The sequence below is a fragment of the Actinomadura sp. 9N407 genome (genome assembly GCF_044326315.1).
Taxonomy (GTDB): domain Bacteria; phylum Actinomycetota; class Actinomycetes; order Streptosporangiales; family Streptosporangiaceae; genus Spirillospora.
The window spans coordinates 1-110,766 of sequence record NZ_JBIRAW010000011.1; the positions used below are offsets into that span (position 1 = coordinate 1).

Annotated in this window: 101 protein-coding genes, 3 tRNA genes and 5 pseudogenes (1 of these 109 only partly in view); 51 read left to right on the forward strand and 58 right to left on the reverse strand. The window is 71.3% G+C overall.

The window, feature by feature from the left end; all coding sequences use genetic code 11:
- Positions 1-360, reverse strand: a pseudogene (locus tag ACH34Q_RS18935) (RNA-guided endonuclease TnpB family protein); the annotation flags it as partial.
- Between the two features lie 334 nt (positions 361-694).
- Here ACH34Q_RS18935 and ACH34Q_RS18940 point away from each other — a divergent pair.
- Both ACH34Q_RS18940 and ACH34Q_RS18945 read left to right on the forward strand, forming a co-directional pair.
- A complete protein-coding gene (locus ACH34Q_RS18940) occupies positions 695-1,450 on the forward strand; it encodes a maleylpyruvate isomerase family mycothiol-dependent enzyme (RefSeq protein ID WP_395984288.1) in 756 nt (251 codons plus the stop codon).
- Positions 1,451-1,495: 45 nt separating this feature from the next.
- Complete coding sequence (locus tag ACH34Q_RS18945; RefSeq protein ID WP_395984289.1) at positions 1,496-2,035, forward strand: DinB family protein; 540 nt, start codon at positions 1,496-1,498, stop codon at positions 2,033-2,035.
- Here ACH34Q_RS18945 and ACH34Q_RS18950 read toward each other — a convergent pair.
- A complete protein-coding gene (locus ACH34Q_RS18950; protein ID WP_395984290.1) occupies positions 1,987-3,075 on the reverse strand; it encodes a TDT family transporter in 1,089 nt (362 codons plus the stop codon). The genes ACH34Q_RS18945 and ACH34Q_RS18950 overlap by 49 nt on opposite strands.
- 93 nt (positions 3,076-3,168) lie before the next feature.
- On the opposite strand from ACH34Q_RS18950, the gene ACH34Q_RS18955 reads away from it, so the two are divergent.
- The gene (locus ACH34Q_RS18955) at positions 3,169-4,077 is read left to right on the forward strand and encodes a LysR family transcriptional regulator (protein WP_395984291.1); all 909 of its coding nucleotides are present in this window, start codon (positions 3,169-3,171) and stop codon (positions 4,075-4,077) included.
- Between the two features lie 101 nt (positions 4,078-4,178).
- Here the strand turns inward: ACH34Q_RS18955 and ACH34Q_RS18960 are convergent, their stop codons facing one another.
- Positions 4,179-4,760, reverse strand: coding sequence for a YceI family protein (locus ACH34Q_RS18960; RefSeq protein WP_395984292.1), 582 nt, complete (start codon positions 4,758-4,760; stop codon positions 4,179-4,181).
- A gap of 110 nt (positions 4,761-4,870) precedes the next feature.
- On the opposite strand from ACH34Q_RS18960, the gene ACH34Q_RS18965 reads away from it, so the two are divergent.
- The 5 genes from ACH34Q_RS18965 (at position 4,871) to ACH34Q_RS18985 (ending at position 6,995) form a co-directional block, all read left to right on the forward strand.
- A complete protein-coding gene (locus ACH34Q_RS18965) occupies positions 4,871-5,635 on the forward strand; it encodes a universal stress protein (RefSeq protein ID WP_395984293.1) in 765 nt (254 codons plus the stop codon).
- Positions 5,636-5,735: 100 nt separating this feature from the next.
- Entirely contained in the window at positions 5,736-6,686 is a 951-nt protein-coding gene (locus tag ACH34Q_RS18970) for a CHAP domain-containing protein (protein ID WP_395984294.1), read from the forward strand.
- Between the two features lie 38 nt (positions 6,687-6,724).
- A tRNA-Gly gene (locus tag ACH34Q_RS18975) sits at positions 6,725-6,796 on the forward strand.
- 42 nt (positions 6,797-6,838) lie between these two features.
- Positions 6,839-6,909, forward strand: a tRNA-Cys gene (locus ACH34Q_RS18980).
- Between the two features lie 11 nt (positions 6,910-6,920).
- Positions 6,921-6,995: transfer RNA gene (locus tag ACH34Q_RS18985), tRNA-Val, on the forward strand.
- A gap of 100 nt (positions 6,996-7,095) precedes the next feature.
- On the opposite strand, the gene ACH34Q_RS18990 is transcribed toward ACH34Q_RS18985, so the two are convergent.
- From ACH34Q_RS18990 to ACH34Q_RS19000, 3 genes are all read right to left on the reverse strand, one after another.
- A complete protein-coding gene (locus ACH34Q_RS18990; RefSeq protein WP_395984295.1) occupies positions 7,096-7,392 on the reverse strand; it encodes a hypothetical protein in 297 nt (98 codons plus the stop codon).
- A 459-nt stretch (positions 7,393-7,851) separates the two neighbouring features.
- Positions 7,852-9,003 carry a serine hydrolase domain-containing protein gene (locus ACH34Q_RS18995; protein WP_395984296.1) on the reverse strand — a complete coding sequence of 384 codons (1,152 nt, stop codon included), beginning with the start codon at positions 9,001-9,003 and terminating at the stop codon, positions 7,852-7,854.
- Positions 9,004-9,324: 321 nt separating this feature from the next.
- Positions 9,325-9,561, reverse strand: coding sequence for a hypothetical protein (locus tag ACH34Q_RS19000; protein WP_395984297.1), 237 nt, complete (start codon positions 9,559-9,561; stop codon positions 9,325-9,327).
- A 591-nt stretch (positions 9,562-10,152) separates the two neighbouring features.
- Here ACH34Q_RS19000 and ACH34Q_RS19005 point away from each other — a divergent pair.
- From ACH34Q_RS19005 to ACH34Q_RS19035, 7 genes and pseudogenes are all read left to right on the forward strand, one after another.
- Positions 10,153-10,557, forward strand: a complete 405-nt coding sequence (locus ACH34Q_RS19005) for a hypothetical protein (RefSeq protein WP_395984298.1) — start codon at positions 10,153-10,155, stop codon at positions 10,555-10,557.
- A gap of 491 nt (positions 10,558-11,048) precedes the next feature.
- Positions 11,049-11,483: a hypothetical protein gene (locus ACH34Q_RS19010; RefSeq protein ID WP_395984299.1), complete on the forward strand. Its 435-nt coding sequence runs from the start codon at positions 11,049-11,051 to the stop codon at positions 11,481-11,483.
- 100 nt (positions 11,484-11,583) lie between these two features.
- A pseudogene (locus ACH34Q_RS19015) lies at positions 11,584-11,682 on the forward strand (transposase); the annotation flags it as partial.
- A 984-nt stretch (positions 11,683-12,666) separates the two neighbouring features.
- The gene (locus ACH34Q_RS19020; RefSeq protein WP_395984300.1) at positions 12,667-15,333 is read left to right on the forward strand and encodes an AAA family ATPase; all 2,667 of its coding nucleotides are present in this window, start codon (positions 12,667-12,669) and stop codon (positions 15,331-15,333) included.
- 68 nt (positions 15,334-15,401) lie between these two features.
- Positions 15,402-18,221 (forward strand): AAA family ATPase, encoded by a 2,820-nt coding sequence (locus ACH34Q_RS19025; RefSeq protein WP_395984301.1) that lies wholly within the window; start codon positions 15,402-15,404, stop codon positions 18,219-18,221.
- Positions 18,218-19,186, forward strand: coding sequence for an alpha/beta hydrolase fold domain-containing protein (locus ACH34Q_RS19030; protein WP_395984302.1), 969 nt, complete (start codon positions 18,218-18,220; stop codon positions 19,184-19,186). Before ACH34Q_RS19025 ends, ACH34Q_RS19030 begins: the two co-directional genes overlap by 4 nt.
- 348 nt (positions 19,187-19,534) lie before the next feature.
- Positions 19,535-19,639 (forward strand): hypothetical protein, encoded by a 105-nt coding sequence (locus tag ACH34Q_RS19035; protein ID WP_395984303.1) that lies wholly within the window; start codon positions 19,535-19,537, stop codon positions 19,637-19,639.
- A gap of 287 nt (positions 19,640-19,926) precedes the next feature.
- On the opposite strand, the gene ACH34Q_RS19040 is transcribed toward ACH34Q_RS19035, so the two are convergent.
- The 4 genes from ACH34Q_RS19040 to ACH34Q_RS19055 form a co-directional block, all read right to left on the reverse strand.
- On the reverse strand, positions 19,927-20,412 hold the full coding sequence (locus ACH34Q_RS19040) for a hypothetical protein (protein ID WP_395984304.1): 486 nt from the start codon (positions 20,410-20,412) through the stop codon (positions 19,927-19,929).
- Between the two features lie 94 nt (positions 20,413-20,506).
- A complete protein-coding gene (locus ACH34Q_RS19045; RefSeq protein ID WP_395984305.1) occupies positions 20,507-21,199 on the reverse strand; it encodes an SGNH/GDSL hydrolase family protein in 693 nt (230 codons plus the stop codon).
- The gene (locus ACH34Q_RS19050; protein WP_395984306.1) at positions 21,196-21,771 is read right to left on the reverse strand and encodes a TetR/AcrR family transcriptional regulator; all 576 of its coding nucleotides are present in this window, start codon (positions 21,769-21,771) and stop codon (positions 21,196-21,198) included. Before ACH34Q_RS19050 ends, ACH34Q_RS19045 begins: the two co-directional genes overlap by 4 nt.
- A gap of 383 nt (positions 21,772-22,154) precedes the next feature.
- The gene (locus ACH34Q_RS19055) at positions 22,155-22,460 is read right to left on the reverse strand and encodes a DUF1330 domain-containing protein (protein WP_395984307.1); all 306 of its coding nucleotides are present in this window, start codon (positions 22,458-22,460) and stop codon (positions 22,155-22,157) included.
- Between the two features lie 203 nt (positions 22,461-22,663).
- Between ACH34Q_RS19055 and ACH34Q_RS19060 the strand changes: the two genes are divergently transcribed.
- The 4 genes and pseudogenes from ACH34Q_RS19060 (at position 22,664) to ACH34Q_RS19075 (ending at position 25,464) form a co-directional block, all read left to right on the forward strand.
- A complete protein-coding gene (locus ACH34Q_RS19060; protein ID WP_395984527.1) occupies positions 22,664-23,551 on the forward strand; it encodes a LysR family transcriptional regulator in 888 nt (295 codons plus the stop codon).
- Between the two features lie 206 nt (positions 23,552-23,757).
- Positions 23,758-23,847: pseudogene (locus ACH34Q_RS19065) on the forward strand (IS5/IS1182 family transposase); the annotation flags it as partial.
- Positions 23,848-23,923: 76 nt separating this feature from the next.
- Complete coding sequence (locus ACH34Q_RS19070) at positions 23,924-25,045, forward strand: DUF6461 domain-containing protein (protein WP_395984308.1); 1,122 nt, start codon at positions 23,924-23,926, stop codon at positions 25,043-25,045.
- Positions 25,042-25,464, forward strand: coding sequence for a hypothetical protein (locus ACH34Q_RS19075; RefSeq protein WP_395984309.1), 423 nt, complete (start codon positions 25,042-25,044; stop codon positions 25,462-25,464). The genes ACH34Q_RS19070 and ACH34Q_RS19075 overlap by 4 nt, the downstream gene beginning before the upstream one ends.
- 127 nt (positions 25,465-25,591) lie before the next feature.
- Here the strand turns inward: ACH34Q_RS19075 and ACH34Q_RS19080 are convergent, their stop codons facing one another.
- From ACH34Q_RS19080 to ACH34Q_RS19095, 4 genes are all read right to left on the reverse strand, one after another.
- Positions 25,592-26,899: an MFS transporter gene (locus ACH34Q_RS19080; protein WP_395984310.1), complete on the reverse strand. Its 1,308-nt coding sequence runs from the start codon at positions 26,897-26,899 to the stop codon at positions 25,592-25,594.
- Positions 26,896-27,435: an ArsR/SmtB family transcription factor gene (locus tag ACH34Q_RS19085; RefSeq protein WP_395984311.1), complete on the reverse strand. Its 540-nt coding sequence runs from the start codon at positions 27,433-27,435 to the stop codon at positions 26,896-26,898. The genes ACH34Q_RS19080 and ACH34Q_RS19085 overlap by 4 nt, the downstream gene beginning before the upstream one ends.
- Before the next feature lie 529 nt (positions 27,436-27,964).
- Positions 27,965-28,213 carry a VOC family protein gene (locus ACH34Q_RS19090; RefSeq protein WP_395984312.1) on the reverse strand — a complete coding sequence of 83 codons (249 nt, stop codon included), beginning with the start codon at positions 28,211-28,213 and terminating at the stop codon, positions 27,965-27,967.
- Between the two features lie 244 nt (positions 28,214-28,457).
- Positions 28,458-30,548: a hypothetical protein gene (locus ACH34Q_RS19095; protein ID WP_395984313.1), complete on the reverse strand. Its 2,091-nt coding sequence runs from the start codon at positions 30,546-30,548 to the stop codon at positions 28,458-28,460.
- Between the two features lie 198 nt (positions 30,549-30,746).
- On the opposite strand from ACH34Q_RS19095, the gene ACH34Q_RS19100 reads away from it, so the two are divergent.
- Both ACH34Q_RS19100 and ACH34Q_RS19105 read left to right on the forward strand, forming a co-directional pair.
- Positions 30,747-31,187, forward strand: a complete 441-nt coding sequence (locus tag ACH34Q_RS19100; protein WP_395984314.1) for a MarR family winged helix-turn-helix transcriptional regulator — start codon at positions 30,747-30,749, stop codon at positions 31,185-31,187.
- Positions 31,188-31,864: 677 nt separating this feature from the next.
- Positions 31,865-32,301: pseudogene (locus ACH34Q_RS19105) on the forward strand (ISAzo13 family transposase); the annotation flags it as partial.
- A 17-nt stretch (positions 32,302-32,318) separates the two neighbouring features.
- Here the strand turns inward: ACH34Q_RS19105 and ACH34Q_RS19110 are convergent.
- Both ACH34Q_RS19110 and ACH34Q_RS19115 read right to left on the reverse strand, forming a co-directional pair.
- A complete protein-coding gene (locus ACH34Q_RS19110) occupies positions 32,319-32,756 on the reverse strand; it encodes a hypothetical protein (protein ID WP_395984533.1) in 438 nt (145 codons plus the stop codon).
- Between the two features lie 277 nt (positions 32,757-33,033).
- Positions 33,034-33,630: a hypothetical protein gene (locus tag ACH34Q_RS19115; RefSeq protein ID WP_395984315.1), complete on the reverse strand. Its 597-nt coding sequence runs from the start codon at positions 33,628-33,630 to the stop codon at positions 33,034-33,036.
- 349 nt (positions 33,631-33,979) lie between these two features.
- Here ACH34Q_RS19115 and ACH34Q_RS19120 point away from each other — a divergent pair, with 349 nt between their 5' ends.
- Positions 33,980-34,789 (forward strand): alpha/beta fold hydrolase, encoded by an 810-nt coding sequence (locus ACH34Q_RS19120; protein ID WP_395984316.1) that lies wholly within the window; start codon positions 33,980-33,982, stop codon positions 34,787-34,789.
- 38 nt (positions 34,790-34,827) lie between these two features.
- Positions 34,828-35,712, forward strand: a complete 885-nt coding sequence (locus ACH34Q_RS19125) for a helix-turn-helix domain-containing protein (protein WP_395984317.1) — start codon at positions 34,828-34,830, stop codon at positions 35,710-35,712.
- 165 nt (positions 35,713-35,877) lie between these two features.
- Here ACH34Q_RS19125 and ACH34Q_RS19130 read toward each other — a convergent pair whose 3' ends face one another.
- From ACH34Q_RS19130 to ACH34Q_RS19155, 6 genes are read right to left on the reverse strand one after another with little or no spacing between them, the layout of a single operon-like run.
- Positions 35,878-37,614 carry an ABC transporter ATP-binding protein gene (locus tag ACH34Q_RS19130; RefSeq protein WP_395984318.1) on the reverse strand — a complete coding sequence of 579 codons (1,737 nt, stop codon included), beginning with the start codon at positions 37,612-37,614 and terminating at the stop codon, positions 35,878-35,880.
- The gene (locus ACH34Q_RS19135; protein WP_395984319.1) at positions 37,614-39,323 is read right to left on the reverse strand and encodes an ABC transporter ATP-binding protein; all 1,710 of its coding nucleotides are present in this window, start codon (positions 39,321-39,323) and stop codon (positions 37,614-37,616) included. The genes ACH34Q_RS19130 and ACH34Q_RS19135 overlap by 1 nt, the downstream gene beginning before the upstream one ends.
- The gene (locus ACH34Q_RS19140; protein ID WP_395984320.1) at positions 39,320-40,729 is read right to left on the reverse strand and encodes an ABC transporter ATP-binding protein; all 1,410 of its coding nucleotides are present in this window, start codon (positions 40,727-40,729) and stop codon (positions 39,320-39,322) included. Before ACH34Q_RS19140 ends, ACH34Q_RS19135 begins: the two co-directional genes overlap by 4 nt.
- Positions 40,726-41,559, reverse strand: coding sequence for an ABC transporter permease subunit (locus tag ACH34Q_RS19145; protein ID WP_395984321.1), 834 nt, complete (start codon positions 41,557-41,559; stop codon positions 40,726-40,728). The genes ACH34Q_RS19140 and ACH34Q_RS19145 overlap by 4 nt, the downstream gene beginning before the upstream one ends.
- Positions 41,556-42,515 carry an ABC transporter permease gene (locus ACH34Q_RS19150; RefSeq protein WP_395984322.1) on the reverse strand — a complete coding sequence of 320 codons (960 nt, stop codon included), beginning with the start codon at positions 42,513-42,515 and terminating at the stop codon, positions 41,556-41,558. The genes ACH34Q_RS19145 and ACH34Q_RS19150 overlap by 4 nt, the downstream gene beginning before the upstream one ends.
- The gene (locus tag ACH34Q_RS19155) at positions 42,512-44,023 is read right to left on the reverse strand and encodes an ABC transporter substrate-binding protein (RefSeq protein WP_395984323.1); all 1,512 of its coding nucleotides are present in this window, start codon (positions 44,021-44,023) and stop codon (positions 42,512-42,514) included. The genes ACH34Q_RS19150 and ACH34Q_RS19155 overlap by 4 nt, the downstream gene beginning before the upstream one ends.
- A 112-nt stretch (positions 44,024-44,135) precedes the next feature.
- Between ACH34Q_RS19155 and ACH34Q_RS19160 the strand changes: the two genes are divergently transcribed.
- From ACH34Q_RS19160 to ACH34Q_RS19170, 3 genes are all read left to right on the forward strand, one after another.
- A complete protein-coding gene (locus tag ACH34Q_RS19160) occupies positions 44,136-44,777 on the forward strand; it encodes a TetR/AcrR family transcriptional regulator (protein WP_395984324.1) in 642 nt (213 codons plus the stop codon).
- 178 nt (positions 44,778-44,955) lie between these two features.
- Positions 44,956-45,333: an ArsR/SmtB family transcription factor gene (locus ACH34Q_RS19165; protein ID WP_395984325.1), complete on the forward strand. Its 378-nt coding sequence runs from the start codon at positions 44,956-44,958 to the stop codon at positions 45,331-45,333.
- Positions 45,330-46,100 carry a cation transporter gene (locus tag ACH34Q_RS19170; RefSeq protein WP_395984326.1) on the forward strand — a complete coding sequence of 257 codons (771 nt, stop codon included), beginning with the start codon at positions 45,330-45,332 and terminating at the stop codon, positions 46,098-46,100. The genes ACH34Q_RS19165 and ACH34Q_RS19170 overlap by 4 nt, the downstream gene beginning before the upstream one ends.
- Here the strand turns inward: ACH34Q_RS19170 and rpmF are convergent.
- The 12 genes from rpmF to ACH34Q_RS19230 form a co-directional block, all read right to left on the reverse strand.
- On the reverse strand, positions 46,087-46,251 hold the full coding sequence (gene rpmF, locus ACH34Q_RS19175) for a 50S ribosomal protein L32 (RefSeq protein ID WP_395984327.1): 165 nt from the start codon (positions 46,249-46,251) through the stop codon (positions 46,087-46,089). The two genes, ACH34Q_RS19170 and rpmF, sit on opposite strands and share 14 nt — an antisense overlap.
- A 15-nt stretch (positions 46,252-46,266) precedes the next feature.
- Positions 46,267-46,572, reverse strand: coding sequence for a 30S ribosomal protein S14 (gene rpsN, locus ACH34Q_RS19180; RefSeq protein WP_395984328.1), 306 nt, complete (start codon positions 46,570-46,572; stop codon positions 46,267-46,269).
- Complete coding sequence (gene rpmB, locus ACH34Q_RS19185; RefSeq protein ID WP_395984329.1) at positions 46,572-46,808, reverse strand: 50S ribosomal protein L28; 237 nt, start codon at positions 46,806-46,808, stop codon at positions 46,572-46,574. Before rpmB ends, rpsN begins: the two co-directional genes overlap by 1 nt.
- Positions 46,808-47,053 (reverse strand): type B 50S ribosomal protein L31, encoded by a 246-nt coding sequence (locus tag ACH34Q_RS19190; protein ID WP_395984330.1) that lies wholly within the window; start codon positions 47,051-47,053, stop codon positions 46,808-46,810. The genes rpmB and ACH34Q_RS19190 overlap by 1 nt, the downstream gene beginning before the upstream one ends.
- A 2-nt stretch (positions 47,054-47,055) precedes the next feature.
- Positions 47,056-47,220 (reverse strand): 50S ribosomal protein L33, encoded by a 165-nt coding sequence (gene rpmG, locus ACH34Q_RS19195; RefSeq protein WP_395984331.1) that lies wholly within the window; start codon positions 47,218-47,220, stop codon positions 47,056-47,058.
- 144 nt (positions 47,221-47,364) lie between these two features.
- A complete protein-coding gene (locus ACH34Q_RS19200; RefSeq protein ID WP_395984332.1) occupies positions 47,365-49,089 on the reverse strand; it encodes an ABC transporter ATP-binding protein in 1,725 nt (574 codons plus the stop codon).
- 17 nt (positions 49,090-49,106) lie between these two features.
- Positions 49,107-50,828 carry an ABC transporter ATP-binding protein/permease gene (locus tag ACH34Q_RS19205; protein WP_395984333.1) on the reverse strand — a complete coding sequence of 574 codons (1,722 nt, stop codon included), beginning with the start codon at positions 50,826-50,828 and terminating at the stop codon, positions 49,107-49,109.
- A 19-nt stretch (positions 50,829-50,847) separates the two neighbouring features.
- Positions 50,848-51,726: an ABC transporter ATP-binding protein gene (locus ACH34Q_RS19210; protein WP_395984334.1), complete on the reverse strand. Its 879-nt coding sequence runs from the start codon at positions 51,724-51,726 to the stop codon at positions 50,848-50,850.
- Between the two features lie 40 nt (positions 51,727-51,766).
- The gene (locus ACH34Q_RS19215; protein WP_395984335.1) at positions 51,767-52,846 is read right to left on the reverse strand and encodes a FecCD family ABC transporter permease; all 1,080 of its coding nucleotides are present in this window, start codon (positions 52,844-52,846) and stop codon (positions 51,767-51,769) included.
- Positions 52,843-53,901 (reverse strand): FecCD family ABC transporter permease, encoded by a 1,059-nt coding sequence (locus ACH34Q_RS19220; RefSeq protein WP_395984336.1) that lies wholly within the window; start codon positions 53,899-53,901, stop codon positions 52,843-52,845. Before ACH34Q_RS19220 ends, ACH34Q_RS19215 begins: the two co-directional genes overlap by 4 nt.
- A complete protein-coding gene (locus ACH34Q_RS19225; protein WP_395984337.1) occupies positions 53,898-54,869 on the reverse strand; it encodes an ABC transporter substrate-binding protein in 972 nt (323 codons plus the stop codon). The genes ACH34Q_RS19220 and ACH34Q_RS19225 overlap by 4 nt, the downstream gene beginning before the upstream one ends.
- A gap of 196 nt (positions 54,870-55,065) precedes the next feature.
- Positions 55,066-55,437 carry an ArsR/SmtB family transcription factor gene (locus ACH34Q_RS19230; RefSeq protein WP_395984338.1) on the reverse strand — a complete coding sequence of 124 codons (372 nt, stop codon included), beginning with the start codon at positions 55,435-55,437 and terminating at the stop codon, positions 55,066-55,068.
- A 66-nt stretch (positions 55,438-55,503) separates the two neighbouring features.
- Between ACH34Q_RS19230 and ACH34Q_RS19235 the strand changes: the two genes are divergently transcribed.
- Positions 55,504-57,507, forward strand: coding sequence for a heavy metal translocating P-type ATPase (locus tag ACH34Q_RS19235; RefSeq protein WP_395984339.1), 2,004 nt, complete (start codon positions 55,504-55,506; stop codon positions 57,505-57,507).
- A 94-nt stretch (positions 57,508-57,601) separates the two neighbouring features.
- Complete coding sequence (locus tag ACH34Q_RS19240; RefSeq protein ID WP_395984340.1) at positions 57,602-58,342, forward strand: class I SAM-dependent methyltransferase; 741 nt, start codon at positions 57,602-57,604, stop codon at positions 58,340-58,342.
- A gap of 21 nt (positions 58,343-58,363) precedes the next feature.
- Here the strand turns inward: ACH34Q_RS19240 and ACH34Q_RS19245 are convergent, their stop codons facing one another.
- The 4 genes from ACH34Q_RS19245 to ACH34Q_RS19260 all read right to left on the reverse strand — a co-directional run bounded on the left by ACH34Q_RS19245 (position 58,364) and on the right by ACH34Q_RS19260 (position 62,977).
- Positions 58,364-58,645, reverse strand: a complete 282-nt coding sequence (locus ACH34Q_RS19245) for a hypothetical protein (RefSeq protein WP_395984341.1) — start codon at positions 58,643-58,645, stop codon at positions 58,364-58,366.
- Positions 58,646-58,788: 143 nt separating this feature from the next.
- Positions 58,789-59,490, reverse strand: a complete 702-nt coding sequence (locus tag ACH34Q_RS19250; RefSeq protein ID WP_395984342.1) for a TetR/AcrR family transcriptional regulator — start codon at positions 59,488-59,490, stop codon at positions 58,789-58,791.
- Positions 59,487-61,223, reverse strand: a complete 1,737-nt coding sequence (locus ACH34Q_RS19255) for an ABC transporter ATP-binding protein (RefSeq protein ID WP_395984343.1) — start codon at positions 61,221-61,223, stop codon at positions 59,487-59,489. The genes ACH34Q_RS19250 and ACH34Q_RS19255 overlap by 4 nt, the downstream gene beginning before the upstream one ends.
- Complete coding sequence (locus ACH34Q_RS19260; RefSeq protein WP_395984344.1) at positions 61,220-62,977, reverse strand: ABC transporter ATP-binding protein; 1,758 nt, start codon at positions 62,975-62,977, stop codon at positions 61,220-61,222. The genes ACH34Q_RS19255 and ACH34Q_RS19260 overlap by 4 nt, the downstream gene beginning before the upstream one ends.
- Before the next feature lie 318 nt (positions 62,978-63,295).
- On the opposite strand from ACH34Q_RS19260, the gene ACH34Q_RS19265 reads away from it, so the two are divergent.
- Positions 63,296-63,748 carry a Fur family transcriptional regulator gene (locus tag ACH34Q_RS19265; protein ID WP_395984345.1) on the forward strand — a complete coding sequence of 151 codons (453 nt, stop codon included), beginning with the start codon at positions 63,296-63,298 and terminating at the stop codon, positions 63,746-63,748.
- 157 nt (positions 63,749-63,905) lie between these two features.
- On the opposite strand, the gene ACH34Q_RS19270 is transcribed toward ACH34Q_RS19265, so the two are convergent.
- The 6 genes from ACH34Q_RS19270 to ACH34Q_RS19295 all read right to left on the reverse strand — a co-directional run bounded on the left by ACH34Q_RS19270 (position 63,906) and on the right by ACH34Q_RS19295 (position 69,612).
- Positions 63,906-65,000, reverse strand: a complete 1,095-nt coding sequence (locus ACH34Q_RS19270) for a hypothetical protein (protein WP_395984346.1) — start codon at positions 64,998-65,000, stop codon at positions 63,906-63,908.
- A 193-nt stretch (positions 65,001-65,193) separates the two neighbouring features.
- Positions 65,194-66,669, reverse strand: a complete 1,476-nt coding sequence (locus tag ACH34Q_RS19275; protein ID WP_395984347.1) for a cytochrome P450 — start codon at positions 66,667-66,669, stop codon at positions 65,194-65,196.
- The gene (locus tag ACH34Q_RS19280; protein ID WP_395984348.1) at positions 66,666-67,298 is read right to left on the reverse strand and encodes a GTP-binding protein; all 633 of its coding nucleotides are present in this window, start codon (positions 67,296-67,298) and stop codon (positions 66,666-66,668) included. Before ACH34Q_RS19280 ends, ACH34Q_RS19275 begins: the two co-directional genes overlap by 4 nt.
- Positions 67,279-67,650, reverse strand: a complete 372-nt coding sequence (locus ACH34Q_RS19285; protein ID WP_395984349.1) for a DUF742 domain-containing protein — start codon at positions 67,648-67,650, stop codon at positions 67,279-67,281. Before ACH34Q_RS19285 ends, ACH34Q_RS19280 begins: the two co-directional genes overlap by 20 nt.
- Positions 67,647-68,072, reverse strand: a complete 426-nt coding sequence (locus ACH34Q_RS19290; protein WP_395984350.1) for a roadblock/LC7 domain-containing protein — start codon at positions 68,070-68,072, stop codon at positions 67,647-67,649. The genes ACH34Q_RS19285 and ACH34Q_RS19290 overlap by 4 nt, the downstream gene beginning before the upstream one ends.
- Before the next feature lie 4 nt (positions 68,073-68,076).
- Positions 68,077-69,612 carry an ATP-binding protein gene (locus tag ACH34Q_RS19295; protein WP_395984351.1) on the reverse strand — a complete coding sequence of 512 codons (1,536 nt, stop codon included), beginning with the start codon at positions 69,610-69,612 and terminating at the stop codon, positions 68,077-68,079.
- Positions 69,613-70,447: 835 nt separating this feature from the next.
- Here ACH34Q_RS19295 and ACH34Q_RS19300 point away from each other — a divergent pair.
- The 6 genes from ACH34Q_RS19300 to ACH34Q_RS19325 are packed head-to-tail and all read left to right on the forward strand — an operon-like array spanning position 70,448 to position 77,503.
- The gene (locus ACH34Q_RS19300; protein WP_395984352.1) at positions 70,448-71,821 is read left to right on the forward strand and encodes an NAD(P)/FAD-dependent oxidoreductase; all 1,374 of its coding nucleotides are present in this window, start codon (positions 70,448-70,450) and stop codon (positions 71,819-71,821) included.
- 20 nt (positions 71,822-71,841) lie between these two features.
- Positions 71,842-73,089, forward strand: coding sequence for a cation:proton antiporter (locus ACH34Q_RS19305; RefSeq protein WP_395984353.1), 1,248 nt, complete (start codon positions 71,842-71,844; stop codon positions 73,087-73,089).
- Between the two features lie 18 nt (positions 73,090-73,107).
- On the forward strand, positions 73,108-74,451 hold the full coding sequence (locus ACH34Q_RS19310; RefSeq protein ID WP_395984354.1) for an NAD(P)/FAD-dependent oxidoreductase: 1,344 nt from the start codon (positions 73,108-73,110) through the stop codon (positions 74,449-74,451).
- Between the two features lie 19 nt (positions 74,452-74,470).
- Positions 74,471-75,643, forward strand: a complete 1,173-nt coding sequence (locus ACH34Q_RS19315; protein ID WP_395984355.1) for an acyl-CoA dehydrogenase family protein — start codon at positions 74,471-74,473, stop codon at positions 75,641-75,643.
- A complete protein-coding gene (locus ACH34Q_RS19320) occupies positions 75,633-75,923 on the forward strand; it encodes an acyl carrier protein (protein ID WP_395984356.1) in 291 nt (96 codons plus the stop codon). The genes ACH34Q_RS19315 and ACH34Q_RS19320 overlap by 11 nt, the downstream gene beginning before the upstream one ends.
- A gap of 38 nt (positions 75,924-75,961) precedes the next feature.
- Positions 75,962-77,503, forward strand: coding sequence for an amino acid adenylation domain-containing protein (locus ACH34Q_RS19325; protein ID WP_395984357.1), 1,542 nt, complete (start codon positions 75,962-75,964; stop codon positions 77,501-77,503).
- A 55-nt stretch (positions 77,504-77,558) separates the two neighbouring features.
- On the opposite strand, the gene ligA is transcribed toward ACH34Q_RS19325, so the two are convergent.
- Positions 77,559-79,550, reverse strand: a complete 1,992-nt coding sequence (gene ligA / locus ACH34Q_RS19330; RefSeq protein WP_395984358.1) for an NAD-dependent DNA ligase LigA — start codon at positions 79,548-79,550, stop codon at positions 77,559-77,561.
- Positions 79,551-79,699: 149 nt separating this feature from the next.
- Here ligA and ACH34Q_RS19335 point away from each other — a divergent pair, with 149 nt between their 5' ends.
- On the forward strand, positions 79,700-81,091 hold the full coding sequence (locus ACH34Q_RS19335; RefSeq protein WP_395984359.1) for a GntP family permease: 1,392 nt from the start codon (positions 79,700-79,702) through the stop codon (positions 81,089-81,091).
- Between the two features lie 11 nt (positions 81,092-81,102).
- Here the strand turns inward: ACH34Q_RS19335 and ACH34Q_RS19340 are convergent, their stop codons facing one another.
- On the reverse strand, positions 81,103-81,810 hold the full coding sequence (locus ACH34Q_RS19340; protein ID WP_395984360.1) for a FadR/GntR family transcriptional regulator: 708 nt from the start codon (positions 81,808-81,810) through the stop codon (positions 81,103-81,105).
- A 59-nt stretch (positions 81,811-81,869) separates the two neighbouring features.
- Between ACH34Q_RS19340 and ACH34Q_RS19345 the strand changes: the two genes are divergently transcribed.
- From ACH34Q_RS19345 to ACH34Q_RS19355, 3 genes and pseudogenes are all read left to right on the forward strand, one after another.
- On the forward strand, positions 81,870-82,379 hold the full coding sequence (locus tag ACH34Q_RS19345; RefSeq protein ID WP_395984528.1) for a gluconokinase: 510 nt from the start codon (positions 81,870-81,872) through the stop codon (positions 82,377-82,379).
- Positions 82,380-82,530: 151 nt separating this feature from the next.
- Positions 82,531-82,776 (forward strand): annotated as a pseudogene (locus tag ACH34Q_RS19350) (ATP-binding cassette domain-containing protein); the annotation flags it as partial.
- The gene (locus ACH34Q_RS19355) at positions 82,727-84,034 is read left to right on the forward strand and encodes a hypothetical protein (RefSeq protein ID WP_395984361.1); all 1,308 of its coding nucleotides are present in this window, start codon (positions 82,727-82,729) and stop codon (positions 84,032-84,034) included. The pseudogene ACH34Q_RS19350 and the gene ACH34Q_RS19355, both read left to right, overlap by 50 nt.
- An 18-nt stretch (positions 84,035-84,052) precedes the next feature.
- Here ACH34Q_RS19355 and ACH34Q_RS19360 read toward each other — a convergent pair whose 3' ends face one another.
- Positions 84,053-87,145 (reverse strand): BTAD domain-containing putative transcriptional regulator, encoded by a 3,093-nt coding sequence (locus ACH34Q_RS19360; RefSeq protein ID WP_395984362.1) that lies wholly within the window; start codon positions 87,143-87,145, stop codon positions 84,053-84,055.
- A gap of 176 nt (positions 87,146-87,321) precedes the next feature.
- Here ACH34Q_RS19360 and ACH34Q_RS19365 point away from each other — a divergent pair, with 176 nt between their 5' ends.
- Together ACH34Q_RS19365 and ACH34Q_RS19370 are read left to right on the forward strand one after the other, a co-directional pair.
- Entirely contained in the window at positions 87,322-88,314 is a 993-nt protein-coding gene (locus tag ACH34Q_RS19365; RefSeq protein WP_395984363.1) for a GlxA family transcriptional regulator, read from the forward strand.
- Between the two features lie 29 nt (positions 88,315-88,343).
- Positions 88,344-88,967: an isochorismatase family protein gene (locus ACH34Q_RS19370; RefSeq protein WP_395984364.1), complete on the forward strand. Its 624-nt coding sequence runs from the start codon at positions 88,344-88,346 to the stop codon at positions 88,965-88,967.
- A 109-nt stretch (positions 88,968-89,076) separates the two neighbouring features.
- Here the strand turns inward: ACH34Q_RS19370 and ACH34Q_RS19375 are convergent, their stop codons facing one another.
- Positions 89,077-89,703 (reverse strand): TetR/AcrR family transcriptional regulator, encoded by a 627-nt coding sequence (locus ACH34Q_RS19375; RefSeq protein ID WP_395984365.1) that lies wholly within the window; start codon positions 89,701-89,703, stop codon positions 89,077-89,079.
- A gap of 302 nt (positions 89,704-90,005) precedes the next feature.
- Here ACH34Q_RS19375 and ACH34Q_RS19380 point away from each other — a divergent pair, with 302 nt between their 5' ends.
- Genes ACH34Q_RS19380 through ACH34Q_RS19400 form a run of 5 tightly spaced genes read left to right on the forward strand, consistent with a single transcriptional unit; the run spans position 90,006 to position 95,211 of the window.
- Complete coding sequence (locus ACH34Q_RS19380; RefSeq protein ID WP_395984366.1) at positions 90,006-91,517, forward strand: ABC transporter substrate-binding protein; 1,512 nt, start codon at positions 90,006-90,008, stop codon at positions 91,515-91,517.
- Positions 91,518-91,550: 33 nt separating this feature from the next.
- Positions 91,551-92,510, forward strand: a complete 960-nt coding sequence (locus tag ACH34Q_RS19385) for an ABC transporter permease (protein ID WP_395984367.1) — start codon at positions 91,551-91,553, stop codon at positions 92,508-92,510.
- A complete protein-coding gene (locus ACH34Q_RS19390) occupies positions 92,507-93,400 on the forward strand; it encodes an ABC transporter permease (RefSeq protein ID WP_395984368.1) in 894 nt (297 codons plus the stop codon). Before ACH34Q_RS19385 ends, ACH34Q_RS19390 begins: the two co-directional genes overlap by 4 nt.
- On the forward strand, positions 93,393-94,427 hold the full coding sequence (locus ACH34Q_RS19395) for an ABC transporter ATP-binding protein (RefSeq protein WP_395984369.1): 1,035 nt from the start codon (positions 93,393-93,395) through the stop codon (positions 94,425-94,427). The genes ACH34Q_RS19390 and ACH34Q_RS19395 overlap by 8 nt, the downstream gene beginning before the upstream one ends.
- The gene (locus tag ACH34Q_RS19400) at positions 94,420-95,211 is read left to right on the forward strand and encodes an ABC transporter ATP-binding protein (RefSeq protein ID WP_395984370.1); all 792 of its coding nucleotides are present in this window, start codon (positions 94,420-94,422) and stop codon (positions 95,209-95,211) included. Before ACH34Q_RS19395 ends, ACH34Q_RS19400 begins: the two co-directional genes overlap by 8 nt.
- A gap of 45 nt (positions 95,212-95,256) precedes the next feature.
- Here the strand turns inward: ACH34Q_RS19400 and ACH34Q_RS19405 are convergent, their stop codons facing one another.
- Together ACH34Q_RS19405 and ACH34Q_RS19410 are read right to left on the reverse strand one after the other, a co-directional pair.
- The gene (locus tag ACH34Q_RS19405) at positions 95,257-96,828 is read right to left on the reverse strand and encodes a sulfatase (RefSeq protein ID WP_395984371.1); all 1,572 of its coding nucleotides are present in this window, start codon (positions 96,826-96,828) and stop codon (positions 95,257-95,259) included.
- Positions 96,829-96,928: 100 nt separating this feature from the next.
- A complete protein-coding gene (locus tag ACH34Q_RS19410; RefSeq protein ID WP_395984372.1) occupies positions 96,929-99,283 on the reverse strand; it encodes a transketolase-like TK C-terminal-containing protein in 2,355 nt (784 codons plus the stop codon).
- A gap of 121 nt (positions 99,284-99,404) precedes the next feature.
- Here ACH34Q_RS19410 and ACH34Q_RS19415 point away from each other — a divergent pair, with 121 nt between their 5' ends.
- Complete coding sequence (locus tag ACH34Q_RS19415) at positions 99,405-99,875, forward strand: Lrp/AsnC family transcriptional regulator (protein ID WP_395984373.1); 471 nt, start codon at positions 99,405-99,407, stop codon at positions 99,873-99,875.
- Positions 99,876-99,905: 30 nt separating this feature from the next.
- Here the strand turns inward: ACH34Q_RS19415 and ACH34Q_RS19420 are convergent, their stop codons facing one another.
- The 4 genes from ACH34Q_RS19420 to ACH34Q_RS19435 all read right to left on the reverse strand — a co-directional run bounded on the left by ACH34Q_RS19420 (position 99,906) and on the right by ACH34Q_RS19435 (position 103,052).
- On the reverse strand, positions 99,906-100,820 hold the full coding sequence (locus ACH34Q_RS19420; protein WP_395984374.1) for an oxidoreductase: 915 nt from the start codon (positions 100,818-100,820) through the stop codon (positions 99,906-99,908).
- A gap of 227 nt (positions 100,821-101,047) precedes the next feature.
- Positions 101,048-101,623 carry a TerD family protein gene (locus ACH34Q_RS19425; RefSeq protein ID WP_395984375.1) on the reverse strand — a complete coding sequence of 192 codons (576 nt, stop codon included), beginning with the start codon at positions 101,621-101,623 and terminating at the stop codon, positions 101,048-101,050.
- Between the two features lie 176 nt (positions 101,624-101,799).
- Positions 101,800-102,681 (reverse strand): M56 family metallopeptidase, encoded by an 882-nt coding sequence (locus ACH34Q_RS19430; protein WP_395984376.1) that lies wholly within the window; start codon positions 102,679-102,681, stop codon positions 101,800-101,802.
- Positions 102,678-103,052 (reverse strand): BlaI/MecI/CopY family transcriptional regulator, encoded by a 375-nt coding sequence (locus ACH34Q_RS19435; RefSeq protein WP_395984377.1) that lies wholly within the window; start codon positions 103,050-103,052, stop codon positions 102,678-102,680. The genes ACH34Q_RS19430 and ACH34Q_RS19435 overlap by 4 nt, the downstream gene beginning before the upstream one ends.
- A 126-nt stretch (positions 103,053-103,178) precedes the next feature.
- Between ACH34Q_RS19435 and ACH34Q_RS19440 the strand changes: the two genes are divergently transcribed.
- The gene (locus ACH34Q_RS19440; RefSeq protein WP_395984378.1) at positions 103,179-103,634 is read left to right on the forward strand and encodes a tellurite resistance TerB family protein; all 456 of its coding nucleotides are present in this window, start codon (positions 103,179-103,181) and stop codon (positions 103,632-103,634) included.
- A 30-nt stretch (positions 103,635-103,664) separates the two neighbouring features.
- On the opposite strand, the gene ACH34Q_RS19445 is transcribed toward ACH34Q_RS19440, so the two are convergent.
- Positions 103,665-104,264: a DUF1707 domain-containing protein gene (locus ACH34Q_RS19445; protein WP_395984379.1), complete on the reverse strand. Its 600-nt coding sequence runs from the start codon at positions 104,262-104,264 to the stop codon at positions 103,665-103,667.
- A gap of 148 nt (positions 104,265-104,412) precedes the next feature.
- On the opposite strand from ACH34Q_RS19445, the gene ACH34Q_RS19450 reads away from it, so the two are divergent.
- Together ACH34Q_RS19450 and ACH34Q_RS19455 are read left to right on the forward strand one after the other, a co-directional pair.
- Entirely contained in the window at positions 104,413-105,507 is a 1,095-nt protein-coding gene (locus ACH34Q_RS19450; protein ID WP_395984380.1) for a hypothetical protein, read from the forward strand.
- A 52-nt stretch (positions 105,508-105,559) separates the two neighbouring features.
- A complete protein-coding gene (locus ACH34Q_RS19455) occupies positions 105,560-105,772 on the forward strand; it encodes a GMC oxidoreductase (RefSeq protein ID WP_395984381.1) in 213 nt (70 codons plus the stop codon).
- Here the strand turns inward: ACH34Q_RS19455 and ACH34Q_RS19460 are convergent.
- Entirely contained in the window at positions 105,769-107,187 is a 1,419-nt protein-coding gene (locus tag ACH34Q_RS19460; RefSeq protein WP_395984382.1) for an alpha/beta hydrolase domain-containing protein, read from the reverse strand. The two genes, ACH34Q_RS19455 and ACH34Q_RS19460, sit on opposite strands and share 4 nt — an antisense overlap.
- A gap of 417 nt (positions 107,188-107,604) precedes the next feature.
- Here ACH34Q_RS19460 and ACH34Q_RS19465 point away from each other — a divergent pair, with 417 nt between their 5' ends.
- Positions 107,605-108,615 carry a S1 family peptidase gene (locus tag ACH34Q_RS19465; RefSeq protein ID WP_395984383.1) on the forward strand — a complete coding sequence of 337 codons (1,011 nt, stop codon included), beginning with the start codon at positions 107,605-107,607 and terminating at the stop codon, positions 108,613-108,615.
- A gap of 169 nt (positions 108,616-108,784) precedes the next feature.
- On the opposite strand, the gene ACH34Q_RS19470 is transcribed toward ACH34Q_RS19465, so the two are convergent.
- Positions 108,785-110,611, reverse strand: a complete 1,827-nt coding sequence (locus tag ACH34Q_RS19470; RefSeq protein ID WP_395984384.1) for a glycoside hydrolase family 3 protein — start codon at positions 110,609-110,611, stop codon at positions 108,785-108,787.
- 84 nt (positions 110,612-110,695) lie between these two features.
- A protein-coding gene (locus tag ACH34Q_RS19475) for a VOC family protein (protein WP_395984385.1) crosses the window boundary here: on the reverse strand, positions 110,696-110,766 show its final stretch. Its footprint extends 739 nt past the window's final position; the window shows 71 of its 810 coding nt (coding positions 740-810); its start codon lies beyond the right edge, outside the window — the gene reads right to left on this strand; it ends in the stop codon at positions 110,696-110,698.

The following is a 110,766-nucleotide window of genomic DNA, read 5'->3' on the forward strand; positions in this document are numbered from 1 at the left end:
CAGGCAGCGGTCGTCGAACGGCTGGGCCGCATCGGGCCGGAACGTGATCGGCTTGGACTCGGCCCTGCGGCGCCGCCCGGACCGCTCACCACCCAGCAGCCCGGCGCCGATCTGGGCGTGCAGCGTGGTGTAGGCGTCGGCGGTCTTACGGATCACATGCAACGCCGGCTGCGCCGATAGCCCGGCCGCCTTCAGCTCCGCATAGACCAGCTTTTGCAACCCGGCACGGGAGAACACCCTCTTCTCGTACGCGGCCGCCGACACCCGATCGGCCAGCGCGTTGCAGGCGGGCAGAGTCGCCGCCAGCGTCGACGCCTGCTCAGGCGTCGGCAGCAACTTCACCTGCACCACCAGCTTCATAGCCGAAAACCTTACCGAGTCCGGCACCGAACCGACCGAGTCAACGGCGAAGCCGACCACATCCACCCGCCGCCTGCAGGACGGCACCTCCGGTCCCGCCCTACTTCGCCACCTCCTGCCGCGGCACCCCCTCAACATCATCAAGAAGTAACACCGACCAGCGGAAACGTCCCGGCCAGTATTGGTTCGGCCAGGCGGCACCGGCGCGCTGCGACACTCCGGAAGCGATTCCTCCCGACCCTGAAGCTGACGGACCGGGATTCCTCGCTAGAACCACTTGAACCTCCACCCGGGTGGAACTCCTACCGTACGGGCGAGAGCAAGGGAGACGAAAATGACCACATTGTCAGCCGAACGACTCGCCGCCGGTCTGCGGGAAGAGACGGGCGCCTTCGCCGCGATCGTCGCCGGGGGCGATCCGGAGGGACGGGTGCCGACCTGCCCCGAATGGACGCTGAAGGACCTCGTCGAGCACATCGGACAGGCGTTCCGCTGGACGGCGGACCTCGTCGAGAGCCACGCGAGCACCCCCGAGTCCCTGCTGCCACCCGCCGAGGAGGTGGCGCCGGGCGACTGGGCCGCGTGGCTGAAGGAGGGCGCGGAGCGGCTGGCGGACGCCGGAGTACGGAACGCGTCCGTCGAGGTGTGGACGTTCCTGGGCCCCAGGCCGGCGGTCTTCTGGCCCCGGCGGATCCTGCACGACCTGGTCATTCACCATGCCGATGCCGCGCTGGCGCTCGGGAAGCCGTACGTCGTCGCGCCGGACCTGGCGGCCGACACGATCAGCGAGGGGCTGGAACTGCTGGCCGGCCCGGGGGCGGCCGCGCGCAAGCCCGAACTGGCCGAACTGCGCGGAACGGGCGAACGGCTGCGGCTCCAGCCGCCTGAGGGCGACGGCTGGCTGATCACCCGTACCCCGGAGGGCGTGGCCTGGACGCGCGGGAACGGTGACGCGGACGTCGTCCTGGAGGGGCCGCTCAACGATCTCGTGCTGGTGTTCTCGCGGCGGCTTCCCGCGGACGGGTCGCGCGTGACCGTGACGGGCGAGCGCGCCCTGCTCGATCACTGGCTGGCCCGCACCGCGTTCTGAACAGCGCCGCACGGTCCCGAACGAGGATTCGCCTAGGGTCGTCGCATGGTGACGCCCGCAGAATCCCCCGCCGAGCCCCCGGACCACCTCACCGATCCCCGCGACCTCCTCACCGGCTACCTCGACTACTACCGCGACGCGCTGCTGCGCAAGCTCGACGGCCTGCCCGACGAGGCACTGCGCAGCGCCCCGCTGCCGTCCGGATGGACGCCCCTGCAGCTGTTCAAGCACCTGACGTACGTCGAGATCCGCTGGCTGCGCTGGGGTTTCGCGGGCGAGGACATCGAACGGCCGTGGGGCGATCGCGGAGCGGGCGGCCGCGATCCGAGCGGGCCCTGGCACGTGGGCGAGGACGAGTCGTTCGAGGACCTGCGGGCGGCGTTCCTGGAGACCTGCGAGCGCTCGCGGCGGATCGTCGCCGGCGCCTCGCTGGGCGAGTACGCGCCGCCCAGTCCCCGGTTCGAGGATCCCGAGCGGCCCGCGTCGCTGATCTGGATCCTGTTCCACCTCCTGCAGGAGTACGCGCGCCACCTGGGTCATCTCGACGCGGCCCGGGAACTCATCGACGGCAAGGTGGGCGAGTAGAAGAGCTCGCCCGTGAACGCGCCTCGTACGGTACGACTCCCGACCACCACCCACGCGAACAGCAGCAGGGCGTAAAGGAGCACGGCCAATCCGGTGAATACGTGAAGGCCGGTCAGGCCGGCAAGCCCGGCGGCACCGGTGACGCACGTACCGACAGGGAACGTGTAGGCCCACCAGGTCATGGCGAACGGCATGCTCTGACGCAGTGCGCGGATATTGGCCGTCAAGGCCAGGGCCAGCCACAGGAGCGCAAAGCCCATGACCGGGACGCCATAGAGGATCGCGAAAGCCTCCATTGCCTTCTCGTACTGCGGAGCGGCCGTGGCAGAGGCCTTCGCGAGCTGGACAACGGCTGTCGTGGACTGCCCCAAGGGGCCGAGAACGAGGAACAGCGTGGGCGTCAGCGTGACAGGGCTGAGCATGCCGTTCGCCAGTCCGGACCAGATGCCCGGTAGCAGGACCAGTGTTCCAAGGAGGCTCGCGCCGAACAGCGCGTAGCAGCCGTACAGCATCGTGGCCTGCGCCTGGCCGGGCGGCAGATGCGGGATCAGCGATGGCCCGAGCGCGGCGGCGACCATTGGCGCCACGATGGGCAGCAGCCACCCCGGAACGGCTCCGCCCTCCATACGCCAGCGCGTGACCATGAGGTACGGGATGCCGAACGCGACCACTACCGCGTACACCGCTCCAATGGTCCAGAGCACCACATCGATGGTGACCGCGGCGTGCGCGCCCAGGACGTCTGGGCCTAGGACAAGGGTGCCTTGCCCTACGGCAAGCATCGCCATTGGCGGGCAGCCGTAGAAAATGGCGTTGGAAGGGTTATCGAGGAGCTGGGTCTTGGCCTCGTCCCAATAAACGATTACGTGCGCCACACGTACGGCGACGACGAAGGCCAGCAGCACGAACGACAGCAGCCAGACCCCTACCGCGAACGCATGCAGACCTGGTCCGTGGACCGGAAGCGCGTGCGCTCCGTTGGCCACGATCGCCGTCCCCATGACGGCCGCATGCCACTGGGGCCCGAACATCTTCACCATGGCCCCACCCTCGCGGGCGAACCCGCACGTCACTAGGGGGGTTGGCCCTATGGGCACATAAGGCCAGCTTATGAGTGGCCATAGGATGGGCCCATGCCCTTCACACACCGCGTACCCGATCTGGGAGCCCTGGAGCTGCTGCTGGCCGTCGTACGGCTGGGCAGCGTGGGCCGGGCGGCGGCCGAAGTGGGCGTCACCCAGCCCGCCGCCAGCGCGCGGATCCGTTCGATGGAACGGCAGATCGGCGTCGCCCTGCTCGAACGCTCGCCGCGCGGCTCCCGTCCCACCGAGGCCGGGGCCCTGGTGGCGGAGTGGGCCCGGCAGGTCCTGGACGCCGCCCAGGCGATGGACGCGGGGATCGCCGCCCTGCAGGACCGCCGGGACGCGCGGCTGCGGGTCGTGGCGAGCCTCACCGTGGCCGAGTACCTGATGCCCGGGTGGCTGGTCGCCCTGCGCGAGGCGCGTCCCGACACGGCCGTGACGCTGCGTACGGCCAACTCCACGGCGGTGGCGGAACAGGTGCGGACCGGCAAGGCCGACCTCGGGTTCGTCGAGGGGATCCGTACACCGGCGGGGCTCAGCGGCACGGTCGTGGCCTCCGACCGGCTGGTCGTGGTGGTGGCCCCCCGGCACCCGTGGGCCCGCCGCCGCTCCGGCGTGACGGCCGAGGAACTGGCCGGCACTCCCCTGATCCTGCGCGAGGAGGGCTCCGGCACGCGCGAGGTGCTCGACCGGGCGCTCGCCTCGTTCGGCGGTACGGCCCCTCCACAGCTGCAGCTCGCCTCGACCACCGCGCTCAAGGCGGCGGCCGTGTCGGGCGCCGGACCGGTCGTGGTGAGCGAGCTGGCGGCGGCCGACGAGCTGGCCGGCGGCCGACTGATCGCGGTCCCCGTCCCGGAACTGGACCTGAGCCGCCCGCTGCGCGCCGTCTGGCCGTCCGGCCAGCGGCCCACCGGCCCGGCCCGCGAGCTGCTCTCCCTCACCCGCCAGTCGCGGCTCTGAGCGCCGCCCTCACCCGCCGGTCGCGGCTCCGAGTGCCGCCCTCACCCGCCAGTCGCGGCTCTGAGCGCCGCCTTCACCGCCGGTCGCGGACCGCAGACCCGTCAGAACGCCCCGTACTCCCCGGCGGGCGCGTCCAGGACGGCCTGGATCTCCAGCTGGACGGCGATCGTCTCGCCGAGCATGACCTTGTCGCCCTGCAGCGGAACGTTGAACTCGATGCCGAAGTCGCGGCGGCTCAGCGCGGCGGTGGCGGTGAACCCGGCGCGGGTCCCGCCCCACGGGTCGTTCTCGACGCCGTGGAACTCCACCAGCAGCCGCACGGGACGGGTGACGTTCCGGATCGTGAGGTCCCCGTCGAGGTGGTAGCGGGGATGCCGGGCCCGGCGGCCGATCGTGGCACGCTCCACCCCGGTCCCGACGAAGGTCATCGACGGGTACCTGCCGACGTCCAGGATCTCCGACGAGCGGACGTGCGCGTCCCGTTCGGCGCTGCGGGTGTCGATCGAGCCCATCGCGATCTCCGCCCCGGCCGACGACTCCAGCGGGTCCTCGGCGATCCGGATCTCACCCCGGAAGTCCGGGAACGAGCCGCGGACCGTGGTCATCAGATGCCGGATGGTGAAGGTGACCTCCGAATGCGCCGGGTCGATGCTCCACCGCCCGGCGAGAAGGTCCGGCGCCACCGTACTCACAATGCTGATCCCCCCAGATCAAATCGCTCAAGATGTCAGAATGTACCTCAAACATCGCAAAGGGGACGTGAGTCGTGCGCCGGAGCGGGCACGTAGCCAACATGATCGGTGAGCATGTCCTGGCCGGATATACCGCCGGATCCGGCGGTCGCGAGGCGCTCGCGCTGGCCCATGTGATCGTCACGCTGACCGGTGGCCGGCTCACCGTCGGCACCGTCCATCCGCCCGGCCGCCCCGCCGCCGCCGGCGAGGCCCAGGCCCTACTCGACAGGCTCCCCGACGCCGAGACGGCCGTCCAGGAGAGCCGGGGCGCCGGCCGCGGCCTGTCGGTGCTGGCCGGCCGGGTCGGCGCCGACCTGATCGTCGTCGGCTCCGCCGAGGGCGGCGCCCGCGGCCGGATCTCGATCGGCTCCACCGCCGACAACCTGCTGCACTCGGCCACCCAGGCGGTGATGCTCACCCCGGCCGGCTACACCCCGCTCGGAGCGCTGACCCGCATCACCGTCGCGTACGTACGGCGACCCCAGGTCGACGAGGCCGTCACGCGGGCCGCCGAGGCCGCCCGCGTGCTCGACGTCCCGCTCCGCCTCCTCACGCTGTCGATCGGCGACGACGAGGACCGGCTCCGGGACGACCTGGCCCTGGCCGTACGAGCGTCCGGCCTCGACGCCGAGACCGCCCTCGCCGAGGGCGACGACGTCGCCGACGCGGCGGGCCGTACCGAGTGGGACGAGGGCGAGATCCTGATCTGCGCGAGCAGCGAGGACGCCACCGCTCATCGGGTGTTCCTCGGCGAGACCGCGCTCAAACTGCTGCGCGCCGCCCCCTGTCCGGTCGCCGTCCTCCCGCGTGGCTATTCCGTATAGCCCGTTTTGACCGGTTTCCCGGAACGGGTTGCCGAGCCGCGTTTACCTCGGCTACATTCCACCGAGATCGGAACGTGACCTTGGAACGGCCTGGAGCGTCATGGACCCCATCGGCAAGAAGCTGCTCGACATAGCCAAGGACAACCTGGGCTACACCGAGAAGGGCGACGGCTACACCAAGTTCGGCGACTGGTGGACCAAGACCCAGGACTCCGATCACAACGCGTACTTCAAGACGGCCCCCTGGTGTGACATGTTCCTCGCCTGGGCCGCCGAGGAGGCCGGTGTCGAGGAGCAGGCGGGCCAGTTCGCCGCCACCGTCGACCACGCCAAGTGGTTCAAGAAGCACGACGCCTGGGGCAAGGAGCCCGTCCCCGGAGCCCTGGTCTTCTACGACTGGAACGGCTCCGGCGACGTGGACCAGATCGACCACGTCGGCCTGGTCGAGAAGGTCGACGGCAAGACCCTGCACACCATCGAGGCCAACGCCGACGGCTACAAGCTCATGCGCAAGAAGCGCGACATGGACTCCGTCGTGGGCTTCGGCTACCCCGGCAAGGTCAAGCAGGAGAAGTACACCCCCAAGCACTCCGCCCCCGCCCCCAAGGTCGAGTCCCTCACCGGCGCCGCCCCCAAGTCCCAGACCGGCGAGACGATCCCCACCGGCGAGGTCCCCGCCCAGGAGGTCCTCCTCACCGGCGTCCTGGCGTTCGTCCTGTGCGGCACCGTCGCTCTCGCCGCCGGCCGCGCCGCCGCCGCCAAGGCCCCCACGGCCTCCCCCATCCGCGTCCGCAAGCGCGGCAAGCACCACCGCGTCCCCGTCGAGATGCCCGTCGACCTCACCCCGGCCGACTTCGACGCCGCCGACGCCGGCACCACCGTCATGCCCGTGCTGTCCCTCGCCGCCGCCCACGAGGCCGAGGACCGCGAGTTCTGGGGCCGCATCGCCCCCCTGAAGGAGGACGACGAGCTCGCCTTCTGGGACGACCTCCACGCCGAGTCCACGCTCACCGGCGCGGGCGAGTACGCATCCACTCCAAGCTTCCGCTAAAGTTGTCCCTGCACGCCAGGGGAAACTCCGGTGGGCAAGCGGAAGTGGCTCAGTGGTAGAGCATCACCTTGCCAAGGTGAGGGTCGCGGGTTCGAATCCCGTCTTCCGCTCTGAGGGGGCCTCTGCACCAGGCGACGCCGAAGGCCTCGCTCGGTGGAGTGGCCGAGAGGCGAGGCAACGGCCTGCAAAGCCGTGTACACGGGTTCGAATCCCGTCTCCACCTCACCCGAACCCGGGCGATTAGCTCAGTGGGAGAGCGCTACCTTGACACGGTAGAAGTCACTGGTTCAATCCCAGTATCGCCCACCAGCGTTGGCCCAGCTCAAGGCCCTGTCTCACTCCGGTGAGCCAGGGCCTTCTGCGTCGGGTGGAGAGAAACTGGAGATCATCCGCGGGTGAGCGCTACCGCTCACCGGTCCCCCGGCCCGTCACCCTGTGCAACGCCCGCCGCGAGTTCGGCCGGAACAACCAGGCACAACCAGCGCCGTTCCTCGGCTGTCAGCCGCCTCACAGAGTCCTCCCAGCGCGCCTGCGGCGCTGCCAGCAGACGCTGCCGCATCTGCGGAGTGACATGCTCGTAGCGATCGTCGAGCCAGCTTGCGAACAGGCTTAAGCGCTGGCGGTCCGGGCGCGGTCGCATGATCCGGTCTGGGTGGTGGGTGCGGCCGGTCTGGCGGTGCCGCAGCTGCGGCCGATCGCCGCGCATCGGGCCGGCGCCTGGCGCGTGTACGCCCCGCAACGTTCCGGCACCGGTGGAACGACTGGGGGCCGGATTCCGGGCGTTCTTGCCGGACGAGGCCGCGCCGGCCCCCCTCTTCTTCTAGACCGGGGGCTGCGGGGCCGCACGTCCCACGCCGTCAAAGGGTTCCCCCGGCGCCCCTCTTGGGCGACTCCTCCCGAGGGGAACCGCGGCCCCGCAGCCCTCCTCAGCCAGAGCATCTCCGATTCGCTGTTAGGAGCGAGAAGTCATGCCGACCAGGGCCGGAGCGTCCGGCGCACGGTCAACATCGTGGTGAGGCAGGCGATGGACGCAGCCTCAATGGTCACGTTCGCGGCGCTGCCCGACGGCGTCGAAGTGGTCACCGCGAGCTCGGGCGACCACGGCCTGGCGAGCGCCTTCGTAGCCCAGTTCCATCGCCGAACTGTCGCAGCGGGGTCGTGTCGTTCAGTCACGGGCGCGTTTTTCGATTCCGAACGTCAGGTCCGCGTTCTGTTCCTGGAGATTCCATTCACCCTCCCGGTGGGCATGGTTGCTGATCCAGAACACCATCACGCGGCGGTCGGGGAATCGGGCGAATTCGCCGAACGACCAGTCGTTCCCGCCGTCGTGCTCGAGGATGCGACGGCCGCCGGTATCGGCGACGCCCCAGCCGTATCCGTAGTGGAGCGTGTAGCCATGTCGTTCGCCGGCGACCACATACGGCTTGAACATCTTGCGCTTGGCGGGTCCGGAAAGAACCTGGTCGCCTTCCAACGCACGATGCCAGCGGAACATGTCGCGCGGCGTGGACAGCAGGCCACCGTTGCCGCGTAGGTACCAGTACGGCCCGTCAGCGGCCCACGGGTGCTCATGCGGTCTGCCCTGCGGCCTGCCGTGTTCGTCGTACTCCACCGCGACCTGGTCACGGTCCCACCGCGGCAGCACGTACCCGCTCCGCGTCATCCCCGATGGTGCGAACAGGTACCTGGCCAGGAAGCGTTCATAGCCGACGCCCGAGACCTTCTCGGTGATCGCCGCCAGGACGCTGTATCCCAGGTTGGAGTAGTGGAACTCGGCGCCCGGAGCGGACCCGAGCCTGGACTTCAGCACGACGTCCAGCATGCCGTCGCGCGAGACCGGATCGTAGTCGTCGACGTCGACCTCATCGTCGCTCAGCCCCGCCGTGTGCGTCAGCAGGTGATGCAGCGTGATCCCGTTCTTGTCCGCGGGCACCGGGCCGAGGTATGTGCTGATCGGGTCGGTCACCCGCAGCTTGCCCATCATCTCCAGCTTCATGATCGCGGCAGCGGTGAACTGCTTGGTCATGGACATGATGTCGTAGGCGGTGTCGCAGCGCGCTGGGATCTTCTTCTCCCGGTCGGCCATGCCGAAGCCCCTGCAGTGCACAAGCCTGCCGTCACGGGCCGCGACAACCGTGCCTCCGGGCCCCCGCGGCAATGTCGTCTCCAGAAAGCTCTGGATGGACGGATCGGTGCGCTCGTGCACCGGCGCCACGGCCGGGTGTTGGAGGGCGGCATTGACGCCGCCCCCGCTGCGGCCTTCGCCGCATGCACTGATGGTGCCCATCGCGGCGACCGCGATCGCGACCGTTCCCACACCAGCGGAACCACGGTTAGCTCTCATGCCCCAGGACGCTACGGAGGTCATCGACCGACGTCGTCCCCCCACCAGGTGAAAAGCGGGTCCCTCCCGCTGGGGACGCTCAGCCCTGGCGAGTTGCTCTTCTGCAGTCTTGAGGCGGCCACGGCCCGGCCACTTCTCGCTCCCCGGAACAGACGTGTGGGGTTCCATAACCCTGCCGCGGTGTTTGACCTGCGATGCCACGGTCGGCTGATGGCTGTCATGCTGACTGCCGGTACTCGTTGATCAGTCCACCCAGGACCCTCCGCCGCCGTATTCTCGCCGTCGTCATGTCCGTCACCGCGGCCGTGGTGATGTCGTCGTGGTCTGGTGGCCGCAGATTTCGAGCCCGGTGCGGACGATGCCGGTGCGGACCCAGCGTGCGGCGAAGGCGTTCACCTTCGGGCTGCGCGGCGGGATCTTCACCACCGCGATCCCGGCAGCCGCCGGCACTGCATCGAACTCCGCGGTGAACTGCCCCGCCCGGTCCCGGATCAGAAAGCGGAACCCGGTGGCCCACTCGCCCAGATCCATCAATAGATCCCGTGCCCGCTGCACCGTCCGGGCGCGCGGCCACGCCCAGAAGGTGAACGTGGCCGGTGCCCACCTCGATCGCGAAGAACATACCGGCAGGTCAGACACCTATGCCCCGTTTGGAACCCCGCAGGCATCACGTGCGATGCGCGAGGACGCACCGTCGGCGGCGATGATGATCGGCGCTCGCAGTTGCATCGTCCCTCCGCCCGAGCCCGACCCGTCTTGAGCGACTTCGACTCCGACCGTCGCACCGTGGACATTCCGAACCGTCGATGTTCCTGGACCCCCGCCCACGGCGGGAACGCTCCGAGCCGCCGCACCCGGACACCAGGCAGTCACCCTGTTTCAATTCGATCGGGTCTGGCCGTCCACATGCATGTACCGGATCCGGGTGAGTGTCCGGGGCCGCAATGCGGGCGCCGACGAACCGCACCTAGTCCAGCTGTGGCGAGCACCATCAACACCAGAAAAGCTGATCTGAGCCGTACCGGGTTTAGTGAAGATCCGTGGCGAGTACCCGGTAGACGGTGGCGCGTCCGGCGGAGAACACCTCCATGGTCCATCACCCTCCAGGCTTTGGGAGATCATGTGAAACAGACGACACACACCGGCGACCGGAGGACTGACGTGGTCGACGACGACCCCCGATTCGACGTACCGCGAGTAGAGGATGTGGTCGGGCATTGGAGATTCGTCTTCGAAATGGATGAGCGAGGATTCGCCAGCGGGGAGTTGGTCCTGCTCCGAGACGGCACGCTGCTGCGCCGCTACGGCACCAGTTACTACAGCAAGGGACTCACCACCTGGAAGTTCAATGCCTGGCGGCAGGTCAGCTGGTGGCCCGGAGCGTCATCACCGGAAGAGGCGATCCCCATACTCCTCCGGAACGGCTATGAGCTCTACGAGCCCAGTCCAGTACCGGTTGACGAGCGCACCGCCGGCCCGTTCCCCGGCGTACCTCGCGAGGCCGTACCAATTCATCCACCCGTGTGAAGCGCCCTGGACCTGGGTTCTCCCTCTCGAGGGAATCGCTGAGCCACACGAAGACGGAGACGAGTCACGGGGAGTTCAACGGGCCGCGCCACTGCGGTCACACTGCTGACCGACCAAGCGGACACAGGTCGATGCGGCCGTCGGGAAGCTCGTTGAAGACGAGGGCCGGCGCGGTCAGGTTGTACGCCGCTGACGCCCAACAGCGACTCGATCAGGCACTGGGCCTGAGCCGCTGACTTCCGAGCTGCGGACCTGAACGTCGGCGGACTGAGCCGAGCGTCCATGGTTGTCGCGCACGTGCACGGGAAGCAGCTCACGGAGAGCAGCTCACCGGAACCATTGACTCGGGCCCGCCGCAGATCCTGTCCTGCGTGCGGGAGTGGAGTAGGTCTCGGTTGGTCGGACTGTCAGGTATCGCATCGGTTCGTGTAGACCCTCCCCACACCGGCAAGCGCGGCATACGGCTTGCCGGTGCGGGAGTATCGAACACCGTGAGGCTGTACACAGACGTCGCCGCTGACGAGTTCCCGCTGGACATGCCGAACGTCCAGGCCGATCTGTGCCAGCGCTCGCTGGAGCTGGCCGACGCCGATCTCGCCGAACTGGTCCGTCTTCCCTGGCGCCACGCTCGCTGCCTCCTCGAAGTCGGCCCCGAGCCGATCGTGCAATGCGTTCACGAGCACCAACACCCCGGCCCGCACATCGCCTACGGCGCCGAAACCGGCAACCTCATCGTCTGGGTGACCTGGGACCAGCACCGCCGCCAGATCTTTCCGGCCCGCTACTGCCCCCGCGAATCCGGCAAAGGCGGCAACTGCGTCCTCGCCGACCGACACGCCGGCCGCCACGCCATCGGCGGCGCCGGCCGCGACCACCTCCCGCCCCTACAGACACACGACCACACACTGGGCCGATACACCCTCTGAAGAATCCGGCGGGCAACTCTCGCCGGTACCACCGTCCGCCTGCATCAAGGCGAAGCTCACTTCGAGGACTTCACAGAACTCGGTGGACTCCAGGGTGAGCTCGGCCGAGGACGGTGCCGGCTGGCCGGCGTTCCTGCGCGGCCTGGTCGCCCGCGGCCTGTCGGGGGTGCGGCTGATCATCTCCGACGCGCACCGCGGCCCGGTGGAGGCGATCGGGTCGACGCTGCCGGCCTTCGCCGCGTTCCCGCGGCGGCTGTGGCGCCAGATCTGGTCGAACTGTGAGGGTCTGCGCGTGCCGTCCGGACGGGGTCCTGGCCCGTGGTCTAACTGGCCGTGTTGCCTTTGGATTGATCTGCCGGTCCTTGCCCCGGGCGGCGCTTGCTGTCGTCGGACCGGCAGGCGTGTCCCGACAGGGGCCTTGCCGTCACAAGGCACCGTCACAGTTCTGACCGTCACGCCGGCCCGACGACGGCCATCACCCCTCCGATGCCGTCTCGAGGAGCCCGATGACCACCGTCAGCATGCACGATGCCGACGTCGACCACCACGCGGAAGACGTCGTCCTGGGAGTCGACACGCACAAGGACCTCCACGTTGCCGCGGCGTGCGCGGCGTGCACGGCAGCAGGAGCGGCTGGGCCACGATGCTGTGCACCGAGGCCTCAAAGTCGGCGAACAGTAGTCGAGCGGGCCACGGTGTCAGCACACTGATCCCGGACGGTTCGCGCTACCTCTCAACCGCCCAAAGGGGTGACCCGCCTGACGTGTCCTGTCGCATTGAGCCTGTCCGGTGGCGAGCCTCTGACCTGCTGTGGTGCCAGATGGTTTGGACAGGCACGGAATCTATTGATGGATCTGGGCGAGTGGGCCACCGGGTTCCGCTTTCTGATCCGAAAGCCGAACCGCCCGCGGGCGCGAGACCGCTGAGGTACACCAGCGCCTTGACCGGGGGTGCCCCTCCCCGTCACGGCACGGAACCACGGGTACTTCTTTGCGGACGGCCTCCCGATTGGGGCACGAGGACGGCGAAAGCGCTCGGATCGTTCACTCTGACGGAGTCTGCTGGCATAACGGGCTCCAAGGTCACGTCCACTCCGCCTTGAGCCCGGCCCTGCGCAGGATGGATAATCCTCAGGTCAGCAAGGGCGGGCAGGCCGCCGGCCAGGCCGGGCGGGGGGCCGCAGGTGATCATCGGGCGGACGGCGCAGATCGACGCGCTGACCGTCCTGCTGGACGAGGCCCTCCGCCACCGCGGCGGCGCGCTCGTCCTGCGGGGTGAGGCGGGGATCGGCAAGTCCGCGCTGTGGCGCGAGGCATGCGGGCGGGCCGGGGACCGCGGAATGCGGGTGCTGACCACCACCGGCGTGCACGCCGAGGTGCAGTTGCCGTACGCGGGAGTGCAGCGCCTGTTCCGCCGGATGCGTCCGGACCTCGGCACGGAAGCGGGCACGTCGCCCTTCCGGGTCGGTGTCGAGGTGCTCGGCCTCCTGGACGCCCTGGCGGAGCCGGTCCTGCTGGCCGTGGAGGACGCCCACTGGCTGGACAGGACGAGCTGGGAGGTGCTGGCCTTCGTCGCCCGGCGGCTGGAGTCGGACCCGGTCGCGCTGGTGCTGACCACCCGTGACGGTGAGGACGTCGACCGGCTCCTCGCCGACGCCGCGCTACCGGAACTACGACTCGAACCGCTGGAGCACGCCGACGCCGAAGCCGTGATCGACCACGTCACGCCGGGGCTCGCGCCCGCCCTGCGGGACCGCGTGCTGGCCGTGTCGGAGGGCAACCCCCTCGGCCTGGTGGAACTCGGCGGGCTGGCCGCCCGCTCCGGCGGCGCCATGCTGCTGCAGTCCCGGCTTCCGCTGAGCACCCGGGTGGAGCGGACGTTCGCTGGGCTGGTCGGCGAGTTGCCCGCCGAGACGCGCGCGCTGCTGCTCGTGTCGGCCCTGGACGACGGTGACGACCTGGACGAGGTGCTCGCGGCGGCGTCCCGGCTGGAGGGCCGGCCGATCACGGCCGACGCCCTGGAACCGGCCGTGCGCGGCCGGCTGGTCGGCGTGGACGAGCACTACCGGCTGCGTTTCCGGCATCCACTGCTGCGCTCGGCCCTGCGGCAGTCGGCGGGTGCGGCGCAGCGGCGCCGGGCGCACGCCTGCCTCGCGGCGGTCGTCGCCGACGGCGACCGGCGGGTGTGGCACCGCGCGGCCGCCGCGTCCGGCCCCGACGAGGCCCTCGCCGCAGATCTGGCCGCCGTGGCCACCCGCGCCCGCTACGTGCAGGCGGCGGCGCTGGCACTGGCCGCCATGGAGCGGGCGGCGCACCTGAGCGGGGACCCTCGGGAGCGCGGGGGCCGGCTGCTGTGGGCCGCGACGACGGCCTACGAGCAGGGCGACGCGGAAACGGTGCACCGCCTGCTGGAAGCACTGGACGGCGAGCGCCTGCGGCCCGCGGACCGGGCGCGGCTGTCCTGGTACCGCGAGGTGTATCTGAACACGAGCTGGACCGGCAGCGCGCGGCTGGGCGCGTTCACCGAGATCATCGACTCCATGCGCCGGGCGGGCGACGTCGATCTCACGCTGGAGGCACTGACCGATGTCTGCCTGCGGTTCTACTGGTCGAACCCGGACGAGGCGACCAGGCTTCGGTTCGTGGACGTCGCGGAACGGACCGACGTCCCGGCGGAGAACACCCGCATGCTGTACGCGCTGGCTCTGGGCGCCCCCGTGGAGCGCGGCGCGCACTGCCTCGACCGGCTGGAAGCGCTGCGGCACCGGCTGGACCTGACCCCGAGGGAGGGCTACGACCTGGGCATCGCCGCGTCCGCGCTCGGCGCGTACGCCCTGTCGAACACCTTCCTTACGGCGAGCGCGGCGGCGCTGCGTTCGCAGGGAAGGATCGGCATGCTGACGCAGGTGCTCACGAGCCTGGCCTACAACGCGGCCGCCGCCGGCGACACCCGAGCCGCAGTGTCCGCCGCGACGGAGTGCGTGGCGCTGGCCACCGAGACCCGGCAGCCGATCTGGGCGCTGCAGGCCCGGCTGCAACTGGGCCTGGCCGAGGCGCTGCGCGGCGACCGGGAGAGCGCCGAAGAGATCGCGCGCGTCAGCGAGGAGGTGCTGGTCAGCGCCGGGATGAACGCCATGCTCTCGCTGACGCAGCGCATCCGGGGCGTCATGGCGCTCGCCGAGGGCCGTCCCGAGGAGGCGTTCGGGCATATCCAGCGAGTGTTCGATCCGGCGGACGTCGCCTACCACCCGTACCTGCGCTTCACCCTCGTCGGATACCTGACCGAAGCGGCGGCGTACAGCGGCGCGCTCGAGGAGGTCCGCCCGGTGATCGCCGAGCTGGCACCGATCGCCGAGCGCAGCGGCCTGCCCGTTCTCGTGGTGGGGCTCGGGTACGCCGAGGCGGTGCTGGCCGACACCGCGGTGGCCTACGACGCCGCGATCGCCACCGACCTGCGCGACTGGCCGTTCGAGCGGGCTCGCCTGCAACTCGCCTACGGTGGCTGGCGGCGCCGGCGGCGCAAGGCGGCGGAGTCGAGGCCGCTGCTGCGCGCCGCGGCCGCCACCTTCGACGTGCTCGGCGCGACGCCCTGGGCGGAACGGGCCCGGGCCGAACTGCGCGCCACGGGCGAGTCCCGGCGCAAGCCGATCGACGCGCTCGACGCCCTGACCCCGCAGGAGCAGCAGATCGCGCGGCTGACCGCCGACGGGCTGAGCAACCGGGAGATCGCCGAACGGCTGTTCCTGTCGCCGCGCACGGTCACCACCCACCTCTACCGGATCTATCCGAAGGCCGGCGTCAAGTCGCGCGGCGAGCTGGCCGCGATGATGGCGGGAAGCGGGAGTACGTAAACCTACGGACGCAAGCGACCGGCTGGCGCTCGTAGGTTCCCTTTCAGGTGAGAGGGGGCGTTTCCGCCGTGATCGAGACATCGGCCTTTCCTGCGGTCCCCGCCGGACGGCCCGGCCCGGAGTTGCTGGGCAGGCGGGCCGAGCGCGAGGCGCTCGGCCGGTCGCTCGCGGCGGTCCGCACCGGCGAGAGCAGGTCGCTGGTGCTCTGGGGCGAGGCCGGGGTGGGCAAGTCGGCGCTGCTGGAGCATCTGATCGACGCGGCCACCGGCTGCCGGGTGGTGCGGGCGGCGGGCGTGCCGTCGGAGGCGAAGTTTCCGTTCGCGGCGCTGCACCAGCTCTGCGTGCCGATGCTGGATCTGCTGGACCGCCTGCCGGAACCGAAGCGCAACGCCCTCGGCGCGGTCTTCGGGCGCGGCGGCGGGACGGCGCCGGACCCGTTCCTCCTGGGTCTGGGCGTGCTCGGCCTGCTGGCGGAGGCGGCGCGCGATCGTCCGCTGGTGTGCGTGATCGACGATGCCCAGTGGCTGGACCGCGCCTCGAAGCAGACCCTCGCCTTCGCCGCGCGCCGACTGTCCGCGGAGCCGGTCATGTGCGTCTTCGCCGTACGCGGCGACGCCGAGCCGCACGACCTGGCGGCTCTGCCGATGCTGCGGATCGCGGGGTTGCCCGACGATGACGCTCGGGCGCTGCTGGACGCCGCCCTCGCCGGCCCGTTGGACGAACAGGTACGTGACCAGATCGTCGCGGAGGCCCGCGGCAACCCGCCGGCGCTGCTGGCACTGCCACGCGAACTGCCCTACGCCGAGCTGGCGGGCGGGTTCGGGGCGGCGACCGCGCGCACGCTGACCGGTCGCATCGACGACGGCTTGCGGCGGCGGCTGGAGCGCCTGCCCTCCGGCACGCGGCAGTTGCTGCTGCTGGCGTCTGCCGAGCCGCTCGGTGACCCGGCGCTGCTATGGCGCGCGGCGTCGCTGCTGGGGGACGGCATCGGCGCCGGGGCGGTCACCGCCGCCGACGACGACCTGATCGAGGTCGGCGACCGGGTGCGTTTCCGGCATCCGCTCCTCCGCCCGGCGGTGTACCGGGCCGCTTCCCCAGGCGAGCGCCGCAGGGCGCATCGGGCGCTCGCGGAGGCCACCGACGCCGACACCGATCCGGACCGGCGCGCCTGGCACCGCGCGCACGGGACCATGCAGCCCGACGAGGAGGTGGCCGCGGAGCTCGAGCGTTCCGCCGGGCGCGCGCAGGCGCGCGGCGGCCTGGCCGCTGCCGCCGCCTTCCTGCAGCGGGCGACTGCGCTCACCCCCGATTCCCGGCACCGGGCGGAACGCGCGCTGGCCGCCGCGCAGGCCGAGCACCTCGCCGGAGCGTCGAAGTCCGCCCTGGACTTGCTGGCCTCGGCCCGGGGCGGGCCCCCGGACGAGCTGCGGCTCGCCAAGGTGGAAATCCTGCGCGCGCAGATCGCAGCGGCCTCCGACCGGGGCTCCTCCGCCCCATCCGTCCTGCTCGACACCGCCCGGCGACTGGAACCGCTGGACACACGGCTGGCACGCGACACCTATCTGCAGGCGCTGGCCATGGCGATCAGCTCGGCTCCGGGCGGCGGCGGCTGCGTCGAAGAGGTCGCCGCGGCCACCCGTGCGGCACCGCCCGCGCCCGGCGCCCCCCGCCCCACGGATCTCCTCCTCGACGCGCTGGCGCTGTTCTGCACCGAGGACGCACGGACCGCGGCACCGGCAATGCGACGGGCGTTGACCGCCTTCATCGAGGGGGACATCCCCACCGCGGAGCAGCTCCGCTGGCTCCCCACCGCCCATATCGTCGCCGTGGCCCTGTGGGACGACGGCGCGTCCCGTGAACTGGCGGATCGCCACCTGCGTCTCGCCCGCGAGAACGGCGCGGTCGCCCTGCTCCCGCTCGCGCTGAGCATCCGCGCCACCGGTCTGTTCTTCGAGGGCAGGCTGGAGGAGGCGGCGGCGCTGAACGAGGAGCTCCAGGCGATCGCCGACCCGAGCGATGCCCGCACCGACCACGGCGTCATCGTGCGGGCGAGCGGCTCCCTCGCCCTCGCCGCGTGGCGGGGACAACGCGACGAGTTCGAGCGTGTGGGGGACACATCGGCCATCAGCCACCGGCTGAAAGCACTGATGTACAACGGCCTCGGCCAGTACGCCGAAGCCGCCGCCGCGGCGAAGCGCGCCGGCGTCTCCCGCCACTCCGCCGGCTTCCCGGCGCATTGGGCATCGGCCGAGCTCGTCGAGGCGGCCGTCCGCGGCGGCGACCCCGGGCTCGCCGCCGAAGCGCTCGAACGTGTCGTCCAGACCACGCGGGCGAGCGGCACCTGCTGGGCGCTGGGTATCGAGGCCAGGTCGCGGGCGCTGCTGTGCGAAGGCGAGGAGGCCGATCGACTCCACCGCGAGGCGATCGAACGGCTCGCGCGTACCCGCATGCGCGTCGATCTCGCACGCGCCCACCTGGTCTACGGCGAATGGCTGCGTCGCGAGCGGCGCCGGACGGAGGCGCGCGAGCAGCTGAGCACCGCCGCCGAGATGTTCACCGCGATGGGCATGAAGGGGTTCACCGACCGCGCCGCACGCGAGCTGCCGGCCACCGAGGCGACCGCCCGCAAGCGCACCGCGGACACCATCGAAAAGCTCACTCCCCAGGAAGAGCAGATCGCGAGGCTGGCCCGCGGCGGACTGACGAACAAGGCGATCGCCGGACGCCTGTACGTCAGCCACCGCACGGTCGAGTACCACCTCCACAAGGTCTTCACCAAACTCAACATCACCTCCCGCCACCAGCTCGAACACATCTCCTGGCCTTCCGACGCCCTGGCGCCCGTCGCCCCAGGCCAGGCGCCACAAACCCTAAGGAGATCCGCATGAGCGTCCCGCCGTCCAGGAGCGTCGTCCTGGAACCGCAGGCCCGCGAGCTCGCCGAGGCCGCCTCCGCGCCGCCGTTCCTGTACGAGCTGGGGGCCGACGACGCCCGCAAGGTGCTCGACGGCCTGCAATCCGGGCCGGTCGAGCTGCCGCCGGTGGACGAGGAGTGGGTGAGGGTTCCCGCCCGCGTCGGCGACGTCAGGGTCCGCATCGTGCGCCCGGCGGGGATCGACGGCCCCCTTCCTCCCGTCCTGTACATGCACGGCGGCGGCTGGGTCCTCGGCAACGCCGGCACCCACGACCGGCTCATCCGGGAACTGGTGGTCGGCGCGCGGGCCGCGGTCGTGTTCGTCGAGTACACGCGATCCCCCGAGGCCCGCTATCCCGTCGCCATCGAGCAGGGATACGCGACCGCCCAGTGGATCGGCCGCGAAGGAGCCTCGCACCGCCTGAACCCCGAGCGGATCGCGGTCGCCGGCGACTCGGTGGGCGGCAACATGTCCGCCGCGCTGACGCTGCTGGCCAAGGAGCGCGGCGACGTCCGCTTCGTCCACCAGTCCCTGTACTACCCCGTCACCGACGCGGCCATGGACACCGGTTCCTACGGCGACTTCGCCACCGGGTACTTCCTGACCGCCAGGGCGATGGAGTGGTTCTGGAACGCCTACCTGCCCGGCCCCGAGCGCCGGGACGAGATCACCGTCTCCCCGCTGCGGGCGACCTTGAGGCAGCTGGCCGATCTGCCGCCCGCGTTCGTGATCCTGGGCGAGGCGGACGTGCTCCGCGACGAGGGCGCGGCCTACGCCGCCAAGCTGCGCGCCGCGGGCGTCCCCGTGACCACCGTCCGCTACGACGGGATCACGCACGACTTCATGATGCTGAACGCGCTGCGCGACACCAACGCCACGCGCGCGGCGATCCGCCAGGCCGCCGGCTTCCTCCGCCGGGTCCTCCACGAGCATCCCTGACAGGACGGGTCGTCCGGTGGGCCGCAGGACCACGATGATCGCATGCGCTCCCGCCGGGATGAATGGCGGCTCGGTGAGGGCCGTCTGCCACGCGGTCCACCTGGACTCCGGCTCGGTGTCGGCGGGGCCAGTTCTGGACATGGCGTTAACCCTTGGCTCTTGGGGCTTGTCCGCTGGACATCGCCTGGAGGCTGATCGCCCCGGACGGCCAGATCGCCGGGACCGTGGCCCGCGACAATCACGGCGGTCGCCGCTCCTACCAGCCGTACCGCGTCACACCGACCCCGACCGGCCCTCCGCTCCCCCACCTGCAAAGCCATCGAGGAACCCGGCAAAGCGGTCAAGAGCGTGTTCGTCGCCGAGTACATCGCCTCCGAGGCACTACGCCGGGGGATCCACCAGGGCCTGCAGGTCGTGGAGAACTGGAACTCCGCCAACACCGACCTGTTCTAAGGCAGCGTCGGCACCATCCCCGGCAGGACAAGGAGCACCAGGAGGGGTCCATGCTCTGCCTGCACCTGCTCCAGTCCGCGCTGGTGTTCATCAACACCCTGCTCGTCCAGTCCGTCCTTAAGGACCCCGCCTGGCAGCAGAAGAAGGCGGCGCAGGGTGGCCAACTCGGCGGGGCCGACGGAGCGGGCCGGCCGATGTGCTTCTTACGGGGCAGCATCGTGCCGTCGGCCTGGCGGCGTTGGGCTGCGGCGATGCCGTCGGCCTGCCGCTCGGCGCGAAGTTCCAGCTCACGGGGCCGAGCGCTCGCGGTGGAAGTACGCGCGTCCGTCCGGTCCCAGGAGGACGACCGTCACATACGCTCCCATGAGCGCCGTTCCCGCCAGCAGGAGCACCGGCACGAAAATCACTCCGATCCCCGTTCCCGCACCCGCGAGGATCACCAGGAGGCAGGCACTGCCCAGCACGACCTCGAAGAGGACGATCCCGCCGCGGACGACCCCGCGTCCTCGCGAGAACCGGGCGGCGAGCGCGATCCCGGGCACCGCCAACAGCAGCAGTGGCGCCGAGTAGATCACCGGGACCAGCAGCCAGCCCGCGCCCTCATCGTCCGGGACGCCCTCCGCCAGCACGATGAGAGCGACGAAGCCGTTCGGGATGAGCCACGCAGCGGAGAACAAGGTGGCCTGCACCCACAGCAGTACGTGCGCCACAGTCAGGGCAGCCGGCCGCTGCCCGTCGGGACGCGGCCGAACTCGCTGATCGATCAGGTTCATGCTGATCAGCCTGTTACGCCCCGTGCACCGCGCGCATGAGTGCAGATACTCAACGCTCGTGCCACAGCTGCTCATAACGCGAGTCCGGGCCGGCTCAGAGCGCGAGTCGGTCCGCGACGGAGCGGCCCCACAGGCGGTAACCGGACGCCGAGGGGTGGAAGCGGTCCCGGGCGAAGAAATCCGGGCCGATGGGCATGATGTCGGCGGAGCCGATCCAGCTCACCCGTGGCCGTCCGGCACACACCTGCCGGGAGACCTCGTCGAGGACGCCGGCGCGCTGGGCCAGGAAACGGCCCAGTGCACCCGGAAGGGACGGGAACGCCTCGAACGGCGGGATCCCGGCCACCACGACCTGCTCGGCCCGATCGGCGAGGCCGTCGACGATGGCGGCGAGGTCGTCGCCCCACTGGCCCGGAGCCCGCCGGGCGAGGACGTCGTTGACACCTGCGAGGAGCACGGCGACGTCCAGGTCCCGGCCGACCATGGGCAGGAGCCGCTGGTGGATCTGGCGGGCGGTCACGGAGTTCTGCCCGGCCACCTCCCACTCGACGGACCGGCGGGTCCGGGTGGCGAGCTCGCGTGCCAGACACCCGGAGAAACCGTGGTCGTGGCTGTCGACGCCGCAACCGGCCGCGGTGGATTCGCCCAGAACGGCGATGCGCACGGGCGGGCCCGACGCGTCTCCGGTGGTCCCCTTGGTCGGGCCGCCGGCCGGGGGAAGCCGCTCGGTCGACGAGCGCACCCACAGCCCTTGCACGGCGATGATCGGCAGCAGGAGCGGATTCATGAAACGGTCCCCTCGACACGCGACGAATCGACGGCGACGGCGGCGTGCAGCGAAGCGACGGCCGCGCGGCTCCCGCCGCTCAGGTCCACGCGCAGTGCTTGCAACAGCATCACCAGAGCGCCATCGGCCAGGAACTGCGCCAGGTCGTTCGGCGCCGCCCCGGTCAACCGCTCGGATTCCTCAAGGACGCCTGAGACGAGGGAGCGGCAGCGTTCCGCCACCTGCTCGTCGGCGCGCGCGGTGGCGCACGCCTGCAGCCACAGGCCGCTGATCACCCCGTCGGCGACCAGGTGCCGGAAACCCTCGCCCATCGCCGGCAGCGGTTCGTCCGGGGAGGACGCCGCGGCCTGCCGGAACACCTCGCGTACGCGGCCCTCCAACTCGTCCAGGCAGGCGAGAAAGAACTCCTGCTTGCTCCCGAACAGCCGGAAGACGTAGGGCTGCGACACGCCGATCTCGTCCGCGACCCGCTGCATCGCCGTCATCGTCAGGCCGTGGTCGGCGAACATCCGCATGCCGGCCGCGACCGCCTCCGCGCGCCGCAGCACGGCCGTACTGCGCTTGGCGTCCATGATCGAAGCATAAGGTAGTAACCAGTTACTAACAAGCCTGGATGCCTACTTGGGCGATCTCGATATGGATCGAGATGAGCGCGGTGACCGAGCGGTCGTGCAGGTTTGGTTGGCGGCCGGGTCTCGTATCCGTGGACCTCGGCCGCCGTCCACGGTCAAGGGGTCTGCACGGTTCCCTAGACAGTCCCAAGAGGTCAGCGAGACCGTCCAGCTGCCCCGGACGTCGCGTCGCTTCTTCGATCCGCCCGGCAGGAATCAGTCCGTCGAGGTCGTCGACGACGAACTGGGACGCGGGGCATGGCTTCGAACTCGTCTCGTGAGTCGTCGTTCAGCACCGTGTGCATATCAGGTGACGGATGCTCAGCAATGGCTGGGCCCGCCGGTCAGTCGATGCCTTCGATGATGCGGAAGTCGCGCTCGACGCCGTCGGGGAGGGCCACCAGCGCCTTCTGGTATGCCTCGCTCTCGTATGCCGCGACGGCCTGTTCAAAGCTGTCGAACTCGATCAGGACGACGCGTTGCGTGATTCCGGCCTCGTGGGCGACGACTCGACCGCCACGGGACGGGAGGAGGGCCAGGTTGCGCCCGCCCCCAGTCTGGACGGCCGGACCGGCCTGCTCGTCGTAGGCGGTCAGCCTCTCAGGGTCGGAAATGGCGGGGTAGACACTGACCCAGTAGCCCTTAGCCATGGAAACCTCCTGTGTTCGGCCGGACACGTCCGACTTCGAATTGGCACTCGGATCGATCGATCCCGGCGACGGGTACTGCGGCCGGTCGAATCGTCATATGCGCAGGTTAGGGCTTGATATGCGGTCGAGGGAAAGACCGATACTGGATAGACTCAGAACGGATCGTTATCAATCGGCGGGGAGGGCACGTGGCGCCGGATACGGTGAGCCTGCGGTACTTCCTGGTGCTGGCGCAGGAGTTGAACTTCACCCGCGCGGCCGCACGGATCGGTATCGCACAGCCCGCACTCAGCGCCCGGATGCGCCGATTGGAGGCGGAACTCGGTACGGCCCTGCTGGTCCGCAACACGCGTAGCGTCGTATTGACCACGGCCGGTGCGGCTTTGGCGGAGTCCGCGCCGCCCGCGCTGGCGGCGCTGGACCGGGCATGGGACACCGCCCGGAGCGCGGCGGCCGGTGAACTGGGCACGCTGCGCATCGGATACAGCCTCAGCGCCGGGGCCGAGACGGCACCGGCCCTGGTCGACAGGCTGATTCGCGGCAACAGCGGACTCGATGTCGGCGCGGTCCCGATGGCGACACCGGAGATCTCCCCCGCGGTCGCCGACGGCCGCATCGATGCCGGGATCACCCGCGGTGAACAGCCGGGCCGTGGCGTGCGCCGGTTCCTGCTGCGGCGTGCGCGCGTCGGAGTCCAGCTGGCGCAGCATCATCCGCTGGCCGAACACCCGGAGATCGAGATCGCCGACGCGGCCGCGTATCCGCTGCGACTCCCGGACCGTGCGGCCAACCCGGTGATCCACGATCAGCTGTCCGCACTGTTCCGAGACACCCGACCACACCCCCGATTCCACACGCCCGCAGTCTCTTTCGACATGTCTCAGCGCGACCTGCGCGACGGGGCCACCCTCGCCCCGGCCGGAGAAGCCGCGGTCAGGGCGCAACCGGCTGGTCTCACCTGGCGACCGCTGCGGGGCGCGCCTAGCTTGACGTTCCACCTGGTCCTCCCACGCGAGCAGTCGCCGCTGCACCGCCGCATCCGTGCCGTCGCCACAACCCTGGCGCACGAACTGCACTGGCTGCCGGACTGACGCGCAAGAGGTCAAGTGAGACGGACGCCTGCGGCGGCGAGGCCGAAGACCTTGCGCGCGGCGGACTTCGCGGTGACGACGACGGCGGTCTTGCTGAATGTCCGACACGACCTCGCTACGCCGGCGGATCAGCATCCGATGATGGCCCAGGGTCCGGTCCGAGTCGTACACCGCGGCGACGTCCTCGCCCAGCCCGAGATTCTCGGCGGATCCCGCGCAAGCTACGCTGCTGCCCCTTCCGCGCCGGCCGCATCGCCAAAGCCATCCACACCCTCCAGCTACGCGAGTCCACCACGTCTGAAAGGGCTCAGTCTTTGTCAGTGGCCGCTGTCATTCTCGTCGGGCTATGCCACCGACCTTTCGGAGGGGGTCATGCTCGAGGTGACGCACGACGACGTCGCATGGGTGGAAACGCTCGGTGAGATCTTCTGTCTCACCTTCATCAAGGGGGTCGGCGAGATCGAGGCGCTCTCGCGCCTGGGCGCCCTCCCGGACACGCTGCACCCCCGCACCCTGCAGGAGGCTTGGGATGCGCACCACTCCTACGAGGCCGGCTACCCGGACTTCGCGTTCGCGCTGAACCTCGGCGTTTGGACGGTGTTACTGGAGCCCAACGGCTTTCAAGGCTCGCTCGTCGAGCCGCTGACGGCGCTGTCGCGGGGCACCGAGGCCGTCTCGGTGCAACGCCACGATTACGCCAGCCACGGCTTTGGTCACGCCGTCGACGGCACGCTGGTCACCGGCTTCGAGCCCACCTGGCCCCATCAACGCTGGGGCGCCGAGCCCGACCGCCTGCTGGGCAAGATGCGCCCGGCGGGCCTGGACCCCGACGCAGAAGACGACGACTACGTCTCCGGCGCCTACGTTGCGGCCTTCCTTTTGGCGGGCCTGATCACCGGCGCCGTCCCGCACCCCAACGCCCTGGCCGGAAAAATCCTGTCCGCCCAGATCGAACCCTGGTTCTGCGCTGCCGCGCCCTCGCCGGCCTATGGCCCCACCGATCCGGCCATGGTCGCGGCCCTCAAGGCCGCCCCGCCGCACCTGCTCCGCGCGGTCGCTGCGCGCGAGACGATGCGCCTGGCCACCCTCCTGGATCTGGCCGGCACCCCGGGCCTGGCCGAGGCGGTCGCCGCGGCCGAGCGCGGCGAGCCCGTCACCGTCTCCCCCGACTCCGAACTCGGCACACACGTCCGCTCCTGGCTGGATCGTGCACGTCAGGCAGGGGGAGCACTCAACGACCCGCGGGCGCGGTCCAAGCTGAGCAACGACGAGCGGAACGCCGCCGCCATGCGCGGCTGGTTCGCCGCCGCGTTGAAGGCCGCGCTGTGGCCCGAGCCGCACGCCGCGGCCCGCGCCGTACTGCACCCGCTCACAGAGGGCCCGCCCCTCTTCCGCGACACCACTCAGGAGACCGCCATCCTCCACACGCTTCGCGGTACCCCCGGCTTGGCGCGATCAAGGCAGGCTTTCCGGACCGAGGGGAATGGGGCATGACCGAAGGCGGGGCGAACTGGTCGGGCATCATCCACGGCGACTTCACCCACCCAGAAAGGTTCCGCCGCCGCCTGGACGCCGGCGCCGATCCCCTCGGCGAACTGTGGCAGTTCGATACCCCGCTGCACGTGGCCGCGAAGGAAGGCTCGCCGCAGGTGGTATACGAGCTGGCCAGCCGCGCGGGTGACCTCGATGCTCTCTGTGATGGCCGCAGCGCACTGTGGAACGCCGTCTATTGGGGCCTGCACCCCGGCTACGACCCTGACTCCGACTCCACCGCCCGCGAGGTGCTGGCGAGCTTCGCCTCCGGCAACGCCCTCGTGCACTGCCTGATCTACGCGGGCCTGCGCCCCGGCTCCACAGACTGCCTCGAAGCCCCGGATGCATGGGTACGGCTCGGCTCCAACCGTCACCAGTGAGCACAGCGGTGAGCCGAGAACCCTGTGGCTGGGAGCCCTGTCAGCGGCAAGCGGGATGGGCGTCCAGGCGTCGGCAGATCCGATGAGCACGGTGACGAGCATTCGGTGCAGTTCGACCGTGGAAGCGTCACAACAATTCGGGTTCACGCTCCCGGACAGGGTCCTTGGATCCGGAGGGAACCGGCTCGCCGGCCGAAGCCGCGCTGCGCAGCGCCGTCTCGATGCGGCGGTTACTCGTCATGGTCGCGGTGACGGCGGTCATGGTGAGCAGGACACCGGCTGCGGCGTAGAGCGGTGTGCGTACGTCGTAGGTGGTGGCCAGCCAGCCGCCGAGCAAGGCGCCGAAGGGGGCGGCGCACATGGCGAGCATGCGGGAGGTGGAGGCGACCCGGCCCATCAGGTGAGCCGGGACGATCGCCTGCCGCACAGAGGGGGCGAGCACCATCGTCGCGCCCATACCCGCGCCGCAGACCGCGAGCGCGAGCCCGGCCACGTAGGGGTTCGGGGCGGCGGCGAGCCCCAGGACGGCAAGGCCCTCGACCGCGGCCGTGCAGGTCAACGCGGTTCCGGTGCCGAGTCGCCGGCCCAGGAAGGACGCGATGCCCGCGCCCAGCAGGCCGCCGGTGGCCTCCGCGGTGAGGAGCAGGCCGAAGCCGAAGGCGCCGATGCCGAGGCGTTCGTGCGCGAAGAGGGCCAAGACGGTCTCCACGGCCAGGAAGGCGATGTTCCCGACGGCCGGGCGGAGCGCGAGGCCGAGCAGCAGCCGGTCCCGGAAGACGTAGGAGGCCCCGGCCCGCGCTTGGCGGAGCAGCGATTCGCGGGCTTGTGCGGCCGGACGCGGCACGGCGGGCAGTGATCGTACGAGCAGTGCGGAGAGCGCGAACGACACCGCGTCGACCAGGAGCGGGGCCACCCGTCCGAGCGCGAGCAGCGCACTGCCCGCAGGGGGCCCGGCGAAGCCGGACGCGGCGGTCTGGGTGCCGCGCAGGCGGGAGTTGGCGCGCTGCAGGAGGGCGGGGTCGCGGCCGAGCAAATCCGGCAGATAGGCCGTGGCGGCCGTGTCGAAGAAGAGTCCGCCGAGAGCGAGCAGGAAGGCGACGGTCGCAAGCAGCCCGACGCTCAGCATGTCGAGCACGGCCGCGGCTGCCGCCATCGCGAGCAGCACCGTACGCGCCGCGTCCGCGACCCACATCGTGCGCCGGCGGTCCCAGCGGTCCACCAGCGCACCACCGAGCACTCCGAACAGCAGCCACGGCAGCGTCCCGGCGGCCGTGACGGCGGCCAGCGCCATCGGGTCCCGCGTCAACGTCAACGCCAGCAGCGGCAGCGCCGCATGGGTCACCCCGTCACCGAGTGAGGACACCGTCTGCGCGGTCCAGAGTCGTCCGAACCCGGTCGGCAGCTTCGCGGCGGCGTTGGTCGGATTCAGGGTCACTCAGCATCTTCCTGGAGTTGCTGACGCGGAGCCGGCCGGAACAGCGCGAACGTCAGCGACGCGTCCGGAAGCAAAGGATCGGACAGCTCCCGGTACTCGTCCGCCAGCGCCTCCAGCCGCGCCCCCAGCTCCGTGAACTGTTCCTCGGTGAGCCGCAGATGCGCCATCCGGACGTACCGCTCACCGTCGGCCGGCGCCGCCTCCAGGTCCGCCACCGCATTGCGCAGCAGCACGTCCGGCTGCCCGGGCCCTGGATCCGGCAGCACGATCGAGCGCGCGGCCATCGCGTAGTACCGCTCGGTGACCCCTCGCACCTTCCGCGTCCGTACCACCTTCACCAGCCCGGCGCGCTCCAGCAGCCGCACGTGATAGCTGGAGCTTCCCTTCGCCAGGCCCACCCGCTTGGCGATCTGCGTGATCGTCGCCGGCTCGAAGCGGAGCACGGCCATGATCCGGTGACGCGTGAGGTTGGAGACGGCGCGGAGCTGCTCGTCCGTGGTCACATGAAAGGTCTCGGGAAGATCATCGGTAGCCACGCGCCCAATGGTCAACGACTCTTGACCATTGCGCAAGCGGTTTCCGCGCGCGATCTTCGGCTTCGGCCGCGAGCGCGGCAGCCTGCCACAACGGCGTCACCCATGTACGTCCCTCAGACCCGCGGTGGGTGTGCTGCGCACCCAGCGACTGCTCGACTGTCTCGACACCTTCCGCATCGCCCAACCGCCCCAGCGCTCGGCGGCTTGTTCACCGCCGCAGTACGCTCACACAGAGCCCGTTGCCCTCCAGCGGGAGGGGCTGATGGACATCACCTACGCGCTGACCGGCCAGGCGGTGGCGGACCTGGCCCCGAGACGGCTCGGTTCATTCGGGCGTTTCGGTCTGGCGGCCGTAGCCGGGACGGGCCGAGTGGTCGATACCGTGCCTGGCCCAGGTGTAGAGGTGGATCTCCAGCCCGTCCGGGTCGTTGAAGACCAGCAGCCAGCCCAGGGTCGCTTCGATGAGCGGCGAGTGCTCGATGCCGAGTGCGTCGAGGTGGGCCGCCCAGGCGGCGAGCGCGTCGTGGTCCTAGACGCCGAAGCCGACGGGGTCGAAGCCCCTGCAGCCTTCGGCGGCACGGCCGTTCTCCCGGAGGGCGAGCAGGATGTCGCCCAAGCCCGGGATCTGCCCCGCGACGCCGCGGACCGTGCCGTCCTCGTCGGGGAACTCCCAGGTCACACGGAAGCCGAAGACCCGCTCGTACCAGGGCAGCGCACGGCCGAGCGCGGTGACGGGGATCTTCACGTGGTGGACTCCGGAGAGTTCGGGACGGGACATCGGACTTCCTTCCATTCAGGTGCCTTCCACATCATGAAACGTGCTGTTCCGGTGGATCAGGGTGCAGACACCCAGGCAGTCGGGGGAACGATCCCCACCGCCCGACTGGAAACCACCTCGGCAGCCGACCGACGGCGCCGAGGCGCAGTTCGGGGTCAGGAGTCCGGGAGCCCTCCGCGCCGATCGACCGCCAGCGTGGGTGGCAGAGCGAGTCGGAGGGGCGTTTCCGAACCGGGTCCATGGGCTAGTGGTTGGCGGTAAGGGTGACTGTGGCGTGGCTCGTGCCTCCGGTGACCGGCATGTCCAAGGCGTTGGCGGCGCGGAGGGTACGGCCACTGACTTTGTAGTTCGCCAATTGGGGAATCATGGCGCCTACCGGGTAGCCGGAGAGCCTGAGACCGGCGTCCTTTCTGATGAAGGTGATCGTGGGCGAGAGTGCAGGACGGCAGCCCCGGCCTTCGACTCGGCCGCCGCGCAATTCGAAGTCGTACCCTCCGTTGGACGCCCTCACCTGCGCCTGGCTTTCCCACGTTCCGGACACGGTGCCGTCGGAGGCGATGGTGAAGCGGATCGGGCCACTTCCGGTATGGCGAACGGTGCCCGTGAGAACGCCGCCCCCACCGTCGGTGTGTGTATTGCCAGTGTCCGTTGTGCTCCATGTGAGGGTTCCGGTGTAGATGCCGGTTCCGAGTTGGCTGCACAGGTCGCCTGCGGGCGGCGGCCTGGTTCCGTCGTCGGTACCGCCTCTGGGGACTGGCGGGGTGGATTGCTTGGGGACGTGGTAGCTGATGCCGACCACGCCATAGCCCTTGACGTCGAGGTGTTTGGCCAGGTTGTCAGTGGCGGCGTCGACGGCGGGACGGGCGAGGGTGTCGCGGATGAAGTTCCTGACCGCCTCGGGCATGGAGAGGGCGTCCAAGATTTTAAGGAGTTTGTCCACGATGAATTGACGGAACCGCTCGACCTGCTCCCGGCGGATCATGGCGCGGACCTCCAGCAGGCCGCTTTGCTCGGTTCCCTTGGCGTCAGCAGCCGTCTCGGTCCCGGTGTTGTAGGACAGGTAGGCGGTCCGGTCCTTGCTGATGGTCTCGTCCGCCTGGGTTTTGGTGGCCAGGTCGGGACGTCCGCCGTTGGCGGTGGTCCAGGTGACCTTGCTGCCGGGTGCTCCGGCACCGACCAGGTCCAGGCCCGCGCTCTGGGCGCAGCTTTCCAGGTCGGCGGGCATCTCGAAGCGGTCGTTGCTGACCGTGAGCTTGAATCGGCCGGTGCTGGGCGCGCCGATGCCGAAGGCGTTGCGGGACGGGACCGGTTCGATGCGGACGTTCCATTCCTTGACCAGCGTGGACAGCTGGTAGGCGAACCCGATGGCCGTCAGGACTCCGCCGATCGCGTTGACGACCGGCGCGATCACCGTTCTGATCAGCGCCTTCACGGCGGCCGCCGCCAGGTCGACGACGGCGTTCCAGATCGAGGCGAGGAACCGGACGAACCCGCCGCTGCCGCTCGCGTCGACCTTCATGAACTTGGCGAGGCTGTCGAGCCCGCCGGACACGAAGTTGGCGAGGCCCGTACAGAGATTCGCGCGCTCCCGCCGCCAGGCCACCGTCCGCACCTTCCGGTCGTCCAGCCGGATCCTCGCGGCGGCCGGCGGCTGGGTCGGCTCGGCGGTCTCCCCGGGCAGGGGCGGCGTCGGCGACACCACCGGGTTCGTCGGCGGTACGGGCCGTGGTGTGGGCGTGCCCGGCACCGGAAGCGTCGCCGACGGGGAGGGCATCGGCTGCGTCGGACCGTTGGCCGGCGGGGGCTGTTCTGGAGCGGTGGCCGCGGGCTGGGCGGCGCCCTTGGTCGCCTGAGCAAGGAACAGGGTGACGACCAGCCGCGGATACGCGATCGTCTCCGGGTGCCGCCAGTCACGCTCGCCGAGCAGCGCCCGCGCGAAGCGCGCGGCCTCGCTGCGATGCGTGATCAGCCAGGCGTTGACCACGAACCCGATCGGCGGCATCCCCGCCGGGGTGGGGAACTCGGCGTTGAGATCTGCGCCGGTCCGTCCACCGCCTGCGGCGGCCTCGGCCGCCAGATTCCGCACCTGCCATCTGGTCAGCCGGATGGGCGGTCCCCCGGTGGGGCCGAAGTCGTCGTACACCCCGGCGCCCGCGCGGCGCAGCACCCCGATGACCACATTCACCTGCTCGGTACCGAACGTGCCGGACCGCAGCCGCCGCACCAGCTCCGCAGGATCATCGCCGGCGTGATCACGCGCACCGACGATCCCGCATCCGGAGATGACCAGCATGCACGCGGCCAGCACCGCCAGCACACCCCTGCGCGAACTCACCAGGAACACCGTGCAGCCCCCTTTTCGCAGAGCGATGACAGGCATGAAAGGAGCCTTTGAGGCGCTCGTCGTCGAGGACCTGCCACATCGCCGTCTCGTCCATGCCGCCCCCCAGGATGGGTCAGTACGATGGGATCGATTCAGTCAGCCTCTCTGTCCAAAATAGACAGAGGCTCTGACTAACGTCAAGGGAGTCGCGTGGCCGAGAACCTCAATGTCGGGCTCCTGCTGTTCATCCCGTACCGGGCCGTGGAGCAGCGGGTGTTCGCCGCGCTGGCCGCGGCGGGGCACGACGACATCACCCTGGCCCAGGGCAGGCTTCTGCAGCGGATCGACGACGGCGGCTCCCGGGTCAGCGAGCTCGCCGAGGCCGCCCAGGTGACCAAGCAGACCGCCGGCTATCTCGTCGACCAGCTCGAACGCGCCGGATACGTCGAGCGCACCCCCGACCCCAGCGACGCCAGGGCCCGGCTGGTGCGGCTGACCGAACGCGCCCGTGCCCTGAAACCCATCGGCGACGCGGCGGTGGCCGAGGTCGAAGCCGAATGGGCAGCCCACCTCGGCCGCCGCCGCATGGAGCAGCTCCACGACACCCTCACCCGGCTCCGCGAGATCACCGACCCGTACCTGAAGCCCTGACCCCCACCCACCTGCGCAACCGATGGCCGCAGCCAAGGCATCCGGCGAATGCACTCCCATGGCCCCCTCTGCGTCGAAAGCCGTGCCGAGGTGGCCACAGGCGTGCGGTGGCGGGCCGGGAAGTGCCTCGCCGGTGGCAGGCTGAGTGATGAGCCTCAGGTTGTGGAAACAGCGAGCCGCCGACGGTCTCACGCTCAGTGGGGCGACAGGCGTGATTGCCGGGTGGACGACGACGAGCCCGGCGAAAGCGTGGCCCAGCTGCGCAGAAAGGCCCACAGCAGTGGCGGGTGGTGGCGACACGGCCTTCGAAGGTGATGTCGAAGGCATTGAGGGCGGCCTTCCAGCAGGTGACACAGCGGTGCGGCCGGTGCCTTTGGGGTCCAGGCTCATCACCGCGAGGTAGACACATTCGGGTGCGGTCTCCCACGACCGCACGATCGCCAGATACTTGCCTCCCCAGGTCTCGGCGAACTCCAGCCACCGCTGTGGCGGCAGACTCGCTCGGGACGGTGTTGACCGGTTTGAGGTCCTTGGCGATGGCGGCCCAGTCGGCGCGGAGGTGTAGCGGAAGCTGCTGCGCAGCAGACGGAGTTGTAAGGAAGCAACACGGTGCTTCTCGGTTTCCGGTTCGATCGCGTGGTGTGGCCATCCAGGGCGAGGCACGCGAGCGGTTCGCGGTGTTGTTGCCACATCTGAACGAGCGGCAGCGGCGGTTCGCGTGGCGACCGAAGGCCGGTTGCTGGGGCACGGGAGTGTTCGGCTGGTCGCGCGGCTGGCCGGTGTCAGCGAGAGCACCATCCGCAAGGGCGTGACCGAACTCGAATCCGGGGTCCACTGCCTGAGGGACGGGTGCGACGAGCGGGTGGCGGCCGGTTGCGGGCCGAGGCTGTCGATCCCGCTGCTGCTGCCAGCGTTGCCGGCGCTGGACGAGCCGGACGAGCGCGGCGATCCGGAGCCGCCGCTGCGACGGACGGCGAAGTCGCTGCGGCACCTGGCCGCGGAGTTATCCCGGCAGGGACACCGGGTGACCGCACCGACGGTGGTCCGGCTGCTGCAGGAGAATGGGTACAGCCTGCAGGGCACCGGCAAGACCTTGGAAGGCGATCAGCATCCTGTCAGCCGGGTTCGAGCTCAGGTGCGCTCGAAGGTGAGGTCAAAGTCCTTCCGCCAGGTTCTGCCCTCATCCTCGGAGGCCTCCCAGCGTCCGAGGATGCGGTCCTTCTCGACATCGGCGATGAAGCGCTGGTGGAAGTCCGGATCCTTGCGGGTCAGGGTCCAGTGCACGCCGTCGAAAGTCATGGCGTACTGGCGGCAGACACCACGTTCGTCTTGGTAGAGGGCTACGTAGGCGTCGTTGGGGTCACTGCGTCCTACGACGAGGCTCATCTCGGAGTGGTGCGCACCCTCGCCGAGCTGCGTGCGCACGAACAGGAGCGACTCCCCCAGCCACTCGACGGTGGTCGTACCCGGCACTTCCGCGCCCGGCGGTTCGAGGAACCATGCTTGCGACATTGTCGTCGTCCACCGGCCGATGAGCCCGTCGAGCTTGGCCAGTTCGGTGTTGCGCATCGTCTTCTCCGATCAGTCCGACCCGCCCGACGCCACCCGGGCCACCATCGTCTACAAGGCTAAGCGGCGTTCCAGAAGCCCGGTCGCGCTCCAGGGAAAGCCGATCCAGCGCATCCAACCCGGCAGGCTGTTACGCAGGTGCTCGGGGACCTGGTCGAGTACGCGGGGCAGCGGCCGCGCCGATCTCGCTACGGTGGCGCGATCGCTCCGGTCCTTCCTGACCTGCACCGATCTTCCTACCATCGGGCTGCGGACAGCTGCGGGAGTTGGCCACCGTCTATGCGCGGTTGTAGACCCAAATGACACCGACGTTGTCGTTCAGGAGCGACCCGAGGTAGGGCACCGACAGGTCGAAAGACTCCGAGTGGGTGCTCGCCCGGTTGGTGACCCGCGCCTTGTTGCAGGCCCCGGCGCGTTTGATCGAACTGAGGATGTACATCCAGGGCGAGAGCTGCCACTGCGCGAGGCCGATTCGGTAGCCAGCGCGGTCGCAGGTGCCCGCGCTGCCGAGCACCTGATGGGAGGTGCCGCGGTAGTTGGTGTCGCTGTACAGGGTCATCAGCACGGTCGCCAAGCGTGGTGTCGTGTTCGCGTTGCGGCCAGCCTTGGCGGCCGCTTGGAGCGTCCTGGCTCGTGCCGTTGCGGCCGAGGTGTCGTCGCAGGCCTGCGCCAGGACCGGGGAGGGCCTGCCGTCGTTCGAGGGGCCGACCAGGACCGCACAGTGCCGGGCCGCCGCCGAAGCGGTTGACGAGCCGGCCGACGAATCGGTGGCCTGGGCCAAGCCGGGTGAGACCGCTACCGCTGTCGCTGCGGCGGCCGCGGTCAGGGTCGCGCCCAGCCGGGCCGGGAGGTTACGTGTCTTGAAACCTGCCATTGTCGTGCTCCTCTTCTTCGCGTGTCGCTGCTGGCCGCTGGCATCAGATGGCCTTCCAAGAGCCCTGTATCTGATCAGTGGTGCGGGCCGCCTTCACAGCCGCTCATCACCGGCTGGTGAACCACCTGAATGGCCGTCCTTGCGCCAGGGTGCGCGGCAGCGACCCGATCTGTCTTTCGGGAGAGTGCACGGTTGTTCGGCGTGCGTGCACGACCCTGTTCTGCTCGAACTCGGCGACGCGAACCTGGCCGAAAACTGGAGATCATCCTCGGGTGAGCGCTACCGTCCTCCGCTCGGCGGGAACATTCGTCCAAGACCGGTGGGCGGGCGTCGGTGCATCGTTCCCTGCATGAGCAGATCTGAGGTTGAGCGCTCGTATCGAATGCACGTCGTCCATGACGGCTCGCGCCAGGCGGCGCCGTTGTTGCTCGTCCACGGGTCGGGGGCATCGGGTGGCTCCTGGAGCCCGCTGGTCCCGGCTCTCGCCGGGCGGCATCATCTCATCCGGGTCGACCTGCCGGGCTGCGGCCAGTCCCCGCCTGCGGCGTCGCACGATGTGCCGGACCATGCGGGACGGGTGGCGGCGATGCTGGACGATCTCGGCTTGGACCGCGTCACCGTGGTCGGGCACTCCAGCGGCGGTTATGTCGCCACCGCGCTCGCCGAACAGCGGCCCGACCTGGTGGGGTCGATCGCGTTGGTCAGCACTGGGCCGCGGCCCGATGCGCTCCTTCCGCAGCCGCTCATCTTGCGGGTGCTGCTGGGGCCGCCCTTCGGCCCGCTGCTGTGGTCGAGACGTTCGGACGCGATGATCCGTAAGGCGGTCGAAGCGACGGCCGTCCAGCCGGTGGACGTCCCGGACGCCATGGTCGCCGACCTCAGGGGCACCACGTACCGCACGTTCAGGGAGGTGCTGCGGAAGAACGGCGCCTACCTCGCCGAACGGAGCGTGCCCGATCGCCTGGCCGCCCTCGGCGTCCCGGTCCTGGTGATCTTCGGCGCCGCCGATCCCCGCTGGGAGCCGTCGTCGGCGCACCAGTACGACGCGGTGCCGGGCGCGCGGGTCGAGATGCTGCCCGGCGTCGGGCATATGCCCATGCTCGAAGCGCCCGAGGCCACCAGCGAACTGCTACTGGAATTCGCGGCTGCGGAACACTGACGCCCGGCCTCCTGGCGCGGCGGGCATAGGCTGGACACGTGCTGTCGGCCGAAACACCATTCGACTGGGCGGGCGTGGAAGTCGCCGTCCCGCGCTCGATGGGTGGGCCGCCGGGGATCAGCATGGCCGGGTTCCGCCATCGGGATTCCGGACGCGTCGACATCACGATGGTCGCCCACCCGTCCGTCACCCTGCTCATCGATCTGACCGATGGAGAAGGCATCACCCACGACGGGCCTGGCCGGCGGGAGCGCGGCAGTGTCGTCGTCGGCCTGCTCCCCGGCGATCTCCGGACGACCGGCCAAGGGACCGGCGAGTGCCTGCAGATCCGTCTGGAGCCGGACGCGGCGGCCGCGCTGCTCGGCGCATCCGCCGAACTCACCGGGACGCTGGCGGCTCTCGCCGACATCTGGGGCCGCGACGCCGGGCGAGCCGAAGACAGGCTGCGCGCCGCCACGTCGTGGGACGAGCGGTTCGCGATCGCCGCGGACATCCTCGGTCGGCGGCTCGGCGACCACCGGCCGGTCGATCCGGAGGTCGCCCACACCTGGCGGCGGACGCTCACCAGCCGGGGACGGGTGCGGGTCGACCGCCTGGCCGACGAGGTCGGCTGGAGCCGCAAGCGCCTGTGGTCCCGCTTCCGGTCCCAGCTCGGCATCACGCCCAAACACGCTGCCCGGCTGGTGCGCTTCGACCACGCCGCCCACCTTCTCGCAGCCGGTCACGCCACCGCGGGCGTCGCCGCCCACAGCGGCTACGCCGACCAGTCCCACCTCCACCGCGAGGTCAAGACGTTCACCGGGCTCACGCCCACGGCCGTGGCCTCCGCGCCATGGCTCGCGATCGACGACGTCGCGTGGCCGGCTTCATCACCGACCAGGAAGCGCTCCAAGGACGGCGAACACATCGCCGCCCCTCGCTGAACCTTCTACGGTTGCCGTCGGCGGGAGCGGTACACCACCACGGCGACCTGATCAGCAGCAGCGCGACCCGCCCGGCCAAGTGCCCAGGGACCAGGCCTCAAGGCCTGTGCTCTCGCCGGAGTCGTCGGAGAAGGAAGCCTGCCGGGCCACCCTCGGGGCGGCACATCAGCCAGGGTGCAGAAGGGCGTCTCTTTCGTGATTGTCCTGGCTAAGAATGAGCTGTTGGTACAGGCCGTCCTCGGCGGCGAGTTCTTGGTGCGTGCCGCGCTGAACGATGTGGCCGTGGTCGAGGACGAGGATGTGGTCTGCGCGGCGGACGGTCTCGAGGTTGTGGGCGATGACGAGTACGCTCCCGGCGGCGGCGAGGCGGTGGGCGGCTTCGCCGACGAGGCGGGCGTTCTCGGGGTCGAGGGCGGCGGTGGCCTCGTCCATCAGGGTGAGCGGTGCGGCCTTGAGCAGGGCGCGGGCGACGCACACACGTTGACGCTCGCCGCCTGACAGGCGGCTTCCGCCTGGCCCGACGGGGCTGTCCATTCCGCCTGGAAGATCGGCGATCATGCGTTCGAGGCCTGCGGCGCGGACGGCGGCGACCAGGTCGGTGTCGGACGCGTCGGGGCGTGCGGTGCGGATGTTCTCCCGGATGGTGGTGTCGAGCAGGTGGTCGTCCTGGAGCACGGTGCCGATGCCTGCGTAGAGATCCTCTGGGCGCAGGGTGCGGAGATCGGCGCCGTCGAGGGTGATGTGCCCGCTGGTGGGATCCCAGAACCGGGCGAGCAGCCGAAGGAGAGTGGTCTTCCCGGCGCCCGAGGGCCCGACGAGCGCGGTGAGCCCCCGGCGAGGCAGGACGAAGGACACGTTCTCGAGCACGGGCCGGTCGTCGTAGCGGAACGAGACGTGCTCGGCGCGGGCGATGTCCGCGCCGGGCGGCACGGCATGTGCGGGCGATGCGTCCAGGACGGGCAAGGGAGGCGTGTCGAGGGTCTGCACGAGCCGGGTGAGGACGCCATCCTGCAGACGCAGCCCTGCGGCCAGGTCGGCGCCGGCGGAGGCGACGGACGTGAGGCGCGCGATGACGACGAGAACGCCGACGAAGACGGGGGCGGTGAGGGTGGCACCGGCCATCCAGGCGGCACCGGCGGCGATCAGGGCGGCGAAGAGGGCGTTGAGGGTGACGCCGAACAGCACGAGGCCGGGGATGACGGTGCCGGCCGAGCGCAGTGAGGCGGCACGGACCTCCTGGAGGGCTCGGTCGAGAGCCTCGGTATCGTCGGGGCGCTGGTCGGTGCGGATGAGTGGCTGCCGGTCGGCGTATTCGAGGACGCGGTCCGTCGCCTCTGCGGTGGTGCGGTGGCGGCGGGCGTCGACGGCACGTGCCAGCCTGCCGCTGTAGCGGCTGACGGCCCAGGCGATGGCGGTGGCGGCGAGCACGGCGAGCGTGAAGCGCCAGTCCAGGAGCGCAAGGGTGAGTGCGGCGGCCGGAGGCGTGACGAGGGCGGTGATGGCAGGGCGCAGAAGGATGGCCGGGTAGGACATGAGCTGCGGGACGCCGGTCGTGCCCGTGTCGATGATGTCGGCCTGCCGGGCCGGGGTGAACCAGCCCAGAGGCAGGTCGGCCAGGTGGTCGCCGAGGCGTTCGTGCAGGGCGCGGGCGGTGGTGCTGCCGACACGGAACGCGACCGTCTGCGCGACCCATTGCACGGTGACGAACGCGACGGCCGCCCCGGTGAGAGCGATCATTGCCGACATGGGCTCGGGATCGGACTCGAGGCATGCGGCGACGACGACGCCGACGAGTCCCAGAACGATGCCGTGGAGCACGGCGGCCGCGGTGAGCCAGGCCGTGAGTGCGCCGAGCCGCCGTCGATCGGGTGCGGGCAGGATGCGGGCGAGTGTGCGGAGCATTAGGAGTTCTTCCCGGGGACGGTGTCGGCTGTCGTGCGTCCCTGGAGGGCGCGGTAGGCGGAGCAGCCGGCGAGGAGTTCGGTGTGGGTGCCGTCTCCGGCGAGGCGGCCCTGGTCGAGGACGAGGATGCGGTCGGCGTCCTGCACGAGGTGGAGTTGGTGGGTGATGAGCAGGACGGTGCGCTGGCGTGCTTGGGCACGCAGGCTTGCGAGCAGGGCGGTGCGGGTGGCGGCGTCGACGGCGGAGAGCGTCTCGTCGAGGACGAGCAACCCGGGCTCGCGCAGCAGTGCCCTCGCCAGGGCGATGCGCTGGCGTTGCCCGCCGGACAGGTCGGTGTCATCTCCCAGAACGGTGTCGTAGCCGCGCGGGAGGGCGAGGATGACGTCGTGGACGGCCGCCTGCCGGGCGGCGTCGACGATCCGTTCCTCGGGAACGGGATGCCCGCCGGTGAGATTGTCGCGGACGCCGGCCCGGCGCAGTCTGGTGTCTTGGAACACGAATCCGATCCGCTCGTACAGCGCCGCCTCCGGCAGGTCGCGCAGGTCGGTGCCGCCGAGGAGGACGTGACCGGCGGTGGGATCCGTGAAGCGGGCGAGCAGGGCGGCGATGGTGCTCTTGCCGCTGCCGGAGGCGCCGACAAGCGCGACCAGCCCGCGGTCGGGGAGCGCGAAGGTGATGTCGTGCAGGACATGCCGGTCGTCGTATCGGTGGCCGACGTGGTCGAGGCGGACGACGCCACGTGCGGGGGTCGCCGTGCCCCAGGACAGCCGGGGCTGGTCGAGAAGCTCACGGATGGATCCCAGGGCGGACAGGCCGGTGCGGAGGGCTTGCAGCCGGGGCCCGGCGACGGCTACGGGGGCGCTGATCGCCGGGCCGAGCAGCACGCCTGCGACGAGGCCGGCCGGGCTCACCCACCCCAGGGCCACGCCGCTTCCGCCGACCAGGGCCAGAAAGGCGGAGGTGGCGCCCGGCGCGACGACCAGCCAGGAGGCGGTGGTGACGGCGGAGGTGCCGCTCGACCAGGCGCGAAAGAAATCGTGGAAGGCGTGCACGGCGGCCGTGTAGCGGCCACGCGCGCCGCCGGCGCCTCCGTAGACCTTCGCGGTGGGCAGGCCGCGCACGTAGTCGACGATCGTCGTGTTGACGCGCTGCTGCGCGGTGGCGTACTCGGCGAAGTTCGCGCCGGAGCCGCGCATGGCGCGGCTGTACCACCAGATTCCGAGCGCGAGCGGGATCAGGCTGCACAGTGCGAGCCGCCAGTCGGCCAGGGCGAGCGCGATGAGCCCGGCCAGTGGTGTGACCACCAGGGCGGTCACGTCGAGCAGGGTATGGGCGACGAGGTAGTGCGTGGCCGCGGTGTCGTCGTGGACCACCTTCTTGATCCGTCCGGTCCCGAGTCCGGTGACGGCCGGCACGGGGATGTGGCGGATGGTGCCGGAGAGCCGCCGTTGCAGGATCCAGGTGAGGTTCGCGTCGGCGCGGTGCGCGATCCACGTGGCGGCGGCGGTGGCGAGGGCGGCGCCGACCGTGCCGAGCACCGCGACGACGACGGGCGTCGTGCCGGGGAGTCGGTCGTCGGCGATGAAGGCGCTGGTGAACGCGATGAGGACCAGCAGGGGCAGGAGCGCGAGCAGGCTGCCGAGCGCTTGCAGGGCCGCCGCCGCCGCGAGGGGCCCGCGTACGGGGCGCAGCAGATCGAGGGTGGTCATTCGAGGCGTTCTCCGGAGAGGGTGAGGACGCGGTCGGCGTGGGCGGCGACCTCGTCATGGTGGGTGATCAGCAGGACCGCCGACCCGGTGGTCCGGCGCCAGGCGTCCAGCGCGCCGAGCACGAGGCGGGCGGTGGTGCGGTCGAGGGAGGCGAGGGTCTCGTCGCAGACGACCACGGCCGGAACGGCGGCGAGCGCGCGGGCGAGCATGACCCGGTGGCGTTGTCCGCCACTGAGTCGATCCGGGGTGCGATCGAGCACGTCCGCGGTGAGCCCGAGGCTGTCGAGGAGCGCCTTCGGTCCCGGGCCCGGAGGGATCCCGCGGCGGTGCGCGGCGGCGACGGCGCGGGCGAGCATGCGCCGGACGGTCTCGTACGGGTTAAGTGCGGCGCGGGCGTCCTGCCCGACATAGGCGAGGAACGGGCCGCCTGTGCGCGCCCGGGCGGCTCCGTCCCAGGAGACCGGGGCGTCGTGAACGCACAGGCGTCCGGCGTCGGGCGGGGCGAGGCCGCACAGGGCGCGGGCGAGGGAGGTCTTACCGCTGCCCGACACCCCCTGCACGGCGACGAACTCCCCCGCTGCGAGATGCAGGGACGCGTTCCGCAGCAGCGGAACGCCCCCGCGACGGATCGTCAGCCCGTCCGCTGCCAGCACCCTCTCCTCGCCGTCTCCGGTGGGCCCATCCGGGCTGCGATGACGGGCCGGGCGCGGAACCGGGGGCGGCGAGGCGGTCGCGGCCTGGAGCCGGCCCCCGGCGAGTTCGAACACCCGGTGGGCCGCACGGTCGACAAGGGCGCGGTCATGGCTGATGAGCAGCACGGCCGGCTCCCAGGGCAGACGGGTGAAGGCGGCGCTCACCCGCCGGGCGGTGTCGGGGTCGAGCCCGCTGGTGGGCTCGTCGAGGATCACCAGGCGGGGCCGGGTGAGGAAGGTCCAGGCCAGCAGGGACCGCTGGGCCTGCCCGCCGGAGAGCTGGGCGGGATGGCGGCGCAGCAGCGCGGCGTCGAAGTCCGCCGCGTCCGCGGCGGCGCGGATGCGGGCATCGTGGTCGCGCCGGGACTCGCCCGGATGGGCGATGCGTGCCGCAGTGCGCAGTTGCGAGAGGACTCTGCGGCGCGGATCGAGCGCGCTCGCCGGATCCTGTGGCAGGTAGCCCGTGACTCTGCCCCGCAGCACGGCCCGTCCCTCCGGCGTGAACGGGTCGTGCCCGGTCACCTCGACCCGTCCGGCGGTGCGGCGCAGACCGGCACCGAGGTGACCGAGCACGGCATGGGCGAGCGTGGTCTTGCCGGCTCCGGACTCGCCGACGATCGCGGTCACCTCCCCCGGACGCAGGTCGAGGTCGACCGCGTCGAGGACGGCGCCGTGGGACGTGGTGATCGTGAGGCTGGACACGGTCGCCGTCATGCCGGCCGTCCCGCCGGCTCGAGCCCACCCAGCCGCGCGTCGGCGACCCGGTCGAGCAGGAGGGTGACGCCGACGGCCAGCACGACGAGCAGTGCGGCCGGGACGAGGACCGGAAGCGGGTTGGCGGCGATGCCGGTGCTGTTCTCTCGCACCATCCGTCCCCAGTTCGCGGCCGGGGCTCCTGCGCCCAGGCCGAGGAACCCGGCGGTGGCGGCGAGTTGGGTGGCGGCGACGAACCGGATCCCCGCCTCGGCAAGGGCGACCGGCGCCAGCCCGGGCAGGATGTCGTGCCGGATCCGGGCGGGCAGCGCGTCGCCGCGCGCCTCGGCCTCGCGGGCGTACTCGGCGGCGGCGAGCCGGGCGGTGCGCTCCCGGATCACCCGTACCGAGAACGGTGTGCTGACCAGCGCGATCGCGGCGGCCACGATGGCATCGTCGCCGGGCAGCCCGCCGGCGAGCAGCAGCAACAGCAGCAGGGCGGGGACGGCCGCGACCGCGTCGACGACCCGCAGCACGGCCTGCGCCGTCCGATGACGGCGAGTCGCACCGGTCCAGATCCCCACGATGAGCCCGACCATGCTGCCGAGCACGGTGGCCGCGACGGCCTGCAGGATGAGCGTGCGCCCGCCGGCGAGCACCCGGGCCAGGACGTCCCGGCCGAGGACATCCGTGCCGAGCAGACGCCCGGCGGCCGCCGGCTCGAACGGCACGCCGACCGGCGCGGTGACGCTCCCGGCCGCCAGCCATGGTCCCGCCACGGCGACGATGAGAACGAGGAACGCCGGTGCGGCGACCCAACGCCGGCCCATCCTGACGCGACGGGCCGTCATGACGTCACCGCGGCATCGGCGGTGCGCCGATCCAGTGCCCGGGCGGCGACGTCGCCGACGAGCAGTACGGTCAGCGTGGCCGCGGCCAGCACCAGGCTCAGCCCCTGCACGAGCGGCACATCGCGGCTCTCGACCGCGCGGGCGAGTTCGTAGCCCACACCGGGCACGTTGAAGAGCGTCTCCACCACGATGCCGCCGCCCAGCAGGCCGGCGATCATGACCGTGAAGGCATGGATCGCCGGACCGGCCGCGTTCGAGACGATGGTCCGTACGTAGCGAGGCCCTCGGACGCCGTTGAGCCGGGCGAATTCCGCGAACGGCGCCGCCGCGGTCTGCGCGACCGAGGCGCGCAGCAGTCGCATCGTGGATCCGAACCCGCCCAGCGTGAGCGCCAGTGCCGGTAGTGCGATCAGCTCCGGATGCTGCCACAGCGTCTCCCCGGGCGGGATCAGGGCGACGGTGGGCAGCACCGTCCACCAGAGCGTGAACACCACCAGCAACGCGGTGGCGATGAGGAAGTCCGGGATGCCGATCAGTCCGAGCGTCGTCCCGGACAGGCCGCGGTCCAGGCGGCTTCCCGGCCGTAGTCCGGCCGCGGTGCCGAGCGCACCGGCCAGGATGAGAATGAGTACCGCGGCCGGTACCAGCACCGCCAGGCTCGCCCCGAGCCGGGCCGCGACGATGTCGGCGACATCCCGGCCCGACACCAGTGACGTGCCGAGATTCCCGTGCAGCATCCCCGCGACCCACTCCCCGTAGCGCTGCACCGGGGGCCGGTCCAGCCCGAGTGCGACGCGGACCGCCTCCCGTTCGGCGTCCGTCGCGTCCGGCCCTGCGACGACGCCGACCGCGTCGCCGGGAAGTACCTCGGCCGCCCAGAACACGACGACGGAGAGGACGGTCAGGGTCGCCACGCAGGTGGCCGCCCTCACCGCGATCCAGCCGGCCGACCTCATTTCCGGCCGGTGACCGTGGCCTTCGACAGGTCGGGGAACTGCAGCTCTCGTACCCCGGAGACCCCGTCGCGGGCGGCACTGATGGTCGGCACGAACACCGCCCCGATCTGATTGCCCTGTTCCCACAGCACCCGCTGCGCCTGGTGCGAGGCGGCCAGCCTCTTCTCGGCCGTGGAGGCGCTGCGCGCGGTCTTCACCAGCGCATCGGCCTTCGGGAAGGTACCGGGAACATGGTTCGGCTCGAACATCGCGGGCGGGTTGTACCCGGCCCTGAACGGCAGCTTCAGGTAGGCGGCGTGGTCGGCGAACAACTGCCCCGCGGGCAGTTCCCGCAGCCTCGCCTTCACCCCGATCGCCTTCAGGTCCTCGACGATGAGCGTCGCCGTCTCGACCATGCCGGGCAGCTCCGGGCCCGCCGTGAGCTCTACGCTCGTCCCGTCGGCACCCGCGTCGGCGAGCAGCCGCCGCGCCCGCGCCGGATCATGGGGGCGCTGCTCGATGGCCTTGCCATAGCTCGGGAAGCCGAGTGCGGGCAGGTCGTTACCCACGAACGCGCGACCGTAGTAGACGTTGTCCACGATCCGCTTCCGGTTGACGGCGAGCCTGAACGCCTCCCGCACCCGCGGGTCGTCGAACGGCTCTGCCTCGGCGTTCATCGTGAACTGCAGGTACGAGGCGTACGGCAGCTCACTCGCCGTCACCGTGATCCCGTCGGCCTTGCCAAGGGTCTGCGCCTGCGTCGGAGCGAAACCGCCGGCGAAGTCGACCTGCCCCTGCCGCAACGCGTTCGCTCTGGCCGTCCCGTCGGGGATGGAGAGCAGCTCGATCGCCTTCAGGGACGGCGCGGTGCCGTAGTAGCCGGGGTTGCGCTCGAGCAGCGTGGTCCGGCCCGGCTCGAACGCGGCGATCGTGAACGGCCCCGACGAAGGAGTCTTCGGTGTGAACTCCTTCGTGCCGTCCTTGATCGCGAGCATGCTCTGGCAGATCAGTTCCCGGCCGTCGGCGACCGGTGACAGCGCCGGCAGCACCACGGTCGACGCATCCGGCGCCGACGCCGCGTCGAGATCGAAACTCCGAGCCGCCAGCAGCGCGAACGGAAGGCCCTTCAACTCGGCCGGGGCCCGCAGCGAGTACAGCACGTCCCTGCTCGTCAGCTCGGACCCATCGGTGAAGCGCACCCCGTCACGCACGCGCAGGGTGTACTTGGACAGATCGTCGGCGACCTCGATCGACTCCACCACGCCGTACGAGACCCCATCGGGCGAGGCCGGATCGAGCTCGCACAGCGGTGCGTGCACCAGCCTCGCCCGCACGTAGTCCAGCGACGTCGGGCCTCGGAGGTAGTTCAACGTCTCCGTCGTGCCACCTGAGAACGCGGCCCGCAGCGTCCCGCCCGCAGCCGAACCGTCCCCCTGCGACCCGCTGGAAGCCGTGCACCCGGTCACCAGCATGGCCGCGGCCACACCCGCGGCCAGGCTCCCCGCCCTGCGGCCTGTCGTGGACAGCATTCAGCACCTTCACCTTCCAGCACCGGAGAACCGGCACGGCTCGAATGTTTACTACGTATATCATGAAATTGATAACCGTTATCATCCGCGTGCCGACCGATAGGGTCGCCAGGTGAAGCCCGCGACGACACTGAACCGCGACAGCATCATCGAGGCCGTCCTCGCCATCACCCGCGCCGACGGCCTCGACGCGGTCACCATGCGCGCCGTCGCCGCCCGCTTCGACGTCACACCGATGGCCCTCTATCGGCACATCACCGATCGCGACGAACTCGTCCGCCTCGTCGCCGACCGCGTCGGAGCCCTCGTGCGCCCATCGAACGCGCCCGACGACCCGTGGGACGAACGCGTCCGCGCCTGGGCCCGCGCTCAGCGCGCGGTACTGCGGCAGCACCCCGGGCTGGCGGCTTGGCTTCTGGAGAACGGCCCCGCGGGACCCGAGGCGTACAGGCACCTCGACCTGCTCGCCTCGGCGGTGGCCGCCGCCGGCCTCGACGACACCGCGATCGCGCGCGGCACCGCACTCATCATGAGCTGGACCTTCTCCCGCGTGGCCATCGAGGACGGCAACGAACGGCGACGGCGAGCCCGGCACCCCAGCCGTTCACAAGCGTTCGTAGACGGCCTGGCCGGGATCGACCCGGTCCGTCATCCCACGGCCGCGCGGATCGGCGTGGGGTTCTTCACCCTGCCCATGGAGGAGATCTTCGAGGCCGGTCTCGAAGCGATCATCGTCGGCATCGGGAGCAGATGAGGTCGGCCGGGCGCGGGAGCGGACCGGCAGCGCCGGCCACCCGGCATCTCCTTGATCATCGGAGCCGCCGTTCATGCGGTGTCCTCACCCACGGCGCAGAGGACGGTCACCGGCCAGAGCTTGACGACTCCTAGGGTCGGCATATCATCACGATATGGCGATTGATTCTGATTGTGGAATGACTTCGTTGGACGGGCTGGCGCCGGCGGCGGCGCTGTTCCACTCGCTGGCCGATCCGGTGCGGCTGTCGATCGTGCAGCGGCTGGCCCGGGGCGAGTCGCGGGTGGTGGACCTGACCCGCGAACTGGAGCTGGCCCAGTCCACGGTGTCCAAGCATCTGGCCTGCCTGCGCGGCTGCAACCTGGTGGACTACCGCGCCGATGGCCGCCAGTCGTTCTACTTCATCGCCGCTCCCGAGCTGCTGGACCTGCTGCGCTCGGCCGAGCACCTGCTGTCGGCCACCGACCGAGCCGTCGCGCTCTGCCCCACCTACGGCACCGCCGCCGACGGCGCGCAGGTGGGCACCTGCTCTGCGGATGCGCAGGTGCGGGCGTGACCACGCTGTCGCCCGGGCCGCTGCCGCAGCGGCGGGCGGTACTGGCGCGGCAGGTGCGCCTGCTGGTGGCCGCCACCATCACCTACAACGTGATCGAGGCCGTGGTCGCGATCGTCGCCGGGACGATCGCCTCCTCGGGGGCGCTGGTGGCGTTCGGGCTGGACTCGGTGATCGAGGTCGCCTCCGGCGCGGCGGTCGCCTGGCAGTTCTCCGCCCGCACCCCCGAACTGGTCGAACGGCGCGAGCAGCGGGCGCTGCGAATCATCGCGATCTCGTTCTTCACGCTGGCCGCCTACGTCACCTTCGACTCGGTGCGCACCCTGCTGGGAACGGGCGAGGCCGAGCATTCCTCGGCCGGGCTGGTGCTGGCGGCCCTCAGCTTGGCGGTCATGCCGTTCCTGTCGCACTCGCAGCGGCGCGTCGGCCGCGAACTCGGCTCGGCCAGCGCGGTCGCCGACTCCAAGCAGACCCTGCTGTGCACCTACCTGTCCGGTGTGCTGCTGATCGGCCTGGCGGTCAACAGCCTGTTCGGCTGGTCCTGGGCCGACCCGATCGCCGCGCTGGTCATCGCCGCCGTCGCGGTCAAGGAAGGCCGCGAGGCTTGGCGCGGCGACGCCTGCTGCGCCGTCCCCACCCCGGCCGCCTCCACCGCAGGCGCCGCGGCCACCGACACCGGCGACGCCTGCGCGTCCTGCTCACCCGGGTGCGCCTGCTGCTCCTGCACCTCGACGGGGCCGCCGCCCGGCCCAGCGGTCAGGGGCGGATGAGCCCGGTCTGGTAGGCGCGGATGAGACGGCGCGGTACCAGGACTTCGCGGCCCTCGACGGTGATGGGGACCAGGTCGGGGGTCTGCGCCTTCCATTGGGAACGGCGGTGCCGGGTGTTGGACCGGGACTTCTTGCGTTTGGGAACGGCCATGGCGGTCGGTTCTCCTTACCAGCTGGATTTGGTGATGCCGGGCAGCTCACCGCGGTGTGCCAGCTCCCGGAAGCGGACCCGGGAGAGACCGAACTTGCGCAGGTGGCCACGGGGGCGGCCGTCGACGGCGTCACGGTTGCGCACGCGGGTGGCGCTGGCGTCGCGGGGCTGGCGGCGCAGTTCCACGACGGCCGCCGCGCGGATCTGCTCGGCGGTGTGCGGGCTGTTGATCAGGCGTTTGAGCTCCGCGCGGCGGGCGGCGTGGCGCCGCACGGTCTCCTTGCGGCGTTCATTGGCGGCGATCTTGCTCTTCTTGGCCATCAGACCTTCCCTCCCCGGGCGCGGATGCGCGCCACGGCCGCCTCGATGCCGATCTTGTCGATGGTCTTGATGGCGCGGGCCGTCAGCCGCAGCCGCACGTAGCGGCGCTCGCTCGGCAGCCAGTAGCGCTTGGACTGGATGTTGGGGTCGAAACGGCGCGAGGTGCGCCGGTGCGAGTGCGACACCTGCTTGCCGAATCTCGGCTCGGTGCCGGTCAACTGGCATCGCGCCGCCATCAGCGGCCCCCGTAGCGCTGCTTGAAGCGCTCGACCCGGCCGGCGGTGTCCAGCGTGCGCACCCGGCCGGTATAGAACGGGTGGCTCGCCGAGGACACATCGACATCGATCAAGGGGTAGACGTTGCCGTCCTCCCACTCGATGCTCTTGTCGCTGGTCGCCGTGGAGCGGGTCAGGAAGGCGAAGTCCGCGCCGCGGTCGCGGAAGACCACCGGCCGGTAGTCGGGGTGGAGATCCTTCTTCACGATCAGCGTTCCTCTCGGTAGAGCACATGCCGGCGGACGACCGGGTCGTACTTGCGCAGCGTCAGCCGGTCGGGGTCGTTGCGGCGGTTCTTGCGGGTCACGTAGGTGTGGCCGGTACCGGCGGTTGAACGCAGCTTGATCACCGGCCGTAGCTCGTTGCGAGCCATCGGATCTCCTCTCGACCCATCACATGATAGCGATAATGGTTTTCATTTTCTAATCGGAGGATCCGGTGCCCGTTCCCGTGGTGCTGGCCTGCGCACGCCGCGCCACCGACTTCCTTCCTGGAGCAGCGCTGGAAGCCGACGCCCTTAGCCGGTCAGCAGTCGGGACAGGGCGCCGTCAGTGGCGGTGAGGGTGTCCCAGGTTCCTTGTTCGGTGATCCGGCCGTCGTGGAGGACGGCGATGTGCTGGGCGCGGCGGATGGTGGCCGGGCGGTGGGCTATGACGATCGTGGTGGTGTCGCGTCCGGCGAGCAGGCGGGCGAGTTCGGCGTCGCCGACGGCGTCCACGTGTGCGGTCGCCTCGTCGAGGATGAGGATCCGGGAGCCGGCCAGCAGGGCACGGGCGAGCGCGACGCGGGCCCGCTGGCCGCCGGAGAGCGTCGCGCCGCGTTCTCCGACGATGCTGTCCAGGCCGTCGGGCAGGGTGGCGGCGATCCGGTCGACACCGCACTGCCCGATGACCTGGTCCAGGCGTTCGCCGTCGGCTTCGGGGGCGGCCAGGAGGAGGTTCTCCCGGAGCGTGCCGTGGAACAGGGCGGCGTCCTGACCGACGAGCGCGACGGCGGAGCGCAGCTCGGCGTCGGCGAGGTCGCGCAGATCGACGGCCTCGCCGGTGGTGGTGAGCTCGATCGTGCCGTCGGTGGGATCCCAGAAGCGGGCCAGGAGGTGGGCCAGGGTGGTCTTTCCCTCTCCGGAGGCTCCGACGAGGGCGATGGTACGGCCCGCGGGGATGGACAGATCCAGGCCGCGTAGCACAGGGGTACCAGCGTAGGAGAAATGGACGTTGCTGAACCGGACGCCCAGCGGGCCGTCCGGGGCCGGGACCGGCCGGGACGCGGACGGTGCGGTGGGTGGGGCGCCGATCGCGGCCGTCACCCGGGCGGCGGCGGCGCGCAGGGCGCCGGCCTGGCGGAGGGCGTCGGCGCCTGCGGCCACGGGGGCCAGGCTCGAGAGGGCGAGGGCCAGGGCGGCCGGGGCCCACGCGCCCGGCGGACGGTCGCCCGCGCCCGCGATGACGGCGACCACGGCGATCAGGGACAGCACCACAAGGACGTCCTGCACGGCGGTGAAGGCGCCGTCGTGGCGGGCTTCGGCACGCTGTGCCCCGGCGAGCTCGTCCGCGGCGCGGGTGAGGTGCCGTCGACGCTGGTCGAGCGCGTTGTGGGCGAGGAGTTCGCGGATGCCGTCCGTGGTGTCGACGGCGTCAGCGGAGAGCCGGGCGGTAGCGGTGCGGACCCGCTCTCCGCGGGCGTCCCGGCCCCGGTCGCCGAGCAGCGGATGCACCATCAGCGCGGCGGCCGCGGACGCGACGGCGACCGCGGCCCAGGGATCGAGCGTGCCGAGCACGGCCGTCCCGGCGGTGAAGACCAGGCCCGAGGCGAGGAGTTGGGCGATGGTGTGGGCGTAGAAGAACTCCAGTGCCTCGATGTCGTTCATCGCGGTCGCCGCCAGGTCACCGCTGCGTCGGCCGGAGATGCGGGCGGGGGCGCTGCGGGCGAGCCCGTCGTAGATGCGCACGCGCAGCTCGGCGAGGACGCGGTAGGCCAGGTCGTGCGACAGGTCCATCTGCCGCCATGTGGCGAGGGCGCGGAGCAGCACCAGCCCGCCGAGCACGCAGACGGTGGCGGGGCCGGGCGCGGCGCCGTCGATCACGGCGCGGCCGAGGGTGTGGGCCGTCCACGTGACCAGGACGACGAGCGAAGCCTGGTCGATCAGGCAGGCGGCGATCGTGCGGACCACGGTCCGGCGGTGCGGGCGCAGCGCGGGGAGCAGGCCGCGCAGCACGCGCCGGGACGGTATGCGGGGGTTCATGGCGCTCCTCAGCGGATTCAGTCGGACCGGTCCGCGGTGGCGAGCGCGGCGTAGACGCCGCCGGCGCCGGCCAGGGCCGCGTGGTCGCCGACGGCGTCGACGCGGCCGCGGTCCAGCACCACGATCTGGTCGGCATCGCGGACGGAGGCCAGCCGATGGGCGATGACCAGGCAGGTCCGGCCATGCGCCACGCGGCGCAGCGCCTGGGTGATGCGGTGTTCGCGGTATTCGTCCACCGCGCTGGTGGCCTCGTCCAGCACCAGGACGGGGGCGTCGCAGAGCAGGGCACGGGCGAGGGCGAGCCGCTGCCGCTGGCCGCCGGACAGCGTGGCGCCGCGTTCCCCCAGGACGGTCTCGTACCCATCGGGGAGCGCGGCGATCTCGTCGTGCACGCCCGCGTCGCGGCAGGAGGCGACGAGTCTCTCCTCGGTGGCGTCCGGATCGGCCAGCCGCAGGTTGTCGGCGATGGACGCGGCGAACAGGTAGACGTCTTGGGAGACGACGGCGACGGTACGGCGCAGCGCGGCCAGCGACAGTTCGCGAACGTCGACGCCGTCGAGCAGCACCGCACCGGCATCGGGGTCGTGGTGGCGTTGCAGGAGAGCAAGGAGCGTGGACTTGCCGGCCCCGGAGGGACCCACCAGGGCGGTGGTGCGGCCGGCCGGGCACTCGAACTCGACGTCGTCGAGGGCGGGCCGCTCGCTGCCCGCGTAGGAGAAGCGGATGCCGCTGAACGACAGGACCGGCGCCGTTGTCCACACGGGTGCGAGGCCGCCGGTGTCGGCCACGGCGGGCCGGGCGGTGCGCAGCGCGGCGATGCTGTCGGCGGCCGAGAGCCCGACGTACCCGGCGTGCCACTCCCTGGCCAGGTCCCGTAGCGGCCGGAAGCTCTCGGAGGCGAGCATCAGCAGCAGGTAGGACTCGGTTCCGGTCACCTGGCCGGTGGCAGCGGACACGCAGGCCAGCAGGACCGCGCCGAGGGCGCCCGCCTGGATGGCGAGGTCGGTCAGGGCGGTGTCGACCAGCGAGACGCGGAGCTTGGCGACGATCGCCTTGTGCAGGTGGTGCGAGCGGTTCTCCAGCGCCGCCCGCTTGCGCTGGACGGCGCCGGTCGCGCGCAGGGTGGGCATCTGCTGGAGCGCTTCGAGGTAATCGGCTGCGAGGCTCTCGTAACTGTCCCAGTGCCGTCTCCCGCGATCGGCCAGCGCCCGGTCCCAGAAGCGGGGTACGAACAGGGCCAGAGCGACCGCGATGGTGAGGACGGCGGCCACCCACACGTTCAGCAGGGCGATCCACACCAGGAGAACCGGAGTGACCAGGACCACCACGGCGAACTGCGGGAGGTAACGCGACAGGTAGGTGTTGACGCCTTCGACGCCGTCCACGACGGTCGCGCGCAGGGCCCCCGTACGCGCGGCGGTGCTGTACGCGGGGCCCAGGCGCCCGAGTTGGACGATCAGTTCGTCACGCAGCGCCGTCCGGATCCGCGCCCCGGCGTCGGCGGCGGCCACCCGCTGCCACCAGATGAGGAGAGCGCGCAGGAGCAGTACGGCGATCACCGCGCCGAGCAGGGCGGGCAGCCGGTCGGTGCGGCCGCGGGCGATGTCGGCGAGCGCCATGGCGAGCAGCCCGGCCTGGGTGATGTGCCCGGCCGTCACCGCGGCGAGCAGGGCCGTGGCGCACAACTGCGGGCCCGGCGCGGTGCGGGCGGCGCGCAGCAACTCAGGATGCAGCATCATCGGGCGGTCGCTCCGGTGGTCATCGGGTGTCGGGGATGGGTCGGTCGGGGTAGCAGACGGGCCATCCGCGTTCGGGGTCTCGGCCGACCCTGCCGTCGACGCCGAACACCTCTCGCAGCAGCTCGCGCGTCACCACCTGCTCCGGCGGCCCTTCCGCGGCCACACGCCCGTCCCGCAAGGCCACCAGGCGCTCGGCGAACCGCGAGGCGAGGTCCAGGTCGTGCAGCACCATCAGGACCGTCAGCCCGCGTTCCTCTCGCAGCCTGGCCACCAGTTGCAGCACTTCCAGCTGGTGCCGCAGGTCCAGGTAGGTGGTCGGCTCGTCGAGCAGGAGAACGGGAGCGTCCTGGGCCAGGGCGAGGGCGAGCCGGACCCGCTGCCGTTCACCACCGGACAGCGTGTCCACCGGCCGGTCCGCCCATGGCTCCACACCGACGTCCCGCATCGCCCTGACGGTCACCGCGTCATCGCCGACGCGGAGCATGCCCAGCGGGCCGCGCGCGGCGTAGCGGCCCTGCCGGACCATCTGGCGCACCGTCAGGCCCGGCACGGCGGGGGCGGACTGGTGCAGCAGGGCGACCTTGCGGGCGGCGTCGCGGCGGGAGGCGCGCGCCATGTCGGCACCGTCCACCGACACCCGTCCCGTCTCGGGACGGAGCACGCCCGCCGCCAGCCGCAACAGGGTGCTCTTGCCGCAGCCGTTCAGGCCCACCAGGGCGACGAGCTCGCCGGGCTGTACCCGCAGGCTCACGTCGTCCAGTACGCGCTGTCCCGGATAGCCGAAGGACACCCCGTCAACGCTCAGCAGGGCGGGCGCGGCGGCGGTCCCCTCCCCCGCCGCCGGGGGAACCGCCGCGTTCGCCGGTGCCGTAGCGGGATCGCCGGTCAGTTTGGACACGCTCCGCACTCCTCGTTCACATGGCCGTTCAAGAGATGGATCACGGCTCGACGGCCTGCCGGCGGGCGACCGCCAGCAGCACCACCGCACCGAGGCAGGTGGTCACCGCGCCGACCGGGACGCTGAGATGCTCGGCCCCCAACGCGGTGGCCGCCCGCGACAGCAGCTGGGCGACGGCGTCCGCTCCGCAGACCGCGACACCGCCGGCCAGCGCCGCACCCGGCAACCCGATCCGCAGGTCGGCGCCGAAGAGGGCGAGCGCCGCGTGCGGCACCACCAGGCCGACGAAGCCGAGCGCCCCCACCGAGGCCACCGCGCCCGCGGTCAGGGCGACCGCGCACAGCAGCGCGAATCCGCGCGCCCGCGCCGGAGCCAGTCCGGCGGTCTCGGCCACCTGCTCGCCGCAGCGCAGCAGCATCAACGGGCCCGCGGTCAGGCAGGCGACGACGCCCCAGCACAGTGCCCACGGCCACAGCAGCGTCCAGTGCTCCCACGTCCGTGCCTCGGTCGTGCCGACCATCCACTGGACGACGCTGCCGATCTCGCCCGGTGCGGCCAGCAGCACCACCGCCGTCAGCCCGCCCAGCGCCGCGGAGACCAGCACGCCGTGCAACGCCACCGACGCCGGGTCCGACCGTCCTCGCCCGGTCAGCAGCCACAGCAGGCCCGCGCCGCCGCACCCACCGGCCATCGCGGCGACCACGACGGCGAGCGGTGACGACCAGTCGGCCAGGCCGGCCCCGGTCGCGGCCACCGCGCCGAGCACGGCGCCGGGCGTGACCCCGGTGACCTCCGGTGCCGCGAGCGGATTGCGCAGCGCGGCCTGCAAGACCAGACCCGCGAGCCCGAGACTGGCCCCGGCGCCCAGCGCGACGAGCGTCCTGGGCAGCCGCACCCGCCAGACCAGGTGGTGGACGGTCGGATCGGCCGCTCCGCCGGTGACCGCCTGCCAGACCTCACCGACGGACAGCGCACGTCCCGCGATCATGTCGGCCATGGCCACCAGCGGGACGGCCAGGAGCAGGGCGACGAGGGCCGGAAGGGGCCGTCGCCGCCGGTTCGGGCGTGTCCTGCCGGGAACGGCGCGGGACATGTGCTCGGCCCGCTCGGTCACCGTCATCGGGCACCGGCCCCTCGCCCGGCGTGGGTCACTTCTGGTCCGGCGGAGACCTCCGGCGTCCCGGCGCCGGGACGGTGCGGCCCGGCATGGAGGCGGCGCAGCAGCACCACTCCCGCGGGCACGCCGATCAGCGCGGTCCAGGCACCGACCGGGGTCTCCACGGGCCTGAGGGCCAGCCGCGCGGCCTGGTCGGCCCAGACGGTGATCACCGCGCCGGAGGCGACCGTCCAGGGAAGCCAGCGCAGCACGCCGGCGTCCGGGCGCAGCCGCCGGGCCAGGTGGGGGGCCAGGAACCCGACCCAGGCGATCGGGCCGCAGACGGCCACGACGGGCGCGATGAGCAGTACAGCGACGGCCAACGCACCCAGCCGGGCATGCCGGACGCGCACCCCGAGGGCACCGGCGTCATCGTCGCCGAGTCTGAGGACCGCCAGCATCGGGGCGCACAGCACCAGCAGCGGCACCGTCGCCACCAGCCAAGGCCAGACGTCGTGCCAGGCGTCCCAGGTGCGGCCGGACAAACTGCCCAGCAGGTAGCGGAAGATCAACTGGAGGTCGAGCTGGTCCGCCATCACCATCAGGACCAGCAGCGCGGATTGCAGTGCGGCCGCCACCGCGGCCCCGGTGAGCAGCACCGCGGACGGGCTCCGGCCGAAGCCCGCGGCGACCAGCGTCGCCACTCCGCCCGCGCAGGCTCCCAGCAGAGCCAGTAGCGGGTACGCCCAGCCGGGCAGGGTCAGCGCGAGCACCAGTGGCGCCGCTACCCCGAGAGCGGCTCCGGAGGAGACGCCGAGCATCTCCGGAACGGCCAGCGGATTGCGCAGCGCCTCCTGCAGGACGAGCCCGGCCGCCCCCAGGCAGGCCCCGGCGATCAGGGCCAGCAGCAGCCGGGGCAGCCGGACGTCGCGGACGACCACGGCCTCCAGTCCCTCCGCCGGCCCACCGGCCAGCAGCGCGGGCAGCCGGGACAGCGGGACGTTGGGAGCGCCCAGACACAACGCGCAGAGCGCGCCGATGGCCAGCAGCCCGGCCACCAGGACCGCCGCCCGGCTCATCGCAGCGCGGCCGTCGCCTCGTCCAGGACGACGCCGAGGGACCGGGTGCCCCGGCCCTTGGCCCACACCTCCGGATCCGCCTCGACCACCTTGCCGTTCTTGACCGCGGGGATCTGCGACCACAGGGCGTTGCCGGCCATCTTCTTCGACAGCTTCTCGCCGGGCGCGCCGAACGCGATCGTCTCCACGAACAGCACGTCGACGTCCTTGGCCAGGATCTCCTCCAGGCTGTAGGTACCCTCGATGCCCCGGCTCTTCCACGGGTAGTCGCTGAAGAGCGGGAACATCCCGGCCGCCACGTCGATGCCCGGTGTGGCCACGCCGAAGTTCTCGTCGCTACCGAAGATGATCAGTGCGGTCTTGTCGCTCTTGGCCTTCTCGGCGGCGGCCAGCTTCTCTCGCAGCCTTCGTTCGGCGGTCACCGCCTGGTCGCCGCGGTGGGTGAGCGCGGCGAGGGATCGCAGGTAGGAGACGCTGTCCTGCCACTTCTTGGGTTGCACGGGCCAGAACGTCGTGGCGCCCCGCAGGGCGGGGGCGAGCTTGCCGTGCGTGTCCTCCAGGCCGATGACCAGGTCGGGCTTGTGAGACAGGATCGCCTCGACCTCAGGGCTGATGAATCCGCCGGGGATGACGGGAACCTGCTTCGCCTTCTCCGGGCCGAGGAACCGCGGGTGGGCGAGCAGCGACGAATTGGTGGCGGCCGGCACCATGCCGAGCTCGGCCAGCATGTCGTCGCACACGGCCACCAGGCAGACCACGCGCTGGGGTGTGCGCTCAGGCGCGACGACCTTGCCCCGCACGTCGGTGATCTTGTCGGCGGCGGCGACCGGTTCGATCGGCGCCAGGCCCGCGACGCCGGCGGCGGCATCGCCCGCGCGGGCACCATCGTCCGCGGCCCCTCCGCAGCCGGCCAGCAGAGCGCCGGCAACGGCGATCGCAACGGTACGCCGCAGGATGCGGCGGGTCATGCGCGGCATGGTCGGTTCTCTCTCGTCAGGGTCGGTCACACGCCCGGGGAGGCGGCCTGCGTCCGGGCGCATGCCCGGCCCGCACTGCCAACAGCATGATAATCATTTTCATTATCTATGCAACTGTGCCGATTCCGGGCAGGTGTCATCGCGACCCCGCGCCCGGCGGGAGAGTCAGCCGCTCAAAGAGCCGATCTCACGGCGCTCCGCCGTGGACGTCGACGCTCTGATCGTCGTGGTAGGCAAGGCCGCGGTCGGTGTGGTCGGCGTGGAAGAGCGCCGCCTCCAGCAGCCGGCGGACGTGCACGTTCGCGGCGGAGTAGTAGACGAAGGTGCCCTCGCGGCGTCCCCTGACCAGCCCGGAGAGCCGGAGCTTGGCCAGGTGCTGGCTGACCGCGGTGGGGGCCGCACCGACGAGTTCGGCCAGGCAGGCCACCGAGGACTCGCCCTGCAGCAGCGCCCACAGGATCTTCATCCTGGTCGGGTCGGACAACATCCGGAAGGTCTCGGCCGCCAGATGCACCTGCTCCTCGTTGGGCATCTGGAAGTCCGGCATCGACGCGTGCATGCGCCGAGAATATCCCACTGGCCATCTGCCTTCATTGCTGCATGACTGCGCATGTATGCTCCTGCGATGGCAGTGAGACTTAACTCCGACGTACCCGCCCGCCTCGACCGGACCCCGGACGGCGCGGGGAAGCGGCCGCGCAAATTCCGCTTCCTCGAGTTGGCCGAGGTGCGGTGGGCGGCGGCCGCGACGGCGCTGTTCGCCGCGGGAGCCTTGGCGCATGTGACGGGGGCGCCGTCGTGGACGTGGTGGACGCTGTACCTGGCCTGTTACGCGGCCGGAGGCTGGGAACCGGGTCTGGCGGGGCTGCGGGCGCTGGCCGGGCGCAAGCTGGACGTGGACCTGCTGATGGTGGCCGCCGCGATCGGGGCGGCGGCGATCGGGCAGGTCTTCGACGGCGCACTGCTGATCGTCATCTTCGCCACCTCCGGCGCGCTGGAGGCCTACGCCACCCAGCGCACCGCCGACTCGGTACGGAGCCTGCTCGACCTGGCTCCCGAGACCGCCGTCCGGCTGGGGGCCGACGGCACCGAACAGGCGGTGCACACCGCCGACCTGCGGGTCGGGGACGTGATCGTCATCCGTCCCGGGGAGCGTGTCGGCGCGGACGGGCGGGTGATCGCCGGCGCGAGTGAGGTGGACCAGGCCACGATCACCGGCGAACCGCTCCCCGTGGACAGGCTGCCGGGTGACGAGGTGTTCGCCGGAACCCTCAACGGCACCGGCGCGCTCCGGGTCCGGGTGGAGCGCCCCGCGGGCGAGACGGTGGTCGCCCGGATCGTGGCCCTGGTCGAACAGGCCAGTGCGACCAAGGCGCGCACCCAGCTGTTCGTCGAGAGGATCGAGCAGCACTACTCGATCGGCATGGTCGCCGCCACCCTGGCGGTCTTCCTCGTCCCGCTGGCCTTCGGCTCCGATGTGGCCTCGGCACTGCTGCGGGCGATGACGTTCATGATCGTGGCCTCGCCGTGCGCGGTGGTGCTGGCCACGATGCCGCCCCTGCTGGCCGCCATCGCCAACGCCGGGCGGCACGGCGTCCTGGTCAAGTCCGCCGTGGCGATGGAACGCCTCGGCACCGCCACCCGGGTGGCCTTCGACAAGACCGGCACCCTCACCGAAGGAACCCCGCAACTGGACTCCGTCCGGCCCCTTTCCGACGCCGGCGAGGCCACCGATGTGGACGCCGGCGCCCGGTCCATGGAGCTGCTGGCGCTGGCCGCCGCAGCCGAGGCCCCCTCGGAGCACCCGCTCGCACGCGCGGTGGTGGAAGGCGCACGGCGAGCAGAGCTGCCCATCGAGGACGCCGAGGAGTTCACCTCGACACCCGGCCAGGGAGTCGGCGCCCGCGTCGGTGGCCGATGGGTACGGGTTGGCAGCCCCGCCCATCTCCTGGACGAGCGGGCTCCCGGCGCAGCGGTCACGACGGTGGAGGAACTGGAGAACGGCGGGCAGACCGCCGTGGTGGTCTGCGTCGACGGACGGGTGGCCGGGGTGCTGGGCCTGTCCGACCGGCCGCGCCACGACGCGACGACCGCCGTCGCGTCCATCACCGCGATCACCGGCACCGGTCCGCTGCTGCTGACCGGCGACAACCGGCGGGCCGCCGACCGTCTCGCCGAACACGCCGGGATCGAAGACGTACGCGCCGGGCTCCTTCCGCAGGACAAGGTCGCGGCCGTCCAGGCCCTGCAGGCCGATGGAGAGAAGGTGCTGCTGGTCGGCGACGGTGTGAACGACGCACCCGCGCTGGCCACCGCCCACTCCGGAGTGGCGATGGGCGGCATCGGTTCCGACCTGGCACTGGAGACCGCCGACGCCATCATCGTGCGGGACGAACTGGCGGCCGTCCCCGCCGTCATGGCGCTGTCCCGCAGGGCCCGGCGCGTGGTCACCGCCAACCTCGTCATCGCGGGTGCCTTCATCGCCGTGCTGGTCGCGTGGGACCTGATCGGCCACCTGCCGCTCCCCCTGGGCGTCGCCGGCCACGAAGGCTCCACCATCATCGTCGCCCTCAACGGACTCCGCCTGCTGACCGGCTCCGCCTGGCAGCGGGCCGTCGACCACCGGTGACCACCGGATCGGCGACCAAAAGGAACGAAAATGATTTTCAGATCCGTTATCATTACGACCGTCAGAAGGACGGGCGGCGAGAGAAGGCGGGAACATGGCCGACGAGGCTTCCAGGGCTGACGAGGGGCTGGGCTACGCCGTCAACGCGCCCTACTACGAGCTGATCCTTCCCACCGAGCACTGGGCGGGCGTCGCCGCATCGCTCGGCGCTCTGCTCAAGGACGCGCACACGGTCGCCGAGATCGGCGCCGGGACCGGTTACTACACCGAGGCGATGCTGGGCTTCCTGCCGCCGGACGCCGAGATCTTCGCGATCGAACCCGCGCGGGTCATGCGGGCCGCGCTGGTCACGAGGCTGGCGCGGCTACCGGAGGCGGAGCGGCGGGTGACCGTCCTGCCCGAGGACGCCGCCACCGCCGACCCCGGCACCGGACTGGACGCGGTCGTCCTGCTCAACCTGGTGATGCACTTCGCCCCGGACGAGCGTGAGCGACTGTGGCGGAAGTGGGCGAAGGCACTGAACCCGGGTGGGCTGCTCATCGTGGAAGCGCAGTACCCGCAGCGCACGGAGCCCGTACCGCCGTCGACGGTTCCCGGCCGCACGCTCGGCCGCCACCGCTACGACACGGTCTCGCGCGCCGACGTGGCCGGCGACGGCATGATCCGCTGGGTGAGCACCTACCGGACGTGGGACGGGGACCGCCTCGTCCGCGAGGAGACCGCCGAGTTCGACTGCCACGTCATCTCCGACGAGCGGCTCTCTGAGGAGCTGTCGGCCGCCGGGCTGGCGCCCGTACCGGACGCTCCCGAAGGTCTGCGCGTCTGGCGACGGTGACGCCTCTGCCGGGACGGCGGGTCAGAACGTGGTGGGGTACAGCCGCGGGACGAGGGCGCCTGCGTCCAGATCGCCCTCAGCCAGCCAGGACACCACGGCCTCGGCATCGTCACGGGACAGGATCGGCCCGACCCGGATCGCCGGGCCGTTCGGCCGGCGCCTGGTGTCGCAGGGCTGGACGGCCAGATAGGTGCCACTGTCGTGCGTTCCGGCCGACCGGCAGCGCGGCGCGTCCAGCAGGCAGCCGGTGCGCACCAGGACGCCGTGCCGGCTCTGCTTGATGACGGCCGCGAGCCGTGGCATGAGGAGGTCACCCGCGGCGTGGGCCGGACAGCACGGCCCGGCCCCGCAGACGACTACCGTGAACGCCCGATCGGACACCGCGTCCTCCCCGCCACAACCGTGCACGACACTCCCTCCAACATAATGAAAACGGTTATCAATGTCTACCACGTGAGGTGGCGACGACCGCGAGGTCGTACTTCACCTTCGGACTGTTTTCCGAATCTGGCTTCGATGCCTTCGAGTGCGAGGTCCAGCTTCCGGGTGTACCAGTCGAAGGGGGCGCACGCGATGGCGTCGGTCATGGCGGCTCGCACCGCCCGCCTCGTGGGCGGGTCGGTGTCGTCGGGCGCCCAGAGCCGGGCCATGTCCTGGAGCGTCGCCGGGTTGTCGGTGAGTCCGTGGATCATCTCGACGCCGCGGCGGTGGTCGACGGTCAGGTCGATGACCAGGTCGACCGCGAGGACGGCGTCCTCGGCCGTGAAGCCCTGGTCGACGAGGGCGACGGCGATGCCGTCGATGTGGCGCATCATCTCGGCCGGCATCAGGCCCGGCGAGAGTTCGGTGACCACGCCGGGATGCCGTTCCAGCAGTCGCCAGAAGGCGATCGCGTGGGTGCGGAGCAGCGGTCGCCAGGGCGCGGTGAGCGGCGGCCACTCGGTCGTGGTGATGACGTGGTTCCACGCCAGGGCGAGCAGTTCGCCCCTCGTGGGCGCGTACCGGTAGATCGTCATCGTCGATACGCCGATGCGGCGGGCGACCGCGGGGACGGTGATGCCCGCGAACCCTTCCCGCAGAACGGCATCGACGATGTCGCCGATGGCGATCTTGGGCGGGCGCCCGCCCGCTCGCCGTGCGCCGGTCATCGGTGCGGGATCCGCCAGGTACGGGCGGCGTCGAGCGCTCGCCAGTGCGCCGCGTACCGCTGGTCCATGGTGAGAAGTTCGAGGTGGGTACCGCGTTCGACGATGCGTCCGTGCTCGAGGAAGAGTATCTCGTCGGCCGTGGTGACGGTGGACAGCTGGTGCGCGATGACGATGATCGTCTTCTCGTGTCCGAGGGTCTCGATCGCGGCGGCCAACGCCTGCTGGTTCTCCGCGTCGAGGGAGGCGGCGGCCTCGTCGAGAAGGAGGATGGGCGCGTCCTTGAGGAGGGCGCGGGCGATGGCGACACGTTGCCTTTCGCCGCCTGAAAGGCGTGCGCCGCCTTCACCGACCTGGCTGTCCCAGCCCTGCGGCAGAGCGGTGATGACGTCGGTCAGACCGGCGCGCGCCGCGACCTGCTCGAGGTCGGCGTCGCTCGCGTCGGGACGGGCGATGCGGACGTTGTCGGCGAGGGTGCCGGAGAAGAGGTAGTTGTCCTGGAAGACGGGGGCGACCAGGCGATTCAGGTTCTCGGCGCCGATCTGAGGCAGCGGCGTCCTCCCGATGCGGATCGCACCGTCCCGCGGGTCGAAGAAGCGGGCGGCGAGCCGGATGAGCGTGCTCTTGCCCGAGCCCGATGGCCCGACGATCGCGGTGGTGGTGCCGGGCGCGACGGTGAAGCTCACGCCGTCGAGCACCGGGTCTGCGGTGCGGTAGGCGAAGCTGACGTCGTCGAACTCGACGGTCGCGTCGGCCGGGAGCCGGGGTTCGGCCGGTTCGGGGAGCGGTTCGGCGTCCAGGACGGCGTCGACGGCGTCCATCTGCGCGGTGGCGCCGCGGATGACGGTGGCATGGGCGGCGACCTCGCCGAGCGGAGTGACGAGGCGGTTGATGACCGGCAGCGTCGCCAGCAGGGTCGCGAGCGCGAGCGGTTCGGTGACCCCGGCGGCGAACGCGATCACCGTGCCCAGCAGGGCCAGCAGCGCGAGCCGGACCACGACCCCGTTGAGGATGAGGGGCGGCAGGACGAGCCAGAGCTGCCGCCGTTCGGAGCGCGCCTGCTCCTCCAGTGCCCGGTCGAAGTGGTCGATGGCCGACCCTGCCCGTCCGAAGGTGCGCAGCACCGGCTGGGCCTGCGCGAACTCGACCATGCGGTCGCCGGCGTCGGCGGTGGCGCGGTTGACGGCGGCGTCGGCGCGGCGGCCGAGCCTGCCCGCCCACCAGTAGACGGCGGTGACCGCGGGCATGGCCGCCAGCGCGATGAGCCCGATCCGGTGGTCGACGATCACAAGGGCGGCGATGAGCACCAGCGGGACCACGACCGACTTGATCAGAGCGGTCAGCTGCCGCACGGGCAGGGAGAGGATGTCCATGACGCCCTTGCTGAGGGTCAGCCCGAGGGTCCCGGTGTTGGCGGGTGTGAACCATCCCAGCGGCAGGGTGGCGACGTGGTCGCCGATCCGGTAGCGCAGCGTCGAGAGCAGTTCACCCGCCGCGTCGAAGCCCTTGAGGGTCGCCGAGTACTCGATCCGCCACGAGATGGCGGCGAGGGCGCAGAAGCCCGCCAGCCACATGGCGGCCGTCCGGACGTCCCCGGTCAGCAGCGCGCGCAGGATCGGGACGGTGAACGCGAGCGTGATGCCCTGGAGGAGGCTTGAGCACAGTGCCCAGCGCAGGTAGCGGTAGATGAGGGCGGCGTTCTCGGGGCCCAGGTAGCGGGCGAGCCGACGGATCATCGGGGGTGTCCTTCGGTCGGTGCTCGCCGGTCGTGCTGGGCCTGCCAGAGGCGCTGGTAGGAGCCGCCGAGGGCGAGGAGTTCGCCATGGCGTCCCCGCTCGGCGACCCGTCCCCGGTCGAGGACGAGGATCTCGTCCGCGTCGCGGATGGTGTCGAGCCGGTGGGCGATCACGATGACGGTGCGGGAGCGTTCGGTGACCAGCGCCGACAGCGCCGTCTGGATGGCGTGCTCGGATTCGGCGTCCGCGGCCGAGGTGGCCTCGTCCAGGACGAGCACGTCCGGGTCGAGCAGGAACGCGCGGGCGATGCTGATGCGCTGCGTTTCGCCTCCGGACAGGACGGCGTCCTCCCCGTGCACCGAGTCGTAGCCGCGCGGCAGGCGAAGGATGCGTTCATGGATGTTCGCCGCGGCGGCGGCCCGCTGGATGTCCGCGCGGTCCGCTTCGGGGCGGGCCAGGGCGATGTTGTCGGCGATGGTGGCCCGGATCAGCCGGACGTCCTGAAAGACCAGCCCGACCGTACGGAAAAGCTCTTCAGAGGCGATCTGATCCAGCCGGGCGCCGCCGAGCCGGATCTGCCCGGCGGTGGGGTCGGCGTAGCGGAGCATCAACCGCGCAAGGGTCGACTTGCCCGACCCGGACGGGCCCACGATCGCGGTGACGCTGCCCGGCTCGAACGTGGCGGTGACGTCGTGGAGGACCTCCCGGTCCGGCTCGTAGCCGAAGTGAACGTGGTCGAGCTCGAGCCGCGTACCGGACGGGCTCACCGGCTCCGGCGGCTCCGGCATCGGGTCGATCTTGAGCAGCGCGCTCAGCCGCGCGGCCGCGGCCCGTCCCATCTGCAACGCCTGCACGTTCGAGGTCAGGACGCCGACAGAACCCGCCAGCCCGAGGCCCACGAGTGTGAACGGCAGCAGGTCGATCCCGTCCATCCATCCCGCCGCGACGAATCCCGTCCCGGACACGAGCGTCAACGCCAGCAGCGCGACCGGGGCGACCAGCTGGTTCGCGATGGTCTCGGGCGCGATCAGCGGCCGCGACCAGCCGACGAAGAAGGTGGTGAAGCGCTCGACCGCGGCACGGTAGGCGGCATGGGCACGGCCGGTCCGCCCGAAGGTCTTCACGACGGGGATCCCGTCGACGAACTCCACCACGGCACTGTTGACCTCGGCCAGCACGCGGCCGTACTCGTCCATCTGCTGCCCGCTGCCGGCCATCATCCGCCAGTAGATGAGGACGAAGACCGGTAGGGGTGCCACCAGGATCAGCGCGAGCCGCCAGTCGACCACGAACAGGTACGCGTATGCGGCGATCGGCGTCGCGACGGCGCCGGCGATCTCGTTGTAGGAGTGCGCCACGAGGTGGTGCAGCGCGCCGACGTCGTCCTGCATCCCCTGCTTCACCCGCCCGGCCGTGGTGCCGGTGAACCAGCCCAGCGGCGCGGTGCGCAACCGCGCCGCCAGTCGCCGCCGCAGGATCAGCGTCAGGGTGTTGTCGGCCAGGTGCGCGACCAGATCGGCCACGCCCTTCAGCACCAGGCCGGCCGCGAGCAGGACCGATCCGATCAGCAGCGTACGCCAGATGCCCGGGTCGGCCGGGTCCTCGAGCAGCCGCTCGGCGATGAGGGCGCTGACGATGAGCGGCGAGAGGACCAGGGCCGAGGAGACGGCCTGCAACCCCGCCGCCAGCGCGAGCCGACCACGCACCGGCCGCAGCAGCGAGCCGACCGGGCTCGCCCCGGCTACGCCGGCCATGACCGAAGAATGAGAACCGTTTTCATGATCAGGATTATGATATGCACCTAACACAACCGCAAGGGATAACTGAGAATGATTGTCATTCATGCTCGGTGTCCCGAACGTGGCGCTGCCCCCGGGAGACGGTGGACGACCTCCAACGCCCCGTCCGTCCCCCGGCGGCCGACAGTGACCGTCCGGACGGCTTCTCCCTCCGCACCGGCGTACGCGCGGCCGGGCGAAGGCGCATGCGGCAAGTTGGTACCGTGCTATCGGCTGATTCAAGGCAGGTCAGACGTCGAATCGAATCGACACAGATCGGGCAGAGCGCGCATCATGACAGCAGCTTCATCCCACGGTCCCGCACAGCGGACGTCCGCCACGGGCGCGGGGACACGCGTCCCGGGGACGCGGCAGGGAGTGATCATCGGTCAGGCGCTGGCAGACCTACCGGAGTTCCGCAGCGCCCAGGACATCCACGGTGAGCTGCGGCGCCGTGGTGAGCGCATCGGGCTCGCCACCGTCTACCGCCATCTGCAGATTCTCCGGCAGAACGGTGTCGTCGACGCGATCCAGGACCAGGGCGGCGAGACCCTCTACCGGCGCTGCGAGACCAGCACGCATCACCATCATGTGACCTGCCGCCGCTGCGGGTACAGCGTCGAGGTCGAGGGCCCGGCGATCGAACGCTGGGCCGAGCGCGTCGCCACCGACGCCGGCTTCACCGAGGTCGAACACATGGTGGAGATCTTCGGCATCTGCCCCGCCTGCGCCCGCCAGAGCGGCTGACCACGTCACCTCCGGACGCGGGTTCTCCGTCGGTCGTCCGGCCGGGTCGAGGAGCTCTGCGAACGGGTCGTCCACGGCGGTCGCCGGTTCACCTGGAGCCAGGAGGCCTGGACCTCATCGTTGTCCAGATCGGGGCTTGGGCCGCCCGTTCGGGGAGTCACGAACGCCTCCAGACCGTGCCCGCCTGGGTGCCTGCCCAGACGGTGGTGGTGTGGGGCACGCGGGTCATCGAGTAGGCGGTCACCACGGAGGGCGGGACGGCGCGTGTCCAGGAGGTGCCGTCGAAGTGCAGCAAGTGGGTGGGGTCGAACGGCGTGGACAGCCAGACGCCGCGCCGACCGTCGGAGGCGATCGAGCCGAGGAAGCCGACCGCGGACGCCGGGCGTACCCCGCCGGCCGGGTCGGCTGGGCCCGGAAGCGGATGCACGGTGAACTCCGACCCGTTCCAATGGTGCAGCGTCGGCGGCCGGAACAGCGGGTGCTGCTCGAGCGCGTAGAACCAGACGTCGTCGCGGGCCACGTACTCGATCTGCAGGATCCAGTGGGCCCAGGTCGTCCCCCACGGGATGCGCGTCCAGTCCGTGCCGTCGAAGTGCCACAGCGGGGTCGGAGCGGTCTGCGACTCCCCTATTCCGCCGGCCCAGACGTCCGAAGCGCTTCGCGCGGCGATGGCGTTGAGCCCGAAGGGCCGGGGCACGGTGAGCGATTCCGCCCACCGGCCGTTACGCCGTACGGACACCGTCGTGGCGTCCCCGCCGACCCCGGTCGCCCACAGCCCACCGGCACGGTCCACGTCGATGGCATGGAGTTGCCGGCCGGCGGGACCGGGCACCGTCGTCCAGCGGCGTCCGTTCCAGCGCAGCAGGTCGGTGCGCTCTTGGGCGTTCGGGCCCGAGGCCAAGGCCCAGGCACTGGCGGCGTGCAGGGCGCGGATATCGCTGACGCCGGCCAGTCCCTCGGGCAGCGCGGCTCGCGTCCAGCCGCGCGGGGTCCGATGCAGCATGACGGCGCGCGAGTCCGGCTGGAACGCGTTCTCGGTGCCGCCGGTGAACACGTGCCACGGGTCTGGAGCGGCGATGCCGAGCAGGTGGCTCCGGCCCGACAGCGGCGGGACCGGCACGTCGGCCCACTCGCCTGATGGCGAGGCGGCGCGCGCGGTACCGGTCAGCGGCCCGGTGGTGGCGGCGCCGAGCAGCGCGGTGCCACCGAGGATGACGGCGCGGCGGGACGGGAGGGAGATCGGTCGGTCCACGGGGGCTCCTTGGCCGGCGGAGAATCGATGCCAGTATTAAGTGGCAAGATGCTCGAATCCATCCCCTGGCCTGATGCGGTCGTCTCAGCACCGCCCAAGGACGCCGGGTGGAGCCTTCACCGCCTGGCCCAGGGTGCCCGTGACGGCACCTCGGACGTGAGCCTCGGCTCCGGGCGAGATGCCGACACGTGGATCACCCACGGTGGCGTCGCAGACGGCGTCGCAACACCGTCCACCAGGTCGCGGATCGCGCCTCCACCGCAGGCCGGTGAGCGGTGTACGGTACGCCACCGGTTTTTCCCCCGGCCACGGAATCGTCGGTCTCGCGGATCCGCCCGCGTTCGCCCGCCCCGGCCTCCGCCGGCGGGACCACGGCCGACGGGGGCCGGGGAGCGAACGTGACGGGAAGCGAGGCGAGGCGGCGGGTCATCCAGGCCGTGTCCCAGTGCAGTTCGTCATCGGGCACGCCCAGGCCGAGATCGGGAAGCCGCGCGAACAGGGTGTCGAGCCCCGTCTCCACGATGCTGCGGCTGAGCTCCTGGCCGGGGCACTCGTGCGAGCCGCCACCGAAGGCGAGGTGGGAGCGGTTCCCGAACAGCGAGGCGGACAGATCCGGCCGGATGGCGGGGTCCCGGTTGCCCGCGGCCAGGCCGAGCAGCAGGAGGTCCCCGGCCTTGATCTGCTGTCCCCCCAGTTGCGTGTCGGCGATGGCCCACCGTCCAGGCACCAGCCGGAACGGTGGCTCGTCCCACAGGATCTGTTCCACGGCGTCGGCCATGGTCATGTGACCGCCCGCCAGGTACGCCCGGAAACGGGGGTCGGTGAGCATCATCCGGATCGTGCTCGCGATCAGGCTGACCGTGGTCTCGTTGGCGATGATGAGAGTCGGCCGCAGGTTCTGCACCACCTCCCCGTCGCTGAGCCCGGCGCTGTGGCCGAGCAGCCAGGAGGTGAGGTCGTTCCCGGGGGCGTTCCGCTTCCCCGCCACGACCTGCGTCAGCGTCCGCATGATCTGCTCGCTGCTCTCGACCGCCGTCTTCGCCCCGGTCACGATGTCCTGCGTCGCCTTGACCAGGGCGGGACCGGCCTCGTCCGGCATGCCGAGGAGCCGTGCCATGACGAGGATGGGCAGGTGCTGGGCGAACCGGGGGATCAGATCGGCCTTCCCCTCGGCGCAGAACCCGTCGATCAGCCGGTTGGCGATCTGCATGACATGACGGCGTACGCCGCGCCGGTTCAGGCCGCCCAGGCTGTCGTTGAACGCCGACCGCAGCCTCCGGTGCTCGTCACCGTCGGTGAACCGCATGATCGGGCCCCACTGCGTCGTCGGCCGCAGCGGCGAGTCCGCGGGGACCCGGTCCTCGACGTACAGGTTCCAGATCCGGGAGTCACGGGTGAAGCGGGTGGTGGTACGGGCGACCTCCAGGTTCTCCCGGTGGCCGAGGACCAGCCAGGCGGGGAGGTCATCGGCCAGCAGGACCGGCGCCACCGGCCCGTGCCGGGCACGGAGCCGCTCGTAGGCGGGCATGGGATCCGCCACGACGTCCGGGGAGAACAGGTTCACCAGGCCGTCGTCGCCGTGGAACGCGTGTGCCGGGCACTGCGGCGGCGGCTGGGCGGTGCCGGCGGTCTCGGGCTCTGCGGGATCGGGTACGGGGGGCACGATCATCGCTCCTGGTTCGTATCGATGAGGGTGTACAGGTAGCGCATCAGCACCAGCAGGGTGTCGCGGCTGGAAACGCGCTCACGGGCGTCGCACTCGACGATGGGCACGGACGGGGGAAGGTCCAGGGCCGCCCGGATCTCGGCCGTCGGGTGTACGGGAGCATCGGGAAAGCCGTTGACGGCCACGATGAACGGGATCCCCCGGTCCTCGAGCCGGCCCAGTACGTCGAAACTGATCTCCAACCGCCGGGTGTCGATCAGGACCACCGCGCCCAGCGCGCCGTCGAACAGGCCTTTCCACAAGAACCAGAACCGCTCCTGCCCGGGGGTACCGAACAGGTAGAGCACCAGTTCCTCGTTGAGACTGATCCGGCCGAAGTCCATCGCCACGGTGGTCTTCGTCTTGGTCTCCACGCCCGCGACGTCGTCCACGCCGCGGCTGACCTCCGTCATGGTCTCCTCGGTGGTCAGCGGCCGGATCTCGCTCACCGACCCGACCATGGTCGTCTTCCCGACTCCGAAGCCTCCGACGATCACGACCTTGACCGCCGTCGCGGCCGTGGCGAGCAGGGCGTCCTCGGCCGAGGGCCCGGGCCGCTTCTCGTATCGCGTCTCAGATTCTGGAGAGCCCATGGATCACCGCCTCCAAAAGTGCAGCGTCGGGCCGGGGCGCCGCGCGCATGGGCGCCCGCGCTTCCACCCGTCCCGTGGCCATCAGATCGGTGACCAGCAGGCTGACCGTGCTGGCGGGCAGGGACAGGTGGGCGGAGATCTCGGCGACCGACAGCGGATTGGCGCACATGTGGAGGATGGCGGCCGATTCCGGAGGCGTTCCCGGCTCGGGGCCATGGCGCGTCACGATCAACGTGACGAGATCGAGCGGGATCTGCTCGGCCGGCCGGTAGCCGCTCCCCGTGACCACGTAGAGCCGTTCCGGGCCGCCCTCGGCCCAGTCCTGCCGGGCTTTCCCGTGGGGATCGTTCATACGCCCGACCCGCTCGAACGCGGCGCGCTGGTCAGATGCTCACCGATACGCGCCACCAGGTCGCGCATGCGCTGCCCCATCAGCCCCGCGTCCACCCCCTCGTCGGCCATCACCGCCAGGTAGGCGCCCTGGGCCGCCGCCATCAGGTAGAAGAAGCCGACGTCGATCTCGATCACCACCAGGCGCATCCGGCCCGCACCGTCCGGGAACTCGGCGGCGATCGCCGACGCCAGGCTCTGCAGCCCGGAGCAGGCCGCCGCGATGCGGTCGGCGACGTCCGCATCGCTGTCCGGTTCCTGCACCGTGCTCAGTCCCGCGATGCTCAGCCCGTCCGATGAGAGCACCACGACGTGGCGTATCTGGGGAACACTGGTCGCCAGGTCCCTGAGCATCCAGTCCATGTTCTGCCGATACTGGGTCATGTGGTCATTCATCCTCACCCGACGACGGGCCGTTCTGCGCGTCCTCGGCGTCGTTCGGGAGAAGCTTTCCGGAGATGCCGTCGTGGAAGTCGGCCAACCACATTCCGGGCTCCATGGACCCGGACTCCTCCTTACCGCGCGAGGATCGCGACGCGTCCGTACCAGCGGGCCGGGCACCGGCCCGCGCAGCACCGGGCGGCTGGGCACCGGCGGACACCGGAGCGCTGCGGCGACGGCGCTGCGGCAGCCCGTTGGCACCGCGTGAGAACGACTCCGCCACCTCTGGGGCGCTGACCCCGCTCGGACCGGTCGGCGGCTGGGCGGCCCTCGGCCGCAGTGACGGCACCGAGCCGGCCCGGGCGATCTGGCCACCGGGAACGGGAGACACGGTGAGCAGGTCCTTCGGCACGGTCAGCACCGCGCGGACTCCCCCGTAAACGGACGGGCGAAGGGCCACCGTGAAGTGGTTCACCCACGCGAGCCGGCCGACGACGGCCAGGCCGAGCCGCGGCGTCTCGCCCAGGTCGTCCAGGTCCAGCCCCGCGGACCCCGACGCCGCCCTCGCCAGCGCCCGCTCCGCCCGGACGCGGGCCTCGTCGGTCAGGCCGATCCCCGCGTCCTCGATCTCGACCGCCACACCGGCGTGCACCTCGGTCGCGGTCAGGTGGACGCGGGCATGCGGCGGCGAGTAGCGGGTCGCGTTGTCCAGCAGTTCGGCCAGTGCGTGGATCAACGGCTCCACGGCCGGTCCGACGACCGCGAACTCGGCCACCGAGTGCAGATCGACGCGGTCGTAGTCGATGATGCGGGACATCGCGCCCCGGAGCACGTTGAACAGCGGCACGTCCAAGCGCCACTGGCGGCCCGGCCGTGCCCCGCCCAGGACGGCGATGCTGTCGGCGAGCCGTCCGACCAGCGCGGTGCCGTGATCCAGATGGAGCAGGTCATCGTAGACCTCGCGATTCGTGCCATGCCTGTCCTCCATCTCCCGCAGGTCGACGGCCTGCTGGTGGACGATGGCCTGCACGCGGCGGGCGATGTTGACGAAGGCCCGCTGGGCGGAGTCGCGCAGCCCCTCCTGCGCCTCCACGGCGTCGATCACCGATCGCAGCACCGCCTCGTGGGCGGCTCCCAGCTCAGGCCCGAGCCGGGGGTGCGGGGTGAGACCGCTCAGCGCCTCGTCCACGAGCGCGCCCTGCTGGAGGCGTTCCACCGCCGCGGGCAGCAGTTGCGTGGCGAGGCGGAAGGTCTCGCCCATGTGCGCCTCGAGGTGGCCCTTGAGTGCCTCCTGCTCAGCGGCGTGCCTGCTCCGCAGCATGTCGGCGGTGCGCGCTCCGCGCGCGCCCTCCCCCAAGACCAGGAAGGCCGCCACCACGCCGCACACCGCGACGGCCGTCCCCGTGTCGCCGGACAGCAGCCACGCCGCGACCGCGCCGGCGAGGAGCACGACGAGGGGAACGGCGACGAGCGCGGCGAGGGGAGGCAGCCACCAGGGGACGACGAACGGCCGGCCTCCGGACGGCGAACCGGATCGAGCCATGGACACATCCTTAATCGGCTTAAAGGAAATGACGCCCTTTTGCCAGGACACAATTGCACAGGCGCGAAGGAAACACCCGAAGGCGTCATCATCGGACATCTACCCGGGGCGTTTGATGCTATCCACACCGCTCATTACGCTGCAAGCGACTTGCGCCATACCGATGACACTCCCAGTGATCTGTGGTGGTTTGTTCGATTGGTCGCCTCACATGCATTTCCGTCACGGTAGGGGCGCGAACGTGGCGGGCAAATCAGGTCGAAACCGGAAAAATCGACGGCCATGCGTGTGATCAATTCGGATGTTCGTCGATGTGATCGGAAATTCCTCAGGGCATCGCCGATTCACCGCGAAATGATCACCTGGAGATCGTTCCTGCTGGAGCAGATCTTTCGTCGAGTGGCCGATGAGGCGGGCGAGGCGGGTGAGCCGGTCGAGATCGTCTCGAGGTCCCCGTGATCCCCGGCGGCCGGCGGGCCAGCCCGACACCGGCACGAACACCAGGTCGATGCACAGGCAGCCGGTCCGACCATTTTAGGGCCGCCAATTAAACCCGGTATATGTTGCCTGTAACTGATCTTCCGCGCACACCGAGTACCGTCGCGCCGCATCTCGGTTCCCGAACTCCGCGCCGCCACTGAGGGTCACCGCCAGGACTGCCCGAGAATGTCACCACATGGGATATATGCGCCATGGAGCCGCAGCGGCAACATGTGATGACACCACGCACGTAGCACCTGTTCTGGCCCTTCAGAGGGATCCGGTCCGCGCAGAACGTGCGAGGTCTCTCGTCCTTGCCGTGCTGGCTGCGGGGTCATGCTGAAGGGGCAGGAACATGGAGAAGTCTGTGTTGGTCGTGGGGGGCGGCCCGGCCGGCAGCACCGCTGCGGCGTTGCTCGCCCGGGCGGGACTGAGGGTCCGCCTCTTCGAGCGCGAGGTCTTCCCGCGCTATCACATCGGCGAGTCGCTCGCTCCGTCGTGCCGTGCGGTGCTGGAACTGTCGGGGGCCGGACCCGCGGTCGCCCGCCACGGTTTCCAGATCAAACGAGGCGGCTTGTTCCGGTGGGGCGCCGAGGACTGGGGCGTGGACTGGTCCGGCAACTTCGGCCCGCAGGTCTATTCCTGGCAGGTGGACCGCGGCGACTTCGACCGGCTGCTGCTGGACAACGCGCGGGCTCAGGGAGTCGAGGTCATCGAGGGGGCGCATGTCCGGCAGGTGCTGTTCGAGGAGTCGCGGCCGACCGGCGTGGTCTGGACGCGCCAGGGTCACGACGAGCAGCTGACGGCTCGGGGCGACTTCCTGATCGACGCCTCCGGCCGGGCCGGGCTGCTGTCGACCCGGTACCACCGGGACCGCACGCCGCACGAGGTGTTCCGCAACGTGGCGATCTGGGGGTACTGGCAGGGCGGTGAGACCCTGCCGGGATCGCCGGAGGGCGGTCTCAACGCCATCTCCTCACCGGACGGCTGGTACTGGGTGATCCCGCTGGCCGGGGAGAGGCTCAGCGTGGGATTCGTGACCCACCGCGACACCTTCCAGGCGCGCAGGCCCGACCACGCGACGCTTGAGGAACTGCTCCTGGCCTTCGTCCAGGAGTCGGACACGGTCAGCGCGCTGGTGTCCAAGGGCGAGTTCCAGCCGCCGGTCAGGGTCGAGCAGGACTACTCCTATGTCGCGAAGCGGTTCTGCGGGCCAGGGCATGTGGTCCTGGGGGACGCGGCGTGCTTCCTGGACCCCCTGCTGTCCACCGGTACGCACCTGGCGATGTTCAGCGCCCTGGTGGGAGCGGCCACGGTCACCGCGATCCTGGACGGCACGGTGGCGGAGGACGAGGCCCTCGGCTTCTTCGACCATTCCTACCGCCGGGCCTACCACCGGTTCCTGCGCCTGGTGTCGTTGATGTACCAGCAGTACCGCGGCAAGGAGACCTACTTCTGGGACGCACAGCGGCTGGTCAGGGACGGCGACCGCTACCACGCACCGGTCGGCGCGTTCGCGAAGATCATCTCCGGGCTCAGCGATCTGCAGGACACCGGCTACACCCCGGGCTGGGCGCCGGCCGAAGGCGCCGGCCCGGCACCGGACACGGCCCCGCGGGGGCACGCCGCGGGTACCGCCGTGCGGTCCATCGTCGATCCGGCCACAGGGCTGCGGCTGGTGACGGACCCGCGGCTGGGCCTGGCGCGCATCGGCGACGGCCCGGCGTGAGCGGAACGAGACTCTGACCGATGAGCGGCTCCGCGCACCAGTTCGCGATGTTCGTCCTCGCCCTGGCCGTGATCCTCGTGGCCGCCCGTGCCGCGGGCGTCGTGGCACGGCGGCTGGGCCAGCCGGCCGTGGTCGGTGAGATCATCGCCGGGATCGCGCTGGGACCGACGCTGCTGGGCGGCCAGGTATCGACCGTCCTCTTCCCCGCGGACATCCGCCCGTCCCTCGCCACGGTGGCGAACCTCGGCCTGGCCCTGTTCATGTTCTCCGTCGGCCTGGACCTGGACTGGGAGACGTCGCGCCGGGTGCTCAGGACGGCCGTGCCGGTCGCCGTGGGGGCGATGCTGCTTCCGTTCGTCCTGGGGATCGCGCTCGGCCTCTTCCTGATCGAGCGCTATCCCAGCGACCACCCGGCGGTGTTCGTCGCCTTCCTGGGCGTGGCGATGTCGGTGACGGCCTTCCCGGTGCTCGCGCGCATCGTCGACGACAACGGCTTGAGCCGGACGGACTTCGGGGTCCTGGCCCTGTCGAGCGCGGCCATCTGCGATGTCGTGGCGTGGTCGGCGCTGGCCGTCCTGCTGGCGGTGGCCGGGGCGGGCGGACCGAACCCGTGGTCGCTCCTGCTGGTCGTCCCGTACGCGTGGGTGATGTTCCGCGTCGTCCGGCCGGTCCTGCGCGGCATGGCCGAGCGGGCCGAGCGCTCTGACCGCTGGGCCTGGTGTCTGACCGGGGCGGTGCTGGTGGGGCTGCCACTGTCGAGTCTGGCCACCGAGGGCATGGGACTCCACTTCGTCTTCGGGGCGTTCCTGTTCGGTGCGGTCATGCCCCGCACAGGTTCCGGGGCGCCGGGCACGGCATGGTGCGGCCGGTGCCTGCCGTTCGTCCTGCCCGTGTTCTTCGCCGTGGTGGGCTTGGGAGTGGACCTGTCAGGGTTCCCGATCACCCGGTTGTGGGACATCGCTCTGATCGTCGCGGTGGCGGCGGCGGGCAAGCTCCTCGGCGGGTTCGCCGGGGCGCGGCTCCGCGGCCTGGACGTCCGGCGGTCCAGCGCCCTGGCGGTCCTCATGAACACGCGGGGGCTGGCCGAACTGGTCGTCCTCGCGGTGGGCCTGCGGCTCGGCGTCCTCGGCAACGACCTGTACTCCCTCATGGTCGTGATGGCGGTGGCGACCACCGTGATGACGGGTCCCCTGCTCCGCCTCGTCCACCTGGAAAGGGCACCGGAGAAGGTGCCCTCGCCCGTACCCACGCTCGTTCCAGATCCGTGACACATCAAGGAGGACGCCATGGCAAAGACCGATTTCGATGTGGCGATCATCGGCGGCGGACCGGCGGGCTCGACCACCGCCTCGTACCTGGCCAAGGCCGGCCTGTCCTGCACGGTGCTGGAGAGCGCGGCCTTCCCCCGGCCGCACGTCGGGGAATCGCTCGTCCCGGCCACGACCCCGGTGCTGGACGAGATCGGCGCGCTGCGCGCCGTGGACGCGGCCGGTTTCCCTCGCAAGTACGGGGCGGCCTGGACCTCGGCGGTCTCCCCGGACGTGCCCACCCTGGGTTTCGACCTGCCGCACGGGTTCCGTGAGGCGAGCACCCGGTTCAGCGAACGCGACCAGCCGGGCGTCCATCAGGACTACACCTACCACGTGGACCGCGGCGTGTTCGATCTGCTGCTGCTCGAGCACGCGGCTTCGCTCGGCGCGCGGGTCCACCAGCGCGCGAGGGTGCGCGGCGCCGACCTGTCCGGACCGAACCCGAGGCTGACCGTCGGCATGGGCGGCCGGGACGTCGACATCACGGCCCGAGTGATCGTCGACGCCAGCGGCCGCAACACGTTCCTGGGCAACCGGCTCCGCCTCAAGGTTCCGGACCCGGTCTTCAACCAGTACGCCATCCATACCTGGTTCGAAGGGCTGGACCGGACCGCGGTCGCCGTCACCAAGGACAAGGCGACGTTCATCTTCATTCACTTCCTGCCCCTGATCGACACCTGGGTGTGGCAGATCCCGATCACCGAGACGATCACCAGCGTGGGCGTGGTCACCCAGAAGTCCCGGTTCGCGGCCTCGCGTTCCGACCGGGAGTCGTTCTTCTGGGAGTGCATGGCGAGCCGGCCCGAGCTCCTCGCGGCGCTGAAGGGCGCCGAGCGGGTCCGCCCGTTCCGGCATGAAGGCGACTACAGCTACGGGATGCGGCAGATCTGCGGCGACGGCTGGGTCGCCGTCGGCGACGCGGCGCGGTTCGTCGATCCGATCTTCTCCAGCGGCGTCAGCGTCGCACTCAACGGTGCCCGCCTGGCCGCTCAGGACATCATCGCGGCCGCGGAGACCGGAGACTTCACCAAGCCGGGCTTCGCGAACTACGAGACCCTGATGCGCCGCGCGATGCGCAACTGGTACGAGTTCATCTCCATCTACTACCGGCTCAACGTCCTGTACACGGCGTTCGTGCAGGACCCGCGCTACCGCCTGGACATGATCCAGATGCTGCAGGGCTGCTTCTACGACGAGGACGAGCCCGCGGCGCTGAGGAAGATGCGCGTCGTCACCCGGCAGGTCGAAGAGAACCCCCGGCACCTCTGGCACCGCTATCTCGGCAGCCTGCGCGCTCCCGCCATGGAACCCGGGTTCTGAGCGGCGGGCAGGTGAGCCGATGGATTTCGAACTCTCCGCGGAACAGCGGGCACTGCGCGAGTCGATCGTCGAGTTCGCGCGGGCACAGCTCAACGACGACCTCGCGTCCCGCGACGAGCAAGGCCTGTTTCCCGCGCGCAACTGGGTGAAGTGCGCCGAGCTGGGGCTGACGGGGTTACCGGTGCCGCGGGCGTACGGAGGCTCGGAGGCGGACGCCACGAGCACCGTCGTGGCCCTGGAGGCCTTGGGCTACGGCTGCCGGGACAACGGCCTGATCTTCTCGTTGAACGCGCACCTCTGGGCGTGTACCGCGCCGCTGGCACGCTTCGGCAGTCCCGGGCAACGCGAGCGGTACCTGCCCCCGATCTGCGCCGGGTCGCTGATCACCGCGCATGCCATGTCCGAGGCCGGATCGGGCTCCGACGCGTTCGCGCTGCGTACCGTCGCACGTCAGGACGGTGCCGGCTTCCGCCTGGACGGCGCCAAGGCCTTCGTCACCAACGCGCCGATCGCCGGGCTGTTCCTCGTCTTCGCCAGCACCGACCTGAGCCGTGCCTTCGCGGGGGTCTCGGCGTTCCTGGTCGAGGCGGACGCGCCGGGCCTCCACATCGGCCGGCCCATCGCCAAGATGGGACTGCGGACCTCTCCGATGGCCGAGGTGTCCTTCGACGGTTGCCCCGCCGTTCTCCTCGGGCCCGCCGGAGCGGGAATGCCGATCTTCACCTGGGCGATGGAGCGGGAACGCGCCTTCATCCTCGCCGGGCCGGTCGGCACCATGCGGCGGAACCTGGAGCGCTGCCTCGTCCACGCGCGGGAACGGGAGCAGTTCGGACAGCCGATCGGCGCGTTCCAGGGGGTCGCGCACCGCCTGGTCGACATGCGCCTGCGCCATGAGTCCGCACGCCTCCTCCTGTACCGCCTGGCGTGGTCGATCGACCAGGGCCGACCGGTCCGGATGGAGTCGGCCCTGGCCAAGCTCCACCTCGCGGAGAGCATGGTCGCGTCCGGTCTGGACGCGGTCCAACTCCACGGCGGCTACGGCTATCTGGCCGAGTACGGGCTGGAACGCGACCTGCGCGACGCGGTGGCCGGCCGGCTGCACTCCGGCACCTCGGAGATCATGCGCGACGAGATCGCCCGCCTGATGGGTGTGGGCGCGGGCACGCAGAAAGGACGGCACGATGACGAATGACGTGGCCACCGTGGTGCAGGGCTTCATCCTCGACCGGATGGGGCGGCCTGGGCTGCGGGGCGACCTGGACCCCGACGGCTCGCTCATCGACGAGCAGGTCCTGGACTCCCTCGGGGTCCTGGAGGTCGCCTCGTTCCTGGAGCAGCACTACCTCATCGAGGTCGACCCGGTGGAGCTGGTCGCCGACAACTTCGAGAGCCTCAACAAGATCGCCGGCTTCGTGGCGCGCAAGCTGGCCGAGCCGGGCCGAGACCCGGACGCCGTACGGAGCACGCCGTGAGGAGGGCCCCGTGAGGAGAGCGCCGTGAGGAGAGCGCCGTGCTGCACCGGCTGCTGAGCGAGGCCGCCGCGAACCATCCCGGCGAGGTGGCGCTCGTCGACGGCGACCGTGTCCTGACCTACGCCGACCTCGATCGCGCGGTGAACCGGCTTGCCCGCGTCCTGCGCGAAGCCGGGGTGCGGCGGGGCGACCGCGTCGCCATCCTGCTGGACAAGTCCGCCGAGGCGATCGTCTCGATCTACGGTGTGCTGGCGGCCGGGGCGGCCTATGTGCCCCTCGACCCGCACGCCCCGCCCGCGAGGCATCGGCAGATAATCGCGGATTGCTCTCCCCGTCTGCTGCTGTGCGGGAACACGGACGACACCGGAACGTCAGGCGGGGATTCGGCCGGGCAGACACGCGTCCTTCGCGTCGCGGGTGTGTGCGCCGAAGAGGCCGCGACATCCTCGGTGTCCTCGGCTCCCTTGCGGATGGAGGCCGACGGGGACGACCTCGCCTACATCCTCTACACCTCCGGTTCGACCGGGGGGCCCAAAGGGGTGGCTCTCACCCACCGCAACGGGCTCGCCTTCGTCCGCTGGGCGGTCGAGGAGTTCACCGTCACCGGCACCGACCGGCTGGCCTCCCTTGCCCCGCTGCATTTCGACCTGTCGGTCTTCGACGTCTTCGCCTCGGCCGCCGCGGCGGCCGCCCTCGTCCTCGTCCCACGCCGCGTCACGGTCTTCCCCGCCGAACTGGCGGGTTTCGTCCGGAATCAGCGGATCACCGTGTGGTACTCGACACCCTCGGTCCTGACCCTGCTTCTGCGGTACGGCCGTCCCGCCCTCCGCGACCTGGCCGGGCTGAGAGTGATCCTTTTCGCCGGCGAGGTGTTCCCAGCCCCGCGCCTGGCGGAGCTGGCGGAACTCGCGCCGCACGCCCGCCTGGCGAACCTGTACGGGCCGACGGAGACCAACGTGTGCACCTGGACGCAGGTCCGGCGGCCGGTCGACCCGGCCGCTCCCGTCCCGATCGGCCAGCCGATCCCAGGCGTGTCGACCGCCGTGATCGGCGATGACGGAACGCCGGTGGGGCCGGACGAGATCGGCGAACTGTACGTGCGGGGCCCCACGGTGATGCGCGGATACTGGAACGACCCGGGCCGCACCGAGCGGGCCCTGGTCCGCCTGCCGGGCACCCAAGGCCTCTCCTACGCCACCGGCGATCTCGTCCGGGTCGACGGCACCGGTGTCCACCATTTCCTCGGACGGCGCGACGACCAGATCAAGAGCGCCGGGCACCGGATAGAACTCGGCGAGGTCGAGACCGTGCTCCACGGCCACCCTTCGGTCGCGGAATGCGCGGTCCTGGCCGTCCCCGACCCGGACATCACCAACAGGATCGTCGGGTGCGTCGTGGCTCCCGGGGTCTCCGCGGCCGAGCTCGCCGGGCACTGCGCCCAGCACTTGCCGCCCTACATGGTTCCGCACCGCTTCGAACTGCTCGACTCACTTCCCAAGACCTCCACCGGCAAGACCGATCGTCGCAACCTGCGGGACCTGGCCGCCGGGTCCGCCCCACATGCGGAGACGAGACCATGACGCGCCCCTGCCGCCTTCGGGCTTCCGGCCGATCGGCTTCGCGTGCCCGATGCGTTCAGATGACTCCGGCTTCGGCCAGCCAGCGCCACAGCTGGTCCTGCTGGACGACGGTGACCCCGAGCTTGTCGGCCTTGCCGGTCTTGGCGGCGCCGACGTTGTCGCCGGTGAGCAGGTAGTCGGTGCCGGCCGAGACCGACGAGGCGGTCGTCGCGGCCGCCTGCTCGACCAGGCGCGTCACGTCCGGCCGGCTGATCTTGGCGCCCGAGCGCGGGTCGGTGAACGCACCGGTGATCACGACCGATGTGCCCTTGAGCGGCGAGTCGCCGGCGGCCGCCGCGTCGAGCGGCCGGTCCTCGTCCAGCACATCGAGGTCCACGCCGCGCTCGCGCAGCGCCGCGATCTCTTCCTGGACCTGGACGCGGGCGAAGAAGGCCACGATGCTCTCGGCGGCCTTCGGCCCGATATCGCGGATCGCCACCAGGTCCTCGGCCGTCGCCGCCGCGATGTCCTCGATGCGCTCGTACCCGGCCAGGCACAGGCGCTTGGCCGTGCCCTCGGAGGCCATCGGGATGGCCAGCCCGATCAGTGCGCGCCGCAGCCCCATGCCCTTGGAGGAGGCGATGGAGTCGACCATGTTCCCGGCGCTGACCTCGCCCATCCGCTCGTAGCCGAGCAACTGCTCGGTCGTCAGGTCATAGAAGTCGCTGCGGCGCTTGAGCACGCCGTCCTCGGCGAGCTTCTCGATCCAGGTGTCGCCGACGCCCTCCATGTCGGCCGCCTGGCGGGAGGCCCAGTGCATCAGCCGGCGCGTCGCCTGCGCCGGGCACTGCAGGTTCACGCACCAGCGCTCCTCGCCGGTGCCGCGGACCTCCAGCTCGGAACCGCATGACGGGCAGTGCTCCGGCGGGACGATCTCGAGCTGGCTCCCATCGCGCAGTTCCGGCAGGGACCGGCCCGCGAACGGGATCACATCGCCGCGCCGCACAACCGCCACCGTGTCGCCGATCCGCAGGTCGCGCTCGCGGATGAGCCGCGGGTTGTGCAGGGTGATGTTCTCCACCGTCACGCCGCCGACGAACACCGGCGCGACCTTCGCGCGCGGGGGGACGCGGCCGATCTTGCCGACCGGCCACTCGACCGACAGCAGCGTCGTCAGCTTCTCCTCCGGCGGGTACTTGAACGCGATCGCTCCGCGCGGCTCGGCGCTGTTGAAGCCCGCCGCGTCGAACGCCGCCGGCTCGTGCAGCCGTACGACCGCGCCGTCGATGTCATGGTCCAGCCCGTCGCGGCGGCCGCCGATCCGGTGGATCGCGTCCAGCACCTCCTCGGCGCTCGCGCACACGTACTCGGCGACCGGCTCGAAACCCGCTGGAACCTCGACCGCGCTGCCGTCGCGATCAGCGCCGAACGCGAAGAACCGCAGCAGCCGGTTGGCCTTCGCGCCCGCCTCGGGGTCCTTCAGCACCAGTGTCCCGGCGGCGCCCGACCGCGGGTTGGTCAGCGTCCGGTCGGGGTGCGCCTCGTTATAGGCGGACCACACCGACCGCAGCATCACCGCCTCGCCGCGGACCTCGACGCGCCCGGGCGCGTCGATCTCGGTCGGCAGGCCCGGAATCACGTGGCGTACCTTCTCGGTCACCAGCTCGCCGACCGTGCCGGTGCCGCGTGTGGCGACGTAGTCGAGCCTTCCGTCGGCGTACACGACGCTGAGCGAGAGCCCGTCCAGCTTCTCCGACACGCGGAAGACCTGGCCACCGAACCGCTCGCAGAACGCGCGGATCTGCTCATCGCTCGTGGCCTTGGCCAGCGAGAGCATCGGGCGCGCGTGCCGCACGGTCGGGCCGGTCAGCTCCGCCGGCGCGTTGACCTTGCCCAGCGGGCTGTCGGCCGGCTCGAGCTCCGGATGCTCGGCGACGAGCGCCGCCAGCTCGTCCTTCAGCGCGTCATAGTCGGCGTCCGGCAGCGGGCTGTCGCCGGTGCCGTAGTACAGATCGTTCAGCCGCTTGACCTCTGCGGTCAGCTCAGCGATGCGCTCTCCAACGTCCACCCCTCGATTAAACGCGATGGCACCGACATCCCTCGCCACGCACGTCCTGGCAGCGACCGTCCGCGGCGGGGCTTGTGAAAGGTAGTACCTTTGCTGCAGGGTGTGCGTACGCGCCCGAGACCGGCCGGGCGGAATGTATCGGAGTTGCCGTGGAAGCGATCGAACCCCAGTTCGGCACCCTCACGCTGTTGCTGATCGCGGCAGGCGCGGTGGCGGTGCTGCTGTTCTTGATCATGAAGGTGAAGCTGCACGCCTTCATATCCCTGGTCCTGGTGAGCGTGCTGACGGCCGTCGCCGTCGGCTTCGAGCCCGGCGACATCCCCGACGTGCTGATGTTCGGTTTCGCCGACACCATCGGCTCGGTGGCCCTGCTGGTCGCCTTCGGCGTCATGCTCGGCCGGCTGCTGGAGGTGACCGGCGGCGCGCAGACGCTGGCGGACACGCTCATCGGGCGGTTCGGTGAGAAACGGGCCCCCTTGGCGCTGGGGGTCGCGTCCCTGCTGTTCGGGTTCCCGATCTTCTTCGATGCCGGGCTCGTCATCTTCGTCCCGATCATCCTCACCGTCGCGCGGCGCTTCGGCGGGTCCGTGCTCTACTACGCGCTGCCCGCGGCGGGCGCGTTCGCCGCGATGCACGCGCTCGTTCCGCCCCACCCCGGGCCCGTCGCCGCGGCGAACCTGATCGGCGCCAACGTCGGGCTCACGCTGCTCGTCGGCATCCCGATCGCGGTGCTGGCCTGGTACGTCGGCGTCATGCTGGTCTCCCGCTTCCTCGCCGCGAGGATCAACGTCTCGCTGCCAGACGTGATCTTCGGCGAGATAGAGGACGGCAAGAACCCGGAGGAGCCCGACTGGCGGGCGCCGTCCTTCGGCACGGTCCTCACCCTGCTGCTCATCCCGCTGGTGCTGATCTCCTTCAACACGGTGCTCACGACGCTGGTCGAGACCGGCGTGCTCGCCGAGGGGCAGGGCTGGGTCGACTACCTGAGCCTGATCGGCATCACCCCGGTGGCCCTGATGATCACCGTCATCGTCGCGATCCTGGTGCTCGGCCGGCCCAACGCGTCGATGGCCACCATCACCAAGATCGTCGACCAGGCGCTCGGCCCGGTCTGCGCCATCATCCTGATCACCGGCGCGGGCGGCATGTTCGGCGGGGTGCTGGAGCTGAGCGGCATCGGCGACGCGCTGAGCGGCAGCCTGTCCGATCTCGGCATCTCCCTGATCCTGCAGGCCTTCATCATCGCGACCCTGCTGCGCGTCGCGCAGGGCTCGGCCACCGTCGCGCTGACCACCACCGGTGGGCTGATCGCGGGGGCGGTCGGCGAAGCCGACCTGAGCGACTTCAAGCTGACCCTCCTCGTGGTCGCCATCGCGGCGGGGGCCACCGTGCTCTCGCACGTGAACGACTCCGGCTTCTGGCTGGTGAGCCGGCTGTTCGGGATGGACGAGAAGACCACGCTGAAGACGTGGACGGTCCTGGAGACGACGCTCGGCCTGTCGGTGTTCGCGATCGCGTCGGTGCTGTGGCTCGTCACCTGAGCCCGGCCGGGTCAGCCGGCCGGGGCGCCGTCCCCGGCCAGCCGGCCCACCTCGTCGGCGACCTCGACGCAGATCGCCGTCATCGCGGCCCTGGCGACCTCGGGCTCGCGACCGGCGACGGCCTCGGCCACCACGAGATGGAGCCGGCGTGCCTCGAGCTTGGGCCGCGCCGGCATCAGATGATGGAGCGTGCGCCCGCGCAGCACCTCCTCGACGACGTCGGCGAGGCCGGCGAACATCACGTTCCCCGAGGCATCGAGCAGCAACCGGTGATAGGCGATGTCGTGTTCGAGGAACGTGGCCAGGTCGCCGGCCGCGCCCGTCGCCTCCATCGCCGCCCCGAGCTCGACGATCCGCTCCCGCTGGCCGGCGTCCGCGTACCGGGCGGCCAGCGCGGCGGCGGGCGGTTCGATCGCGGTACGCAGCTGCGAGAGCTGGCGCAGCTGCGTGCCCCGCTCCGGCCCGTCGAGCCGCCACCTGATCACGGCGCGGTCGTAGGAGTCCCACTCGTTCCTCGGCAGCACCGTGACGCCGGTCCGCCGGCGACTGGTGACCAGCCGCATCGACGCGAGCACCTGCACCGCCTCCCGGGCGACCGTTCGCGACACGCCGAACTCCTGCTGCACCCACTCCAGGTTGACCTTCGACCCGGGGGCGAGGGACCCCGAGATGATCAATGGCCCCAGCTTGGCGAGGACCTCCTCGTGCAGCGTCGACATGGTCGCCAGCGTACCCGCGGACGGAGAATCCCTTGATCACAAGCTTTCACGTCGTCGTGATGGGGGTGTCCGGCTGCGGCAAGAGCACGATCGCGCGGCACCTCCGGGACGAGCTCGGGCTGCGGATGGCCGAGGCCGACGACTTCCACCCGCCCGCGAACATCGCGAAGATGTCCAGCGGCGAACCGCTGACCGACGACGACAGATGGCCGTGGCTCGAGGCACTCGCCCGCTGGACGGCCGACCAGCAGGCCACCGGGACGTCCACGGTCCTCGCCTGTTCGGCCCTCAAGCGGTCCTACCGCGACGTGCTCCGCCGCCCCGTACCGGACACCTACTTCCTCCACCTGCACGGTGCGGAGGAACTGCTGCACCAGCGGATGCAAGGCCGCGAGCACTTCATGCCGCCCGCGTTGCTGCACTCCCAGTTCGAGACCCTGGAGACCCTCCAGCCGGACGAGCGCGGCGCCACCCTGGACGTCGCGCCGCCCGTCGACGTACTGGTCCGGCAGGCCGCACAGCTCATCCGGCCGCTCATTCCGGCCGGTCCCGGCACGACGGGCGGCTGAGACCCTCCCGGCCGTCCGGCCTGCTGGACACCTGGACGCGGAAGATCACCCGGATCACCGACCACACCAGGGGCGCGGCACGGTGACCGTTCCGGTCCACCGACAGCCGGGTGTGCGCCGTCTGTGCGGGACGGACGGGACGGTGGGGAGCATGACGCATGTGTTCGAGGCCGCTGGCCTCGTGAAGAGATTCGGCAAGACGACCGCACTGGCGGGCATCGACATGAACGTCCGGGCGGGCGAGGTGCTCGGATTCCTCGGCCCGAACGGGGCGGGCAAGAGCACCACGATCCGGATCCTGCTCGGACTGCTGCGCGCCGACGCGGGCACCGTCCGTCTCCTCGGCGGTGACCCCTGGCGGGAGGCGGCCAAACTGCGCCGGCGCGTCGCGTACGTCGGTCAAGGGGCTGTACGGGACCGAGGCGTCCCGCATCGACTACGCGGACACGGTGGCGGGGAGCCCTTCCACGGCGGTGTTCAGCGGGCCTGGCTACGGGACCACCACGCTCGGCGGCATCTCCGTCGCCGAGGCCGGGATGATGCTGATGCTGCTCCTCGCGCTGCCGGGCCTGCTGCTGGTCGTCCGGCACACCCGCGCGGAGGAGGAGAGCGGGCGCGCGGAGCTGGCGGGCGCGGCGCTCGCGGGACGGCACGCGCGGCCGGCGTCGGCGCTGCTCGCGGTCGGCGCGGCGGAGCTGGTCATCGCGGTTCTCGTGACCGGCGTCCTGCTCGGTACGGGATTGCCGGCCGCGGGCTCGGTGGCGTTCGGGCTGGCCCTCGGTGTCACCGGGTGGACGTTCGCGGCGGTGGCGGCGGTTACCGCGCAGGTGTTCGCGCACGCGCGTACCGCGACAGGTGCGGCGGTCGCTGTGTTCGGGGCGGCGTTCGCGTTGCGCGCCGCCGGGGACGCGGCGGGTGCCGGGGTACTGTCGTGGCTGTCACCGCTCGGCTGGGTGTACCGCGTGCGCCCGTACGCGGGCGAGCGGTGGTACGTCCTCGCACTGCCCGCCGCCGCGACGCTCGTGCTGGTCGCGGTCGCGATCGCGTTCGGGATGCGGCGTGACGTCGGCGCCGGGCTCGTTCCGGCGCGGCTCGGCCGCGCCGAGGCGGCGGCGGGGCTGGCGTCCGCGTACGCGCTGGCCGCCGTGCTGCGGCTGCGCTCGGAGGAGACCGCGCTGCGCGCCGAGCCGCTCCTGGCGACCGGCGTCTCGCGAGCCCGGTGGGCGGCGGGTCACCTGCTGCCCGCGGTGGCGGGCACGGCGGTGGTACTGGCCGTCGCGGGCCTGACCGTCGGGGTCGTGCACGGCCTGCGCGTGGGCGACCTCGCAGGGGAGGTCCCGCGCCAGCTCGGCGCGGCGCTCGTCCAGCTTCCCGCGGCGCTGGTCCTGGCGGGCGTCGCGGTGGCGGTGTACGGCGCCGTTCCTCGCCTCACCGGTACGGCCTGGGCCCTCGGGGCGGCGGCGCTGGGAGTCAACCAGCTCGGCGGCCTGCTCGATCTGGACCAGTGGCTGCTGAACCTGTCGCCGTTCACGCACACGCCGAAGCTGCCCGGCGGTGACTTCAGCGTCCTGCCACTGCTCGGGCTCGCACTCCCGGCCGTCGCGTTCGCCGCCGTGGGCCTCAGCGCGCTGAGGCGCCGCGACCTGGCCGCGTGAGCCTGGGGAGTGGGCGCGCTAGGCGTCCAGTCCCTGCTCGATGAGGACGAGCGCGGCCTGGCGGTCCTGGGTCCGGCCGCGCTCGTACGCGGTACGGAAACCGGCGTCGCCGAGGACTTCCCGGACGTCGCCGGTCACTCGCGCGATGTCCGGGTCGGCGGCGGCGGCCCCGCCTCGCAGCGCGTGGGCCGCTCCGAGCAACTCCGCCGCGGTCTGCGCTTCCGCGCGGGACGCGAGCCAGGCCGCCGTCACTCCGGCGTCGGCGGCGATGGCCATGTCGGGCATCGCCACGGCCGCGGCGAACGAGCCGGACGCCAGGCGCCGGGCGGCCTCGCGGTCGTCGCGGGCCAGGGCGAGCCGCGCGGCCGAACCGCCGATCACCGCGTCGAACAGGCGTGCCGGGTACGGCAGCGACGCGGTCAGATCGCGGGCCTCGCCCTGGTGCCGTTCCGTCCCGTCCAGGTCGCCGCGCCAGCGGGCGAGGTCGCCCAGCGTGGTGTGCGCGAGGACCCGGTACACGCCGGTCACCGCGTGCGGGCCGGATGCGAGCAGGCCGGTCAGGACGCCCTCGGCCTGACCGAAGTCACCCTGGTGGGCCCGTGCCGTCGCCAGCAGAAGGTGCGGCAGACCCTCCCCGGACGTGCCCAGCTCGCGGCGGAGCCGCATCCCTTCCTCCAGCGACGCGACCGCGCCGTCGAGGTCGCCGTTGACGATCTGGGTGTGCGCGAGGAACGTCAGCGACGTCGAGTGTCCCCACCGCTCCCCCGCCTCCCCGAAACCGTCCACGGCCGTCACCAGGTCCCGGCGCCCGGCGTCCCCGTCGCCCCGGTTGCCGTGCAGGAACGCCCGCGTCAGGTGCAGCATCGCCGACGTCCACGGGTCCGGCTGCGGCAGTACGCGGGTGATCGCGTCGAGCCCCGCCTCGTCGTCCCCGCCGAGCAGCGCGAGCGCCGCCGCGCCCACCGCCCCTGCGGGCCCCTCCGGCGGGTTCGGCAGCCCCGCCGCGAGCGCCCGCACCTCGGTGAGCCCGCCGGTCGCGTCGCCGCCCGCCAGCAGGGTGTTGAGCAGGTAGAACCCGATCGCGAACTCCGCCGCCGCCGAGGACACGGCGCCCTTCGTCCGCAGCGCCATCGCCAGCCGGGTCGCGGCCTGGGCGTGGTCGCCCTGGATCGTCCAGTAGAGGCCGAGCGATGCTCCCAGCCGCGTCGCCGGGTCCGCTTCGCCGGAGTCGCAGAAGTGGTGGAGCGCGGCGAGCAGGTTGTCGCGTTCGGTGCCGAGCGCGCGCAGCCAGGGAAGCTGGCCCGCGCTGGGAACGTGCGGCTTGGCGCGCTCGGCGAGGTCCAGGAAGAACGCGGCGTGCGCGTCCTTCGCCTCCTGGTGCTCGCCGCTCTCCTCCAGCCGTTCGCGCGCGTACTCCCGGATCGTCTCCAGCATGCGGAACCGGGCCTCGCCGCCGGCCTCGACGACCTGGAGCAGCGACTTGCCGGCCAGCGATGCCAGCCCGTCCAGCGCCGCCGGACCCGGCAGCCCGCACACCGCGCCGGCCGCTTCCGCCGAGATCACCCCGGGGAACGCCGAGAGCCGGCTCGCGAGCCGGCGTTCGGGTTCGGGCAGCAGCCCCCAGCTCCAGCCGACCACCGCGTCCAGCGTCCGGTGCCGGGGCAGCGCGCCACGGTTGCCGGTGAGCGGGCCGAGCCGGTCGCGCAGCCGCCCGGCGAGCGCCTCGACGGGCAGCACGCTGAGCCTCGCCGCCGCCAGCTCGATCGCCAGCGGCAGCCCGTCCAGCCTGCGGCAGATCTCCGCGACGGCCTCGGCGTTGCCGGCGTCCACGGCGAACCCGGGCCGTACCGCCGCCGCGCGGTCCGCGAACAGCCGCATCGCGGGGCCGTCCAGCCCTGCCCCGGGCAGTGGCAGCGGCGGTACGGGGCACAGCGCTTCGCCGCCGGCCCTGAGCGGCTCGCGGCTCGTGGCCAGGACCTTCAGCCGGGGGCAGCGGCCGAGCAGTTCGGTGGCAAGGTCCGCCGCGGCCTCGATGACGTGCTCGCAGTTGTCCAGGACGAGGAGCGTCTCGTCCCGCAACGCCTCGACCAGCCTGGCGGTCACCGGACCCGTGCCCTGCCCGCGCAGCCCGAGCGCCTCCAGCACCGCGCGCGGAACGTCCTCCGGCTCCGTCACCGGTGCCAGCTCGACCAGCCAGACCCCGCCGGTGACCCGCACGTCGGCCGCGACCGCCTCGGCCAGCCTCGTCTTACCCGCCCCGCCAGGCCCGACGAGCGTGACGAGCCGCCCGCTCGCGAGACACCGCCGGATCCGGTCCTGCTCCTCTTCGCGCGGTACGAAGCTCGTCAGCGGCGCCCGGAGATTGGTCCCGCCGCTTCGGGGCGTGTCCCTCCCGCCTCGCAGCACCGCGAGATGGACGGCCTGGAGCTCGGGCCCGGGATCGGCGCCCAGCTCCTCGGCCAGCAGCCGCTGGTAGTCCGCGTACGCACGCAGCGCCTCGGCCTGCCGCCCGTCCGCGTGCAGCACCCTGACCAGCAGCGTCCGGAGCCGTTCTCGCAGGGGGTGCAGCGCCGTCAGTTCTTCCAGCTCGGCGGCCAGTTCCCCGGGGCCGGCCGGTCCCGCCAGCTCCGCCTCGATCCGGTCCTCGACCGTCGCCAGCCTCAGCTCGGCGAGCCGCCGCCGGATCGCGCCGGGAACGTCCGTCAGCGCGTCGTCCCGCCACAGCGCGAGCGCCTCACGGAACCGCGCCTCCGCGGTCGCGGCGTCCCCCTCGCGCAGCGCCCACCGGCCCTCCCGGGCCAGCCGCTCGAACCGCAGCGCGTCGACCTCGTCTCGGGGAACGTCCAGCATGTAGCCGTCGACGCCCCGCCGTACGGGGATCTCGTCCGCCAGCGCCCGCCGCAGCCGCGACACCAGCGTATGGAGCGCGTTGGCCGGATCACCGGGCGTCTCGTCCGGCCACAGCGTCCGTACGAGCGTTTCCCCCGGCACCTCCCTGCCGGCGTCGAGCGCCAGCCGCGTGAGCAGCACCCGCAGCCGTGCCCCGCCGACCGCGACGGCCCGCCCGCCGCCGGCCGTCACCTCCAGCGCCCCCAAGATCCGCACTCGCATGCCCCCACCCTGCCACCCCGCGCTCCGGGCGGAGCCACGGACGACCATGCCTCGACGGAAGTCATGAGCCGGAGGACGCCCGGCATGGCAGCCCGGCGACCGGACTTCGTGCGCATGTCCGGATGTGACAGGGAATCGTCATTGCGGTCATCGCCGATGGCGGCGAGGATGGGGTCATGGCCATTCCGCACCGTGTCGTCATCGCGGTCTTCCCCGATGTCGATCTCCTCGACGTCACCGGCCCGGCCGAGGTCTTCGCCCTGGCCAACCGGACGATCACGGGCGGGGCCGGGTACGAGGTCCGCCTGGCCGGGCCCCTCGCCGGCGCGGTCCGGACGTCGGCGGGCGTGCGGCTGCTGACCGATCTGTCCTTCGACGAGGTCGGCGGCCAGGTGGACACCCTGCTGGTGCCCGGCGCGGTCGACATCACCGACGAGGGCCCCATCGCCCGCATCGACGAGGACGTCGTGGCGTGGGTGAAGGAGACCGCCACGCACGCCCGGCGGGTGGCGTCGGTGTGCGTGGGCGCGCACGTCCTGGCGGCGGCCGGGCTTCTTGACGGAAAGACGGCGACCACGCATTGGTCGACCGCCGCCCAACTGGCCGCCGACCACCCGGCCGTCACCGTCGACCCGGACCCGATCTTCGTCCGGACCGACCGGGGCCGGTTGTGGACCGGGGCCGGGATCAGCGCCTGCCTGGACCTCGCGCTGGCCCTGGTGGCCGAGGATCAGGGTGAGGACGTCGCCCTGGCGGTGGCCCGGCAGCTGGTGATGTACCTCAGGCGGCAGGGCGGCCAGAGCCAGTTCTCGGTGCCCCTCAGCCTGCCCGCCACGTCACGCCGCGAGCTGGACGAGCTGCGCCTGTGGATCACCGAGCACCTCGACGAGGACCTGTCCACCGAGGTCCTGGCGGCCCGCATGTGCCTGAGCGAACGGCACTTCGCCCGCGTGTTCAAGCAGGAGACCGGCGCCAGCCCGGCCGGCTACGTCGAGGCGACCCGGGTCGAGATGGCCCGGCGCCTGCTGGAGACCACCGACGGCCCACTCGACCAGATCGCCGCCGCCACCGGGCTCGGCTCGGTCGAGACCCTGCACCGGGCGTTCAAGCGGCAGCTCGCCACCACCCCGGCGGCCTACCGCCGCCGCTTCCGCACCCAGACCCCATGACCTTCTCCACCCCTACGAAAGGCACCCCGATGAGCACGAACCAGCCCTCTGCCACCCTGCGCGACGTGGTCGGCCTGGACGGCGCGCCGGCCAAGCTGAGCGACTCCATCCTGATCATGATCGACGTCCAGAACACCTACCGCACCGGCGTCATGGCCCTGGACGGCGCCGAGGAGGCCCTCGCGGCCGCTGCCCGCCTGCTGGAGCGCGCCCGCGACGCGGGTACCCCGGTCGTCCACATCATCCACGACGGCGGCGAGGGCAGCCCCTACGACATCCGCGCCCAGATCGGCGCCATCAGTGACGAGGTCGCCCCCAAGGACGGCGAGGCGGTCGTGGTCAAGAACTTCCCCAACTCCTTCCACCTCACCGAGCTGGAGAAGACCCTCACCGAGCTGGGCGCCGCCCCGGGAAGCGGCAAGGACCTGGTCCTCAGCGGTTTCATGACGCACATGTGCGTCAACTACACCGCTCAGGGCGCGTTCAACCTCGGCTACCGGCCCACCGTCGTCGCCGAGGCGACCGCCACCCGCTCGCTCGCGACCCCGGACGGCACCGTCCTGCCGGCCGCCGCTCTCCAGGCCGCCGCCCTCACCTCGATCACCGATCTGTTCGGCGTCGTCGTCCCCACGGTCGACACCCTCCCCGCCTGAACGAGGCCCAGCGGCGCGGCAGCGTCCAAGCCTGTCCCGGGACCGTCTCCGCGTGCGCGGGGACGGTCCTGGTCGATGATCGCCCGGGGGCTCGTCGGCGCCCGCGCGGTCAGCCCGTTGCGGCGCTCCGCGTGCCCGGGTTGTGGAACACCGTCCGGTACCAGATCGCGGCCAGGGTACGGATCGCCGTCTCGTCGTCCGGCGCCGGTACGTCCTCGTCGCCGCCGCCGACCATCCACACCCAGCAGAACGACTCCAGCGTGGACACCAGGGCGGAGGCCAGCACCTCGGTGTCGAGGCCCGGGTCGTACCCTTCGCTGCGGGCCCTGGCGATGCCGTCGATGATGCTCCGCACCCCCGCGGCACGGTTGCGGCGCCACCTGCGGGTGTAGTCGGGGTCGGTCATCGACATCTGGAAGACGCCGATCATCTCGGGCAGGTACTTGCGGTAGCCGGACCAGTAGGCGCGCACCGCCTCGACGATGTTCTCGTACGGGTCGCCCTTGTGGTGCAGCCGGGCCGTGGTGCCCTGGACCTCGGCGGAGAACTGGTCGAGCAGCGCTTCGAGCAGCTCTTCCTTGTTGTCGTAGTAGTTGTAGAACGATCCGGTCGAGCGCCCCGCGGCCGCCGCGATGTCGGAGATCTTCGTGTTGAAGTAGCCCTTCTCGGCGAACACCTTGCGTGCCGCCTCGAGGAACGCCGCCTCCGTACGCCGGCCCTTCGGAGTGTTAGGCATTTCGCTCGGTCCTCCACTGGGTGGAGCGCGCCGCTCCGGCCCCCACCGCGACACCCGGGAAACGGCCACGGGATGCCGTGGCCGTGATGTCCGCCCATCGTAGTCGGATCCCGCATCCACCTGAAACTGAATATACCATCAGGAATTTTCGGCGGCACCCCGGAGCCAAGGAACGCGCCCCGACCCCTTGCCCGCCGCGAAAAAACTGAGTATAAAATCACTTTCAGGGAATCCTCCGGCCATCGTTGCTGGTCGCACCGGATGGCGCGGGATCTGATCCAGAGAGAATCGGTGGTCGGAGCATGAAGCGACGGATGGCGATCGCGGCCGTGGCGGTCCTCGGGCTGACAGCCGCCTGCGGCACCGGCGAAGGCGGCGGCAAGGCGGACGACGGTGTGCTGAAGGTCGGCGCCGTCTTCGCCCAGACGACCCTGGACCCCGCCCTGCTGCCCCTCAGGCAGATGGCCATGTACACCGCTCCCCTGTACGACTCGCTGACCTTCCTCGCGTCCGACGAGAGCGTGGAACCGCGGCTCGCCACCGCGTGGACGCCGGGCAGCGACGACAAGGGGCCCTACCTCGACATGACCCTGCGCGACGGACTGGCGTTCCCCGACGGCACCGCCTTCACCTCCAAGACGGTGGCGGTCAACGTCAAGCGGTCGCAGACGCTCAAGGGCAGCACCAACGCGCCGCAGCTCGCCGGCGTGACCGTCGAGGAGCGCGGGACCACCAAGGTCAGGTTCCGCGCGGACGGCGGAGTGGGTGCGCTGCCGCGCATCCTCGCCGGCTCGGCCGGGCAGATGATCTCCGACAAGGCGATCGCGGACGGCACCGACCTGACCCGCGCCTCGGCCGGGATCGGCCCGTTCTCGCTCCAGCGCGTCCAGGCCAACCGGGTCGTCTACACGGCCGCCAAGGGCTACTGGGACACGACGGTCGCGGCCGCCGGCACCCTGGAGATCAACTACCTCGCCGACGACGCCAAGCTCAACGCGGTCCGCTCGGGCGACCTGGACATCTCCATCCTGCCGGAAAAGATGATCAAGACGGCGGAGAGCGCCGGCTACAAGATCGAGCGCAGCACGGGCTCGGAGAACTACCTGTTCTCCTTCAACACCGCCATGAAGCCGTTCGACGACATCCGGGTCCGCAAGGCGGTCAACTTCGCCATCGACCGGGACGCGATCTGCACGGGGCTGCTGGACGGCAAGTGCAAGCCCAACGGGCAGTTCTTCGGCGCCGGCACCAAGGCGTACGCGCCGCAGGCGGGCCTCAAGCTGGTCCCCTACGACATCGCCAAGGCCAAGTCGCTGGTGGCGGAGGCCGGCGCCGCCGGGGCGAAGGTCGAGATCGTCACCGTGGCCGGCAACCAGGTCTTCGAGCAGCTCGCCACCATCGTCCAGGAGCAGCTGAAGACGATCGGCCTCGACGCCTCCGTCAGCGCCGTGGCGCCGCCGCAGGTGGTGAGCCGGTTCACGGCGGAGAAGAACGTCGCGATGGCCTTCGGCGCCACCGGGAACGCCTTCGACCCGTCCGACACGCTCAACCGCTACGGCCTGGCCAAAGGCCTGTACAACCCGGGCGGGCTGAAGAACCCTAAGGTCGAGAAGCTGGCCGGGGACGCGCTGCGCGAGACCGACCAGGCCGAGCGGATGAAGATCTACCAGGAGATCTCCGGCGTCATCACCGAGAGCATGATGAACGTGCCGGTGCTGACCCCGGAGACCGCCTACGTCATCGCGCCCGGCGTCTCCGGCTGGAAGGCCCCCTGGGCCCCGTCGTTCCCCTCGTTCCGCGGCGTCAAGGGCTGATCCGGTGCCACCGACCGGCCGGAAGGCGGCGCCATGGGGACGCTGATCGTCACACTGGTGGCCAGGCGCCTGCTCGCGGCCGTCCCGATCCTCGCCGCCGTCACGTTCGCCACCTACGTGATGCTGTTCTCCATCGGCGACCCGGCATCGGTGGTCGCCGGGGAGAGCGCCACCCCCGAGCAGGTGGAACGGGTCAGGAACGAACTTGGCCTGGACAGGCCGATGGTGGCGCAGTACCTGTCCTGGCTCGGCGGCGCGCTGGGCGGCGATCTCGGCGCATCGCTGCACCACCGGGGCTCTGTCACGGACCTGATCCTGGAGAACCTGCCGCCGACGCTGCTGCTGTCACTGCTGGCCATGGTGATCGCCGTGGTGGCCTCGGTGCTGATGGGCTCGGCGATCGGCATCCGGCCGGGCGGTCCGCTGGACCGGGGCCTGCGCGGGGTCGCGGTGCTGGGCATCGCCGTCCCCAACTTCCTGGTCGGGCTCGTGCTCATCCTGGTGTTCGCGGTGTGGCTGCCGTGGTTCCCCTCGGGCGGCTACCGCAGCCCGTCCGAGGTGGGCCTCGGCAACGCCCTGTCGTACCTGCTGCTGCCCGCGCTCGCCCTGGCGCTGTCGCTGATGTGCCAGCAGATGAGGACCTTCCGGGCCTCGCTGGTCAAGGAGTACGGCGCCGCCTACGTGGGCACCGTCCGGATGAAGGGCGTCTCGCAGCGGGGCGTCTTCTTCCGCCATGTCAGCCGCAACGCCTCGGCGCCGCTGGTGACGGTGATCGGCCTGGAGGTCGGTGTGCTGATCACCGGGGCGCTGCTGGTGGAGGTCGTGTTCGCGATCCCGGGCATCGGGACGCTGACGCTGGACGCGGTGCGCGGCCAGGACTTCCCCGTCGTCCAGGCGCTGGTGGCGCTGTTCGCCCTGGTCGTGCTCGGCGCCAACCTGGTGGCCGACCTGGTCGCGTCCTGGCTCAACCCCGAGGCGAGGAGCCGGTCATGAAGGGTGTCGCGGAACGGACCGGGCCGGCGAAGGAGGCCGCACCGGTCGCCACCGGCAAGGCCGGCCGGAAGCGGTGGCCGCGGCGGCTGCCCCGGCTCGGCTGGGGCCGGTGCACGGCGCTGGGCTTCGTCGTCCTGTGCCTCCTCATCACGCTGCTGGTGCCGTTCCTCCCGGTGGCCGACCCCACCCGCCAGGATGTGGGGCGGACGCTCGCCGGTATGTCCGGCGAGAACTGGCTCGGCACCGACCAGCTCGGCCGCGATCTGTTCAGCCGCCTGCTGTGGGGCATCCGTACCTCGATGTTCGCCGCGCTCACCGCGATCGGCGTCGCGGCGGCCATCGGGGTGCCCACCGGGCTGCTCGCCGGGTACCGCAGGGGCTGGATCGACGGGATCACCGGGCGGATCGCCGATGTGATCCTCACCGTGCCCGCCCTGATCCTGCTGCTGACGGTGCAGGCCGCGCTGCGGACCGGGATCCAGGGCCAGATGGTGACGCTCGGGGTGATCTTCGCCCCCCGGATCTACCGGGTGATCAGGGCCGAGACGCTCCGGCTCGCGGTCAGCCCGTTCGTCACCGCCGGCCGCATGTCGGGCTGCTCGCACACCCGGATCGTGTGGCGCTACCTGCTGCCCGGCGTGCGCGACCAGGTGGCCGTGCAGATCAGCTACCTGCTGGGCCTGGCCCTGGTCGTGGAGGCGGGCATCAGCTTCCTCGGCGTCGGGGTCCAGCCGCCCGGCGCGAGCCTCGGCACCCTCCTGACGGGCGCCTCGGCGATGCTCGCGTCCGACCCCCGGGTGGTACTGGTCCCCGCGGGGGTGATCACCGCGCTGATCCTCTGCCTGAACGTGCTCGGCGACGCCGATGACAAGGAGAAGCAGCATGGCTGACCTGGCGGACGCAGGACCCGCGCTCCGCGTCGAGCGCCTGACGGTCGAGCTGGACCGGGAGTACTCCCCCACCCCGCTGGTGACCGATGTGTCCTTCGCGATCCGCCCGGGCGAGATGGTCGGGCTCGTCGGCGAATCCGGGTCGGGCAAGAGCCTGACCGCCTCCGCCGTCGCGGGCCTGCTCCCCCGCGGCGTCCGGCTGGCCGGCGGACGGATCGAGCTGGCCGGGCAGGTGGTGGACGGGGACGGCGTCCCGGCGAAGCGGCGGGACGCCCTCGCGATGGTGTTCCAGAACCCGATGACCAGTCTCAACCCGTCGATGCGGGTGGGCGACCAGGTGGCCGAGGCGCGGCGGCTGCGCCGTCCCGGCATGTCCCGCCGCGAGGGCCGCAGGGAGGCGGTCCGGATCCTGGACGAGGTGGGGATCGACCGGGCGGCGGAACGGGCCCGGCAGTACCCGTTCGAGTTCTCCGGCGGCATGCGCCAGCGCGTCATGATCGCGATCGCGATCGCCGGGGACCCCTCGGTACTGATCGCGGACGAGCCGACGACGGCCCTGGACGTGACGGTGCAGCAGGGGGTGATGGACCTGATCGACCGGCTGCGCCGCGACCTCGGGCTCGCGATCCTGCTGGTCTCCCATGACCTGGCGCTGGTCAGCGAGCGGTGCGACCGGCTGCTGATCATGTACGCGGGGGAACTGGTGGAGACCGGGGACACCGGGGCCGTGCTCGGCGATGCCCTGCACCCCTACGTCAACGCGCTCGCCCGCTGCATCCCGGAACGCGCCATGGAGCTCGGCACCATCCACTCCCTGCCCGGGGCCGTTCCGCAGCCGGGGCAGATCGCGTCCGGATGCCGGTTCCTGCCGCGCTGCTCGTTCGGCATCGACGCCTGTGCAGAGCACCATCCGGCCCTGGACGAGCACGTCCCCGGCAGGGCCGTCCGGTGCCTGCGCGCCGGGGAACCCGCGCTCGCCGCCACACCCGAGGCCCTGGTCCTGACGGAAGGGGACGCCGATGCCTGAGGTACTACTCGAAGTCGAATCGGTCACCAAGACGTTCCGTACCGGAGGCTGGCCGCGCCGCGGCACACCGACCGTCGCCGTCGACAAGGTCGGCCTCACCATCGCCGCCGGGGAGTCCCTGGGGGTCGTCGGGGAGTCGGGGTCGGGCAAGTCCACCCTGGCCGGAGTCATCTGCGGCCTCACCCGCCCGGACTCGGGCCGGGTACGGATCGCCGGACGCGACATCCACGCGCGCCGCCGCTTCGACCCGGAGGTGTGGCGCACCGTTCAGATGGTGTTCCAGGACCCGTACACCTCGCTGAACCCCTACATGACGGTCGAGGAGATCGTGGCCGAGCCGCTGCGGCTGTGGGGGAAGCTGCCGGCCGCGCAGGCCCGCCGGCGGGCCACGGAGATCCTCGATCGGGTGGGGCTCGGCTCCCAGGTGGCGGGACGGCGCCCGTCCAGCCTGTCCGGCGGGCAGCGCCAGCGGGCCTCGATCGCCCGGGCGCTGGCGGTCTCCCCCGAGCTGATGGTGCTCGACGAGTCGGTCTCGGCCCTGGACGTGTCCGTACAGGCGCAGATCCTCCAGCTCCTGCTGGAGCTGAAGCAGGAGGAGGGCCTGGCCTACCTGCTGATCAGCCATGACATCAGCGTGATCCGGCTGGTGTGCGACCGGGTGCTGGTGATGAACAAGGGCGAGGTCGTCGAGGAGTGCACCGCGGCGGGACTCACGCAGGACGCCGCCCAGCACCCGTACACCCGCCGGCTGCTGTCCGCGGTGCCCGAATTGAAGGTGGGCTGAGCGGGAAGCGGGCCGAGGGGCCGGGCGCTGAGCTGCGGTTGAGCCCTAGCCCATGGCCTGGGGGTACAGCCGGAGCTCACGCTCCGGCGGCAGGTGCTCGTAGAGGTCCCGTACCAGCCGGGTCCGCACCTCGGCCGCCGCAGGGTCGGCCCACCGGTTGACCCACTGGTGGGGGTCATCGGCCAGGTGGTACAGCTCTCCCTCGCTGCCGTCATAGACGATCTCCCGCTCCGGGGGACGCATCCCGAAGTTCGCGTACCGGTCGGCCTTCGGGATGCCGTAGTCGCGGTCGGTCGGCTCGTACACCGTGCAGATCCAGCCGTCCTGGACGATGGTCCGCATCCGGTACCCGGTGTCGAGCTGGCTGTCCCACTCCACGATCGCCCGCTCGCGCCCCGACCCTGCGGCCGCCGGAAGCGGCCCGCCTTCCATCCAGTCCGGTACCGGTACGCCCGCGATCGCGCAGAACGTCGGCGCGAGATCGATCTGGCCCACCGGCTCGGGCACCACCGCGGGAGTCACGCCGGCCGAGCGCGCGGGACGCCACACCATCGGAAGGCGCATCAGCGCGTCCACGTGATAGGGCCCCTTGAACAGCAGGCCGAGGTCGCCCTGGAACTCGCCGTGGTCGGTGGTCACGAACACGTCCGTGTCATCGCCCCAGCCGCGTTCCTCGATCTTGGCGAGCACCGTGCCGAACGCCTCGTCCAGCATCTCGTTCTTGGCATGGACCAGCGCGTTGATCTCGCGGATCTGGTCATGGGTGAGGTCGGCGGGGACGAAGTCGGCGGGCGCGGCGTCGACGTTGGGCACCGAGCCGTCGTACCAGGCCAGCCAGTGGTCCGGACGGCCGGCCAGGATCTCCCGGATGCGCTCGTCGGAGCCGGGGTGGCCGGGCGGCAGGCCGAGCTCGCGCCAGTCCACCCTGCCCGCCTCGGAGGCGGGCAGGTCCCAGGGATGGTGCGGGTCGGGGAAGCTCATCCAGCAGAACCAGTGGTCGTCATCGTCGAGGGAGTCGAGCCAGGCCATGGTCCGGTCGGCCACCCAGTCGGTGTGGTAGTGCTCGCGCGCCACCGGATTGGCGGCCACGCCCGGCGCCCCGGTGTCGCCTCCCGGCGCCGCAGAGAAGATCCGCAGGAACCCGTCGGTCTCGTCGGGGTGCTCCTTGCGCAGCCAGTTCGCGTAGTGCGACGCGCCCTGCGGCCCGTGCCCGGCGAACTCGACGTACTCGAAGCCCCGGTACGGCCCGTGCTCGCCCGCGAGCGGGATCCGGTTCTGCTCCCACCGGCCGCCGGGGTCCGCGATCGGCTCGAAGTGCACCTTGCCGATCAGCGCCGTCCGGTACCCGGCGTCCCGCAGCACCCGCGCGACGCTCGGCGCGTCGTCCGGCAGCGGCACCCCGTTGGCGATCGCGCCGTGCGTCCGCGGGTACTGCCCGGTCAGCATGCTGGATCTCGCCGGGGTGCAGACGACGTTCTGGCAGTAGGCCCGCTCGAATCGCACCCCCTCGGCGGCGAGCCCGTCGGTCACCGGAGTCCTCGCCACCGTCCCCCCGTTGCACCCGTACGCGTCGTACCGCTGCTGGTCGGTGGTGATGAACAGAATCCTGCGACCCATATGACCCTCCGTGGGCGGGCGGCGCGTCCCGCGATCGGTTCCCGAAAAAATGATCCTAACTTCAGAATCATTAAATCGCCATGCCCGTCCACGGGTCCGGTCAGCGGCCGAGGAGGGTCAGGGCCGCGTCGACGATGGAACCGGTGTCGATGCCGTGGATGCGGTAGGCATCGCGCAGGTCGCTGGACTCTCCGAATCGGGAGACGCCCAGGCAGCGAATCCGGTCGCCGCGTACCCCCGCGAGGAACGCCATCGTGTGCGGGTGCCCGTCCAGGACCGTGACGATCGGCGCGGGATGGCCGGCCGGGAACAGCACGTCGGCGATACCGCCGCCGGCCGCGCCGAGGGAGCCTCGGGCCTGCAGGGACCGGTAGACCAGGTCGACGCTGGTCAGGCACACCACGCCCGCCACGATCGACCGCTCGGCCAGGTGCTCGGCGGCGGCGATCACTTCGGGCATGATCGCGCCGGCGCCGACCAGGGTGATCTGCTCGGCCGCCGGGTCGTGGTCGGTGATGCGGTAGCCGCCCGCGACGGCGTGCCGCCGGCGCCGTGCCAGCGGCAGCGGGTCCTCGGGCACCCGCGCCAGGGCCGGGTCCAGCGGCAGGGTCGAGAGCCGGAAGTACGAGGACGTACCGCCCTCGACGCCGATCCGTTCCATCGCGGCCAGCATCGTCCACTCCAGGTCCTGGGCGAACGCCGGCTCCCACGCGACGCAGCCCGGCTGCTCCAGCCCGATCGACGGGGTCGTGATCGACTGGTGGGCGCCGCCCTCGGACGCCAGCGTCACCCCGGACGGCGTGCCGACGATGATCGACTGCCCGCCGGCGTAGATGCCGTACGACCACGGTTCCAGCGCCCGCGCGATGAACGGGTCGTACAGCACGGCGATCGGGATGAGGGGCTCGCCCCACCGGCTCCAGGTGGCGCCGAGCTCGCCGAGCAGGCCCACCAGGTTGACCTCCGCGATGCCGAGTTCGATGTGCTGGCCGCCGGTGCCCTCCGACCACCGCAGCAGGCGTTCGGTGTCGTCGGCGAACCAGTCGTGCCGGTCCTCGATGGACCACACCCCGGCCTTGTTGATCCACCCGCCGAGGTTGGTGGTGGAGGCCACGTCCGGGCTGCAGGTCACCACGCGCGCGCCCGCGTCCGGGGCGGTGCGCATCAGGTCGACGAGGAAGCGGCCGAGGGCGGCCTGGGTCGAGATCGGCGCGCGGTACGAGCGGCCGAGCGTCGCGGGCAGCGGGCCACGTGGCCGCATCGTGACCGGAGGCCGGTGCAGCGCCGCGCCCCGGGCGGCGCACAGTTCGGACGCGGCGCCGCCCGGCTCGAAGGCACGCCAGGGATCGGCCAGGTCGGTGCCGCAGGTCTCCGCCAGCCCCAGCATCTGCGCCTCGGTGAGCAGCGCCGAGTGGTTGTTCGGGTGGCCCTCGGTCGGCAGGCCACGGCCCTTGATGGTGTACGCGAACACCACCGTGGGACGGTCGTCGTCCACGTCCCGGTAGGTGTCGAGCAGCAGGCCCAGGTCGTGCCCGCCCAGGTCGCGCACCGTCTCCGCCAGCTCGGCCTCCGGCACCGAGGCGACCAGGGCACGCAGCGCCTCGCCGCCGTCCGTACCGACGAGCCGCGGCCCGACTTCGGCCGCACCGGCCCGCAGCAGGCGCTGGTACTCCTCGTTCGGCATCCGCTCGAGCCGCCGCCGCAGTTCCTCGCCGCCCGGCCGGCCGAACAGGCGGGTGATCGCGCGTCCCCACTTCAACGTGATGACCTGCCAGCCCGCCGCCTCGAACATGCCCCGCAGGCGATGGATCTGCACGTCGGGCACGACCCGGTCGAGAGACTGGCGATTGAGGTCGACGATCCAGAGCAGCTCGCCCATCCGGGCGACCGACGGGTCGGCGACCGCCTCCCAGACCGCGCCCTCGTCGAGTTCGGCGTCCCCGAGCAGGCTGATGAACCGCCCCGCCGCCGGAGCCGACGCGGTGCGCGAGCGCAGATAGCGGTGGGACATCGCGGCCCACAGCGACGCGGTCGCGCCGATGCCGACCGAACCCGTCGAGAAGTCGACGGTGTCGGGGTCCTTCGTCCGGCTCGGATAGCTCTGCAGCCCGCCGAGCGCGCGCAACCTCGGCAGGTACGAGGCGTCCAGGCCGCCCAGCAGGTAGTTGATCGCGTGCAGCACCGGCGAGGCGTGCGGCTTGACCGAGACCCGGTCGAGATGGGTCAGCTCGGACAGGTACAGCGAGACCATGATGTCGACCATCGAGGCGCTGGAGGCCTGGTGCCCGCCGACCTTCACCCCCGTGCTGTTGGGCCGTCCGCGGTTGGCCGCGTCGACGATGGCGGTGGACAGCCAGAGCACCCGCCGCGCGACCTGCCGCAGCACCTCGGTCTCGGCGGACGGTATCGCGGGACGCCCACTGGGCGGTGTCAGGTGGTCGGTCACGTCGGCCATTGCACCGAGAGGGACCCGCAAAAGCAATAAACGCGCACCGACTCACCCCTCAACGCGAGTTGAAGCCACCGCGCACGGTGCCGCACGCACTTTTCCACTCCCCCGGCGCTACCATCCGTCCGTGCCTGCGAAACCTGAAGTGGACTCACTCGACCGGCAGATCCTCGACCTGCTCATCGAGAACGGCCGGCGGTCCGTACGCGACATCGCCGCACGCGTCCGGCTCTCCCCCAGCCCGGTCAAGCGGCGGATCGAGCGGCTCGAACGGCTCGGCGTCATCGTCGGCTACACCGCGCTGGTGGATGAGGACCGCCTCGGCGACACCATCGAGGCCTTCGCCGAGGTCCGCTACAGCGGCAGTACGGACGTCGAGTCGATCACGGCCTCCGCCCGAAGCGTTCCGGGAGTCACCGCGGTCTTCACGGTGGCCGGCGACCCGGACGCCCTCGTGCACTTCAGGGTCGAGAGCATCCAGCACCTGCATCGGCTGATCGACCAGATCCGCCGCGACGGAAACGTCATCGGCACCAAGACCCTCATGGTGCTGGACTCCTGGCGGCGCGGCGAACGGCGCTCCGCACCCCCGCACTGATCGCGCGGGCCACCCGGCGCGCCGGCGGCGTCAGAGCGGGTAGTGCACCCCGGTGAGCTTCTCGGAGACGTCCCACAACCGCCGGGCGGTCTCCTCGTCCTTCGAGGCGGGACTGGAACGCACCAGCGTGGGATGGCCGCGTGCCTCCGAGCGTCCGTCCGGGCCGACGAACGAGCCGCCCGGCAGGTCCGGCACCGTGGCGGCGTACAGCGGCGGCAGCGCGCCCTTCTCGCCGCTCTGGGCGAACAGCGTGATGGTGACCTTCCTGACGAGGGTCATCAGCGGGTTGCCGCTCATGCGCGGCCCGGCGAGCTGCAGGTCGGTGGCGGCGAAGCCGGGGTGTGCGGCGACGCTGCGCAGCGCCGGTACGCGGCGCCGCAGCTCGTAGGCGAACAGCAGGTTGGCGAGCTTGGACTGGTGGTAGGCGCGCCACTTGTCGTACCCGCGCTCGGCGTTCAGGTCGTCGAAATCGACGCGTCCCCGGTGGTGCAGCCCGCTGCTGACGGTCACGACCCGCGGGCGCGGGCGGGCGAGCAGGCGGTCCAGCAGCAGGCCCGTGAGAGCGAAGTGGCCCAGGTGGTTGGTACCGAACTGCATCTCGAAGCCGTCGGCCGTCTCGCGGTGCGGCAGGACCGCGACACCGGCGTTGTTGACCAGCAGGTCCAGTCCGTCATGGCGCTCGCCGAACTCCTCGGCGAAGGCGCGCACCGACGCCAGATCGGCCAGGTCGAGGCGCAGCACGTCCACCTCGGCCGCCGGGACGGCCGCACGGATCCGGTCGGCGGCGCGCTCGCCTCGACGGTCGTCCCGGCAGGCCAGGACCGTACGGGCGCCGGCGCGGGCCAGCTCGCGGGCCTGGACGAACCCCAGGCCTCCATTGGACCCGGTCACCACCGCGATGGTGCCGGTCTGGTCTGGTACGTCCGCTACGGTCCACTTCGCCATGGTCCGGTCCTCCGGCCGCTCGATCCTTCAGGTACTCGCTCTTCAGGAACTCGGCTTAACGATCTACCGACACATATCGCGATATATCGGTGATAGTACCCAGGCGAGAACGCATGCTGTCAAGGGGCAGCCTTACCCCAGGAACGACGAACGCGAGGCCTGCCGGTCGTGGCAGGCCTCGCGCGTGATCGTCGCGCCGCGTCAGGACGCGGCGGAGCCGAGATCCCTCAGACGTTGACGCCGAAGTCGGAGGCGACGCCGGACAGGCCGGAGGCGTAGCCCTGGCCGACCGCTCGGAACTTCCACTCGGCGCCGTTGCGGTACAGCTCGCCGAAGACCATCGCGGTCTCGGTGGAGGCGTCCTCGGTGAGGTCGTAGCGGGCCAGCTCGGCGTTGTCGGCCTGGTTGACCACGCGGATGAACGCGTTGCGGACCTGCCCGAACGACTGCGAGCGGGCGTCGGCGTCGTGGATCGACACCGGGAACGCGATCCGGGTCACCTCGGCCGGAACGGTGCCGAGGTTCACCTTGATCTGCTCGTCGTCGCCCTCGCCCTCGCCGGTGAGGTTGTCGCCGGTGTGCTCGACCGCCCCGTCCGGGCTCTTGAGGTTGTTGAAGAACACGAAGTGCTGGTCGGACGGCACCTTGCCGGACTCGTTCAGCAGCAGCGCGCTGGCGTCCAGGTCGAAGTCGGCTCCCGTGGTGGTCCGGATGTCCCAGCCGAGTCCGACCGTGATGGCCGACAGGCCCGGGGCCTCTTTCGACAGCGACACGTTGCCGCCCTTGGACAGGCTCACACCCATTGCGTTTCCCTTCGTCGGTTCGTGCGATCGGTCAGGCGTGCCCGGCGATGGCCGGCAGCATGCCTTGCAGGGTACGGCCCTGGCAGGACTCGCCGGAGGCCTGACCGCTGAACGAGCTGAGCCCGACGCTATTACATTTGTAGCAGAAAACCCCTGCCCGGCCGCGACGGTCCCGGTCACAGCAGGGCGAGGCGCAGGGCGTGGTCGACCTGCCATGCGACCGAGGCGAGCGCGCCGGTGGCGAGGCCGGCGCTCGTGAGCAGGACCGGGCCGCTGATGCTGTTCTTGCTGGGCGCGGTGTCCAGCAGAGCCTGAACGCGCTGGAGCACGCCCGAGTCGGTGAAGGCGGGGAAGGGCGGTGCCGTCGGCCCTGCCGATGACTGGGACAGTGCGACGTGCGCGATCGTGTGGGCGACCAGGGTCCGGTCGCCCACGGCTTCGGCGGTGTCCTCGTCGGCCCAGCGTTCCAGGCAGAAGCGCAGGCGGGCGTTCAGGCCCTTCAGCAGGGGGAGCATCCCGGCGGCCAGTGCGCCCAAGGCCAGGTAGCGATGGTGCCGGTGACGTAGATGCGAGGCCTCATGGTGGAACACCACTTGCAGTTGTTCCTGGTCGAGGGCGTGCAGGAGTCCGCGGGAGACGATGATGCCGCCATGGCGGCCGGGCACGGCCACCGCGAGGGGTGTGTCGGAGTCGACCACGTTCCGGGCGGTGTGCTGCGCGTCGCGCACTTCGGCGGCCCAGCGGACGCACAGCCGGGCGGTGATCACTGCGCTCAGGACGGTCAGGCCCAAGGCCGGGACGCCCAGGGCGGTGTGGACGGGCTGGTCGTCGCCGAACAGGACCCATTCGGGCAGCCGATCGGCCGCACCGGGGAACAGGGTGGCGGCGTAGTTGAGGGCGATGAACACCAGCGTGCCGAGGGTGGCGACGACCGTGGTGGCCGCGACGGTGGCCAGCAGGCGCCCCGTCCAGGCCGGGTGCAGCCGCAGCGGCACCGCGCTGAGGACCGCGGCCAGTGCGAGAGTCAGCACGGCGGGAAGGAACGTCAGCCAGATCACGGGGCGTCCCGGGGTACGGAGCGAGGTCTGCGGAGGAGGGAGCGCAGGGCGTCCTCCTCGTCGGGGCTGAGGTTCTGCACGAAGCGGCTGAGCGCGCTGGAGGGATCGCTGGCGTGGCGCAGGTGGTCGTGCATGCGGTCGGCCACCAGCCGTGATTCGTCGACCGCCAGCCGGTACAGGAAGTGGCGGCCCTCGCGTACCCGGGTGACCAGGTTCTTGTCGTACAGCCGGAACAAGATGGTGTTGACGGTGGTGTAGGCGGGATCGCCCGGAATGCGGGCTTGCAGGTCAGCGGTGGACGCCGGGCCGTCGGCGGCGGCCAGGGCGGCCAGCACCTCGGCCTCCAGCCGTCCCAGTGGTCGTCGCGCCACGAGCGCCACCTCCCCTCCCGCGGGCAGCCTAACCGCTCCCGAACGGTGCCCGGGAGCGGGCTTGCAACGACACTTGTAGCAGATCGACTAGAGTGCGAACGAGGCGATCATGGAGGAGAAGACGCAATGGCATTTTGGGATAAGTTCCGCGAAACAACCCAGACCTTGCAGACCCAGCTGATGGCCAAGAAGGGCGAGCTGAAGAGCGGCGCCTTCCGGGACGCCAGCATGGCGATGTGCGCGCTGGTCGCCGCCGCCGACGGCACCGTCGACCAGGCCGAACGGCAGCGCACCGCCTCGCTCATCGCCACCAACGAGGTCCTGCAGAACTTCGCCGCCGACGACCTGCAGCGCCGCTTCAACGCCTACGTCGACAAGCTCACCGCCGACTTCGCGTTCGGCAAGGTGAGCGTCCTGCAGGACATCGGCAAGGCGGCCAAGAAGCCCACCGAGGCCCGCGCGGTCATCCAGATCGGCATCATCATCGGCGGCGCCGACGGCCACTTCGACGACAACGAGAAGGCCATCGTCCGGGAGGCCTGCCAGGCGGTGGGACTGCCCCCCGCCGAGTTCGACCTGTAGACCGCCCGGCCGGCACGGTCCGGTGGCCGGCTATTGCGGCGGGTTGCGCTCCAGCTTGCGGCGTTCCCAGCGGTTGGGATGGCGGACGACCACGCCGGCGGCGCCACCGGTGCCGGTGAGACGGATCAGCGGTGTGCCCGCGAGCCGGTCCGGAGTCGTCTTGTCGCTGAGCCCGCCGGCGCCCGGGTCCATACCGGTGGTGTCCACCGCCCAGCTCTCGGGGACGACGAGAGTGACGCCCGCCATCTGGCCGTGCGCCTCGATCTCGATCTCGGCCAGCCGGCACTGGGTCCGGGTGAAGTCCATCTTGACCCCGGCCATGCCGCCGTACGCCGTGATGCGCGACGGCACCGACCAGCGTCCGATGCGCGAGACGCCGTGCATCCCGCCCTTGAGGACCAGCGGAGGGCTCTGGACCGGCGGGACCAGGGGCGGCAGGTCGGCGGTGAGCGGCGCGAGTTCGGCATGGGTCTTGGCGGTCAGCGCCACCTCGAGCCTGGCCTCCAGCTCGTCGAGCTCGATCCGGCCCTCGGCCGCCGCCTCGCGCAGCCGGTCCACCACCGCGTCCCGCTCGGCATGGGAGGCCCGCAGGTTCCCCTGCGGGGAGTGATCCGGGAGGTCGGCGGTCATACCGCCGATCATACGGACATCCGGCGGCGGACGATTAGGGGCCACGGTGTAATCCGGAACCGCACGTCGGTCGTCTTCTTTGTTGAGACGCTCACGAGAATCCCCGCTATCGGAGGGCGCGCAACGGGGAAGGATCACGATGTTCAGCATGCTCAAACGCGTGTCCCTGGTCGGTGTCGTGGCAATGGCGAGCCTTAATGCCGTGCCCGCCGTGGCCCAGGCGCAGGGGGAATCCGGCTGGCGGATCGCCTCCAGTTCGCCGGACTTTCCGAGGGACGATTTCAGCGACATCGCCGTGACCGGGCCGGATGACGCCTGGGCCGTCGGGAGCGCTCCATGCTGCGAGATCGAGCAGCAGAAGCTGAGCCACTGGGACGGGACGAACTGGCGGCCCGTCACACCACCCGCACCTCCTGAGGGCACCAGGTACGCGCCGCTCACGCATGTCGGCGCCTCCTCACCGTCGAACGTGTGGGCCTTCGGGATGGGTGCGGACGACGACGCCTTCGTGCATCACTGGAATGGAACGGCCTGGCACACCAGCGCCTTCGAGCGAGGGCTCCGCGTCCAGGACACCGCCGTCCTCGGGCCGCGGAGCACGTGGTTCGTGGGGGCCCGGTGGACCGGGACCGGCGAGGAGCCCATCGCCCAGCACCACAACGGCCAGGGATGGTCCAGGACCGTACTCCCCGGTACCCCGCAAGCGATGAGCGCGTCGGGGAACGGCAACGTGTGGGCGATCGGCAGTGCCGAGAGCGGCGGCGTCATCTCGATGCGCTGGACGGGATCGTCCTGGAAGAGCCTGCCCCTTCCCAAGCCGGCGCTCGAGCCGGGCGTCAACGCGTACCCGGGCGACATCCTCGCTCTGGGTCCGCGCAACGTGTGGGCGACCGCGGTTCTCGGCAAGGGAGAGGGTGTCTGGCCCGGGTCCGTCCTCTACCACTGGAACGGCATGCGCTGGAGGCAGGTGAAGGTCGACGCTCCCCAGGACTCGCTGGTCCGGCTGGCCTCCGATGGCCGCGGGGGCCTGTGGATCGTCTCTGCCGGTATCCACCCGAGCGCCTACCTGCTGCATTACTCGCGCGGCCGGCTCACCCGGCAGGCAGCACCCATCGGCACCGGCACCTACGCCTCGATCGAGGCCATCAGCCGCGTACCGGGGACTCGTTCCCTGATGGCGGCCGGCCATGTGGGCAACGAAGAGGGCTGGGCGGCGACCGTCTACCGGTACGACCCGGCCTGATCTGACGCGTGGGCCCGCCCGCCGGGCGGGCCCACGCTGCGCAACTCGGCTGTTGAACAGTTCCGGGACATGTCGCCCCGCCCGAAAACGGACCCGCTCGCCGGAAGCGCCCTGCCGGGTCCTGGGCCACCGCGGCCTCTACGTCCTGGACGGCGCGCGCATCCCCGGCTCCACGGGAGCCTGCAACCCCTCCATGACCATCACCGCCCTCGCCGAGCACAGCATGGCCGCGATCGTCCGCCAGGACCTGGGACGCGTCTTCTAGCCCGGGGTACGGAAGGCGGTGGCGGCCGTGGCGATGATCTCCGCCAGGTCGTCGCGGAGGAGGAAGCCGGCGTCGACGGCCTCCTCCGCCGCGGCGCGAAAGAGGGGGGCGTAGTCGGGCAGCCCGGCGGGATACAGCTCGGCGAGGCCGGGCAGCGGCAGCGTGGAGCCGAAGAGCGCGGCGGGCGCCGGGGCACCCGCCGGGACGAGCCCCGAGAGCACGGCCGTCGGGACGTCCACCCACGGCGTCCGGACGCCCCCGAGCGCGTTGCCGTGACCGTCGGTTCGCAGGGGGTGCGAGCCGTCGGACGAGGCCGGTTCCGCCAGTTCGAGCCGCTGGGCCTGCGGCGGAGCAACGCCGTCGCGGATCCAGCGTCGGAGCGCCTCCACGGCCGCTTGGGCGACGTAGTGCTGCTGCGGGCCGGAGTTGATCGGTGCGGGGAACGGGATGCCGAGAGGGTCGGCCCGCGGTACGAGCAGGGCCGCCAGCTCGTCGGGAGGCAGCCGTCCCGAGTCGGTGAACGAGGCGCCCAGCGTGTAGGTGTCGGCGTGCGCGGCGCCCGCGATCTCCCACAGCCGGACGCGCTGATCGTCCGGCTGGCGGGAGCCGACGGCGTCCAGGAGCCCGACCACATCGGTCTCGCTCTGCAGGATCAGGATCGGTGCCGGCCCGTCGGTACGGACCCGCGCCGGTACGGGTTCCGACTCGGTACGCGAGCCGGACGCCAGGCCCAAGGGGAGGCCCGGCCGGCCATGGACCAGGTAACCGTCGTACACCTGGTTCAGTGGCGCGACGGCGTTGATGAAGGTCACCAGCGAGGCCGCCGACTGCGACTCCCCGGCGGCGATGATCCGCTGAGGAGTGGGCAGTCCGAGCGTCGCGGCGGTGCCCGCGTCACGGAGCGCCGCACCCAGCTGGGCGAAGATGTCGTAGGAGTAGCGATTGCCGGGGTGCGCCAATTCGGCGTAGCGCCGCGGGTCGCTCTCCTTGAGCGGCGGCAGCGTGATCGACGACCAGTCCCCCGGCAGATCGGCGAACAGCGAGCCGCCCTCGACCCCGTCCCGCTGGGCGCTGATCCCGACCCAGGCGTGCCCGGCCCGCAGGAGCTGCCGGTGCGTCATCAGCCACACGGCCGGCGCGTCGGCCCCCGAGGAGACGTTGAGCCATTCGACGACCACCGTGCCGTCGAACGCGGCGGCGTCGGCGGGCCGGTAGACCACGATCCGCGTCGTGTAGGGCGCCGTTCCGGCCGGCCGCGCCTTCCACCGCCCGTCCTGGGTGACCGGACCGGCGTGCTCGAAGGCCGTGGCCGTACCGGACACGACGTACTCGTCGGCGGTGTAGCCGCACGCGCCGAGATCGAAGAACGTGGAGATCAGCCCTGGCGTTCCGGGCAGTGGATCGCTGATGCGCATGGTGGCTCCTCGGGGTTCGCACCGGATCCTCGCCGATCCCGCTCCTGATCGACAAGGTCCGGCGGTGTGACGCGATCTTCCGATTCGCCCGCCGGTGGCCCCCGACGGCCAGGGAGGCCCGGGGACGGGAGGGGCGCGCCGATACCGCGGGAAGTTCCGGATCCCCTTCGAGGATCTTGGCCGGATCCGGCCATAAATCGGAACGGTCCGCAGGGTGGACCGATCCATTTCGCAGCCGACATGGGAATGGCGCAGGCTTGCCGAAGCCGGTCCGGGGATTGGGCAATTTTCCCATCTTGCCGCCATTCTGACCATTCTTCACGATGCACGTGACTCAGGGCACGTCATCCGGACCAGCCCTGACTCACTGGAGGCACAGTGAGGATGAGACCCATCCGCCCCGTCACTGTCGCGAGCATGGCGGCCGCCACCGCCGCGGCCATGCTGACCGCAGTCCCCGCCGCGCAGGCCGCGGCGCCCCCCGCCCCCGACGCGAGCCGGCTGGCCACCGAACTGGCCCAGCGGCTCGGCACCCGTACCGCCGGTTCCTACCTGGACGGCGGCCGGCTGGTCGTGACCGTGGCGGACGCCGGCGCGGCCCGGCAGGTCCGCGAGGCCGGCGCGGTCCCGAGGACCGTCGCCCGCAGCGGCGCGGACCTCGAGAAGGTCACCGACGCCATCGCCCGGTCGGTCAAGGCGACCGGCACCGCCTGGGCCGTGGACACCACCGCCAACCAGGTCGTCCTGTCCTACGACGACACCGTCACCGGCGCGAAGCTCGCCCAGGTGAAGGCGGCCGCCGCCGCCCACGGCTCCGCCGTGCGCCTGGAGAACATCGCGGGCAAGCTCACCACCACGATCTCGGGTGGCCAGGCCATCTACACCGGAGGCTCCCGCTGCTCCCTGGGCTTCAACGTCCGCAACAGCGCCGGCCAGCAGTTCTTCCTGACCGCGGGACACTGCACCAACATCGGCAGCACGTGGTACGCCAACTCCAGCGGCAGCACCGTGCTCGGCACCCGGGCGGGATCCAGCTTCCCGGGTAACGACTACGGCATCGTCCGCTACACCAACACGACGATCTCCAAGCCCGGAGACGTCTACCTCTACGCCGGCTCCCAGGACATCACCACCGCCCGCAACGCGGTCGTCGGCGAGACCGCCCGCCGCAGCGGCAGCACCACCGGCGTGCGCAGCGGCAGCGTGACCGCGCTCAACCAGACCGTGCGCTACCCGCAGGGCACCGTGACCGGTCTGATCCGCACCACCATCTGCGCGCAGGGCGGCGACAGCGGCGGCTCCCTGTTCGCCGGTACGGCCGCTCTCGGCCTCACCTCCGGCGGCAGCGGCAACTGCAGCACCGGCGGGACCACGTACTTCCAGCCGGTCACCGAAGCGCTCAGCGTCTACGGCGTGAGCGTCTACTAGAAAGAAGAGCTCCCGAGAAACACGGCGGATCCCCGGGGCAGGACCACGGCCCCGGGGATTCCGCTCGTCCCGGCTTAGAGAGAACGTTTGTCATCAGCCGCCCGGCGGCCGGGCCTTTCCTAGGCGAAATCACCTAATGGCGAATACGCGGCTCGTACTCGGCTTGCGGTCAGTTCCGGTAGCCGAGTCCGTGGCCGAACGGGTACAGCGTGCCGGACTGGTCGCGGACGGGAATCGTCACCGGCAGCCGTCCGGCCGGTTCGATCTCGCCGAACAGCGCCTTGACCACCGACCGCAGCGCTTCGGCGGTGTAGGAGTAGGTCGCCAGGTAGGTGCCCGCCTCGGGGAAGTAGGCGATGTCGTACGGGTCGCGGGCGGCGATGACCACGACCGGCTTGCCGGTGGCTATGAGCGCCTTGACCAGGTTCATCTGCCCCGGGCCGTTGTGGCCGCTCTCGGGCTTGACGTCCCAGGCCCGGTTGGTGACGGCGACGACCAGGTCGGAGTCCCTCGCCTCGGCGACCGCGCGTTCGATCTGCGCGTCCCCCGGGCTCAGGCCGGTCTCCCGTACCGCCGTCGTGGTCCCGCGCTCGGCGATCTCGCCGGCGAGCACGGACGTCGTCGTGGCACCCCACCCGGTGACCAGCACCTTCCGGGGCCCGGGCGTCAGGGGCAGGAGCCCGGCGTCGTTCTTGACCAGCGTCGTCGTACGATCCGCGGCGCGCTGGGCCGCCGCGAGATGCGCCGGGGCGCCCACGATCTCGCCGATCCTGGACTCGTCGGCGTACGGATCGCGGAACAGCCCGCGCCGCTGCTTCAGCTCCAGGATCCGGTAGACCGACTCGTCGACGCGGCGTTCGGTCAGCTCGCCGTCCCGGACCGCGTCCACCACCGCGGCGAGCTGCCGGGGGAACACGCCGTTCCCGGACGCGTCGGCCGGGGGCTTGAGCAGGACGTCCACGCCCGCCTTGAGCGCCAGGACGGGGATGCGCTCGTCGCCGTACTTGGTGCGCACGCCCTGCATGTCGAGGGCATCGGTCACGACGACGCCGCGGTAGCGCAGCCGGTCGCGCAGGATCCCGGTGACGATCGGCCGGGACAAGGTCGCCGGATCCTCCGAGGCGTCCAGTGCGGGGACGATGATGTGCGCGGTCATGATGGAGTCCACGCCCCGGGCGATCGCCGCGCGGAAGGGCGGCAGGTCGAGCCGCTCCCACTCCTCCCGCGTGTGACCGATCCTCGGAACGCCGATGTGGCTGTCGACGGTGGTGTCGCCGTGGCCGGGGAAGTGCTTGACGGTGGGGGTCACACCCGCGTTCCGGTAGCCGGCCACCTGGGCGGTGACCATGTCCGACACCAGACCCGGATCGGAACCGAACGACCGTACCCCGATCACCGGATTGGCCGGGTTCACGTTGACGTCGGCGTCGGGCGCGTAGTTCTGGTTGACGCCGATGGCCCGCAGCTCCCGCCCGGTGATCCGGGCCAGCGTCCTGGCGTCGCCGGTCCGGCGCCCGGCGGCGAGCGCCATGCTCCCGGGCGACTGCGTGGCCGGCGGCGGGACCCGCGCGACGATGCCGCCCTCCTGGTCGGTCGCGATCGTCGCCGGGATCGGGACGCGCTGCGCCATCGCCGCCCGCTGGATCCCGTTGGAGAACGTGGCGAGCTGCCGGGGGCTCTCCACATTGGCGGGACTGGCGGCGTAGTAGATGAACCCGCCGGGGCGGTACCGCGCCATGACCTGGGCCGCGTTGTCGACCCCGTACAGCCGCCGGTTGCCGGCCACGTCCGCCGGGTCGGCCGTGTCGGCGCTCTTGCCGTACACCTGCAGGACGAACAGCTGCGCGGCCTTCTCCTCGAGCGTCATCGATCGCAGCAACCGGAGCAGCCGCGGATCCCTGCCCTCGGCGTACGCGCCGGGGACCGCGAGGCCGTACAAGACCGCCATCACGGCGGTGCAGCAGGCCAGGCATCGAACTGCGCGGGAACGGAACATGGCGGTTTCCTTCCGCCCCCGAAGGCGATCGACCTCATCGCCACGCTAGACCGGGACGGCGGCTCCGTCCACCGGGCCGCGAGGTCAGGGGCGCCTTCTGACCTCGGTACGGTCGGCGACGGCGGGCGTGATGACGGCGAGTCGGGCGCCGGCCG

Excerpts from the sequence above, each read along its gene's own strand:
- ACH34Q_RS19290 (WP_395984350.1), bottom strand. The coding sequence starts at position 68,072 with ATGACCCAGTATCGGCAGAACATGGACTGGATGCTCAGGGACCTGGCG.
- ACH34Q_RS18965 (WP_395984293.1), top strand. The coding sequence starts at position 4,871 with ATGATCGGTGAGCATGTCCTGGCCGGATATACCGCCGGATCCGGCGGT.
- ACH34Q_RS19230 (WP_395984338.1), bottom strand. The coding sequence starts at position 55,437 with ATGCACGCGTCGATGCCGGACTTCCAGATGCCCAACGAGGAGCAGGTG.
- ACH34Q_RS19465 (WP_395984383.1), top strand. The coding sequence starts at position 107,605 with ATGGCGGCCGCCACCGCCGCGGCCATGCTGACCGCAGTCCCCGCCGCG.
- ACH34Q_RS19285 (WP_395984349.1), bottom strand. The coding sequence starts at position 67,650 with ATGAACGATCCCCACGGGAAAGCCCGGCAGGACTGGGCCGAGGGCGGC.
- ACH34Q_RS19445 (WP_395984379.1), bottom strand. The coding sequence starts at position 104,264 with ATGACCGCCGACCTCCCGGATCACTCCCCGCAGGGGAACCTGCGGGCC.
- ACH34Q_RS19385 (WP_395984367.1), top strand. The coding sequence starts at position 91,551 with ATGGGGACGCTGATCGTCACACTGGTGGCCAGGCGCCTGCTCGCGGCC.
- ACH34Q_RS19200 (WP_395984332.1), bottom strand. The coding sequence starts at position 49,089 with ATGAACCCCCGCATACCGTCCCGGCGCGTGCTGCGCGGCCTGCTCCCC.
- ACH34Q_RS19315 (WP_395984355.1), top strand. The coding sequence starts at position 74,471 with ATGGATTTCGAACTCTCCGCGGAACAGCGGGCACTGCGCGAGTCGATC.
- ACH34Q_RS19305 (WP_395984353.1), top strand. The coding sequence starts at position 71,842 with ATGAGCGGCTCCGCGCACCAGTTCGCGATGTTCGTCCTCGCCCTGGCC.
- ACH34Q_RS19255 (WP_395984343.1), bottom strand. The coding sequence starts at position 61,223 with ATGATCCGTCGGCTCGCCCGCTACCTGGGCCCCGAGAACGCCGCCCTC.
- ACH34Q_RS19380 (WP_395984366.1), top strand. The coding sequence starts at position 90,006 with ATGAAGCGACGGATGGCGATCGCGGCCGTGGCGGTCCTCGGGCTGACA.
- ACH34Q_RS19165 (WP_395984325.1), top strand. The coding sequence starts at position 44,956 with ATGACTTCGTTGGACGGGCTGGCGCCGGCGGCGGCGCTGTTCCACTCG.
- ACH34Q_RS19240 (WP_395984340.1), top strand. The coding sequence starts at position 57,602 with ATGGCCGACGAGGCTTCCAGGGCTGACGAGGGGCTGGGCTACGCCGTC.
- ACH34Q_RS19235 (WP_395984339.1), top strand. The coding sequence starts at position 55,504 with ATGGCAGTGAGACTTAACTCCGACGTACCCGCCCGCCTCGACCGGACC.
- ACH34Q_RS19030 (WP_395984302.1), top strand. The coding sequence starts at position 18,218 with ATGAGCGTCCCGCCGTCCAGGAGCGTCGTCCTGGAACCGCAGGCCCGC.
- ACH34Q_RS19400 (WP_395984370.1), top strand. The coding sequence starts at position 94,420 with ATGCCTGAGGTACTACTCGAAGTCGAATCGGTCACCAAGACGTTCCGT.
- rpmB (WP_395984329.1), bottom strand. The coding sequence starts at position 46,808 with ATGGCGGCGCGATGCCAGTTGACCGGCACCGAGCCGAGATTCGGCAAG.
- ACH34Q_RS19280 (WP_395984348.1), bottom strand. The coding sequence starts at position 67,298 with ATGGGCTCTCCAGAATCTGAGACGCGATACGAGAAGCGGCCCGGGCCC.
- ACH34Q_RS18945 (WP_395984289.1), top strand. The coding sequence starts at position 1,496 with ATGGTGACGCCCGCAGAATCCCCCGCCGAGCCCCCGGACCACCTCACC.
- ACH34Q_RS19440 (WP_395984378.1), top strand. The coding sequence starts at position 103,179 with ATGGCATTTTGGGATAAGTTCCGCGAAACAACCCAGACCTTGCAGACC.
- ACH34Q_RS19000 (WP_395984297.1), bottom strand. The coding sequence starts at position 9,561 with ATGGATCTGGGCGAGTGGGCCACCGGGTTCCGCTTTCTGATCCGGGAC.
- ACH34Q_RS19450 (WP_395984380.1), top strand. The coding sequence starts at position 104,413 with ATGCTCAAACGCGTGTCCCTGGTCGGTGTCGTGGCAATGGCGAGCCTT.
- ACH34Q_RS19370 (WP_395984364.1), top strand. The coding sequence starts at position 88,344 with ATGAGCACGAACCAGCCCTCTGCCACCCTGCGCGACGTGGTCGGCCTG.
- ACH34Q_RS19075 (WP_395984309.1), top strand. The coding sequence starts at position 25,042 with ATGACCGAAGGCGGGGCGAACTGGTCGGGCATCATCCACGGCGACTTC.
- ACH34Q_RS19040 (WP_395984304.1), bottom strand. The coding sequence starts at position 20,412 with ATGAACCTGATCGATCAGCGAGTTCGGCCGCGTCCCGACGGGCAGCGG.
- ACH34Q_RS19120 (WP_395984316.1), top strand. The coding sequence starts at position 33,980 with ATGAGCAGATCTGAGGTTGAGCGCTCGTATCGAATGCACGTCGTCCAT.
- ACH34Q_RS19145 (WP_395984321.1), bottom strand. The coding sequence starts at position 41,559 with ATGACGGCCCGTCGCGTCAGGATGGGCCGGCGTTGGGTCGCCGCACCG.
- ACH34Q_RS19340 (WP_395984360.1), bottom strand. The coding sequence starts at position 81,810 with ATGTCGACGCTGCACGAGGAGGTCCTCGCCAAGCTGGGGCCATTGATC.
- ACH34Q_RS19365 (WP_395984363.1), top strand. The coding sequence starts at position 87,322 with ATGGCCATTCCGCACCGTGTCGTCATCGCGGTCTTCCCCGATGTCGAT.
- rpmG (WP_395984331.1), bottom strand. The coding sequence starts at position 47,220 with ATGGCTCGCAACGAGCTACGGCCGGTGATCAAGCTGCGTTCAACCGCC.
- ACH34Q_RS19265 (WP_395984345.1), top strand. The coding sequence starts at position 63,296 with ATGACAGCAGCTTCATCCCACGGTCCCGCACAGCGGACGTCCGCCACG.
- ACH34Q_RS19310 (WP_395984354.1), top strand. The coding sequence starts at position 73,108 with ATGGCAAAGACCGATTTCGATGTGGCGATCATCGGCGGCGGACCGGCG.
- ACH34Q_RS19110 (WP_395984533.1), bottom strand. The coding sequence starts at position 32,756 with ATGCGCAACACCGAACTGGCCAAGCTCGACGGGCTCATCGGCCGGTGG.
- ACH34Q_RS18970 (WP_395984294.1), top strand. The coding sequence starts at position 5,736 with ATGGACCCCATCGGCAAGAAGCTGCTCGACATAGCCAAGGACAACCTG.
- ACH34Q_RS19150 (WP_395984322.1), bottom strand. The coding sequence starts at position 42,515 with ATGAGGTCGGCCGGCTGGATCGCGGTGAGGGCGGCCACCTGCGTGGCG.
- ACH34Q_RS19300 (WP_395984352.1), top strand. The coding sequence starts at position 70,448 with ATGGAGAAGTCTGTGTTGGTCGTGGGGGGCGGCCCGGCCGGCAGCACC.
- ACH34Q_RS19375 (WP_395984365.1), bottom strand. The coding sequence starts at position 89,703 with ATGCCTAACACTCCGAAGGGCCGGCGTACGGAGGCGGCGTTCCTCGAG.
- ACH34Q_RS19225 (WP_395984337.1), bottom strand. The coding sequence starts at position 54,869 with ATGACCCGCCGCATCCTGCGGCGTACCGTTGCGATCGCCGTTGCCGGC.
- ACH34Q_RS19250 (WP_395984342.1), bottom strand. The coding sequence starts at position 59,490 with ATGACCGGCGCACGGCGAGCGGGCGGGCGCCCGCCCAAGATCGCCATC.
- ACH34Q_RS19135 (WP_395984319.1), bottom strand. The coding sequence starts at position 39,323 with ATGACCACCCTCGATCTGCTGCGCCCCGTACGCGGGCCCCTCGCGGCG.
- ACH34Q_RS19205 (WP_395984333.1), bottom strand. The coding sequence starts at position 50,828 with ATGATGCTGCATCCTGAGTTGCTGCGCGCCGCCCGCACCGCGCCGGGC.
- ACH34Q_RS19220 (WP_395984336.1), bottom strand. The coding sequence starts at position 53,901 with ATGAGCCGGGCGGCGGTCCTGGTGGCCGGGCTGCTGGCCATCGGCGCG.
- ACH34Q_RS19045 (WP_395984305.1), bottom strand. The coding sequence starts at position 21,199 with ATGAATCCGCTCCTGCTGCCGATCATCGCCGTGCAAGGGCTGTGGGTG.
- ACH34Q_RS19260 (WP_395984344.1), bottom strand. The coding sequence starts at position 62,977 with ATGGCCGGCGTAGCCGGGGCGAGCCCGGTCGGCTCGCTGCTGCGGCCG.
- ACH34Q_RS19215 (WP_395984335.1), bottom strand. The coding sequence starts at position 52,846 with ATGACGGTGACCGAGCGGGCCGAGCACATGTCCCGCGCCGTTCCCGGC.
- ACH34Q_RS18940 (WP_395984288.1), top strand. The coding sequence starts at position 695 with ATGACCACATTGTCAGCCGAACGACTCGCCGCCGGTCTGCGGGAAGAG.
- ACH34Q_RS19320 (WP_395984356.1), top strand. The coding sequence starts at position 75,633 with ATGACGAATGACGTGGCCACCGTGGTGCAGGGCTTCATCCTCGACCGG.
- rpmF (WP_395984327.1), bottom strand. The coding sequence starts at position 46,251 with ATGGCCGTTCCCAAACGCAAGAAGTCCCGGTCCAACACCCGGCACCGC.
- ACH34Q_RS19155 (WP_395984323.1), bottom strand. The coding sequence starts at position 44,023 with ATGCTGTCCACGACAGGCCGCAGGGCGGGGAGCCTGGCCGCGGGTGTG.
- ACH34Q_RS19345 (WP_395984528.1), top strand. The coding sequence starts at position 81,870 with ATGGGGGTGTCCGGCTGCGGCAAGAGCACGATCGCGCGGCACCTCCGG.
- ACH34Q_RS19090 (WP_395984312.1), bottom strand. The coding sequence starts at position 28,213 with ATGTCCCGTCCCGAACTCTCCGGAGTCCACCACGTGAAGATCCCCGTC.
- ACH34Q_RS18955 (WP_395984291.1), top strand. The coding sequence starts at position 3,169 with ATGCCCTTCACACACCGCGTACCCGATCTGGGAGCCCTGGAGCTGCTG.
- ACH34Q_RS19295 (WP_395984351.1), bottom strand. The coding sequence starts at position 69,612 with ATGGCTCGATCCGGTTCGCCGTCCGGAGGCCGGCCGTTCGTCGTCCCC.
- ACH34Q_RS19395 (WP_395984369.1), top strand. The coding sequence starts at position 93,393 with ATGGCTGACCTGGCGGACGCAGGACCCGCGCTCCGCGTCGAGCGCCTG.
- ACH34Q_RS19425 (WP_395984375.1), bottom strand. The coding sequence starts at position 101,623 with ATGGGTGTGAGCCTGTCCAAGGGCGGCAACGTGTCGCTGTCGAAAGAG.
- ACH34Q_RS19460 (WP_395984382.1), bottom strand. The coding sequence starts at position 107,187 with ATGCGCATCAGCGATCCACTGCCCGGAACGCCAGGGCTGATCTCCACG.
- ACH34Q_RS18990 (WP_395984295.1), bottom strand. The coding sequence starts at position 7,392 with ATGCGCGGCGATCGGCCGCAGCTGCGGCACCGCCAGACCGGCCGCACC.
- ACH34Q_RS19070 (WP_395984308.1), top strand. The coding sequence starts at position 23,924 with ATGCTCGAGGTGACGCACGACGACGTCGCATGGGTGGAAACGCTCGGT.
- ACH34Q_RS19420 (WP_395984374.1), bottom strand. The coding sequence starts at position 100,820 with ATGGCGAAGTGGACCGTAGCGGACGTACCAGACCAGACCGGCACCATC.
- ACH34Q_RS19055 (WP_395984307.1), bottom strand. The coding sequence starts at position 22,460 with ATGGCTAAGGGCTACTGGGTCAGTGTCTACCCCGCCATTTCCGACCCT.
- ACH34Q_RS19115 (WP_395984315.1), bottom strand. The coding sequence starts at position 33,630 with ATGGCAGGTTTCAAGACACGTAACCTCCCGGCCCGGCTGGGCGCGACC.
- ACH34Q_RS19130 (WP_395984318.1), bottom strand. The coding sequence starts at position 37,614 with ATGCTCCGCACACTCGCCCGCATCCTGCCCGCACCCGATCGACGGCGG.
- ACH34Q_RS19360 (WP_395984362.1), bottom strand. The coding sequence starts at position 87,145 with ATGCGAGTGCGGATCTTGGGGGCGCTGGAGGTGACGGCCGGCGGCGGG.
- ACH34Q_RS19245 (WP_395984341.1), bottom strand. The coding sequence starts at position 58,645 with ATGCCACGGCTCGCGGCCGTCATCAAGCAGAGCCGGCACGGCGTCCTG.
- ACH34Q_RS19410 (WP_395984372.1), bottom strand. The coding sequence starts at position 99,283 with ATGGCCGACGTGACCGACCACCTGACACCGCCCAGTGGGCGTCCCGCG.
- ACH34Q_RS19275 (WP_395984347.1), bottom strand. The coding sequence starts at position 66,669 with ATGATCGTGCCCCCCGTACCCGATCCCGCAGAGCCCGAGACCGCCGGC.
- rpsN (WP_395984328.1), bottom strand. The coding sequence starts at position 46,572 with ATGGCCAAGAAGAGCAAGATCGCCGCCAATGAACGCCGCAAGGAGACC.
- ACH34Q_RS19140 (WP_395984320.1), bottom strand. The coding sequence starts at position 40,729 with ATGACGGCGACCGTGTCCAGCCTCACGATCACCACGTCCCACGGCGCC.
- ACH34Q_RS19470 (WP_395984384.1), bottom strand. The coding sequence starts at position 110,611 with ATGTTCCGTTCCCGCGCAGTTCGATGCCTGGCCTGCTGCACCGCCGTG.
- ACH34Q_RS19050 (WP_395984306.1), bottom strand. The coding sequence starts at position 21,771 with ATGGACGCCAAGCGCAGTACGGCCGTGCTGCGGCGCGCGGAGGCGGTC.
- ACH34Q_RS19405 (WP_395984371.1), bottom strand. The coding sequence starts at position 96,828 with ATGGGTCGCAGGATTCTGTTCATCACCACCGACCAGCAGCGGTACGAC.
- ACH34Q_RS19390 (WP_395984368.1), top strand. The coding sequence starts at position 92,507 with ATGAAGGGTGTCGCGGAACGGACCGGGCCGGCGAAGGAGGCCGCACCG.
- ACH34Q_RS18950 (WP_395984290.1), bottom strand. The coding sequence starts at position 3,075 with ATGGTGAAGATGTTCGGGCCCCAGTGGCATGCGGCCGTCATGGGGACG.